Here is an 89,130-nt window from a genome sequence, read left to right on the forward strand (position 1 = left end):
ACTAAATACAATTACTCTTTTATCATTCCGGATGGTTGGCATGTGAAAGACAAAATATTTAATCCTGATGTGGATGCCAAGATTGTAGATGGTAAAGGGAACTCGTTTATAGTTTCTATAAAAACGTTTCCAACGGCAACGAAACTTACTGCAAAACAACAAATGGAAGCTACCACTAATCAAGAAATGGAAGAACAGTTTAATGCTGTGTACGGAACTGCAAAAGTAATTAAAAGAGGAACTGTATTTGTCGGCTTGAAAGAGTGCTATTATATTCACCTATTGACCCCTTTTCAGGATGGATTGCAATTGTATCATAAAGAATTTTATTACAGTGAAGGCACAAGGATATTGACCATTGATGCGTGTTCTATCGAAACCTATTTGGATGAAACAACACCTGCCTTTTCTATAATGCTCGATACTTTTCAATTTTCGAACCTAAAGAATAAAAAATAAAAATATTTTTTCAATTTCTAGGGTTACCTTTTTCCATTTTGGCTATTAACTAATAGTAGCAAGAGCGACTTTCTACAAAACTATTTATCAACATAAAAATTAAAACACATGAAAACATTATTTGGAATCGGATTTATTATCCTTGGTATTGTATCTTTTTTTCGCTATTTATCAATTTTTGGCATTCATAGTTTTCCGGAACTTGTGGGAGCTCTTATTGGACTTGGTTTATTTCTTTTTTTACCCGGAATATTATTGATTAGAAGTGATAATAAAAATAAATCGAACACTGATGAAAAGTAAAACTATTATTCTAGCATTATTATTGTTTGTTTCTGTTCACTCTTTTTCTCAAAAGTTTTATTTGGGAGATCGATTAACTCCAAAATCCACCCAGTTTAAACTACTAGGCATTTCCTCTGCAACTGGTGTTCATACTTATAAATACATTGGTGCAATTACAGAAAAATATTTTTTTAATAGAAGAATTGGAGAGATTGTGGTAGGTATTAAAAATGGCATCATCGTAACCACGATATACAATCTGATACCAGAAAAAGACGATGTTGGGGTGCCTCAATCTACTTTAGATTTAGTACAGAAAACCATTCCGTTTCCTTTGGCTTATGTGAATGGCGTTTATGGAGCTAATATAGATAATATGTCCATTTCTTTGAGTAGGACATCTAACGCCATAACGTTTCATAAAGACCGGATCATGTTTTTGACTTCTGTGAAAAATAGTATTTTGAGACAATAGATACTACATTTTTTAAAAAATTGAGTTTCAAAATGAAATTAAAAAATACAATAAAAAATTCTGTTTTTAATCTATTTAGAAATCAAACCAGAAGAAAAGGACTTGATAGTCATCAAGAAATTGAGTGTAAAAATGAAGTCCTTTTAAATCTTAATGAAATTATGACCAATCAAGAAATTCATGAATTTGGTATTGATATTATTTCTAATTATGTTGAAAAAGAAGGGTATGAAATTGTTGCAGGTTCGTTAAATATAAATGAAAATCCACAACTCGTTATCCGAAAAAATGAAATATTATATTTCGTGATGATAACAACTGGTGCAGGAAAAAGCACTGAATTATATTATGATAAAAAAATAGCACTTCAAGTATTCAATAGATCAAAAGCACATAATGCCAAAGCATTATATGCAGCTGTTGGTCTTTATTGCCTAACACATGGTGAAACAATGGTTAGAAAAAAAGGATATCTCGTAGATTTCGTAGGTTTTAAATCAATTGAATTTTAAATAATAAATTATAGGAATCATGGAAGCATACATTACTTCTCATAACGCACAAAAGATTATTAACAGAAATAATTTTAAAAACATCCAACTTAGTGGTGAAGTTTATAAACACAAACTGCATATTTTCAGTAAAAATGAAGAGAATAGCTTGTTAGCTATTCAAGAATTATTTAAAAATCCAGAAAAATATTTCAAAGAAATATATAATCCGATGATAGTTTTTGATTCGAAAAAATATATTTATAAAGAACAGCAGCCTGCTTATCATACCTCAAAAGATTGCCCAAGATTGCATTCCGATTTTACCAATTTTGAACTACCACAAGAAATTATAGAAAGAGGTGATGCGGAAATAGAACGATTCAGAACTTGGTTTATCGAAAATCGTTATTTGCTTGAAAGACCAGATGCTTTTGTTATGCGACTTGAATTGGCATTTAAAATAAAATACAATCCCAAAGCCATTAGCTATGAAAATTCTGGTTTTTCCGATTTTAAGAACTATTCTTTAGAACAACTTGAAAAAGAAATAGATTCTTTAATAAAAGAAGCTGGAAGATATTTTTATGCTTCTGGAAAAAATACTTCTATCTTAAGAATTTTTGGTAAATATTCTGCATGTGCATTTTCTGAAACCTCTCTTTATAACAACAATACAGGATATTCAGATCATGAAGTAAAAATCTTTTTAAAAGACTATCATATGAAATTTAAAGTCCCTTTAAAAAAATTATTAATTGAATATTATCGAGTTAAACTTAATCCAACACTAGAATTTGCTGAAACTTTTATGGATGCACTCGGATTTAGAAAATGTGGGGCTTGTAAAAAAAGAGAATTAGAAGCATCTGTTAACTTGTTTTTAAATACATTTTCTCTTGAAAAAAGAAATGAATTCATTGATTTACCATTTTGAACTATTTCTAGATGAACTCGGAGCAAAAAAAACTTTTGAAACAATTGGCGCAAATGGGGGACGTTGTTTATGTAAAAAAAACAGAAAATACAGAAGCTGCTTTCGCCTATCACTTTTCATTGCTTGATATTGAAGGATTAGACACAATATTGAGTAATAAAAACTATTATGATGGAGTTACAAAATCATATTATATCAATCTTATTAAAAATCAATTTGAACGCTTAAAAGCTGAAGGAATTCATAATTTAAAAACAATACCTGGGGTTTGTTACGGTTGTAAAAATGGATGTTCTGGTTTTACATTTCTTGATGAAAATAAAGGGTTTTATATGGATTTTGTTGTTGAAGTTAAAAATTCAGAAATTATAAATTTTATGGAGTGTTTTGATTTAAAAAACGAAGTAGAAGTTCCTAATAAAAGAGAACAAATTGTAATTAAGCCTTATAAAATAGATATTGATAATTTACCTTTCTAATAGCAACAGTGGTTTGATACATAAAAATAACAGCAATGACTGAAAACAATCTTACTATTACCTATCGAATATATATTTTTGCGATATTATTCTTTTTGTTTGCTATTGGAATTATTGTACAGTTAACTAACATTCAATGGGTTCATGGAGCACATTATAGAAAATTAGCTAAACAAAATACTATAAAAGAATTTATTGTTCCTGCCAATAAAGGGAGTATCTATTCTTCAGATGGTAGCTTATTGGCAATTTCAATTCCGGAATATACTATAGCCTTTAACGCTACAAAACCAAGCGAAAAAAACTTTAACGAAAAAGTAGATTCTTTGTCAACCTCGCTTTCAAAATTATTTGGTAAATCAAAGGCGCATTATTTTTCTATACTTGCAAAATCAAGACAACTGAAAAGAAGATATGTTGTTATTCAAAATAAAGTAAATTATTCCAATTACATGCTTGTAAAAAAAATGCCATTGTTCAAATTAGGTAGCTATAAAAGTGGATTAATTGCAGATTTACATACTATTCGAGCTTATCCACTTGGAAATATTGCACAGCGAACTATAGGATATACCAGTATTGATAACAAAGGAAATACAACATCTGTTGGTATTGAAGGGTCTTATGACAACTATCTCAATGGGAAAGATGGTAAAATATTAAAACAAAAAATAGCACATGGAGAATATAAACCTATTAGAGATGAAAACGAAGTTGAACCCATTGATGGCTATGATGTTATTTCAACGATTGATGTTTCTATTCAAGATATTGCTCATCATGCTTTGTTAGATGCTCTAAAAAAGTTTGATGCGGAACATGGTTGTGTGATTGTTATGGAAAGTAAGACTGGTTATGTGAAAGCTATTGCCAATTTGGGTAAAGGAACTGATTCAAAATATTACGAACAACTTAATTATGCTGTAAGGGAAAAAGGAGAACCTGGTTCAACCTTTAAACTTGTTGATATGATTTCCTTATTGGAAGACAAGAAAGTTGATACTAATAAAGTATATGACCGCAAAGGAGGTTTGATTACCTATTTTGGGAAAGATGTTGTTGATTCGCATCGTGATGGGATTCAAAAAGTAACATTAGCACAAGGATTTGAAATGTCATCTAATACTGTTATGGTTCAGGCGGTCTATGAAAATTACAAAAAAAATCCAAAGCAATTTGTTGACCGCATTAATACCATGGGCTTGAATAAAACATTAGGATTGTCACTAAAGGGAGAGGGTATTCCAATTATTCCTCAACCAAATACTACACAATGGAATGGATTATCATTACCTTGGATGGCTTTTGGTTATGGTGTGGAAGTTACTCCATTGCAAACCTTGACTTTGTATAATGCTATAGCTAACAATGGAGAAATGGTAAAGCCACAATTTGTTTCAGAAATTAAAGAATGGAATAAAACTATAAAGAGGTTTGATAAACAAGTTATTAATCCCAAAATATGTTCTGATGAAACCATTAATAAGTTAAAATCAATACTGAAAAATGTTGTCAAAATAGGAACGGCAAAAAGCATTTATTCTAAGGATTTTTCTATGGCAGGAAAGACTGGAACTGCACAAGGAAACTATGCTGTGAATGGAGGTGCTGATAAACATTACATATCCTCTTTTGTTGGTTTTTTTCCAGTAGAACAACCTAAATACACTTGCATTGTAGTGGTTCATAAACCGAGTACCGTAAACGGAAATTATTATGGTGCCGATGTTGCTGGTCCTGTTTTTAAAAGAATAGCTCAAAAGATTATTACAGATTCTCCAACAACCAATGAGATTAAAGATTTGAATCAAAAAGTAAATAAGCAAGAGTTTAGTTATAATCGGTATTTTACTGCTTCACAAAATAAAAAAAATACAGTACCAGATGTAAAAGGAATGCCAGGAATGGATGCTGTTGCATTATTAGAAAACATGGGCTTAAAAGTTAAATTGAAAGGAAATGGAGTAGGTAAAGTTATAAGACAGTCTATTCTAGCTGGACAACCTATCTTTAGGAATTCGATTATAGAATTACAGTTAAATTAAATTTTAATTTGACGCATTATATTTAAAAAATAACTTTATAAACTATAATATTTTCTAATTTTGACGATAAAATTTTAGTAATTGTACTAAATTTGAATTATTAACTAAATACTCTCATAGGAAAAGTTCAGTTTAGTTTGAATCCGTAATTTTTTTTACAAAATATTTGATGTGAAAAACACTAAAAAATCGGTTACTTCATTGGAAAACAAGTCTATAGAGTTCACTTGTACCAATGACCCCTAAATTTAGTTTTAGGGGTTATTTTTTTACAACATATTTGATGTAAAAAATTCTAAAAAATCGGTTACTTCTTTGGAAAACAAGCCTATAGAGTTCACTTGTGTTAATAACCTCTAAATGTAAATTTAGGGGTTGTTTTTTTATAAAATATTTGATGTTAAAAATTCTAAAAATCGGTTTCTTCTTTTGAAAATAGATCTATGAGTTCAAAAATTTTTAATATTCTGAGTTAACAGAAAAATTGTTAAATAAACAGTGGTTTTTGATTACATAAACTTTATATAATAATATTTGATAAATATTCTAAAATATAATTGAAACGATTTGAAATTATATTATATTTGAGGAAAACTAATAAACTAGTAAAAAATGAAAAAAACAATCTTATTGGCTTTACTGTTGATTTCTTCAGTAGGTTTTACTCAAAAAATTAAAGTTGTTAAAGGAGATTTTAAATTTCTTTCAAGCGAAAAAAATGTCAATGTAGAGTTTAATTACTCTAATTTATTACTTATGAAAGAGAATATGACAGAAAGTAAATATGTTGAAAACAGAAAAAATGAGTTGAATGAAAAAACTCGTGGTGTGGGTGATAGTTGGGCAAGGAAATGGGAAGGAGCTAAAGATGGTATTTGGCAGCCAAAATTCTTAGAGTTAATGGCAGCAACAGTCTCAAAAGAGAAAGATATTGTTTTTCAAGAAGACCTTAAAGATACAAAATATACTCTTTTAGTTGATGTAGTATGGATTTATCCAGGATGGGATGTTGCAATGATGAAACAACCAGCTAAAGTTTCAGTGAATTTGAAAATAGTTGATTCTAAAAATAAGAATAATGTTTTAGTTGAAGTTAATAGTGAAAATGCTCCAGGTGATCAATGGGGAAGTAACTTTAGTAATGAGTCAAGAATTGGTGAAGGATTTGCAAAAACTGGAAAATCATTTGGTAAAATGATATCGAAAGATCTGAAATAAAACTTAAAGTGTGATTAAAAAGCTCCAAACAATTAAATATTTTGGAGCTTTTTTATTGGTCTCAAAAATAGTTAAAACTATGCACTTTAGTGCATTTCGCTTTCAGCTTCTAAAAATATTTTTTACCACAAATTACACAAATTAAATCCGTGTAGATTCGTGTTTTGTGTTTGAAATTATGATGTTGCAATCTTGCTGACTTTCAGTCTGCTACCAAACCTATGGACTTAAAGTCCATAGTGGTTTAGTTTTGAATAGATTAACTCTGTTCTTGTTGAATCATATAGGCCATGTTTTTAATCACGTTATCATGTTTTTTTACAAATGGATTTTCATTATCCCAAACATAACCTGCTAAAACAGCACATATTTTTCTTTTTACGTCTGGATTTTCAGGTTGATGAAAAAATAATGTTTGTAGATTTCCAGTATACCATTCTTTTACATAAGTAGTAAATACTCCAATGCCACTTTTCATGTATTCGGTAAACTCAATTTCCCAATCAATAGTTTCACCTTTTAATTGACGATTAATTAATTTTGCGGCTAACATTCCAGATTCTGTTGCAAATGCAACACCTGAAGAGAAAACAGGATCCAAAAATTCGGAACTATTCCCCGTTAAAGCAAAACCATCACCATACATTTTTTTAACCGAACGTGAATAATTTTCCAATTTTACAGGTTCAAATAAAAAGTCAACTCCACCAAATCTTTTTACATAATAATCTGACAGTTGAATAGCGTTTTTCAATGCTTCCACATTGTCTTTGTTTTCTGAAAGGGAGTTTATAAATGAAGTAGGACCGACTACACCAACACTAGTATTGCCATTTGAAAAAGGAATTACCCAAAGCCAAACTTCAGTTTCAAGTATGTCAAAAGAAATCAATGTACCCTCTTCTCCCTCTGGTCTATTAATGTCTTTTACATGGGTAAAAATTGAAGAATGGGGGTCAAGTTTAGATGGGGTATCTAAATCTAATAATCTTGGTAAAACACGACCGTATCCGCTAGAATCAATAATGAATTTTGCATGAATTTCTTTTAAGTTTCCTTCTTTGTCTTTAATGGTAGTAATAGAATTAGAATCTTCAAATTTCACGTCGATAACTTCGCTTTCAAATTCCAAATCGATTCCCATTTTTATTACTTCTTGAGCCATAACATTATCAAAATCAGCTCTTGGAACTTGCCATGTCCAATCCCAACCTTCAGAAAATTTGTCGCTAAAGTCAAAAATACAAACTTCATTTCCTCTTATGAAACGGGCACCTAATTTTTTTTCAAAATTCATAGCATCTAAAGCAGGGAAAAAACCAGCTTCGTCAAAATGATCCATAACTCTTGGTATCAAGCTCTCTCCAACTACAAGTCTAGGAAATTTTGTTTTCTCGACGACTTTAATTTTTACACTATTTTTGTGTAAATAGGAAGCAGAAACGCAACCTGATGGGCCTGCTCCAATAACCAAAACATCTATATATTCTTTTAACATTATAAATTTCTAATATTAATATTATCTTTACGACCTCAAATGTAAATACATAATTTCAATATTTAAACAAAAATATTTGATTTTTATTAGCTAAAACTTTGTAAGATGAAAGTAATAAATGAATTTCTAAGCCTAAAAGATTTTATTTCAATTGTATTTGAAAATGAAAAGGTAGATATTAATGATGAAGTGATTGAAAGAGTTGAAAACAGTTTTTGTTTTTTGAAAGATTTTTCTAAAAATAAAGTTATTTATGGAGTAAATACAGGTTTTGGACCTATGGCTCAATACCGAATTAAAGAAGAAGATCAACTACAATTGCAGTTCAACTTAATTAGAAGTCATTCTTCTGGAACGGGAAAATTACTAAGCCCTATTTTTGTGAAATCAGCTATTTTAGCTCGTTTAAATACGTTGTCTTTGGGGAATTCAGGGGTAAATACAACTGTCATACATTTGATGAAGGAGCTTATTAATCGCGATATTACTCCCTTAATTTTTGAACATGGAGGGGTAGGAGCAAGTGGTGATTTGGTTCAATTAGCTCATTTAGCACTAGTATTGATTGGGGAGGGTGAAGTTTTTTATAAAGGCGAAAGAAAATCCACAAAAGAAGTATTTGAAATTGAAAAATTAACGCCCATAAAAATAGAAATACGTGAAGGACTAGCTTTGATGAATGGAACCTCTGTTATGACGGGAATAGGTGTCGTAAATGTTCACAATTCGGCTAAGATTTTAGATTGGGCAATAAAATGTTCTTGCGCAATTAATGAAATTGTTCAAGCGTATGATGATCACCTTGGAGAAGAATTGAATGGAACTAAGCGCCATTTTGGACAACAAGAAGTAGCAAAAATAATGCGCGATTATCTTAAAGATAGTACTTTAGTTAGAAAAAGAGAAGATCATTTATATACGAGTGAAAATACTGAAGAAGTATTTAAAGAAAAAGTACAAGAATATTATTCTTTGCGTTGTGTCCCTCAAATTTTAGGGCCTGTTTTGGATACAATTCAAAACGTTTCAACTGTTTTGGAAAACGAAATTAATTCGGCAAACGATAATCCTATTGTGTGTGTGAAATCGCAACATGTATACCATGGGGGAAATTTTCATGGTGATTATATTTCACTTGAAATGGATAAATTAAAAATCGTAATTGCAAAACTTACGATGTTAGCAGAACGCCAATTAAATTATCTGTTAAATTCAAAATTGAACGAAATTTTGCCTCCGTTTGTTAATTTAGGGACCTTAGGGTTTAATTTTGGTATGCAAGGAGTTCAGTTTACGGCCACATCAACTACTGCCGAAAGTCAAATGCTTTCCAATCCTATGTATATTCATAGCATCCCAAATAACAACGATAATCAAGATATCGTAAGTATGGGAACTAATGCAGCAGTCATTACTGGGAAAGTAATCGAAAACGCATTTGAAGTACTCACAATTGAGATGATTACCATTGTTCAGGCTATCGATGCACTTGGATATAAAGACAAAATTTCTTCCTCAACAAGAAAAATGTATGACGAAATAAGAGTAATTATACCTGAATTTAAAGAAGATCAAGCAATGTACCCTTTTTTACAAAAAGTAAAAGAGCATTTGATGAAATAATAGTATAACAAATCCAAAATAATATGAAAAAACTTATTTTTTTATGGGTAATAACAATTCAATTTGTTTCGGCTCAACAAGAGTTGGCTTTAGTAAGAAAAAACGGTAACTTTGGATATATTTCTAAAACGGGAGATTTTGTAATTCAGCCTAAATTCAAGAAAGCTAAAAATTTCTCAGACGGACTTGCTTCTGTAGAAGAAAATGGAAAATGGGGTTTTATTAACAACAAAGGGGAATGGGTTATTTCGGCAATATTTGATGAGGCCAAATATTTTAATTCAGGAATTTGTGTAGTTGCTAAGGATAAAAAATGGTTTTATATCAATAAAAAAGGAGAAACAATTCAATCACCTACTTCTGATAAAGTTTATGATTTTGATGATGGCATTGCATTTGTTAGGGTAGGAGAAAAGGTTGGATTAATCAATTCAAAGATGGAATTCGTTGTTGAACCAAAATATGAAGTAATTAAACCGTTTGAAAACGGCTATGCTCGAGTAAGAAATAATGATCGTTGGGGAATAATTGATAAAACTGGAAAAGTTGTTGTTGAACTGATTTATGATGAAATAGGGAATTATTATAAAAATACAACTTGGGCAAAAAACGGATCTGTTTTTGGGTTGGTAATTGATGGCAAATTTAAAGAAATAGCAGGAGTTGATAAAATTTGGGATTTTAGTATTAATGATATTACTTATGTACGTAAAAACAATAAAATGGGTTTTGTAGATCTAAATGGGAAATGGATAATTGAACCAAAATATGATAAAGTTCGTGCATTTGTAAACGATTTAGCTCCAGTTTGTGTTGATAAGAAATGGGGATACATTAATAGAAATGGGGATTTTATTGTTGAACCAATTTATGAAGATGCAGAAGTTTTTAGTCTCGATGGATTAGCGCCTGTAAAAGAGGTGAATTGGGGTTTTATTGACAGAACTGGTAAAGTGATTGTAGATACAAAATACGGAATATCGGCTGGTGGTGTTTTTGCAATTTTTAGAGATGATGAAAAAGGATTTGTAAATGGCCTAGCTAGAGTGAAAAATGAAGATAAATGGGGTTTTATTAAATTAGATGGTTCCGTTTTAGGAAATCAATGGTATCAAAATGCCGAATTGTTTAATAAATAATCAATAAAAATAGAGATATGAAATGTGCATTGGTAACAGGAGGTTCTAGAGGAATTGGAAGTGCGATTTGTCAGAAATTGGCAGAAGATAGCCAGTATCATATACTAATAAATTACCAATCAAATAGTGATGCGGCTCAAAAAACATTAGACGAAGTTGTTAAAAAAGGAGCAACTGCCGAATTGATTAAGTTCAATGTTGCTGATGCAGAAGATGTGAAAACGGCTTTAACAACTTGGCAAGAAGCCAATCCTGAAGCAATTGTAGAAGTGATAGTGAACAATGCCGGAATTACTAAAGACGGTCTTTTTATGTGGATGTCTCATGAAGATTGGACAAATGTAATCAATACAAGTTTGAACGGATTCTTTAATGTGACCAATTTTTTTATTCAAAGAATGTTACGTAACAAATATGGTAGAATAATCAATATGGTATCAGTGTCTGGAGTTAAAGGAACAGCTGGTCAAACTAATTATTCTGCAGCAAAAGGAGCAGTTGTTGCTGCTACCAAAGCCTTGGCTCAAGAAGTAGCAAAAAGGAATATTACCGTAAATGCCGTAGCTCCAGGATTTATCAGAACCGATATGACAGGCGATTTAGATGAAAAAGAATTAATAAAATTAGTGCCTGTAAATCGTTTTGGTGAAGCCGAAGAAGTGGCTGATTTAGTGAGTTTTCTAGTGTCAAAAAAAGCAAGCTATATTACTGGAGAAATAATAAATATTAATGGAGGAATCTATTCTTAATAAAATATATGGAAAGAAGAGTTGTAATTACAGGAATGGGGATTTATTCATGTATTGGAACTTCACTTGAAGAAGTAAAACAATCACTTTATGAAGGAAAATCAGGAATAGTTTATGATGAGGAACGTAAAGAATTTGGTTTTCAATCGGCCATTACAGGGATGGTTCCAAAACCCGATTTAAAAAATCTGTTAAATAGAAGACAACGTGTTAGCATAGGGGAAGAAACAGAATATGCTTATATGGCAACAATTGAAGCTCTGAAAAATGCCCAAATTGAGGATGCTTTTTTTGATGAAAATGAAGTAGGGATTATTTATGGTAATGATAGTGTTTCAAAAGCGATTATTGATGCAACAGACATTATTCGAGAAAAAAAAGATACCGCATTGATAGGGTCAGGGGCAATTTTTAAATCGATGAACTCTACCATTACAATGAATTTGTCGACTATTTTTAGGTTACGAGGGATAAATATGTCCATCAGTGCTGCATGTGCAAGTGGTTCGCATTCCGTTGGGTTAGCGTATTTGTTAATCAAACAGGGCTTGCAGGATATTGTAATTTGCGGAGGGGCACAAGAAATTAATAAATATGCTATGGCTAGCTTTGACGGATTGGGAGTTTTTTCTCCAAATGAGCAAGAACCCTATAAAGCATCTAGACCCTTTGATGCTAATAGAGACGGATTAGTGCCAAGTGGAGGAGGTGCAACGTTGATAATTGAAAGCTATGAATCGGCAGTTGAACGTGGAGCACCAATCATTGCAGAAATTGTTGGGTATGGATTTTCATCAAATGGAGGACATATATCAACTCCCAATGTTGATGGTCCTGCAACTGCTATGCGAAGAGCATTAGAACAAGCAGGGATGCAACCAAGTGAAGTGGGTTATATTAATGCTCATGCCACTTCAACACCTGTTGGTGATGCAAATGAAGCCAAAGCTATTTTTGAGGTTTTTGGTGAAAATGGACCCTATGTTAGTTCAACAAAATCCATGACAGGTCACGAATGTTGGATGGCAGGTGCAAGTGAAATTATCTATTCTACTTTGATGATGCAAAATTCTTTTATTGCGCCAAATATTAATTTTGAAACACCTGATGAAGATTCTGAAAAGATAAATTTAGTTAACAAAACGTTAAACAAAAAATTTGATGTATATTTGTCAAATTCTTTCGGATTTGGAGGGACAAATTCGGCAATTGTTGTTAAGAAAATTTAATTTATATGAGCACACAAGAAATCTTAAGCAAGATTAATGAAATTTTAGTAGATGAATTTGAAGTAGATGCTGATGTAATCACGCCTGAAGCCAATTTAAAAGATACTTTAGGTTTAGATAGTTTAGATTATGTTGATTTGGTAGTTACAATTGAATCAAATTTTGGTGTTAAACTAGGGGAGGCAGATTTTGTAGGTATAGAAACTTTTCAAAATTTTTACGATCTATTAGAAGCAAAACTTAAACTTAAAAATTAATTATAATAGAACTTGGAATTTTAGATTCTATGTTCTAAATTCTAAACATATGAGCCAATGGGATGGTAAATCTAAAGGGACTCTTTTAGGATATAAAATATTTGTTTTCTGTATAAAAAAGCTCGGAATTAAAACGTCTTACATTGTTTTAGTTTTTGTAGCTTTTTATTATTTTTTATTCCTAAAGAAAAGTAATCAAGCAATATTCACCTATTTTCATAGGAGACTTGGTTATTCTTATTTTAAATCAAAACGAATGGTATACAAAAGTTATTTTACTTTTGGGCAAACCATAATTGATAAAGTGGCTATTTCAGCAGGATTAAGAAATAAATTTACTTATGAATTTGATGGGATTGATGTGTTAAATCAATTGCTAAAAGATAAAAAAGGTGGGGTTTTAATAAGTGCTCATATTGGGAATTTTGAAATAGCCGAACATTTTTTTGGAGAAATTGATTATGATTGTCAAATTAACTTGGTTACAACCGATAGAGAACACTCGGTTATAAAAGAATATTTGGAGTCAGTAACCAAAAAATCATCAATAAAATTTATTTTTATCAAAGACGACATGTCTCATATCTTTGAAATTAACAACGCTTTAGAAAGAAATGAGCTGATATGTTTTACAGGTGATCGTTATTTTGAAGGGACTAAATGTCTATCGGCTCCAATTTTGGGGGAAGAGGCGAATTTCCCTGCGGGACCTTTTTTAATAGCCTCCCGATTAAAAGTTCCCGTTGTCTTTGTGTATGTAATGAAAGAGCCTAATTTACATTATCATTTGTATGCCCGAAAATCGGAAGCTAAATACAGAGACGAAAAAGCACTTTTAGCAAGTTATATAGAAAGTGTAGAGTCTATGTTAAATAAGTATCCGTTACAATGGTTCAATTTTTTTGATTTTTGGAAAATATAAGAAACTAATCTTCAAATTTTTCCGAAAAAAAATCTTCTAAACTTATTTGATGAATTTCTAAAATCTTCAAAAGGTTTTTAATAGTAAAATTTGTGCCTTTTTCCATTCTCCAATACTGAATTCTTGATAAATCATGTTGATGTGCAAAGTTTTCATAACTCGTATAACCTTTTTCGATACGAAGTTTTTTAAGCTTTGTGGCTATTTTACTTATAATTAAATCGTATTGTCTGCTATCTTCCATGATGAGGTAAAATTCATATTTTTGATTTAATTTTTTTGCTTCAAATATGATGTTTCGTAAAAGATACATATATTTGTGTTTTAAAAATTTTTATTATGATGAGTTTTGTTAGGAGACAATTTGATGCAGTTATTTATGGTTTTATAGGACCTTTTGCTATTGCTTACATATTCCCTCATTTTTTTATGGAATTAGAAGAAAAATTTATCTGTACATTTTTAAAAAATAGTATTTTAAATATATTGGGAGTAATAATGCTAAACTTAGGTGGTCTTTTAGCGATATGGTGTACTATAGTTATGTATAAATCAAAAAAAGCTTCACCAAGTCCTTTTTCACAGCCAAAAAAATTGATTACAAAAGGACCTTATAAAATTGTAAGACACCCAATGATGTGGGCTTTACATTTTGTAATAATTGGACAGATATTTGTAAATACTTCTCCTTTTATTATTATTTGGTTTTTAATTTGGTTGAGATTCTCAGTTATTTTTGTAGATAAATATGAAGAACCATATTTGATATCTGTTTTTGGAGAAGATTATTTACAGTATTGTTTAAAGACTCCGAGATGGATTCCTTTTACTGGAAGAATTAAATCAAATTAATAATTTAATGAAAATCCTTTTGTACTTTAGCAGAATATATTAAGTATGGAAGTAGAATATGACGCAATAATTATTGGTTCTGGAGTTGGTGGATTGGCAACAGCTATTTGCTTGGCTCGAGCGGGACTAAAGGTGCTCGTTTTAGAACAGCATTATGTGCCAGGAGGTTGGAGTCATAGTTTTACACTTCGAGGACAACGATTTAGTCCAGGAGTTCATTATGTAGGACTTTTAGATGAAGGACAATCACTAAATGAATTATACAAAGGACTTGGAATTGCCAACGATTTGGTTTTCTTTAGAATGAATCCACAAGCCTACGAGCATTGTTTAATTGGTAATGAAAAAATTGATTATCCATCTGGGATAGAAAATCTTGAAAAAACACTTTCTGAACGCTTTCCAAAAGAAGCAAAAAATATTAAAGAATATTTAGCTCTAGTTGTTAAAGTTAATTATGAATTGCAATTGATGCCTAAACTTAAAGGATGGTGGCAAAAAATTACAGTTCCATTTCGGACTAAACATTTTGGTAAATTTTCTCTTTTTTCACTAAAAAGAGTAGTAGGTTGGCATGTTAAAGATCCATTGCTTCAAACGGTTTTAAATATTCAATGTGGCGATCACGGTTTGCCTCCAAATAAGGCTTGCTTTCCAGTGCATACTTCCGTTATGGGTCATTATTTTGATGGTGGTTTTTATCCTATGGGTGGAGGCGGAGGCATTGTAAAAGCAATGACTAATCAAATAAAAAAGCAAGGTGGTGAAATTAGAATAAAGCAAACCGTAGAAAAAATTATTATTCAAAACAACAAAGCAATCGGAGTGAAAATTAAAGACGGAGCTACGATTTACGCAAAAAATATCATTTCCAATGCAGATCCTTCCACGACTTATTTGAAATTAATAGGGAAAGAGAATATCAGTAAAAAACTAACTAAGAAACTAGAAAAAACAAAGTATTCAGTAACTTCATTAATTCTGTTTTTAACTTTAGATGTGGATGTAACAAAGTTCGGAATTGATTCTGGAAATATTTGGATGTTGAAAGATGAGAAATTAGATGACCATTTTAATTCGTTAGTGTCTGAAGATGTTACCCTAGGTAAAGAATTTCCTGCTTTTTTCTTGAGTTGTACAACCTTAAAAGACCCTACAAGTTTTAATGGTAGATATCATAATTTTGAAGTGGTAACTTATGTTAATTATGATGCCATTCCAAAATTTAAAGGTGACAAGGATTATCATTGTACCGAATATCAGGAATTTAAAGATAAAATTATTGCTAAGTTTTTAAATAATATTGAAAAAATAATACCAGGAGCTAAGGATAGTATAATTCAAGTTGAACTAGGCACTCCATTAACCAATGAATTTTATATCAATTCAACCCAAGGGAATGTGTATGGTACTGAAAAAACCCTCCATCAAGTAGGACCATTTTCATATAAAAATAAAACAGAAATTGAGAATTTATTTTTATGTGGAGCGAGTACGCTTTCTCATGGAGTCGCTGGAGCTACACATTCTGGATTAGCTACAGCGGCGGCTATATTAGATTGCCATCCTGATGATTTTTTGATTCCTGATGAAACCCAAAAAATTAGAATTTATGACGCTGAAGATTCAACAAGTTGGCCCAACTGGGTTCATGTAAAGCGTTCAGATAAAATAAGAACTTTTAAGGATTTAAAGATTGTTTAACGATTTTAAGTAAATTTTAAGCTAAATTTGCATTCTTAAAAAAATAAATTAATGAAGAACGTTCTTGTTATCTATTATTCACAGTCGGGGCAATTGAAATCCATTGCGGAAAAAATTGCATACCCGCTATTGAATTCAGATGAAATTAACGTTGTCTTTTATGAAATTAAATTGGAAGAATCATTTCCCTTTCCTTGGGATAAAGAATCTTTTTTTGATGTCTTTCCCGAGTCTTTTTTGCAAATTCCAACAACGATAAAACCTGTTCCCGAAGAAATTATAAATACTAAATTTGATTTAATTCTTTTGCACTATCAAGTTTGGTATTTAACCCCATCAATTCCAATAAACTCGTTTTTAAAATCTGACCAAGCTAAACAATTGTTAAAAAACACAGCCGTTGTTACGATTAATGGTTCTAGAAACATGTGGATAATGGCTCAAGAAAAAATAAAAGTATTGTTAAAGCAAAATGAAGCTTTACTAAAAGGCAATATTGCGCTTGTTGATAGAGCTGGAAATTTAATTAGCGTAGTTACTATCGTAGAATGGATGTTTAGTGGAATTAAAAAGAAATATCTTGGAATTTTTCCACTTCCAGGTGTCTCTGAAAAGGATATTAATGAATCAAAAAAATTTGGTGATGTTATTAAAATAGCACTTTTGAATGATGAATTTGAAGATTTACAACCTAAACTAATAGACGTAGGTGCTGTCAAAGTGAGTTCATATCTTGCCTCTGTAGATCGTACAGGTAATAAAATCTTCGCAAAGTGGTCAAACTTTATTAAAACCAGAAAAAATTCAAGAAAAATTTGGTTAAAAGCGTTTTATGTATATTTATTACTCGCAATTTGGCTAATCTCGCCAATTGTATATATATTGCATGTCTTTTTATATCCTTTAAAAATTAATAAAATAAAGAAAGAAATTCAGTACTATCAAGGTATTGAATACAAAATATAAATATGTTCGAAGTCTATATTACAAAAGCAGGGAAATTTTTGCCAAACGATCCAATTTCAAATGACGAAATGGAACGTTATTTGGGGCTTATAAATGAAGCTGCTTCAAAAGCAAGGAGAATAATCTTAAGAAACAATGGTATTACTTCACGTTATTATGCGTTAGATAAAGCAGGCAATTCGACACACTCTAATGCTGAAATGGCTCATTTAGCTATAGAAAAATTGTTTGATAATACTTTTTCAAAAAATGATGTAGAATTGTTATCCTGCGGAACTTCAACGCCCGATTTAATGTTGCCTTCTCATGCTGCTATGGTTCATGGATTGATGAAAAATAAATCGGTAGAATTAAATTCATCTTCTGGAGTATGTTGTTCAGGGATGAATGCCCTAAAATTTGCATTTCTTTCAATAAAATCCGGGAGTACAAAAAATGCGATTTGTTCTGCCTCTGAAAGACCTTCTTCTTGGATGATTGCGGATAAATATGAAAATGAAGTTGTCAATCTTAAAAAAATCGAAGAACAACCCATCATTGCATTCAAGAAAGATTTTCTCCGTTGGATGTTGTCCGATGGAGCAGGTGCTTTTTTATTAGAAAACAAACCAAAAGGAAATATTTCTCTCAAAATTGAATGGATGGAAGCCTTTTCTTATGCTCATGAAATAGAAGCATGCATGTATGCAGGTGGAGATAAAATTGAAAATGGAGAAATGAAATCATGGAGTGATTATAAATCGAGTGAATGGCTAACAGAATCAGTATTTTCTATCAAACAAGATGTAAAACTTTTGGATAAGTATATTCTTGAAAAAGGTTCTGAAAGTATGAAAATAGCTCTAGAAAAGAATCATGTACAAGCTGATGATATAGATTACTTTTTACCCCATGTTTCATCACACTATTTTGTTAATGGACTTCATAAATCACTTGCTGAAAAAGGGATGAATATTCCAAGAGAGAAATGGTTTATGAATTTGAAAGACGTTGGCAATATTGGTGCAGCTTCAATCTATTTGATGCTAGAAGAACTTATGTATTCGGGTAAGCTTGAAAAAGGAAATAAAGTACTTTTATCGGTTCCTGAAAGTGGTAGATTTTCGTATGCGTATGCGTATTTAACCGTGTGCTAATTATGGATAATTCAGCAGTTTTTCCAATAATAGATAAAGAATTTGTCGGGAAATTAATTCCGCAAAAATTTCCATTTGTAATGGTCGACAAAGTCTTGGCTTTTGCAGAAAATGAAATAACGTCTGGATTTACAATCCTTGCAGAAAATATTTTTGTAGAAAATATGGTTTTTCAAGAATCGGGATTAATTGAACACATGGCACAATCGGTCGCGCTATATACTGGGTACCAATTTTATTTAAAACAAGAGCCAGCTCCGACAGGATATATTGGTTCTATAAAGTCAATTGAAATCAAACAATTACCAAAATTAGGTCAAGAAATTGAGACTACCGTTAACGTACTTCAAGAGTTTATGGGAGTTACGTTGGTAGATATTTCTTCAAAAGTTAATAATGTAGAAATTGCACGAGGTCAAATGAAAACCGTTTTGGCACATTAAAAAATGCAGCATAATACCAATACCATATCAATTCAAGATTATTTGCCGCATCGTGCTCCGATGCTTATGGTAGATTTAATATTGGAATTAAGCCACCAAGAAGTAAAAACTATTTTAGATATAAAAAAAGACAATGTTTTTGTTGAGAATGATGTTTTTGCCGAAATTGGATTGGTAGAAAATGCCGCTCAAACGTGTTCTGCCATAGTAGGGCAATCGTTTTTTTTAGATGACAATCAAGAAATAAAACAAGATATTAAAGTTATCGGTTTTATTAGCGGAATTAAAAAAGTAAAAGTGTATGATTTGGCTAAAGTAGGCGATGTCATCCAAACCAATTCGGTTTTGGTTTCACGATTCGATAATGATAGTTACAGTATTTGCACCATGAGTACAGAGACGTATGTTGAAGATAAATTAATTTTTGAAGCTGAAATGAATCTTTTTATCCAAGAAAATTAAGATGAAACAAGAAGAAGTCCCACAAGATAAAAGTAATCTATCCTCTAAAAATGTTAGAGAATTGTGTTACGCTACCGATAAAGACGGAAATTACACCACCGTTTTAAGTGAAGGATGGGAACCTAAAACGATAGCTTTGAATAATTCCATTCAAGATATTGAAGAACGAATTGAACTTGCTAAAGCAGATGTAAAAGCTGGAAAAACAAGCCCAATTGTATATTTCATGGAATTACATAAAATGGATTTAATTGTGCTTTCTGATTATGTTGGAATGTGGAAATGGCGTGTAAAAAGACATTTTAAACCCTCTGTTTTTGCCAAATTAAACGACAAGATTTTGAACAAATATGCAGAAGCTTTTGAAGTAACTGTAGCACAACTTAAGAACTACAAAGGAGAATAATGGAAACTAATTTTATTCATCATCAATCAGCGCATTGCGAAAATGGTGTTGCTTCGAATCTTTTGAAGCATCAAGGAATAAACATTAGTGAACCTATGGTTTTCGGAATAGGTTCTGGATTGTTCTTTTTTTATTTTCCACTTCTAAAAGTCAATCACGCGCCCGCAATCAGTTACCGTCCAATGCCTGGTTTTATTTTTAATAAAGCTGCTAAACGATTGGGAATTAAAGTAAAAAGAGTCAAATTTTCCAATCCTATTCAAGCACAAAAAGCTTTGGAAGAAAATTTAAGAAGTAATATTCCAACAGGTTTGCAAGTTGGGGTTTATAATTTGACGTATTTTCCAGACGAATATCGATTCCATTTCAATGCCCATAATTTAGTGGTGTATGGAAAAATGGGTGATACTTTTTTGATTAGTGATCCCGTAATGGAAACGACTACGATTTTGACTGAAAAAGAATTGGAAAAAGTGCGTTTTGCAAAAGGGGCATTGGCCCCAAAAGGGCACATGTACTTCCCAATTTACGTTCCGAAAGAAATGGATTGGGAAAAAGCAATCAAAAAGGGAATCAAAAATACATGCAACGATATGCTTGCTCCAGTTCCTATTGTTGGAGTAAAAGCCATTCGAACTATAGCCCATCAAATTAAAAAATGGCCTGCCAAAAAGGGAATTAAAGTTACTAATCACTATTTGGCTCAAATGGTTAGAATGCAAGAAGAAATTGGTACAGGTGGCGGTGGATTCCGATTTATTTATGCTGCTTTTTTACAAGAAGCATCGAGTATTTTAAAAAATGATGCCCTTAAAAAATTATCCATAGAAATGACTTCCATCGGAGATTTATGGCGCGATTTCGCTGTAAATGCTTCAAGAGTATACAAAAACAGAAGCAATCAAACCGATGTGTACAACAGTTTGTCTAACGAATTAATTCATATAGCCGATTTAGAAGAAGCGTTTTTCAAGAAATTAAAAAAAGCAATCCAATAATGACCAATTCCATCATCGAAGTTAATCAACTTTATAAAAAATATAAAGAGGCTGACGATTTTTCTGTCAATAACATGAGTTTAGTTGTTGAAGAAAAAGAGATTTTTGGTTTGTTAGGACCCAATGGTGCTGGAAAAACGACATTACTTTCTATGTTATGTGGTTTGATAAAACCTACTTCGGGAACTTTTGCTATCAATCATTTGACTTATGATAAAAATGCGAATGACATAAAAAAAATTATTGGTGTTGTACCTCAAGAATATGCATTGTATCCTACGTTAACGGCCAAAGAAAATTTAATGTATTTTGGTAGTATGTATGGATTGAAAGGCAAAGATTTGAATAAAAAAGTTGATAAAACCTTGGAGTATCTAGGGCTTTTAAAGTTTTCAAATAAAAAAATTGACACATTTTCGGGTGGAATGAAACGTCGAGTGAATTTGATTGCTGGAATTCTTCACAATCCGAAAGTGTTGTTTCTTGATGAGCCAACCGTTGGAGTTGACGTGCAATCTAAAAATGTAATTATTGAGTATTTGAAAGAACTCAATTCAAAAGGAACAACTATCATTTACACATCTCATCATTTATCGGAAGCACAAGATTTTTGTACCAAAATAGCCATTATTGATAGAGGGAAAATTTATGCTGAAGGCACTCCAAATGCCTTAATTTCGGGAACGCCCAATGCACACAATTTAGAAGATGTTTTTATTTCACTAACCGGTAAAGAACTTCGAGATGCTATATAAATTTTGGATGACGGTAAAAAAAGAACTCTTGTTACTTCAAAGAGATTTCGGCGGATTGGTGATACTTTTTGTAATGCCATTAGTCCTTATTATTACCATTACACTCATTCAAAATTCTGCTTTCAAGTCACTTTCAGAAAATAAAATTCCAATTCTTTTGGTGGATTATGATAATGGTTCGATTTCCAAAACCGTGAAAGACAACCTTAATAAAAACGGTTCTTTTAGCATTGTTTCGAAAATACACGGAATCAAATTAAATGAAACTTCAGCCAAAGAAGCTGTTTTTAAAGGGGAATACCAATTAGCGATTATTATTCCTGAAAAATTGAGCGTTGATTTACAAACTAAAGTCGACCAAAATGTCAACAAAATTTTGAGTGGTTTTGGGGTGACTGATTCTGCCAATACAATAAAAAATGGAGATGTTATAGGTCAAAAGGAAGTGCGTTTATATTTCGATCCTGCGACACAAATGACTTTCAAAAATGCGGTTAAAAGTGCCATTGATAAAATGATTTCGCAAATTGAAACCCAATCGATTTACAAAACATTTCAGGATCAATTAGGTGAAAGCAATAATCCAATTTTTGATCAAAAAAGCTTTATTGCATTTAAAGAAATTGTTCCAACTGTAAATAATAAAGAAATTTTACCCAATTCGGTACAACACAATGTTCCGGCATGGTCATTGTTTGCCATATTCTTTATTGTAGTGCCTTTGTCTATCAATATTGTTAAAGAAAAAGGTCAAGGAACACAAATTCGATTAATCACAAATCCGGTGCCTTACGCGATTTTAATTGCAGGAAAAACAGCGACTTATTTACTCATTTGTCTGATTCAGTTTTTGTTGATGGTAGCCGTAGGAGTTTATATATTCCCTTTTTTGGATTTACCAGTTTTAGATGTTTCAGGAAAAATAATGCTAATGATGAACGTAGCTTTTTTTTCAGGATTAGCGGCTATTGGCTTCGGAATTTTACTAGGAACAGTTGCTAAAACGCATGAACAATCTGCCCCTTTTGGCGCTACATCAGTTGTGATTTTAGCTGCCATTGGAGGTGTTTGGGTTCCTGTTTTTGCGATGCCTAAAGTAATGCAATATGTTTCCCATATCTCGCCAATGAATTGGGGATTGAACGCATTTTATGACGTGCTTTTGCGTAACGGGAGTATCCTAGAAATTTTACCCGAAATTATTTTCTTACTTTTGTTTTTTATAACCACAATCACCATAGCCATTCTGTATGATAAAAAGAAAAGAGCAGTATAACGAAGCAACAGAATTAACGATTTCTAAAGAAATTCGTGTACGTTTTAACGAAACAGATCCGCTCGGAATTGTTTGGCATGGCTATTATATTACGTATTTTGAGGATGGTCGCGAGGCTTTTGGTCGCCATCACGGCATATCATATTTAGATGTTCACGAGCATGGTTATACAACACCAATTGTAAAATCGGTTTGTGAACACAAATTGTCCTTGCGTTATGGCGATGTGGCTCGAATTGAAACTACCATTGTCAAAACGCCTGCGGCTAAAATGATTTTCAGGTATAAAATATTTGATGTAAACAATGAAATTGCTTGTACTGGTGAAACAGTTCAGGTTTTTGTGGATAAAAATGGAGATTTGAACTTGAATTGCCCACCATTTTACGAAGAATGGAAGCGAAAAGTAGGTTTGGCAGATGAGTAAAAATTGTTACATAATTCAAACCAATTGCGTAACGCCTTTAGGATTTGATGTTAATTCGAATTTTGAAGCGATGCTGAATGGAGATTCCGGAATTCAATGTCATAAAAATTCACCTTTGTTAGGCAGTTCTTTTTATGCGGCTACTATTGATTCTACTCAATTAGATGTTGCATTTAGTAAAGTTGAATGCAATGCTGAATTTTCTAGATTAGAAAAAATGCTGATTTTAAGCTTGCAACCGATAATTTCCAAACAAAAAGTAACTCCGAAATCGGTTTTTATCCTGTCAACAACCAAAGGGAATATTACAGCCTTAGAAAACAAAGAATATCCTATTGAAGGCACTTATTTATCAGTTTTAGCCAAAAAAATTGCATTGTATTTTGGTTTTACAACGGAACCTATTGTGGTTTCAAATGCTTGTGTTTCGGGTGTTTTAGCTGTTGCAGTAGCCAATCGTATGATTCAAGCAGGAGTTTATGAAGAAGCCTTTTTAGTAGCTGGCGATGAGGTTTCTGAATTTGTGTTGTCTGGGTTTAATTCGTTTCAAGCTATGAGCGAAAATCCTTGTAAACCATATGATAAAGATCGAAATGGTGTTACTTTAGGAGAAGCAACAGCAGCAGTCTATATTTCGTCCGACGAAAGCAAAATAGGGAAGGGATCAATAAAAATTTTAGGTGATGGTTCGGTTAACGATGCCAATCATATTTCGGGACCTTCAAGAACAGGCGAAGGTTTGTATCGAAGTATTTCAAGTGCTCTCAAAGAAGCTTATATCAATCCGCATCAAATAGATTATCTCTCGGCACATGGAACGGCAACGTTATATAATGATGAAATGGAAGCGATTGCTTTCAGTCGTTTGGGTTTGCAAAATGTTCCAATAAACAGTTACAAAGGATTTTTTGGTCATACATTAGGTGCTTCAGGATTATTAGAAACAGTTTTTGCTATTGAATGTGCCAATCGCAATCAGCTTATAGCATCCAAAGGATATAATGAAAATGGAGTGTCACAAAATATCAATATAATTCATAAAAATGCAAAAAAAGAAATTACCTATTTCTTGAAAACCGCCTCTGGCTTTGGAGGTTGTAATACAGCAGTTGTCTTTGAAAAAATAAAATGAATACAGAAAACTACATATCAAAGTATTGTCAAATAGAAAATAACACTGTTTTTGTAAATGGTGAAAAACTATTTGAACTAAAAGATGTTGGCTTTTCTGAATTTATCAAAAATGCGTACAAAGAGTTTGAAATTGAATATCCTAAATTTTTTAAAATGGATAATTTGAGTAAATTAGCCTTTGTAACATCAGAAATTATTTTGAAAGATGTATGCGAAAAGGACCAAGAAAATGATATTGCCATTGTTTTTGCCAACCAATCGTCAAGTTTGGATACAGATGTAAAATATCAAAATTCAATTCAAGATAAAGAAAATTATTTTCCAAGCCCTGCCGTATTTGTTTATACGTTACCCAATATTTGCGTAGGCGAAATCAGTATCAAACACCAACTAAAATCAGAAAATGCATTTTTTGTTTTTGAAAATTTTAATACTAAATTTATAACCAATTATGCTAATCAACTCATAAAATCGAGAAAAGCAGAAAGCGTTCTTTGTGGATGGGTGGAGTTTTATCAAGAAAAATATAAATCATTTGTATATTTGGTGAGTAAAGATGGACTACTATTTCACAACGAGAAAAATATAAATACACTATACAATAAATAATAATTATTATTATGGAATCATTAAAAGTAGAATTAAAAGCAAAGATTATTGAAGTTTTAAATTTAGAAGATATTTCAGTAGAAGATATTAATGATAACGATCCTCTTTTTGGTGAAGGATTGGGTTTGGATTCAATAGATGCATTAGAACTAATAGTACTGTTAGATAAAAATTATGGAATTAAGTTAACAGACCCAAAAGATGGTAAGGCAATCTTTCAATCTGTTGAAACTATGGCAGCTTTTATTGCTGCAAACAGAAAGAAGTAATTTTAAAATTTGAATTTAAAGTATAGAAATTACAATTTCAAAAAATGAAAATAGCAATAACTGGAATGGGAATAATTTCTGCAATCGGTAATACGGTTGAAGAAAATTATAATGCTTTAATCTCAGGCAAAATGGGTATTACTGATATTGAATATATTGATACTATTCACAAAAATGAGATAAAAGTAGGTGAAATCAAATTTACCAACCAACAGTTAGAGCAACTTTTACAACTACCACAAGATAATAATTTTTCTAGAACGGCTATGTTGGCCACTATTGCTGCTAAACAAGCTGTTGAAAATGCTAAAATTCAGGATATTAACGAATGTAAAACGGGATTCATTTCCGCTACAAGTGTAGGCGGAATGGACATGACTGAACGTTTTTATTACGAATATTTTGATAATGAAAGTTGTAGAAAATACATTAAGAGCCAAGATGCTGGTGATACAACTCACAATACGGCACATTATTTAGGGTTAAAAGGTCTTGTAACCGCTATTAGTACCGCTTGTTCTTCAGCGGCTAATGCCATCATGATGGGAGCTAAACTTATCGAAACAGGACAATTAGATCGCGTTATTGTGGGCGGAACAGATGCCTTGTCGAAATTCACCATCAATGGATTCAAAACGTTAATGATTCTTTCAGATACCTACAATACGCCTTTTGATAACAATCGTAAAGGTTTGAATTTAGGAGAAGCCGCCGCTTATTTAGTATTAGAATCGGAAAACATTGTAAAAAAGAACAACAAACAAGTTTTGGCTTACATAACAGGTTTTGGTAATGCAAATGATGCGTTCCATCAAACAGCTTCTTCTGAAAATGGGGAAGGAGCTTTTTTAGCTATGCAAAAAGCGCTAAAAATGGCAAATCTTGACCCAAGTGATATTGATTATATCAATGCCCACGGGACTGCAACGCCCAATAACGATTTATCGGAAGGACGTGCCATAATTAGAATTTTTAATGAGGACGCACCTGAATTCAGCTCTACAAAACCATTTACTGGGCATACATTAGCCGCCGCCGCCGCCATTGAAGCAGTTTATAGCGTATTGGCTTTACAAAATGACATCATGTTTCCAAATAAAAACTTCCAAACACCTATGGAAGAATTCAATTTAAGACCTATAACAAAATTAACACAAAAACCATTACAACACGTTTTATCTAATTCCTTTGGGTTTGGGGGGAATTGTTCTACAGTAATTTTTTCGAAAAGCTAGGTTGATAAGAATATATCAGAATACTAAATCTAAAATGTCTTTATAATTTTTATATTTGCCATTAGCATAGATAAAACAAACAATGGTAAAAACATATATAAATGGAGTAGGAAGTATTTCTGCACAAAAAACCTTTGAAGGTGATTTTTTAGAGGAAATAATCAGTAACGAAAGTGAAAATGTGATTTATGCAGTCCAACCTTCCTATAAAGAAGTAATTCCTCCCGCATCTATTAGACGAATGTCTAAAGGAGTTAAGATGGGAATTTTTACTTCCAATAAAGCATTAAAAGAGGCATGTATTGAGGTTCCAGACGCTATTATTACTGGAACTGGCATGGGGTGTGTAGAAGATTCGGACAAATTTTTAAAAGCAATATTAGATAACAAAGAGCAGTTTTTAACACCAACTTCTTTTATTCAATCTACACATAATACCGTAGGGGCTCAAATTGCATTAGGATTGCAATGTAAAGGTTATAATTTTACATATGTTAATGGTGCGGTCTCATTTGAAAGTGCTTTATTAGATGCAAAATTGCAATTAGAAACAAGTGAAGCCAATGCCATTTTAGTAGGTGGAATTGATGAAACTACACAGCATACACTTGATTTGTATCGCTTAGTCAATTTTATAAAAAATGAAAAGGATCAGCCTTTCAGCGTGTTGAATTCTAATTCTAAAGGAGTAGTTTTTAGCGAAGGATCCAATTTTTTTGTGCTTGAAAATCAACAAAAAACAAGTTCATATGCTACGCTTGAAGCAATTAATTTTTTTAATGAATTGAAAATTAGTGAAGTAGGTGAGTTTATCTGTTCGTTTTTAGATTCTAATGGGATTAAAATTGAAACTATTGATGCAATTGTTTTAGGAAATAATGGGGATACCCAATTTGACGACTATTATACTATTGCCAGTACTCTTTTTAGCAAAACACCACAAGTATATTACAAACATTTGAGTGGAGAATACAATACTGCTTCATCATTTGGGTTTTGGGTAGCATCCAAAATTTTGAAAAATCAACTGATTCCGTCAGCTGTTAAAATGAATGATTTGACGAAAGATAATTATACATATGTGCTTTTATATAACCAATACCGAGGAAAAGACCATAGTTTAATTTTGATCAAAAAATGCTAAAGCACAAGTACATAAAAGTTCTTTTTGTGGGTATATTCATAATACTTTTTATGGACTCTTTTTTTAGAGAAGTAAACGGATGGATCTACTTTTTGGGATTGTTAATATGGCTAATGATTACAATCTGGGGTTCGTTTGATATACGTTCCAATTATTTTGTAAAAACCTATTGTAAAGGTAAAACAGTTGGAAAAACAATAGCGATAACCTTTGACGATGGTCCAACTCCAATAACAAAAGAGGTTTTGAATGTTCTCAGAAAATACAATGTTAAAGCAACTTTTTTCTGTATTGGAACACAAATTGAAGAGCACCAAGATATTTTTAATGCTATTTTTGAAGAGGGTCACTTAATAGGAAATCATTCTTATTCGCATGATAAAAAGATTGGTTTTTTTTCGACTAAAAAAGTAGTAAGTGAAATTCAAAAAAATGATTTGGTAATCGAAAAGTATTTGGGTAAGAAAACATTACTTTTTCGACCTCCCTTCGGAGTCACCAATCCAAGATTTGAAAGAGCCATTAAACAAACTAAGCATTTTGTAATTGGTTGGAACAATCGTTCCCTTGATACTATTATGGATGATGAAAATAAAATTTTGAAGCGAATTTCAAAAAAAATCATGCCAGGAGGAATTATTTTACTTCACGATACTTCTGCAAAAACGGTCCGTGTTTTGGAACAATTATTGCTATTTTTGAAAACAGAAAATTATACCGTAACACCATTAGATGAGTTACTTAAAATTAAAGCGTATGAGAATTAAAATTTTCACGATACTATTTTTAGCACTAACTAAAATTGTTTTTTCACAAGAGCAAAAAATGTCAGTTACTGAAATAGCCGAATTTAAAGCCACAATCGAAAAAGAATCCAAAACAATTAATACAATTAAAACCGATTTTATTCAGTATAAACATTTGGATTTTCTTTCTAAAGATATTGAAACATCAGGTAAAATGTCTTTTAAAACACCTAATTTGTTGAATTGGCAATATACCAAGCCGTACAATTATAGTATTGTTTTTAAAAGTAATAAGATATTTATCAATGATCAAGGAAAAAAGAGCATTATTGATGCAGGAAGTAGCAAAATCTTTGAAAAAATCAATAAAATGATTGTAGGAAGTGTTAGCGGTAATATGTTTGACGACAAAGAATTTGCGATTTCTTACTATAAAACAAAAGAATTTTATATTGCAAAATTGAGTCCCAAAACGAAAGAAATATCGAAATATATTCAACAAATAGATTTGTATTTTCCAATAAATGATGTTATAGTTTCTCTAGTAAAATTGAACGAACCCTCTGGAGATTTCACGAAAATTGTTTTTAAAAATAAGATACTCAATGCAAAAATTGACGACTCGGTTTTTAGTAACTAGTTTGTTATTAATAGTTCTGGTTTCTTGTAAAAGTTATCAAATAGAAGGAGCAAACAAAGTAGCAAGTGCGATCACTAATTTTCAAAATTTATATTTTTCAAATCCAGAAACAGATTACGTGTATAAAGCACATATTGAAGTGTATGGCAATGATTTGAGTGGTGTTTTTGTTGTAAAAAAGATTAATGATTCTATTCATCGCGTTGTTTTAACTACAGATTTTGGTAATAAGTTATTGGATTTCGAAGTATCTGAAACCGATTTTAAAATCAATTATGTTGTTGAGAATTTGAATAAGAAAATCGTCATCAATACTCTAAAAAAAGATTTTGTTTTGTTGCTAAAAGCTAATCATAAAGTTGATGAAGTTTTTGAAAATGGTACTAGTATTATTTTTAAATCCAATGAAGGAAATCGAACTAATTTTTTCTATGAAAATAGTGATGATAATCAATATGTAAAACTTGTGCATACTATCCATGCGAAAGAGAAAGTAACGTTTTCATTTTTGCCAAAAAACACTACTTTTGCTGAATCTATTATTATTCAACACCACAACATTAAATTAAAAATAGAACTAACACAAATTAATAATTAAATTAAATGAACATGAGAAAATTATTTATTCTAATCGTATTATGCTTATTAGGATTTTCATCATCAAATGCACAAGTAACTTTTAGACCAGGATTAAGAGGAGGGATTAATTTTGCTCATTTTACAAAAGGGGATTCCTATTACGATTATAATACCAATACACGAGTTGTTGATAATTTTACTGCAAAAACAGATTTTCACATTGGTTTTTATGGTGCATTGCATCTGTCTAAATATTATACGTTACAACCAGAAATTGATTATTCTAGACAAGGAACTAAATTAGAATCTCAAAAATATGATGTGTCTTATTTATCAATCGCTGCGGTTAATAAATTTTATTTTAATGAAAAGTTTAATGTTCATCTTGGTCCTACAATTGATTTTGTTGTTGATAAAAGTACCAACATTAATCCTAAAAGTGATGTGGATTTGGCATTTTTACTAGGTATGGGGCTCAATTTTAATAAAAATTTTGGAATAGAAGCGAGAATAAAAAAAGGAATCGTTCCCGTAGTAGATAATCAATCAAATCATACGAATGTAGTAATCTCTTTAGGGGCAACATATACTTTTGATTTATAAAATAAGTGATAATGAGAAAAATATTATTTATACTACTATACGTTGTTCCCTTTTTTAGTAATGCTCAAGTTGAGTTTAAACCAAGTGTAAGAGTTGGATTGAATGTGTCTAAACTAGAAGGAATAGATATTCCATCTAAAAATGATATTTATTTTGGGATAAGTGGAGGGATTAAGCTAAGTAAAACATATACCCTACAACCCGAATTATCCATTTCTAAACAAGGAGCAAAAGGATACTACGCATATAATAATAATGGATATTTTGTTTCTGGTAATACCGATATATCACTTCAATACCTATCATTTTCAATTAATAATAAGTTTCAATTGTTTAAAAATTTTAACTTACTTTTAGGGGAGTTTAATGATATCGTTATTGGTGATAAAATAATTCAAGAAAATTCAAGATCAATTTCTAAAGGACAAGATATTGATTATGGAATTTTCGGCGGAATAGGTTACGAGTTTCCAAAAGGAATAGGTTTTGAAGTTAGAGTAAAGAAAGGATTTGGTGATGCGTTAGATGACTATACTGGTTATAAATCTCAAATTACAAATTTAGTTTTTCAGTTTGGAGCAACCTATACAATAAAATTTAACAAGAAAAAATAAGCACACATTTATGCTACTAAAGGATTTTTATAAAGTTGAAAAACTAGAAAGAACTGATGAAGGAAAATATATTGCAGTTGTTTTTCTTAACAAAGAGCACGATATTTTTAAAGGTCATTTTCCAGGAAATCCCGTGACACCAGGTGTGTGTATGATGCAAATCATCAAAGAACTAACTCAAAATATTTTGGGGAGTTATTTAATCATGACTTCGTCTACTAATGTCAAATTTATGGCTCTTATCAATCCGGAAAAAAATTCTATTTTAAAATTAGATTTAGAAATTTCTGGCAATTTGACTACCGAAATTAAAGTTAAAAATACTACTTCATTTGATGAAACCGTTGCTTTAAAATTGACTAATGTTTATAAAAGTGCTTAATTTTGAAATTAATTGCAACATTTTTATTGTCAATTACTTTACTCGTTTGTCAGGAAATACCAAACGCGAGACAGCATTATATTGATGCTTCCAAAAGTCAAAAAAACACTGATGAATTTTATTCCCTTATGGAAAATTACAACAAGGATAATAAAGTACTATTAGCTTATAAAGGAGCCTCAATTGCGTTGAAGGCAAGATATACCAAACAAATCAAACAAAAGAAAAGTTTTTTTATCGAAGGAGTTAAACTTTTAGAAGACGCATTAAAAAACGACCCAAATAATCTTGAAATCAGGTTGATCAGATTAAGTATTCAAGAGAATACTCCAAAAATCTTAAACTATAAAAATAATATTGATGAAGATAAAAGATTACTTTTGAGTTCTTTTTACAAACAAAATCAATCATTAAAAGAATACATTAAAAATTATATTTTACAATCCACCGGATTTACCGATAAAGAAAAGAAAAGTATTCTCAATTAAATACACAAGTCATGAATTCTGAAGCTGTTATAACCGAGAGAATGAAACAACTGAAGACTTGTGTTATTATTCCAACATATAATAATCACAATACTTTAAAGCGTGTTATTGATGGGGTTTTGAAATATACTACAAGTATAATTGTTGTTAATGATGGGTCTACGGATTCTACTTCTGAAATTCTGAAAACATACACGCAAATTGATCAAATTTCAATTACTCCCAATCAAGGAAAAGGAAATGCACTTCGTTTAGGATTTAAAAAAGCATTGGATTCTGGGTATGAATATGCCATAACAATAGATTCGGATGGACAACATTTTCCAACAGATATATCTGTTTTTTTGGAAACTTTAAAACAAGAAGAAAAACCTGCATTACTTATCGGAAACCGAAACATGAGTCAAGATGGAATTCCAAAAAAAAGTAGTTTTGGTAATAAATTTTCCAATTTTTGGTTTTGGTTTGAAACAGGGATTAAATTAGATGACACACAATCAGGCTACAGGTTATATCCCTTGCTATTCATTCCAAATAGGTTTTTTACCAAAAAATTTGAGTTTGAAATAGAAGTAATTGTTCGTACCGCTTGGAGCCAAATTGCAGTAAAAAATGTTCCTATAAACATTCTTTACGATCCCAATGAAAGAGTTTCTCATTTTAGACCTTTTAAAGATTTTACACGAATAAGTATATTAAATACAGTTTTGGTAATCCTCACGATTTTTTATATTAAACCCAGAGACTTTTTTCGTAGTTTCAAAAAAAAAAGAATTAGAGACTTTCTACGTGATGACATCTTAGAAAGTTCAGATTCTAATTTAAAAAAATCACTTTCAATTGCGTTGGGAGTTTTCATAGGTATTGCTCCATTGTGGGGGTTTCAAACAGTTATTGTTATTTTTTTAGCGGTTATACTCCGATTGAATAAAGTACTTGCTTTTACTTTTTCTAATGTGAGTATTCCACCAATGATACCATTTATAATTTACGGGTCATTAAAAATTGGAAATTTTATTATTCCATCGAAACATCCTTTAATTGGTGTTACTATGTTGCGTTTTTCGTCGATTCAACATAATCTTTTGCAATATGTTGTTGGAAGTGTGATTTTGGCAACAATAACGGCTGCTTTTTTAGGAATTTTAAGTTTTTTTATTCTGACATTTTTTAGTAATTTTAGAAAAATTAATTAACAATGCAGCATTTGTTTTTATCCATTTATATCTATTTCAAAGCCAATAAATTTAGAGCAATTGGAGTCTTTCTTTCGTTGTTTGTATTGTTGTTTTATTTTGCAACACGAATTTCATTTCAGGAAAACATTACTCAATTAATCCCTTCAAATAGTGCGTCTGATGTAACTTCCAAAGTCCTCAAACAAGTCAATTTTGCTGATAAAATTACCATCATCATCAGTAGTGAAAAGGAAGGTAACTCAGACGATTTATGTACGTACGCTAATCAATTTATAGATAGTATTGATGTGAGTTGCAAACCATACATAAGTAAGGTTCAAGGGAAATTAGACGAAAAAAATATTCAAGAAACTTTCGGTTTTGTATATGAAAATTTACCACTTTTTCTTGATAAAAATGATTATGATGCTATCAAAAAGAAAATCAATAATGACAGCATTGCTAAAATAGTAGAAACAGATTATAAATCATTGATCGCACCAACAGGGATAGTTTCGAAAGATTTTATCTTAAAAGACCCCCTCGGAATTTCATTTATTGCTTTAAAAAAAATGCAGCAATTAAGTGTTGGCGATGATTTTGAACTTCAAAATGGGTTTGTTTTAACCAAAGATAAAAAGAAACTACTATTATTTTTAACCCCAAAAATGGCTGCTAATGAAACCGATAAGAATACTTTTTTTATTGAGAAATTAAATCAAATTCAGAATCATTTAAACTCAAAATACCATACTAAAGTAACCATGAGTTATTTTGGCGCTACACCTGTTGCGGTAGCTAATGCTACTCAAATTAAAGCTGATGTTCGAAATACCTCTATTTTTGCGTCAGTTGCTTTGATGTTGGTTTTGATATTTTTCTATCGCAGTGTATTAATTCCGATTATCATTTTTATTCCCTCGCTTTTTGGAGCTGTTTTTGCCTTGACAATTTTGTATTTTACAAATGGAACTATTTCGGCTATTTCACTCGGAATAAGTTCAATTTTACTAGGAGAAACCACCGATTATTCTATTTATGTATTGACTCATTTACGAAACAAAAGAGATATTAAACTGCTGTATAAAGATATTTCAAAACCTTTGTTATTGTGTGGAACCACTACGGCTATTTCATTTTTGTGTTTGTTTTTTGTAAAATCGGAAGCACTAAAAGATTTGGGGATATTTGCAGCCTTAAGTGTGATTTTAACTTCGGTCTTTTCTTTAGTTTTGATCCCACTTTTGTATCGAATTGCTCCAAATAATGTTGTTGAAACCCAAGTTAAACCAGTTAAATTTAATATAATTGATAAATTAGGAGCCTATTCTTATCACAAAAATAAGATTCTAGTTTTGTCGGTTGTTTTGTTGCTTATTATCAGTTTTTTTACCTATTCTAAAGTTACGTTTAACAACGATTTGTCGGCACTGAATTTCATGCCAAATAAACTTCAAAAGGCTCAAAAAGAATTAGAAAATATCGCAAACGTTTCTTCAAAATCCATTTACTTGGCAACGTATGGAAAAAGCTATGAAGAAGTTTTAGAAAAGAATAATGTACTTTTTAATCAGTTACAAAAAGAAAAAAAAGCATCACAAATTCTTAATTTCAGTTCGATTGGAGGCATGGTTCTTTCGAAAGAAATGCAACAACAAAAAATTCAAGATTGGAATGCGTTTTGGGATATTGAAAGTAAATCAAAGCTAAAAGAGCATTTGATTTCAAGCGGAAGTTCTTTTGGATTTAAACAAAATGCTTTCGATCAATTCTATCAAATGCTAGACTGTCGTTTTTTGCCCGTTTCTTTTCGAGAATACGCAAAAATAAAATCGTTTTTTATTGATGAGTTTGTCGCTCAAAAAGATGGTTTTTACACAGTTTCAACTTTGGTGAAAGTATCAAATGATAAAAGAGATGCTTTTGTAAATCAAATAAAAAAACAGAAAACACTTGTTGTTATTGACCGACAACAAACTAATGAAATTTTTTTAGGTTCTTTAAAAAACAGCTTTGAAAAGTTAGTCGACTATTCGTTTATTGCCATATTTTTAATCTTATTAATGGCATTTCGACGTGTTGAATTAGTTGTTGTAAGCATCATTCCAATATTAATCAGTTGGATTATTACTACAGGTATGATGGGATTATTTGGGTTGCAATTCAATATTATCAATATTATTGTTTGCACTTTAATTTTTGGAATTGGAGTAGATTATAGTATTTTTATGACTACTGCTTTGCAAAAAGAGCATACGTATGGAAAAGAAGAATTACCTATTTATAAAACCTCTATTTTACTGTCTGTTGCAACAACTATTTTAGGAATTGGAGTACTCATTTTTGCACATCATCCTGCTTTAAAATCAATTGCATTAATTGCTGTAATTGGTGTTTTTTCAGCATTGTTAATGACCTATATTATTCAACCACTAGTTTTTCAATTTTTTGTAACACATAGAACTTCAAAAGGAAGACCACCACTTCAATCGCGCACATTTATTCATGGTGTTTTGTCTTTTTTTTATTATGGTTTTGGTGGTTTTTTGATGTCGATATTTAGTCTAACACTACTGAATATCATTCCATTGAAGGTAAAAATAAAAATGAAAGGTTTTCGGTATGTGATTTCAAAGTTTATGAAATCGGTTTTATACACCAATCCATTCGTTAAGAAAAAAATAATAAACCTAACAAACGAAAAATTTGAAAAACCCGCTGTAATAATAGCCAATCACACTTCGGTTTTAGATATTCTAGCCGTTGGAATGTTAAGCTCTAAAACTATTTATTTAGTTAGTGATTGGGTGTATAATTCACCCATTTTTGGTGGAGCTGTAAGAAAAGCAGGTTTTTATCCAGTGTCTGAAGGATTAGAGGGAGGTGTGGAGCATTTACGAAAAAAAATAGAAGAGGGTTATTCAGTTATTGTGTTTCCTGAAGGAACTAGATCTTTAGATAATCAGATTAAACGTTTTCACAAAGGAGCCTTTTTTTTGGCAGAATATTTTAATTTAGATATTTTGCCTGTACTAATTCATGGTAATTCGGAAGTTTTGCCTAAAGGTGATTTTGTTATTTATGATGGAGCTATTACGATTGCTATTTTAGATAGAATAAAATCAAGTGATATCAGATTCGGAACAAATTATACTGATAGAACAAAAAATATAAGTACTTACTTTAAGTCAGAATTCAAAAAAATGAGAATAGATTGTGAGGATAGTGCTTATTTCAAAAAAATACTATTAAATAGTTTTGACTATAAAGAGTCTTTCGTTATCAACGAAGTAAAAAGAAATTTGCAAAAGTATTTAGAGGTTTATTATGACTTAAATTTTCAAATAGCATCAAAAGCTAAGATATTACATATATCAGATGATTATGGGCAATGGGATGTTTATTTGACTTTGCAAGAATCTTCAAGAAAAATAGATTCATATATTGAAAATTCTAACAAAAAAGCTGTTGCTCGTACTAATTACCACACGAAAACTCGTTCTATAAATTATATAGACAAACTTGATTTTTCAAAAAAATATGATCTTGTTCTAATATCAACCGAGAGTTGTATTACTAAAATAAAATCACTAGAATTGTTCTCAGATACAATAATTCTAATTCATAATAATGATATGAAAAATAATATTATGGAGCTTGGTTTTGAAATTAGTAGTCAAAATAATCAACTCATTGTGTTTAATAAAAAATAAGATGAAAGAACACTACGATATAATTGTAATAGGAAGCGGTCTTGGTGGATTAGTGTCTGCAACGATATTAGCAAAAGAAGGCTATAGTGTTTGTGTGCTCGAAAAAAATAATCAATATGGAGGAAATCTTCAAACGTTTGTTCGAGATAAAACTATTTTTGATACTGGAATTCATTACATTGGGGGATTGAGTGCAGGTCAAAATTTGAATAAATATTTCAAATATCTTGGGATAATGGATGATTTGAAATTAAAAAAAATGGATGAAGACGGTTTTGATATTATATCATTTGAAGAAGAAAATGAAGAATATCCACATGCACAAGGGTATGAAAATTTTGTCCATCAACTAGTGAAATATTTTCCAGATGAAAAAGATGCAATTCAAAAATATTGCGATAAGGTTATAACCGTATGTAATTCATTTCCTTTATATAATTTGAATGTTGAAGGAAAATACGATACAGAAATATTGTCTTTAAATGCAAAAAAATGTATTGACGAAATAACTGATAACGACTGTTTAAAAGCGGTTTTAGCAGGAACCAATTTTTTATATGCAGGAATAGAAGACAAATCACCTTTTTATGTGCATGCACTTTCAGTAAATTCATATATTCAAAGTTCTTATCGTTGTATTAATGGCGGAAGTCAAATTACCAAACAACTCATCAAACAGCTAAAAAAACACGGTGGGGAAATTTATAAATATAAGGATGTTTGTAAATTAGAAGTAGAAAATAATGCTATTATTGAAGCAAAAATGAAAGACGGCTCTTTGGTGAAAGGTAAAATATTTATTTCGAATATCGAACCCAAAACAACTCTTAGAATGGTGGGCGAGGAGCATTTTAGAAAATCGTTTTTTAGCAGAATTGAAAGTTTAGAAGGTGTTATCTCAGCGTTTAGTCTATACATTGTTTTTAAACCGCAAACGTTTAAATACGTGAATAATAATCTATACCATTTCAAAAATAGCTCAATTGTTTGGACTGCGCATGAGTATACAGAAGAAAATTGGCCGCTAGCCTACATGGCTTCCATGAATGCTTCGGGGAAAGACGAAATTTGGGCAGATGGAATGACATTTATTACTTACATGAAATATGAAGAGTTAAAAGAATGGGAGAATACTTTCAATACCACAGCAGATGAACACGATCGAGGTAAAAGCTATGACAATTTCAAAGCCAGAAAAGCAGAGCGTTTTCTTAAAGAAATTGAAATAAAATTTCCAGGTATTCGAAATTGTATTAAATCAATTCATACTTCTACTCCATTGTCATATAGGGATTATATTGGAGGGACTAATGGGAACATGTATGGTTATGTGAAAGATTCAAGCAATCCTATGAAATCATTTATTGCTCCCAAAACAAAATTGAATAATTTGTATTTAACAGGTCAAAGTATCAACATGCATGGGGTTTTAGGGGTAACAATTGGTGCCGTAGTAACATGTTCTGAAATTGTTGGAAAAGAATATTTAGTAAATAAGATAAAAGAAGAATCAATGTAAAATTTAGACCTATGAAAATCAAAATATACATTTGGGTATTTTTAGGTTTTACATGGAGTTTTGTGGCCTGCGGAACTTCAAAATCATTGCATCACAAGCCACAACTAGAAGGGTATAATTCTGCAATTCCCATAGTAGAAAAGCAATCTAATGGCGCATATAAATCGGGGGATAATTTTTTGGTTAAAAACAAGCAAAACCTTTGGGAACTTTATGTTGAAGGTGATGCGCTAGAACGCGGATTAGTAACAGGAGCGTTAACGGATTCTCTATTGAAAAAACAAGAACGCACTTTTTTTTCAAAACTAGCTGACATTGTGCCTTCAAAAATCAAACAACGATTCCTTCGTGGATTTTTGAAATGGTACAATAGAAAATTATACTTGAATGTAGCCGAAGAGTATAAAACGGAAATTTATGGAATATCCGAATACACTTCACACGATTATGATTACATCGCACCGCGTTATTTGAGAAGTTTATATTTGCATGGAGCACACGATATTGGTCATGCACTGCAAGATTTGGCTTTAGTAGGTTGTTCATCATTTGCAGCTTGGGGCGAAAAATCGGAAGATGGGAATTTGATTTTAGGAAGAAATTTCGATTTTTATGCAGGTGATGATTTTGCCAAAGATAAAATAGTTGCATTTGTAAATCCGAAAGAAGGCAACCCCTTTATGATGGTGACTTGGGCAGGAATGATTGGTGCCGTTTCTGGTATGAACAAGCAAGGTTTGACCGTTACAATTAATGCCGGAAAATCTAAAATCCCGTTTGTTGCTAAAACACCAATTTCATTAGTAACTCGTGAAATTTTGCAATACGCCACCACAATTGATGAAGCGATTGTCATTGCAAGAAAACGAAAAGTCTTTGTTTCTGAATCGATTATGGTGGGAAGTGCTAAGGATAGAAAAGCTATTATTATTGAAGTTTCTCCCAATAAATTTGGAGTTTATGAAGTGCCAAATAGCAATAATCAATTGATTTGCTCGAACCATTTTCAGAGCAACGAATTGAAAAATGATATGCGTAATCAATATCAAATTACCAATAGTCATTCTAAATATCGCTATGATCGAATGGTTCAACTTTTTGATAAAAACCCGAAAATAAGTCCAAAAACTGCAGCGTCAATACTTCGAAACAAGGAAGGTTTAAACGACGAAGCTATTGGTTATGGGAATGAAAAAGCATTGAATCAGTTGATTGCACATCACGGAATCATATTTAAGCCCGAACTACTTTTGGTTTGGGTATCTTCAAATCCATATCAATTGGGTGAATTCGTGTGTTATGATTTGAATAAAATTTTTAAAAAAAGAAATTTAAGTGATGTTGTTGTGTCGGTTGAAGAAGAAAATTTGAATATTCCTAAAGACAATTTTTTAGATTCACAAGCCTATATAAATTATGAGTTGTTCCGAATCGAAGATCGAAAAATGGATGTCTTTTTAGAAAATAAAACCGTTTTACCTTCAGATTTTGCCAAAAATTACCAATCTTTGAATCCCGATTATTGGTTTGTGTATTATAAGGTAGGTGTTTCATTGTTTCAACACAGAAAATATCAACTTGCGAAAGAACAATTTGAAATAGCTTTGACTAAAGAAATTACAACAATTCCGAATAAAATAGAAATAGAAAAGTATTTAAAAAAAATCAAAAGAAAATTGCAATGATCCCAAAAATAGAAAAGGCCTCTTTAGATGAAATTAAAGCTTTTCAAGAGCAAAAACTTTTGGAGGTTTTGACCTATGTGAGCGAAAAATCATCATTTTATAAAAATCTTTTTGCTAAAGAAGGTATAGATATTAAAAACATCAAAACGTTAGAAGATTTAAATCAAATACCTGTTACGACTAAAGAAGATTTGCAAAAATTTAATGATGATTTTTTGTGTGTTCCTGTGAGTGAAATTATTGATTTTGCAACGACTTCTGGTACATTAGGAGAACCTGTAACCTTCGGATTAACCGATAATGATTTAGACCGATTAGCCTATAATGAAGCTATTTCATTTGATTGTGCCGGGATTAAAGAAGGGGATGTTGTTCAACTGATGACTACTATAGATAGGCGTTTTATGGCTGGATTGGCTTATTTTTTGGGATTACGAAAAATGAAAGTAGGCGTTATTCGAGTAGGAGCGGGCATCCCCGAATTGCAATGGGATTCAATTAGAAAATACAAACCAACTTATTTAATTACGGTTCCATCATTTCTTTTAAAATTGATTGAATATGCTGAAGCACATACTATTGATTTTAATAATTCTGGAATTAAAGGCGCAATCTGTATTGGAGAATCATTGCGTAATCAAGATTTCACACTTAATACGCTGTCAAAAAAAATTACAGAAAAATGGAATATTAAATTGTTTTCAACGTATGCCTCTACTGAAATGAGTACTGCTTTTACCGAATGTGAACACGGAAATGGTGGGCATCATCATCCTGAATTGATTATTGTTGAGGTTTTAGATGAACAGAATCAACCCGTTAAAAATGGTGAATTAGGCGAATTGACTTTTACCACACTTGGAATTGAAGCCATGCCATTAATTCGTTTCAAAACAGGGGATATTGTGAAGTTTCATGATCAACCTTGTACTTGTGGCAGAACCACGTTGCGTGTTGGCCCCGTAATTGGTAGAAAACAGCAAATGATAAAATATAAAGGCACTACATTGTATCCACCTGCTATGAATGATGTATTAAATGGTTTCGAAAATATAGAAACACACATTATAGAAATTTCGACGAATGATTTAGGAACCGACGAAATTTTGATAAAACTTGCTGTAAAAGAACAATCTGAAGTTTTTTTACACGAAATAAAAGACCATTTTAGAGCTAAACTACGTGTAACTCCAAAAATAGAATATTGCTCAAGAGAATCTTTAAATACTCTTATTTTCAATCCCATGAGTCGTAAACCTATTCATTTTTTTGATTTGAGATAAGGGTTTATTTCAAAATAAAACCCCAATTCATTAGAATTAGGGTTTAAAATTTTTTTTCGAAAAAATTATCCTTTTGGAGTTTCTTTTTTATCTTCTCTTGGAGGTCTCGGTAAAAGTTGTTTTCTGGATACTTTTTCTTTCTTTGTTTTAGGATCAATACCCAAATATTTCACCATAAACACATCACCCATATTCACTACATCAGAAACATTTTCTGTTCTTTCCCAAGCTAATTCAGAAACGTGAAGTAATACTTCATTTCCTGGAGCTTTTGTATATTCTACAACCGCACCAAAATCTAACATCTTTATTACTTTTACTTCATAAGCTTCACCAACTTCAGGTTTAAATATGATAGAGTCAATTTTTGCCAATACCGCTGCAATTCCGTCTGGGTCAGTTCCAAGAATTTCAACAACACCTTGCTCATCAACTTCGTTAATCACAATAGTTGTACCAGTAGTTTTTTGTAATTCTTGAATCACTTTTCCTCCTGGTCCAATTAAGGCGCCAATAAAGTTTCCTGGAATTGTACGCATGATGATTTTAGGAGCATGTTTTTTAACATCTTCTCTTGGTGTAGCAATAGTTTCAGTGATTTTTCCTAAAATGTGCATACGTCCTTCACGAGCTTGTTCTAGTGCTCGCTCCATAATGTCATAACGCAATCCATCAATTTTGATGTCCATTTGACAAGCCGTGATACCGTCTTTAGTTCCTGTTACTTTAAAGTCCATGTCTCCTAAGTGGTCTTCATCACCTAAAATATCTGATAACACTGCAAATTTTTGACCATCAGTAATTAATCCCATAGCAATACCAGAAACTGGTTTAACCATTTGTACTCCAGCATCCATCAAAGCCATTGTTCCAGCGCAAACCGTAGCCATAGAAGAAGAACCATTAGACTCTAATACCTCAGAAACCACTCGAATTGTATAAGGACAATCAGTAGGAATCATATTTTTCAAAGCGCGCTGTGCTAAATTTCCATGCCCAACTTCCCTTCTTGAAGTTCCTCTTAAAGGTTTTGCTTCACCAGTTGAAAAGGGTGGAAAATTATAATGTAAATAGAATTTTTCTTCTCCTTGTTCTGAGGCATTGTCAATGATGTTGGCTTCTCTAGAAGTTCCTAGTGTTACTGTAGCTAAGGCTTGTGTTTCTCCACGAGTAAATAATGAAGAGCCGTGAACCGAAGGTAAGTAATCCGTTTCACACCAAATAGGTCTGATTTCGGTTGTTTTACGACCATCTAAACGAAGCCCTTTTTCAAGAATAACATTACGAACCGCTTCTTTGTTGGTTTTGTAAAAATATTTACCCACTAATCCAGATAAATCACTGTTTTCAGCATATTCTTCTTCAGAAAACAAAGCTTTACATTCCTCTTTTACAGCCGCAAATTTTTCGCCTCTTTCGCTTTTCCCAGAAGCTTCTTGAGCAATAGCATAACATTTATCGTATGCGGCTTCTTTAATTTTTTTGTAAACAGCTTCATCTTCTACTTCTCCTTCATAAGTTCTGTAGGCTGGTGAACCAACAGCTCCTCGCAAACGTTGTTGGGCTAAAATTTGCACTTTAATGGCTTCATGCGCAAATTTAATAGCTTCCACCATTTCGGCTTCTGAAATTTCTTTCATTTCCCCTTCAACCATAGCTACAGAGTCCATAGAAGCCCCAATCATCATGTCGATATCTGAATGTTCTAAAGCAGCTCTACTTGGGTTGATGACTAATTTCCCGTCAATACGTGCCACACGCACTTCCGAAATTAAGTTATAAAAAGGAATGTCAGAAACAGCTAATGCCGCCGATGCTGCTAATCCAGCCAAAGCATCGGGCATCACATTTTCATCATGCGACATCAATTGGATCATCACTTGCGTTTCTGCATGATAATCATCAGGGAACAAGGGACGCAAGACACGGTCAACCAATCGCATGGTTAATACTTCGCTGTCGCTTGGACGTGCTTCTCTTTTGAAAAAACCGCCAGGAAAACGTCCTGCAGCAGCAAATTTTTCACGGTAATCTACCGTTAAAGGTAAAAAGTCAACACCTGGGTTTGATGTTCTAGCCGATACTGCTGTTGCTAAAAGCATGCAGTCTCCGCATCTCACAACAACCGAACCGTCGGCTTGTTTTGCTAATTTACCTGTTTCGATTGTGATGGTTCTTCCATCACCTAAATCGATTGTTTCTTGGGTTACTTTTGGAATCATAAAAATGTAATTCGTTTAAACTATTAGGTTAGTTGTGTTGTTGTGTGTTAGTAGTTGTATGTAACCCAATGAAAAACCGAAACTTTTCTTTATTGTTGAAGTGTTTGGAAACACTTAAATTTAAAAACAAAAAGAGGCGCGCAGGCACCTCTTTAAGATATGTATTATTTTCTAATACCTAATTCTTTAATAATCTCACGATATCTGTTGATATCTTTTTTCTTTAGGTAATCTAGAAGACTTCTTCTTTTTCCTACCAATTTCACTAACGAACGCTCTGTGTTGTAATCGTGACGATTTGATTTTAAGTGTCCAGTTAAGTGGTTAATTCTAAATGTAAACAAAGCGATTTGCCCTTCTGCAGATCCTGTGTTTTCAGCTTTTCCTCCGTGTTTAGCGAAGATTTCAGCTTTAGTTTCTTTAGTTAAATACATTCCAATATTATTTAAATGATTATTATGTATGAAAGAGGATTTTCCTATTTCGTTTGCAAAGATAATCTTCTTTTTTTATTAGGCAAATAAAAAAGTACTCTTTAAAATAATTTTGCAACTTCGTGGTTTACAAACTCCAGAAATCGTTCGTCTGCTGCTGTAAAAGGATTTAATGTATGGCTATCAATGTCGAGTTGGCCAATATTTATTCCATTTACAAATAATGGAATTACAATTTCTGATTTTACAGTAATGCTACAAGCTATGTAATTATCTTGAGCTGAAACATCGGGAACCACAAAGTTAGCGTTCGATTCAGCTACTTGTCCACAAATTCCTTTACCGAATGGAATAATGGTATGGTCGGTTTCAGCACCATAATAAGGACCTAAGTGTAAGGTTCTATTTTCGTGATTGGCAAAATAAAATCCCACCCAATTATAATAATCTACTCTTTCTGATAGATATTTACACAAGTTTTTTAATTTTTCATCACGGGAGAAATCCTTTTTTTGAAGTATTTCAATTACAGACGTTTGTAGGGCTTCGAAATTCATTTTATACTTTTTTGCAAAAGTACGTATTGAAATTTTGTACTTTTACCTAAAATTTGTTAAAAAAATACTTTGAGAAGTTACTATATTCAATTTAAGCCTTTTTTGATCTTTTTATTCAAATTCTTAGTGTGTTATGTCTTGCTAACATTTGTATACGAAAAGTATCTTGCAAGCTTTGATCAAAATCATTTTGAGGTAGATGGTTTTACAAAATTGGTAGCCAATCAAAGTAAAAATGTAATAAGAGCATTTGATTCTGTAGCAAGTGTTTCGTCTAGTCGAGTGGAGGCATCGATGAATTTGAAATATAAGGGCAAATGGGTAGCTCGAATCATAGAAGGATGTAATGCTATGAGCGTCATGATTCTTTTTGTGAGTTTTGTGGTTGCTTTTTCTGGGACTTGGAAATCTACGTTTCTATATATTTTGTTTGGTAGTCTCATTATACATGTTTTTAATATTTTACGCATTGCATTATTGTCAATATCGATGTATAATTATCCACAATACGAATCGGTTCTTCATGGGGTTCTTTTCCCCTTAATTATTTATGGAACTGTCTTTCTTTTATGGGTAATTTGGGTTAATACCTTTTCTTCTTATGCTAAAAAACATTCTAAAAAATAAAAAAAGAGTTTTTGGAATACTCTTTTTGGTGTTCCTTCTAGCAGGATTGCGTGCCTTCGAAGAGACACTGTTTTATGATCCTTTTCTGCGGTATTTTAAAACGCCCAATTTCAACAATATTCCTTTACCTAAACTACGAATGGTTACTCTTTTTTTTAGTCTAGGATTTCGTTATTATTTAAACTCTATGATTTCTTTAGGTATACTTTGGTTGTTGTTTAAAGAGGGAAAAATTATTAAGTTTTCTGTGCTTTTGTACGCTTTTTTTGGTACGATTTTAATGATTAGTTTTTTCTTTGTTTTGGTAAAATTTGGTTCAACCAATAAAATGAATTTGTTTTACATTAGAAGGTTTATTATTCAGCCGATATTTCTTATTCTTTTTGTGCCTGCTTTTTATTATCAAGAGAAGACTAAATAGTTGTTTTTTTTCGTACCTTTACTAGAACAAAAGTCAGGGTATGAAAGTAGTTAAACATTCAGGGACAATTGTCGATTTCGAACCTGAAAAATTAAAAAAATCATTGTTAAAATCGGGAGCTGAGGAATCAACAGTTAAACGAATACTAAAAGAAATTCACAGCAAGATATATGATGGTATTTCGACAAAAGAAATATATAAAATTGCTTTTTCGCTTCTAAAAAAAGAATCCAATCATCATGCGGCCAAGTACAATTTGAGAGCTGCTATTCAAATGCTCGGACCTGCAGGTTTTTTCTTTGAAAAATATATCGCCCGACTTTTTGAAGCTGAAGGATACAAAACAATCACTAACATGATTTTGCAAGGAAAGTGTGTTTCTCATGAAATTGATGTAATCATAAAAAAAGATATTTTTGAGATGATAGAATGTAAGTTTCATGCGAGTCGTGATATTGTTTCTGATGTGAAAGTTCCTATGTATATTTTATCCCGATTTAACGATATCAAAGACAGAAAGCAAATGGTGTTTTCGAAAAATGATAGTATCGAAAAATGTTGGATAGTCACCAATAATCGATTTAGTGCTGATGCCATCGCTTTTGGTACTTGTAGTGGTATCCAATTGTTGAGTTGGGATTATCCCAAAAAAGAAAATCTAAGAGATCGTATAGATAAAGATCAATTGTATCCTGTAACGTGTTTAACAACGTTGTCATTGGCGGAAAAAGATAAATTGCTTGTTTCTGATGTGATTTTGGCTCAAGAACTAAGTAATAATACCGAAATCTTAGAACATATTGGACTCAGTTCAAATCGGATCAAAAACGTATTAAAAGAAGTGTCTGATTTGTGTAAATACATCTAGAATTATGAAAGTAACTTTTATTGGCGGAGCAAGAACAGTTACAGGTTCCAAAACATTACTAGAAAGTAATGGTTATAGAATATTGATAGATTGTGGACAGTTTCAAGGAGTAAAGGCGCTTCGGGAACTTAATTGGGAACCCTTGCCAATCTTGCCAAGTACGATAGATTGTGTGTTGCTTACACATGGGCATTTGGATCATTGTGGGTGGTTGCCACGCTTAGTTAGTCAAGGTTTTGATGGAAAAATATATTGTACAAGTCCCACTAAAGATATTGCAAAATTAATACTATTGGATAGTGCTAAAATTCAAGAAGAGGAAGCACAAAAAGCGAATGAAGGGAAATATTCAAAACATGAAGTCGCCGAACCGCTTTATGATGTAGCTCAGGCCGAACGTGTTTTTCCTCTTTTTACGGTTGTGAAAGAAAACAAAAAAGTGGCATTAGAAGCTGAAATTTCGGCAGTTTTTTCAAATGCAGGACATATTTTAGGAGCCTCTTCAATAAGCCTACATGCGGAAGGGAAAACCTTGGTGTTTTCTGGAGATATAGGTAGAGAGGATGATGTACTCATGTTTCCTCCTAAAAAACCAATTGAAGCAGATTATGTTTTTTTGGAAAGTACTTATGGGAATCGCATACATCCTGAGGAAGATGTCAAAAGCTTACTTGAAAAGTATATTTCGACCACAATTTCCGGAGGAGGAAATGTAGTCATTCCTAGTTTTGCGGTTGAACGTGCTCAAACACTAATGTACTTGTTATGGCAACTCAAAGAAGAAGGCAGACTGCCTCATGTTCCTTATATTATTGATACCCCCATGGGAATTAGTGTTTTGGAGGTTTTTCAAAGAAACCAAAGTTGGCATAAACTTCCATTGAAGGATTGTATAGAGATGTCTAAGATGTTCGACAAAATTACCGATTACCAAGAAACAATTGAAGCAATTTATGATAAACGTCCGAAAGTAATTATAGCAGCAAGTGGTATGGTCACTGGAGGTAGGGTGTTGAGTTATTTAGAACGATATATAGGATTGTCTCAAACATTGGTAATATTGGTGGGGTATCAGGCAGAAGGAACACGAGGAAGACAGCTCTTAGAAGGAGCATCCGATATTAAAATGAGGGGAAAGTATTTTCCTGTTCACGCAAAAATTGTAGAAATTGAAGGGCTTTCTGCACATGGCGATCAAGAGGATTTAGTTCACTGGTTGTCTGATTTGAAAAAAGCACCTCAAAAAGTGTTTATAGTTCATGGAGAAAACGAACCTGCAAAAGCTTTGCAAGAGCAAATAGAAGCTCGATATTCATATGAATGCATCATCCCAGTCATAGGGCAAACTTTTGAAATTTAATATTTTAACGTGATTTTGTGATTGTTTTTTGTAGAATGATTACCTTTGCAGTATGAATTTTAAGAAATCTGTTGCCTTACTATTAACCGCTTTTCTGTTGATTTTTCAGCTAGGGATTGCTGTTACGATTCATTATTGCGATGATGAAATTGCTTCAATATCCCTTAAAATTCCGTTCTATAATCAAAATATTGAACAGAGTTGTTGCGGTAAAATGGAACAAAAATCCAAATGTTGCAAAAACAAAGTAGTTAAATCTGCTGAAAAATTGGATCAAATTAGTACTAAAATAGTAGGATTTGACGTTTCAGATTTTATAGTTTTTGATAATTGGAGTCCTAGTATTTTTTCTGTTAGAATCTTACCTGTTCAGAAAATAGGGGCTACCTATTATTGTAATGCACACGCACCACCACTTTATCTTCTCTATCATAGATTGATGTTCTACGCTTAAGTTTTTGTTTTTAAAACACGTTATAAACTTAAACTACATTTATATGAAAAAAATAACATTATTCCTGATGTTATGCTTTTCAGTATCTTCTATGTCACAAAAAATACTAGATACTGTCGTTGTTACTGCATCACGAAAAGGAATAAGAAAATTGACGACCACTTCCAATACTTCTGTGGTCTCAAGTAAAGAATTACTTAAAGCGGCTTGTTGTAATCTAGCTGAAAGTTTTGAAACCAACCCTTCAATTGATGTTAATTTTTCTGATGCTATATCGGGAACTAAACAAATAAAAATGTTGGGGCTTACCTCTCCGTATATTCTCATTACAGAGGAAAATATTCCTTCTATTCGCGGGGCATCTCAAGCCTATGGGATGTCTTTTACACCCGGGACTTGGGTAGAAAGCATACAAATAACAAAAGGTGCCGGTAGCGTCGTAAATGGATATGAGAGTATTTCGGGGCAAATTAATACGGAATTGATCAAACCGATTAAGGATATTCCTTTTTTCCTTAATGTTTACGGAGCTTCCGATTCAAGAACGGAGATTAATACGCATTTTAATCAGAAATTATCAAACCAATGGTCCACCAGTCTTTTTTTGCATGGGAATTCTAGATGGTTTAAATATGATATGAATCACGATGGGTATTTGGACAATCCATTAGCCAAACAAGTGAATTTAACCTCTCGTTGGCAATACGTAAATCCTCAAACAGGCTGGGTTAGTTTTATAAATATCAAATGGTTGAATGATGCTAAACAAGCGGGACAAGTAGATTTTAATCCTGAAAGAGATAAATTTTCAACGTCCTATTGGGGTTCAGAAATTAAAACGAATCGGATCGATGTTACCTCCAAAGTGGGATATGTATTTAAAGATATGCCTTATCAAAGTATAGGTTTTCAGAATGCATTTAGCAACCATGACCAAGAGTCATACTTTGGATTACGTCAGTACAATATTGTCCAACAAAGCTTCTATTCAAATCTGATTTTTAATTCTATAATTTCAAATACGAATCATAAGTTTGCAACAGGGGTGACCTTTTCATCAGATCGGTATCTTGAAAATTTCAATCAGGAAGATTTGGGAAGACGCGATACCGATATAGGAGCCTATTTTGAATATACTTTTGACAATCAAGAAAAATGGAGTTTTGTATTGGGTGGAAGGGTGGATTCACACAACAGACTTGGTTTTTTTGCAACTCCCAGACTCCATGTTCGATACAAACCGTGGGAGAAAGGGACGTTTCGTTTTTCAGCGGGAAGAGGAAAACGAGCAGCTAATATTTATGCTGAAAATCAAAATTTATTCGGTAGTTCAAGACAATTTTCTGTATTAGATGCTTCAGGAAAAATTTATGGTTTGAATCCTGAAATTGCTTGGAATTACGGATTGAGTTTTACACAAAGTTTTAGACTTTTCAATAAACCAGCAGATGTAACACTAGATGTATATCGTACAGATTTTCAAAATCAAGTCGTGGTTGATATTATGCAAAGTCCACAAGAGGTTTTGTTTTATAATTTAAAAGGGTCTTCCTATGCGAATAGCGTACAATTCGATTTTAATTATGAAATTAGAACACGTTTACAACTTCGTACAGCCTATAAATATTACGATGTAAGAACGTCTTATTTGTCAGGTAATTTTCAAAGACCCCTGCAAGCCAAACAACGCTTTTTTGTAAATGTAGAATATGACACCCCGCTTACCAAAAAAGGAAAGCAATGGAAATTCGATTTTACCTATAATTGGCTCGGCAGTCAACAATTACCCAATACTGCATCCAATCCAGTAAATGATAGACTTTCTGAAAATTCGCCCGCTTTTTCAGTAATCAATGCTCAAATTACAAAACGGTTTTCCAAAAGTTTCGAATTTTATTTAGGAGGAGAAAATATAGGAAACTACAGACAAAACCAAGCTATTTTGGGAGCAAACAATCCTTTTGGGTCTACATTTGATACCTCAATTGTATACGGACCTATTTTTGGAAAAATGTATTACGCAGGCTTGAGATATAAATTAAAATAAACACTAACTAATAAAATAGGAAAATGAAATCAATATTTTTAGGAATCATGCTAGCTTTGGTAACGTTATCAATTCAAGCTCAAGAAAAAAAGAATAAGAATGCGAAGTTCAGTATTGAAGTGAACGGAAATTGTGACTTATGTAAAAAACGAATAGAGAAGGCAGCGTTGTCAGTAAGTGGCGTAAAATGGGCGGTGTGGGATAATGAAACTCATCAATTAGCATTGGTTCTCAATGAAGAAAAAACCACACTTCTCGAGGTGGAAAAAGCCATTGCCAAAGTAGGTCATGATACTCAAGAGGTAAGAGCTCTCAATTCCGATTATGAAAAACTACATACTTGTTGTCAATATGAACGACACAAATAAATTATTAAATTCTAGAGAATCACTTAAAAAGCTAGGGCAATACGTTCTAGCTTTTTTGTTTTCTTGAAGCGAGGTTAAGATTCACTTTCTAAAAATTCCTAAAAAAACAATAAATAGTTGTAAGATACGCAAAATAATACCTAATTTCACGGACTAATTTTTTTAGAATCGTTTTTATGACTCATTTTGATTGGAAACAACTTTTTAATCCAGAATTTTATATTCTACTTGAAATTGCTGGAGTTAAGATTGGATTATATGTAGTGCTTTTTATAGTGTTTGCCGAAACGGGTTTGTTAGCCGGTTTTTTCTTACCAGGCGATAGTTTGTTGTTTCTTTGTGGAATTTACAGTGAGTCTTTATTGAAAGATTTTTCAACAGGAAGTGATTTTTTAAATGTTTCAATTCTGGCAAGCTTGATATCATTGATGGGTATTTTAGGAAATGTTTTTGGATATTGGGTTGGTAAAAAAAGTGGTTCGTATCTTTATAAAAGACAAGATAGTTTCTTTTTTAAGAAAAAATACTTGTTTCAATCGAAAGATTTTTTTGAAAAATACGGCTCAAAAGCCATCGTTTTTGCGCGTTTTCTACCTATTGTAAGAACCTTTGCACCGGTTGTAGCAGGAATAGTAAATATGGATCGAAAACGATTTATGTTTTTCTCTGTTTTAGGGTCAATACTTTGGTCATTTACCATGATTTTTGCAGGACATTATTTGTATGAATTGTTTAAAATAGAATTTGGAATCGATTTAAAACACTACATAGAGTTTATCGTTTTTGGAATAATCGCTGTAACAACAGTTCCTGTGTTATGGAAACTTTTCAAGAAGAGAGTACATATCGAATAATTCGAAATAACCTAAAAACAAAATCCGCTCAATCATTGTGATTAAGCGGATTTTTTTAGTTCGTACGTTATACTTTTAACGTCGTACTTTAAATTACATCATTCCAGGCATGCCACCACCCATTGGCATTCCACCAGCAGGATTGTCTTCTTTAATATCAATTAAAGCACATTCTGTAGTAAGAATCATACCTGAAACAGAAGCTGCATTTTCAAGAGCGACACGTGTTACTTTTTTAGGATCTATAATTCCTGCTTTCAACATGTCAACATATTCATCTGTTTTAGCATTATACCCGAAGTTTTCTTTTCCTTCAGCTACTTTTGCTACAACAACTGACCCTTCTAATCCCGCATTTTCTACAATAGTTCTTAAAGGTGATTCTATAGCACGAGAGACAATTTGAATACCAGTTGCCTCATCAGCATTGTCAGCTTTTACTTTTGCCAAAGTGTTTTTAGCTCTTAATAAGGCTACTCCACCTCCCGCAACGATACCTTCTTCAACAGCGGCACGAGTGGCGTGTAACGCATCGTCAACACGGTCTTTTTTCTCTTTCATTTCTACTTCAGAAGCGGCACCCACATAAAGAACTGCCACACCACCAGCTAATTTAGCCAAACGTTCTTGCAATTTTTCTTTGTCATAATCAGAAGTAGTAGTCTCCATCTGACTTTTTATTTGGTTGACTCTATTCTGAATTAAGTCAGCACTTCCTGCACCATTAACGATTGTTGTATTGTCTTTGTCAATTGTGATTTTTTCTGCTGTACCAAGCATTTCAATAGAAGCATTTTCTAGAGTATAGCCACTTTCTTCTGCAATGACTGTTCCTCCAGTTAATATAGCAATGTCTTCTAACATGGCTTTTCTTCGGTCACCAAATCCAGGTGCTTTAACAGCTGCAATTTTCAAGGCACCTCTTAGTTTGTTAACTACTAAGGTCGATAACGCTTCACCGTCAACATCTTCAGCAATAATTAATAATGGTTTTCCAGATTGTGCTACTGGTTCTAAAACAGGAAGTAATTCTTTGAGAGAAGACACTTTCTTGTCGTATAAAAGAATGTAAGGATTGTCTAATTCTACATTCATTTTTTCTGGATTAGTCACAAAATAAGGAGATAAATAACCTCTGTCAAATTGCATACCCTCTACAACGTCTACATAAGTATCGGTTCCTTTAGCTTCTTCAACAGTTATTACACCTTCTTTACCCACTTTTCCAAACGCAGTTGCGATTAATTCGCCAATCACTTCGTCATTATTAGCAGAAATAGAAGCGACTTGCTTAATTTTTTCTGAAGACGAACCTACTTCTTGAGCTTGTTTACCTAAATCGGCCACGATAGCTTCTACAGCTTTATCAATGCCTCGTTTTAAATCCATTGGGTTCGCTCCAGCGGCTACATTTTTCAATCCTTCTTTAACTATAGCTTGTGCTAAAACAGTAGCAGTTGTTGTTCCGTCTCCAGCCAAATCATTTGTTTTTGAAGCTACTTCTTTAACCATTTGCGCTCCCATATTTTCAAGAGCGTCTTTCAATTCAACTTCTTTTGCCACAGAAACACCATCTTTAGTTACAGTAGGGCCACCAAATGATTTAGAAATAATTACATTTCTTCCTTTTGGACCTAGAGTTACTTTTACTGCATTTGCTAATGCATCCACACCACGTTTTAATCCGTCTCTTGCTTCAATATCAAATTTAATATCTTTTGCCATTTCTTTTTTGTTTTAAATTTTAGACTTACTTTTTTAAATCAAAATCATTTTAGATGATTGCTAAAATGTCATCTTCTCGCATTATTAAATAATCTTTACCGTCTAATTTTAAATCGGTGCCAGCATATTTTCCGTATAATACTGCATCACCAACTTTGACAGTCATTGGAGTATCTTTTTTTCCATTTCCTACAGCAACAACAGTTCCTCTTTGAGGTTTTTCTTTAGCTGTATCAGGAATAATAATCCCAGAGGCCGTTTGTGTTTCCGCAGCCGCTGGTTCCACGATAACGCGGTCTGAAAGGGGTTTAATGTGTAATGCCATAATGATATGTTTTAATATTAATAAATTGTTTGACGGCTTCACATATTCAGAAATTATGCCAACCTAATTTGCCTGACATAATTTCAGAACACCAAGTACAATTTGACAGAAATAAAAAAGTCTCGAGGGGTTCTCGAGACTTAAAACTATTTTGTGAAAATTATTTCTTTTCTGTTTTAGAAGCTGGCGCTGCTGGAGTGCTACTCGTTTTAGGCGCTGCCGTTTCGGTTTTCTTTGCTTCCGATTGCGAAGAGTCAATGATTTTTTTATTGTCGTTTAAACTTCCAGTAAAACTTAAACTAGATAACAAAACCAATGCAATTAGAGTGCCTCCTAAAACCCATGTGCTTTTGTCTAAAAAGTCTGTGGTTTTTTGAACGCCTCCTAATTGTTGCGATCCGCTAATTGATGATGATAATCCTCCTCCTTTTGGGTTTTGTACCATTACTACGATGATTAGTAAAAAACAAACGATGGTGATTAATACTAAAAAGATTGTAAATGTGCTCATTGTTAACTATTGTTGTTTTGTTGTAAATTTTTAATATCTGATATTCGGTCTGCAAAGAAACTACTTTTTTCTGGATATTTCAAAATTAATATTTCATAAGCTTGAATTGCTTTCGAATATTTCTTTTGTTCCAAATAAACTTTTGCCAATGTTTCCGTCATTAAATAGGACTTATCCTCAATTTCTGGAATCAAAATAGGAGTAGAGGTGTCTTTTTTTACGGGTGAAATTTTTGGATTTGTTTCGATAAATTTATCAATTATGGCCAGTTTTTTCTTTTTAATCGCTTCTTCTTCTGATGTTTTTTCTTCTCGTTCAATGGGCTTTAGGCGTGAAAGTTGGAGCCATTCTTGAAAGGAATGTTTTTCTGTCTTTGTGAAATCTAAGGGTTTGCCCAATTCTAGCTTTTCTTCAAGTTTTTCCTTAGGGTTCGATTGTTTAATAGACAACATTATAGAGTGTTGTAACGCATCTGCATCATTGCGCTCTATTTTTACCTCTTCGCTTTCTATGACATCGATGTTGAGCAATTCTGCAATTTTTTGGTCATATAACCCACTTTGAATGGTTTTAAAATGGTCGGCAGTAATAAAATCAAACAAAACACTTCGGTCTGTTGTATAAGCAGCTGCAATTTTTAGAGCATAGTTGTATTTAAAACTATCCTGATTATACAAGTGTTTTAATCGCAAGACTCTGGCGCTTTGAAAATAGGGAAATTCATCTACTATTTTTTTCAATCCATTACTGAGTCGCTCGTTTAAGGCGTCTGGCTTATTGATGATATAGGTGTAATCGGAACTATTCATACTACCATTTGGCTAGCGATTGATTGAAAATATCTTGTGTGATTCTCTCGAAAATTACATCTAAAGCAGCAGTCAACGAGGCACCTGTAAGTTGTTGGTCGCCTGCATAGTCATAATAAAATGAAAAGGGCTTTTCAAAATTTTCCTTATCGTCTTTTCGATTCACAAATCGTACGTTTATAGTAATAGTCAGTCTGTTTTGTGCAGCAGTTTGACTTGCTGTTGCTGCCATTGGGGTGATGTTATAACCAGTTATTTCTCCCTCATACATTAAATCACCATTGGTATTCGTCAAATTTAAATTGGTTTGATTTTGAAGAATTTCCTGAAGTTTCAAAGTGAACGTACGTTCAATACCCGGTTGTACCAAAGGCGCATTGTTGTGAAAATAATTCACTTGAAACGTCTTGGCATCAATTTTTCCTGTTCCCGTAAAATTATAAAAACCGCAACTTGAAAAAGTAAGTGCGACTACAACTAACAGAATATGCTTCATTTTTTTCATTCGTTCTAAAAGCCAAAGATAGTTTTTTTAAAATAAAGTGCTTTATAAATCGTATTGCTTTATTTTTCGATATAGGGTTCTCTCGGAAATACCGAGTTCTTCGGCGGCAATTTTACGTTTCCCTTTATTGCGTTCTAAAGCTTTTTTTATCAATTCGATTTCCTTGGCTTCCAAACTTAGGGTTTCTTCTTCTTCGACGGTTTCTGCAAAAAGATATTGATTGTTGTCTTCATCTTCCTCAATATAATTTTCATGAGTGACGGTTGCGTGCGTGGGCATCACTTCCACTCTTGGTTTTTCTTCAAAGAACGACTCTTCCTCGGGTTTTCCATAGATTTTCTGAATCAAACTTGGATTAATATCTTGAACTTTAGTTCCGTTTTTCATCAACTCTAAGGTGAGCTTTTTCAAATCATTTAAATCGCTTTTCATGTCGAAAAGCACTTTGTATAAAATATCCCGTTCCGTGGAAAAATCGGAGTCACTTTTTTTATCCTTTATAACACTCGGAAGTTGACTGCCTTCTTGTGGCAAATACGAAAACAGCGTTTGCGCAGAAATATCTCGTTTGGTTTCTAAAACTGAAATTTGCTCAGCAACATTGCGTAATTGACGAATGTTTCCACTCCAACGATAATTTAATAAATATGCAATAGCATTATCTTCTAATTTGATAGCTGGCATTTTGTATTTGTGAGCAAAATCGGAGGCAAATTTTCTAAACAACAAATGAATGTCCTCTTTTCGGTCCCGTAGTGGAGGCAACCCGATTTCAACCGTACTCAAACGATAGTATAAGTCTTCACGGAATTTTCCTTTTTCTATGGCGTCAAACATATTAACATTGGTAGCTGCTACAATGCGTACGTTTGTTTTTTGTACTTGAGACGAACCGACTTTGATGAATTCACCATTCTCCAAAACACGTAGTAAACGAACTTGTGTTGTAAGTGGTAATTCGCCCACTTCATCCAGAAAGATAGTTCCTCCGTTGGCTACTTCAAAATACCCTTCACGGGTAGCTGTAGCTCCAGTAAAAGACCCTTTTTCGTGTCCAAAAAGTTCACTATCAATAGTTCCTTCTGGAATAGCACCACAGTTTACAGCGATGTACTTGCCGTGTTTGCGATGCGAAAGCGAATGGATGATTTTTGGAATACTTTCTTTTCCCACACCACTTTCTCCTACAACCAATACCGAAATATCAGTAGGCGCTACTTGAATGGCTTTCTCCACGGCACGATTGAGTTTTGGATCATTTCCAATAATTTCAAATCGTTGTTTTATGTTTTGAACGGATTCCATATGTAATTTGTGGCTTTAATTAATTGGATTGCATCTCACTAAAACCAACCGCTTCACCAATTAAGGTAGCCGTGGTGCAATCAGTTACTTTAACCAAAACGAAATCACCAACTTTATAATTTTCTTTTGGGAACACCGTAACGACATTCTCAGAAATTCTACCACTCCAATGCGCATCGGATTTTTTTGATTCTTTTTCAATCAACACTTCAACAGTTTCGCCTAAAAAACGAGCAGTTCTTTTTTCACTTAACTTTTGCTGTAAATCAACGATCTCTTGTAATCTACTTTTCTTAACCTCTTCGGGAACATCGTCATCCATTTTTCGGGCGGCCAATGTACCAGGACGCTCTGAATAGGCAAACATATAGCCAAAATCATATTCCACATATTCCATCAACGATAACGTGTCTTGATGGTCTTCTTCAGTTTCAGTTGGAAATCCAGCAATCATATCTTGAGAAATCGAACAATCAGGAATAATACGTTTGATATTGTCAATCAAAGCCATATATTCTTCACGAGTATGTTGACGGTTCATTTCCTTTAAAATTCTTGTACTTCCACTTTGTACGGGTAGATGGATGTAGTTACATACATTTGGATATTTAGCAATAACATGCAATACTTCTTCGTGCATGTCCTGAGGATTGGATGTCGAAAAGCGAAAACGCATCTTCGGAAAGTGTATCGCGCACATTTCTAATAGTTGCGCAAAGTCAACCGCTGTAGCTTTTTGCATCTCGGTTGCTTTGTCAAAGTCTTTTTTCAAGCCACCACCATACCACAAGTAACTGTCAACATTCTGACCCAAAAGACATACTTCTTTATACCCTTTAGCCCATAAATCTTGAATTTCTTCCATAATACTTTGTGGTTCTCGGCTGCGTTCACGACCCCGCGTAAAAGGCACCACGCAAAACGTACACATATTGTCACATCCGCGAGTAATTGAAACAAAAGCATTGACACCATTGCTGTTCAAGCGAACGGGTGCTACATCACCATAGGTTTCTTCTTTCGACAGAATTACATTGATGGCATCACGACCTTCTTCCACTTCTTTCAAAAGATTGGGTAAATCCTTATAAGCATCTGGACCTACCACCATATCTACAATTTTCTCTTGCTCTAAAAATTGGTCTTTCAATCGCTCGGCCATACAACCCAAAACGCCCACTTTCATGCTCGGATTAATACTGCGTTTTACTGCATTGTATTTTTCCAAACGCTTGCGAATGGTTTGCTCGGCTTTATCTCTAATCGAACAGGTGTTAACCAAAACCAAATCGGCTTCTTCCAAGTTTTGAGTCGTATTGTATCCTTGTTCTGTCAATATTGAAGCTACAATTTCACTGTCTGAAAAGTTCATGGCACAACCATAACTTTCAATAAATAACTTTTTAGAATTTTCTGCTTTTTGCTCGAGTACAAGACTTGTTCCTTGTTTTTCTTCGTTTATTTCCTTTTCCATGTATGCTGAAATTATCTCAGGATCTGTTTAGATATTGTTTTTCAAATGCAAAGATAATACTAAATTAGGAAAACTGACAAGATGACAGATAATGTTTAACATACTTTTTTATATGTAGCGAATCGCTTGGGTATTTTTAAAAACCATATTCCCGCTTTCGTTACAATTTTTTTGTCACTCTTGTTTGGAGGTGTTGTGTGAGTTTCCTCTTCTACAAAAAAAAATTTCACTTCAATCGGGGCTAGATTGTATTTTTTTTGCAAAATTCAATACTAGGCAACAAGAACTGTTTTTTAAATCGAAGGGAATTTTAATGCTAAAATAATTTTCAAAATCTCAAAATTTAAAAAAAACCTATACTTTTGCGAACAAATTATCACCCTATGGCTAAAAATTTAGTAATCGTTGAGTCACCCGCTAAAGCAAAAACTATTGAAAAATTTCTAGGTTCTGACTATCAAGTAGAATCGAGTTATGGACATATTGCAGATTTGCCTTCCAAAGAAATTGGCGTGGATGTGCTCAACGGATTCAAACCTAAATATGAAGTATCACCCGACAAAAAAGCGTTGGTGACGAAGTTGAAAGGATTAGCCAAAAGTGCAGAAATGGTTTGGTTGGCTTCCGATGAGGATCGTGAGGGAGAAGCCATTTCTTGGCATTTGTCTGAGGAATTGAACTTAAATCCAAACAAAACAAAACGAATCGTTTTTCATGAGATTACCAAATCGGCGATTCAAAAAGCAATTGAAAATCCTAGAGGAATTGACTATAATTTGGTCAATGCCCAACAAGCCCGTAGGGTACTAGACCGTTTGGTAGGATACGAATTGTCGCCCGTTCTTTGGAAAAAAGTAAAAGGAGGTTTGTCAGCAGGTCGTGTTCAATCAGTTTCTGTTCGATTAATAGTTGAAAGAGAACGTGAAATTCAAGACTTCAAAGCAGAAGCTTCCTACAGTGTGAGTGCAGAGTTCACCAATGAAGCAGGAAAAACATTCAAAGCCAAATTGCCCAAGAATTTTACTACTCAAAAAGAAGTGGAAGCGTTTCTAAATAAAAATATAGGAGCAAGTTATAAGGTAGGTGATTTGGAAACAAAGCCTACTAAGAAATCACCAGCAGCGCCATTTACAACGTCTACGTTGCAACAAGAAGCTGCTAGAAAATTATATTTGCCAGTAGGTATTACTATGCAAATTGCACAACGTTTGTATGAGGCAGGACTGATAACCTACATGAGAACAGACAGCGTCAATCTTTCGCAAGAAGCGATGGCAGCAGCTCAAGCAGAAATCACGAGTTATTACGGAAAAGAGTTTTCTAAACCAAGAAGTTTCAATACTAAATCAAAAGGAGCACAAGAAGCGCACGAAGCCATTCGTCCTACTGATATGTCGCGACATACGGTGCCTTTAGAACGAGACCAAGCCCGATTGTATGAACTCATTTGGAAACGCACGTTGGCTTCACAAATGAGTGATGCCGAATTGGAACGCACAAATGTTAAAATAGAAAGCAATACACACTCAGAATTATTTACAGCAACAGGTGAAGTAATCAAATTTGAAGGTTTTTTAAAAGTATATCTTGAAGGGAATGATGACGATGAAGAAGAACAAGAAGGAATGTTGCCTGCTTTAAAAAGTAATGAGAAACTAGTAGCCAATTATATTACAGCTACGGAACGTTTTTCAAGACCGCCTAGTCGTTATACAGAAGCTTCATTGGTTAAGAAATTAGAAGAATTAGGAATCGGAAGGCCTTCCACCTATGCGCCAACCATTTCTACAATAATTGTTAGAACCTATGTTGAAAAAGGAAGTTTTGAAGGAACTGAACGTAAATATACCCAACTCACACTAAAAGAGGCTGAAGTTAAGACGCAAGTTTTAACAGAAGTCACGGGTTCAGATAAGGGAAAATTGGTGCCAACAGATATCGGAATTATTGTGAATGATTTTTTAGTGAAAAATTTTGAAACAATTTTAGACTATAATTTTACAGCAAAGGTTGAGCAGGATTTTGATGAAATTGCTGAAGGTACGGTCGATTGGGCAAAAATGATGAATGATTTCTATTCTCATTTTCATCCAAATGTAGTGGATGTTGAAAAGAATGCCGACAGAGAAAGTGGTGAGCGTATTTTAGGAAAACATCCTGTTTCTGGAAAACAAGTGTCGGTACGTTTGGGTAAATTTGGTCCTATGGCTCAAATAGGAGACGCAGAGGATGAGGACAAGCAATTTGCAAGTTTACGTCAAGATCAAAATATTGGAAATATTTCGCTAGAAGAAGTGTTGGATTTATTTTTACTTCCAAAACAGTTAGGAACTTATCAAGGCGAATCGATTGAGGTAAATAACGGACGTTTTGGGCCCTATGTGCGTTTTGGTAAACAGTTTATTTCCTTGCCTAAAGGTGTTGAACCTCTCGATGTATCGTTGGAAGATGCCAAAAAACTAATAGATGAAAAAACCCAGGCCGATGCGCCTATAGCTATGTACGAAAACATGCCCGTTCAAAAAGGAGTTGGACGTTTCGGACCATTTATTAAATGGAATGGCATGTTTATTAATGTGAGTAAAAAATACGATTTCGATCGCTTGTCGCAAACAGATATCAACGAACTTATTGAGGAAAAGCAGCAAAAAGAAGTTGATAAAGTAATTCACAATTGGCAAGCTGAAGGGATTCGTGTGGAAAAAGCCCGATGGGGACGTAGCGTGATTTTAAAAGGGAAAATAAAAATTGAATTGAGTAAAGATGTAGATGCAGGAGCATTAACTCTAGTTGCAGTTCAAGAAATGATTGAAAAGAAAGCTCCTGCAAAAAAGACTCCAGCAAAAAAAACGTCCACAAAAAAGAAATAGTACATGGAATTTGATTTTCTGACCCCTTTAGAGACGGATTTAATAATTGATATCAAGCGACTGTCTTCACAACATTTGGCTAATAAAGTAGTTTTTCATACGGAACATGATTTTCCAGATATGAGTCAAGTGCGCATGGCAATACTCGGAGTGTTGGAAAATAGAGGCGATGAAAATCGTGCAGGAGCCGATGTGGATTTGACAGATTTTAGAAAAAAAATGTACAGCCTTTTTCCAGGAAATTGGAGTCATGGCATAGCAGATCTTGGAGATATTGTTCCAGGAAATTCAAAAGAAGACACCTATTTTGCCGTTCAAAAAGTGGTGTCAAAACTCATAAAGAGTAATGTTATTCCTATTGTTATAGGAGGAACACAAGACATTACCTATGCATTATATAGGAGTTATGATGTTTTAGAACAGATGGTAAATTTGGTTTCTATAGACGCTAAATTTGACTTTGGAAAACAAAGCGATGCGGTTTCTAGTGAATCCTATTTGTCTAAAATAATTTTAGACGAGCCTAATAATTTGTTTAATTTTAGTAACATCGGATATCAAACCTATTATAATTCTCAAGAGGAAATTGATTTAATAGAGAAATTGTATTTCGATGCCTACCGATTAGGTGAAGTGTGTAATTCATTAGCTATTGCCGAGCCCGTATTTAGAGATGCTGATTTGGTTAGTTTAGATATTAATGCGGTGAAATCATCAGATTCAGGAAAAAAAATCGATTTTCAACCTAATGGATTTAATGGTAAAGAGATTTGTGCACTTTCACGCTATGCAGGAATTAGTGATAAAGTATCATGTTTTGGAATTTTTAATCAAACAGCAACCGAGGAAGAGGCTGTTTTGTTGTCACAAATGGTTTGGTATTTTATAGAAGGAGTGCATTATCGTTCCAATGAGTATCCTTTTGGAAGTAAAGAAAATTATACAAAGTATACAGTGCCCTTTGAAGAGGAAGATATTGTTTTCTTTAAAAGTGATAAAACAGATCGATGGTGGATAGAAATTCCTTTTTTTTCAAGCGCAAGCAATAAATTAAAAAAGAATACGTTATTACCATGTTCACATGAGGATTATTTAGCGGCATGTAATCAGGAAATTCCCGAGCGATGGTGGAAGGCACAGAGAAAGAATATTTTGTAATCATAAACTGAGATTAGCTTTTTAATTTTATGATTAATTGTTTGTATATATTAATAATAGTAGAATAAGGCAATAAAAAGTACTAAATTTCGTTTTTCTACGAAATAAGTAAATTTTAAGAAATAAATAATTGTTTTTTTCAAAAATAATAAATAGGTTTACGCCCTTAAAAATAAAGAACATAATTAACCCAGATTTATATGAAGAAGTTCATTGCATTTGCATCTGTTTTAGCGCTACTAGCGAGCTGTGGAAAGTCTAACGACAAAGGTGAGTTAGTAGGAGTAAAAGGAAAAAAATGGCATCCAGAGAAACCATACGGAATGACTTTAGTTCCAGGAGGTGCTTTTATTATGGGTAAATCAGACGATGATTTAGCTAATGTACAAGACGCTCCGACTAAAACAGTAACCGTTCGTTCGTTTTATATGGATGAGACAGAAATTACAAATAGTGAATACCGACAATTCGTGGAGTGGGTTAAAGATTCTATTATTAGAGTTCGTTTAGCAATACTTGCTGATGAAGTTGGTCAAAAACCTGGTTCTGGAAAAGGAGGAAAAGCTGGTGGTAGTATTGGTGATTATGCTTTTGCGGATCAAGACCCAGCTAAAATGACTCCTTATGACAAATATATGTATGAAAATTACTATAGTGTTGGGACTAAAGATGATCCTTATGCTGGACGTCGATTGAACAGAAAGGTTAAATTAATCACGGATACTAAAAAATATCCTGATGAATACTACACGGAGGTTATGGATACAATGTATCTTCCAGTAAGTGAATCGTACAATGGATTGAGAACTATTGATGTGAATAAATTGAAATTTCATTATTCATGGATGGATATTCAAGCGGCTGCAAAAGCTAAAAAAGGAAAAAGAAGTCAGTTTGTAAAAACAGAAAATACTCCTGTATATCCTGATACAACTGTTTGGATAAAAGACTTTGCGTATTCTTATAATGAGCCAATGCATAATGATTATTTTTGGCACCAAGCGTATGGGGATTATCCTGTAGTAGGGGTAAATTGGAAACAAGCTAAAGCATTCTGCGCTTGGAGAACGTTGAATAAAAATATTTATGTTAAAAAGAAAAAAGGAAGAGATTTGATAAATTCGTTCCGTTTACCTACTGAAGCTGAATGGGAATATGCAGCTCGCGGTGGTCTAGAGTCAGGAAATTATCCATGGGGAGGTCCTTATACTCATAATGATAGAGGGTGTTTCATGGCAAACTTCAAACCAGATAGAGGAGACTATGCTGCTGACCAAGCGTTGTACACTGTTGAAGCAAAATCATATCAGCCTAATGGGTACAACTTATACAATATGTCTGGTAACGTTTCAGAATGGACGGATTCTTCTTATGATGCTTCGGCTTATGAATATGTTTCTACAATGAATCCAAACGTACCAGATACCTCAAACAAACGTAAAGTGGTAAGAGGAGGGTCTTGGAAAGATGTAGCTTATTTCTTGCAGGTAGGAACAAGAGATTTTGAATATCAAGATACTGCTAGAAGTTACATTGGTTTTAGAACCGTACAAGATTATATGGGAACTCAAACTACGGGTAACGGAAAAAGAAAATAATCAATTTGTATATTAACTAACTTAAATATAAAACTTAACTAACTAAAATTATTATTATTATGGGATTATTACCAAAAAGAGTTATGGAATTCACCTACGGAATGGGTGCTGCTGTCGTTATTGTTGGAGCATTATTTAAAATTCAACACTGGCCGGGTGCAAGTCAATTTCTTATTGTTGGACTATTAACAGAAGCTTTTATCTTTGCTTTGTCAGCATTTGAAACTTCACCTGATGAAATTGATTGGTCTTTAGTATATCCTGAATTAGCTGGTGGGCAAGCAAAAGAAAAAACCAAAAAAGAGGAGCCTAAAGATGCTCAAGGTATGCTTTCTCAAAAATTAGATGCTATGTTGAAAGAAGCTAAAATTGACGGTGAATTGATGGCGAGCTTAGGAAACAGTATTAAAAATTTTGAAGGTGCTGCAAAATCGATATCTCCTTCTGTAGATGCAATGGCTGGTCAAAAGAAATATGCCGAAGAAATGTCTAAAGCAGCTGCACAAATGGAGACGTTAAATAATTTGTATCAAATACAATTACAAAGTGCTGAAAGAAACGCTAAAATTAACGATGAAGTTGCTGAAAACAACTTAAAATTAAAAGATCAAATGCAATCATTAACATCTAACTTGTCTACATTAAACAATGTATATGGTGGAATGTTGTCTGCAATGAGTAATAAAGGATAATTAGTTTTTTAACTAAATTTTACTAAATTAACATTAAAAACTAATTAGAAAAAATGGCAGGAGGAAAATTAACCCCTAGACAGAAGATGATTAACCTGATGTATCTGGTTTTCATCGCAATGTTGGCATTAAACATGTCAAAAGAAGTGTTATCGGCTTTTGGATTGATGAATGAAAAATTTGAGAATGCGAATACCGCTTCTTTGGAAAATAATAAAAAGCTTTTAACATTAATTGATCAAAAAGGAGCTGAAAATGCAGGTATGTATGGACCAGCAAAAAACGCTGCTGATAAGATTGCAGAGATTTCAAAGACTTTTTATGAATATATCGGAACTTTGAAAGCAGATGCAACCAATGGTGTAGAAATTGATAAAAAAACAGGTAAGTTACCTTATGAGGCTATGGATAAAGGACCTCATATAGATGAAACTTGGTTTAAAGGTGACAACTATTCTGCAAAAGGAACTGCAATTGTTGCTGCTATAAATAAATATGTAGCTGATATGAAGGCTGCTGTAGCAAGTGAACCAAGTTTGTCTAAAAAACTTTCTCCTATTATTGCTGATTTGGATGCTAAATTCAATACTTCAGATGTTAAAGATCATGATGGGGTAACAAAAAAATATTTATCTTATCACTTTGAACATTTTCCAGCTATTGCATCATTAGCAAAATTAACGGCTTGGCAAAATGATGTTAAGAAAGCCGAGTTTGATTGTTATAGTTCTTTATTAGGTGGTGCTGCAGTTGATGCGGCTTCTATGAAAAACTATACTGCTATGGTAGTGTTAGAAAAAAGTGCTTATTTTCAAGGAGAGGCTGTAAAAGGTAAAGTGGTTTTAGGTCGTTATGATGAAAATACTAAGCCAACATCTTTTCAAGGTCCTGGAAAAATTGAAAATGGTCAAGCGGTTATTTCAATGACTGCAGGTTCAATTGGTGAACAAAATATTAATGGGCAGTTCACTTTTATGGAAGATGGAAAGCCAGTGCCATTAAAATTTGAAGGAAAATATGTTGTTATACCTCGTCCAAATTCTGCTAATATTTCTGCAGACAAAATGAATGTGGTATATAGAGGGTTACCAAACCCAATGACAATTTCTTTTGCAGGTATTGGTGACAATAACGTTACGGCTTCAGCTCCTGGGTTAACTAAAGCTGGTGCAAATGGTAAGTATATTTTAAATCCAGGTTCTGGAGATGAAGTTTTGGTTACTGTTAATGGTAAGATGTCAGATGGTAAAACAGTAACTGATAAAAAAGCTTTTAGAATAAAAGGTATTCCTGCACCACAAGCTGCTATTGGAGGAACTATAGGCTCACAAAAAGGAGCAAAATCACGTCTTCAATCATCACAAATAACAGCTGTATTACCCGACTTTTTGTATGATTTGAAATTCCAAGTAACTCAATTTGTATTGAAAGTACCTGGACAAGCTTCTATAGTTGTGAATGGGGATCGTTTAAATGCTCAATGTGTTGCAGCTTTGGGTAGAGCAGTAAAAGGTGATCAAATTACCATTTCTGATGTAAAAACAAAAATTGTAGGTGAAGGTTCTGGTATTCAAACCAAAACAGCTGCACCAGCTATTTTTGAATTACAATAATTTAAGTTTAGTATCTTTACTTAAATAACTTATAAATAATATTATGAAATTGAAAAACTTTTTATTAGTTGTTTTGAGTGTTGTTGGAGTATATTCTACTTCTGCTCAATCTAATTTGTTGAACGCTAAAACACCAGCTGATATCGGAAAGAAGACAGCTGCTCAAATGGAGTCTGATAACGACAAGCCTTTGCCTTATGGGTATGTGCATGACAGAGATGTTTTGATGGGTAAAACAATATGGGAATTAGTAGATATAGATGAAAGAATTAACTTTCCATTATATTATCCTGTAGACACTGCTTTTGTGGGTAAAGATAGAAGATCTCTTTTTGCTGTTTTGTTGAAAGGTATCAAAGATGGTAAAATTACCGAAGTATATGGTGATGACTATTTTAATACCAAAAAAACTTTGAAAGACATGGAGAGTGTATTTAAGTTTAGAGATACAACAGCTGCAGGTATCGATGAATTTAATACAGATATTGCAGCTTATAAATCTGGAAAAAAAGTTCTTGATAAACAATTTATTAACGAAACTGAATTAGACGCTTCTGATATTACAGGGTATAAAATTAAAGGGTATTGGTATTTTGATAAACGTCAAAGTGAATTAAAATACAGAATGTTGGCAATATGTCCAATGGCGACTGAAGCACGTGATAAGGCTAAAGGAAATACTGATGCTATTGAATTATTTTGGGTATATTTCCCTTCAATAAGAGATATTCTTCACGAAGCCAAGTCCTTTAACGATCGAAATTCTGCAATGCCAATATCTTTTGACCATCTTTTAAATTCACGCCGTTTTAATGGGGTCATTTACAAAGAAGAAAATGTATACGGTGATAGACAAGTCGATCAATACATGAAAGATAATGCCCAAATGCAATTGTTAGAGTCAGAACGAATCAAAGAAAAAATTCGTAATTTTGAACAAGACATGTGGAATTACTAATTAAAGTTTTCAATTAAAATAAAAAAAACTCTTACCTTTGGTAGGAGTTTTTTTTATTTCTACTTATGTATGATTATCTAATCATTGGTGGTGGGCTAGCTGGGATTTCTTTCTGTGAACAAGCCTTAAATAAAGGTAAATCCGTTTTAGTTCTATCTGATTCTTCTCAAAATTCTTCTGTTATTGCTGGGGGATTGTATAATCCCGTTATCTTAAAACGATTTAGCGAAGTTTGGAAAGCTTCCGATCAATTGGAACTTTTGTATCCATTTTATCAAGCATTAGAGCAAAAGGTGTCGCAAAAGCTTATAAACCCCATTCCGCTTTGGCGTAAATTTTACTCCGTAGAGGAACAAAACAATTGGTTTATTGCAGCCGATAAACCTAATCTCGCCCCTTTTTTAGATGCTAATTTAATTCACACTACATTATCTTCTATTGAGTCGCCTTATGCCTATGGACATGTAATGCATACCGGTTATGTAGATACGGGTTTGTTATTGGAGTCGTATAAAGCATACTTGAAAATGCAACAATGTTTCCGTGAAGAAACCTTTGCATACGATTTGTTAGAGCATCACGATGAATATATTGTTTACAAAGATATTCGAGCCAAAAACATTGTTTTTGCTGAAGGATTTGGATTACTGTCCAATCCCTACTTTAATACACTACCATTAGATGGAACCAAAGGGGAAGTTTTGGTTATTCATGCACCCAAATTACAACTCGAAGTGATTGTTAAATCCTCAATTTTTATCATGCCTATCGGAAAGGATTACTATAAAGTAGGCGCTACCTATAATTGGGTTGATAAAACAAATATTCCTACTCTTGAAGCAAAAAACGAACTTCTTACTCAATTGAAAGAGTTAATACAATGTGATTTTACTTTAGTAGAGCACTTGGCTGGTGTCCGTCCCACTGTAAAAGATCGACGTCCATTAGTGGGAAGACATCCCTTATATAAAAATATGTTTATTCTAAATGGTTTAGGAACCCGAGGAGTCATGCTTGCTCCTGCTATGGCACGGGATCTTTTTAATTATATCGAAAACGATGTGCCCTTAGACCCATATATTGATATCAAGAGAGTTAAGCGTTTTGTTTCCAGTTTTTGTCATAACGGATAAACATGTTTATATAAATATTTCGCGCTAGTCTCGCTGTAATTGGCATCAATAGAAGGATTCCTACAATTATTCCTATAAAAGAGTTTAAGATGTCTTGGTTAAGAAAAACATGTAAAATGATAAAAATAGCTACGCCAAAGGCTACAGTAAGACCATAGCTGACATACATTGCTCCATAAAAAAAAGAGGGTTCTATTTTATATTGTGTATGACAATGACTACATGTATCATGCATTTTGTATAAAGTTGTCAGTTTGTATGGGTTTTTGACTTCATACATGCTTTCTTCATTACATTTTGGACAAGTTCCTGTTAAAATACTATATAATGTGCTTCCTTTTTTTAACATTTGCAAAAATTTTCTGCAAAGGTAATTCATACGAAAGTTTTTAATGTAACAATTGTAACAAATAATATGCTAAATATTCATAATTTATCCGTTTCTTTTGGAGGTTCTTTCTTGTTTGAAGAAGTTACCTTTCGTCTCGGTGCAGGAGATCGTGTAGGTCTTGTAGGAAAAAATGGTGCAGGTAAATCGACTATGCTTAAAATATTAGCTGGCGACTTGAAACCCGATTCAGGACAGATTGCAACAGAGAAAGAAATAAAAATTGGATTTTTAAGACAAGATATTGATTTCATTCAAGGGAGAACTGTTTTAGAGGAAGCGTATGAAGCTTTTTATGAAATTAAAGCGGTTGAAAAAAAGTTAGAGCACATCAATCATCAGTTGGTTTCTCGAACCGATTACGAAAGTGAAGCGTATCATCAAATTATTGAAGATTTATCGGATTATACCCATCGTTTTGAACTTTTAGGAGGATATAATTATGTAGGAGACATTGAGAAAATATTACTAGGTCTTGGTTTTAAACGTGAAGATTTTAATAATTTGACCGATACTTTTTCAGGAGGATGGCGCATGCGCATTGAATTGGCAAAATTACTGTTGCAATCCAATGATATTTTATTACTCGATGAGCCTACAAACCATTTAGATATAGAGAGTATCATTTGGTTGGAAGGGTTTTTACGAAATTTTCCTGGCGTAGTGGTAATTGTTTCTCACGATAAAATGTTTTTAGATCATGTGACTAACAGAACTATTGAAATATCTTTGGGGAAAGCCTACGATTTTAATAAGCCCTACACCCAATATTTAGAATTGCGTAATGAAATACGCGAAAAGCAATTGGCCACTCAAAAGAATCAAGCCAAAAAAATAGAAGAAACGGAAAAATTAATTGAAAAATTCAGAGCCAAAGCTTCTAAAGCTTCTATGGCGCAATCCTTAATTAAAAAATTAGACAAAGTAGAACGCATTGAAGTCGATGAAGACGATACATCGGTCATGAATATTTCGTTTCCTTTGTCTAAAGAACCAGGCCGTGTGGTTGTAGAGATTGATCATTTGACCAAAGCCTATGGTTCAAAAATGATTTTGAAAGACATTAGTTTGCTTGTGGAACGCGGTAGCAAAATAGCTTTTGTTGGACAAAACGGACAAGGAAAATCTACGCTTATCAAAGCGATTGTCAATGAGTTTGAATATGAAGGAACGATAAAGCTAGGACATAACGTGCAACTGGGCTATTTTGCACAAAATCAGGCGGAATATTTAGATGGAGAGAAGACCTTACTTGATACCATGCTCGAAGCAGCTTTAGACACCAATCGTTCTAAGGTAAGGGATATGTTGGGTGCCTTTTTATTTCGTGGCGATGATGTTGATAAAAAAGTTAAAGTGCTCTCAGGTGGTGAACGAAACCGATTAGCGTTGTGTAAACTCCTATTACAACCCATCAACGTGCTGGTTATGGATGAGCCTACCAATCACTTGGATATTAAATCTAAAAACGTTTTGAAGGCCGCTTTACAAAAATTTGAAGGAACGTTGTTGTTGGTTTCTCACGACCGTGATTTCTTACAGGGCATGTCTAATATTGTTTACGAATTTAAAGATCAAAAAATCAAAGAATATTTAGGGGACATCAACTTTTTCTTGGAACAACGCAATCTTCAAAACATGCGTGAAGTAGAGAAAAAAGAAGTGGTTAAAAAAGAAGCGCCAAAAGAAGTAACAAAGTTGTCTTACGAAGACCAAAAGAAGACAAAAACGCTTCAGAATCGTATCAGTAAAATTGAGAGTCAAATCAAACAGCTCGAAAATGATATTCAAAATGACGATAAGGCATTAGCTTCTAATTATGATAAGCATATCGAAGATGCTTCGTTTTTTACAGCATACAATAAGAAAAAACAAGAGTTAGACGCGCTATTGGAAGAATGGGAAAAAGTACAAATGGAATTGGATACCCTAAATTGATTGCATGATGCCATGCTTCTTATTTAAAAGGATGCCTTCTTTGCCATTCAATATTGGGTTCTAGTTTTTTAAAGAATCGATCAAGATATTTGTTAATCCAGCGGGTGTTGTGGTAAATAAAACCAGACATCGTAACTGGTATGGCTCCAATAGAGCTTTTTATTTCTAGAGCGGTACGACCAAAAATGATTCTTTCGAATTTATTTTCAATACCAAATTCAGCCATATTATAAAGCATGTTCAAATAGAGCATGTTTTCTTTTTGTACTTGAGGGTCATAGCCAAGAAAATAGGTTTCCAATACTTTGTCATTGAGCAAGATGGTATGGAATCCGACGAGTTTGCCTTCTAGTAAATAACCATACAATTTGAAATGATCAAGGCATTGGTTTTTAAGAGTGGAGAAATGATTTTTAGCTAGGAAAAACGTGTTGAAGGGAGCATTTTTTGCCACATAATGATACAAGTCATAAAGCGTGGTTTCATGTTCAATAATTTCTTCGTGTGTTAATTCTTTAACCTGAACTTCGCTACATTTTTTACGGGCTCGTTTGTATTGGTCTCTATATTTTTTTGAAAAGGCATTGATATAATCATTTCTATCCTGCCAAAGAGGAGCGACATACAAGACCATATTGGGTTGCGAACTATACTCAAATAGCGAAGAAAAACTGTTTTTTTTCAACTCTTTAGCACAATCTTCATAAAAATCTTTGAACGAAACGAGGTGTATCTTGATATTTTGATGCTTGAAATACTGTGTGATTTCTCGTGCACTTTCCATGAGTATGGAACTTAGTGCTTCAAAATCGATTTCTTTTGAAAAAGTATACCCATTTTGCCCCGTAATCATGTTGTTTCCTAAGAACAGCGTATGTGAACCAAAGTTTCTAAAAATGATATTTCTAATCCAGGTTTTAAAACACTTATCTCGTTCGCCAAAAGATTCTAGTTTGTTTAAATCAAGATATTGAGCCAGAGAAACACCAATAAGTTCAACGTCTTCATAAATAGCAATATAAAAACATTGCATGTTTACGGGAGCTGATTTTTCGAGAACTTCCAAATACTTTTTTTGAAGAAAGACGTTTCTATAGGCTACCGTGTCCCAATTATTTGGGAGGGTATCAGTGTGATTATATATTTTAAAGGAAAGTTTTTTCATAAAAAAAATCGCCCGCAAATGTAGGGCGATTTTACTATAAATAAATGTTAATTATTTCCAACCACACACAATGGCTCCCATGAGGGTCATAATCACAGTCCAATAGCCCGCCGAAATAGCAATGTATTTCCATGATTTATGTTCGAAAAGCCCTTTTATAGCTACAATAGGTAAGGCAATAAAGAGTCCTGACATAAATCCGTGTAAAGCGCCATGTTTAAAAGTTCTAAAAGCATCTCCGTAATCATGCATAAAGGCCGCATAGGATGGCAGCGCCGAATCAATAAATTTTGGACCTCCAATCATTCCCAAGGCGCCCATTTGATGAATGGTTAGAGCAGGCATGATAAAAGCGAGCATCAGCGAATACACAAACGTGAGTCCGAAGATTTTAATCATATTTCCACTTTTGGCTTTTTCTTCGGTCATTCCAGATTCTTTCATCCAAATTGTACCGAAAACCTTAGGATTATACCAAATAAATCCTACCACAAAACTTGAGAGTGCAGCAACAAAAACTGCTAAAAAATTAAATTCCATATTTGTTATTTTCTTGGTTAGTATAACAAATATATAAAAAAGCTTTCAAAAATTAAGTAAAAAATTAATCCTCGGTTCCTTCGCTAGTTTTTCGGTAGATATAATTCCCATAAATATGGCGTTTAGCAAAACGATTGGGAGATTCCGCATGAATCATTTTGATATAAATGTTTTTTGGCACCCCAATATATTCATAGGACATGCCATTAAGATAGGAAACGAACAAGGTTTGTTTTTCAAGGTAGAAATCTAGTATTGAATAGGTGTTGATCGTTTCTTGATATTCTGGCAAGTTTTTTTCAACAGTTTTTTGAGCAATACTTACCAAAAAATGGTAGGCGTTTATAATTTCTTTACTTCGTTCTTCGGCAGCTTGTTTTGAGACTTCATCATCAATAAATTTATCTGGATGGTTGTCTTTCATCGTATTGCGATAGATGGTTTTCAATTCTTTCAAAGTAACGTTTTTGTCTACGTTAAGCAATTTTCGGTATTCTACAACTCTTTTCATATTATTTTTTAAGAAGGTGCAAAGCTATCATTATTTGCTCTTTTTTCGTTTAAAATAGAATATAAGTTTGTAAAATAATCAAAATGGTATAAAAACTATATATTTGTATGATAATCAAGACATGAATATGAAAAAAGGAACCTTTTTACTGCTTTTTATGCTCTCTTTTGTGGTTGGGCTGGCACAAGACTACCGCTATACTAAAACGCTTTTTCCTTCATCAACTGCGATACCCAATGTGGTGTATGGCACGGCTCCCTTTATTGATGGGCCGCTTTACACTATGGAAGAAAGTACCACGACACAAAATTTAGTCATGGATATTTTTAAGCCCACAGGCGATACATTTAGTTTGCGTCCAGCTATTATTATGGCTCATTCTGGGGGTTTTTTAACAGGAAATCGAAATGTAAACGACATGATGGCGTTGTGCGATTCGTTAGCTAGAAAAGGATATGTCACCGCCACTATAGATTACCGCCAAGGCTTTAGCTTGGTTGAGAATGTCGTTTTACATTCTACTAGAGCTGTATACAGAGGACTTCAGGATGGACGCTCGGCTGTGCGATTTCTTCGTGCTCATGCTTCAGAGTATGGGATTGACCCAACAAAAATTTACTTTGTAGGAAGTAGTGCAGGAAGTTTTATTGCTCTTCATTCTATCTATTTGGATACGCCTGCCGAAAAACCTGCGCTTACGGGTACCAATACGTATACGAATGTCACATATCCGTTTACGCACACCGCTCCCGATTTAGGGCCTTTGGATATTGGTCAAAATCTAACATTCAATGGCAAACCCGATGCAGTAGTGAGCATGTGGGGGGCTATTGAAACTACCGATTTGATCACCCCAGATAATAACACCCCCGTTTTGTTAATTCATGGAGAAGCCGATACTACTGTGCCTTTCAATACGGGAAGTCCTTTTGGCTATAGTTCGCTTCCTCAATCACAAGGGAGCAACATCATCAATACAAAATTAGATGCTCTAGGTTTTACCAATAAAGAGACCTATTTTGTTGCGGGGCAAAATCATGAATTTTATGGAACTACCAATGGAACTTGGAGTAATGGTACAGGAGGAAATAGTTATTATCCTATTGTCTTCAATAAAATTGTACAATTTTTGTGGAAACGTCACAAACCTTTAGCGAATTTTGATTGGACTCCCAATAATTTATCGGCAACGTTTACTGATACCAGTACAGGCAGTTTGGCTTGGTGGTGGGATTTTGGTGATGGAACTTATAGTAATGACCCACAGCCTACTCACGTCTATGCCACAGCAGGGGATTATACGGTGAAATTGTACGTTGAAAACAATATTAAAAGTTGGGATGAAATTACCAAAACCGTTACGGTCTCTAATTTAGCCACATCAAGTTATGCATTGAAAGATTTTACAATAGCTCCCAATCCAACGTCAGGATGGATTCGTATTCATTCAAATGAGGCGATGTCTCATTTAGCGTGCCAAGTGACGGATATTACAGGGAAAATTATTATGAGACAAATAGTTTCTGATTCAAGTATGATAGACCTCACAGCTTTATCTCAAGGAATGTATGTTGTTACCTTAACTTCGGACGAAAGTTCGAAAACATTTAAAATAGTAAAACAATAAACTTAAACGTTTAAAATTGAGATGATGCCCCATGCGATGAAGGAAAACAGCATTAAGAGAAAAACGCATCCCGACCCTCGAGTGGTTTTTTGATACACTTTGTTATAAGCATATTTTTTGGGATTAGTCAACCAACCATAGCCTCTTGGGGCTTTTAATCCTAGTTGGTTTTGAACGATTCTTTTTACAGAAGTACGCGCTGCAATTCGTTTGGTTAGGGAAGGCGTTCTAAATCCGAATTTCATCTTATTTGGGTTCTTGTGAGAAAATTGTTTTTAATAGTTCTGCCAATCGAATGCCTGCCACTTGAAGTTGTTGTTTGATGAGTCCTTCATTTGTTGTGATGTACGCTTCGGATGGAGCATTTCCATTTAGCGAATAAATCTGGGTTAAGTGACTTCTGGATTCTTTAGCCCAATCGAGCACCGAACCTTTATTCATTTTTTCTATATCATCCTTAGTGTATACGTGGTATTTTAAGCAATGTTTTAGCTTTATGTTTTGTGCTTCAATAATGCCATAGTCAAACAATCCGTGTAAATCCATTTTTTTGTCTAAGTATTTCAAATGAATGCTGTTGCCTCCTTTATCGCTGCCATAGCCTACATGAAGCGGTTGGTGCAAATCGCCCATCAAGTGAAATAAATAACACAATTCCATTTTTACCGTAGCTTTGGGGAGTGTTGGGTATTTTTTTAATGTTTCAATCGTTTGAGATAAACGATAAATAATATTGTCGCAACACGTATCTTTTACCCGTTCGTTTTTCTCAAAATTGACATAATGCCACGGTTTTAAATGGTCATAACTATGGTCTTTTTTGATCGCATCCATCCAATTGGCCGCTTCTTCAATAGACATCCCGTCTAAGTATTGAAGAATTATTTTTCGTGTTTTTCGATCCAAATTTTTAAACGCGATTTCGGCTACAATACGATGTCCTTTCTCTCCCCAAGCAAAAGTGTGAAGTGGCAAAAAAGCAAATGCTACAATAAAAACCAACATTTTTTTCATTTTTGAAAACATTTAAAAAACACTTCGAAAGTATAAAATTAATGCGCATGAAGGGATTATTTTTGCTTAAGATTTAGCTAATAAATTGTGGTATTTGAAGAGAAACCTTGAAATCAATTTTTAAGCAAATAAAAATATATTTTTCTGTAACTTTTTTACTTTTCTGTTCGTATAACAAGCCGAACACTTTTATGTTAATATAAAAAAACAAATGAGACAGCTCAAAATCACCAAGCAGGTTACCAATCGTGAAACCGCATCCCTAGACAAATACCTACAAGAAATTGGAAAAGTTGATCTAATCACCGCTGATGAAGAGGTAGAGTTAGCGCAACGCATTAAAGCTGGAGATCAACGCGCTTTAGAAAAATTAACCAAAGCCAATCTACGTTTCGTAGTTTCGGTGGCGAAACAATACCAAAATCAAGGATTAACATTGCCCGATTTAATTAATGAAGGAAATTTAGGTTTGATTAAAGCCGCACAACGTTTTGATGAAACACGCGGATTCAAATTTATTTCCTACGCTGTATGGTGGATTCGTCAATCTATTTTACAAGCCTTAGCTGAACAATCGCGTATCGTTCGTTTGCCACTTAATAAAATTGGATCTATTAACAAAATCAACAAAATGTATGCGTTATTAGAACAATCGAATGAGCGTCCACCTTCAGCTGAAGAAATTGCAAAAGAGCTTGATATGACGGTAAACGATGTGAAGGAATCTATGAAAAATTCCGGACGTCACTTGTCGATGGATGCGCCCTTAGTAGAAGGAGAAGATTCTAACTTATACGATGTATTACGTTCTGGAGAATCACCCAATCCAGACCGAGATTTAATTCATGAGTCGCTCCGTACAGAGATTGAACGTTCTTTAGAAACCTTGACACCGAGAGAAGCAGACGTGGTGCGTTTGTATTTTGGTTTAGGAGACCAACATCCGATGACTTTGGAAGAGATAGGAGAGACATTCGATTTAACCCGTGAGCGTGTGCGTCAAATTAAAGAAAAAGCCATCCGTAGATTAAAACATACGTCTAGAAGTAAAATATTAAAAACCTATTTAGGATAATCCCAATATAGGAATCCTTACAACAGTATCATTACTGTTCGTTTTTGATTGATGATTGAACTCCGGTTGATTGCCGGAGTTTTATTTTTATCACAAAGGCAAAATTTTTACCTTTGCCAAAACAACACGCTCACAATGAAAAACACTCTTATCGCACCTTCAGTACTAGCAGCCGATTTTGCCAATTTACAACGAGATATCGAAATGATTAATCAATCGCAAGCTGATTGGTTTCATATTGATATTATGGACGGGGTGTTTGTGCCCAACATCTCTTTTGGAATGCCTGTACTCGATTCGATTCGAAAACATGCACAAAAACCTTTAGATGTTCATTTAATGATAATTGACCCTGATCGGTATATTAAAACTTTTGCGCAATTGGGCGCTTCGGTTTTGACGGTGCATTATGAAGCCTGTACGCATCTTCATCGCACTCTGCAAGCGATTAAAGCTGAGGGTATGCTAGCCGGTGTGGCTTTAAATCCTCATACTTCAGTAGGTTTGTTGGAAGATGTGATACGTGATATTGATTTAGTGTGTTTGATGAGTGTCAACCCTGGTTTTGGGGGGCAGTCTTTTATAGAAAATACGTATTCAAAGGTTGCCAAACTGAAAGAGATGATTGTGAAGCATAATGCCCCTTCACGTATCGAAATTGATGGAGGAGTTACGCAGCACAATGCAGCACAACTTGTTGCAGCAGGTGCCGACGTCCTCGTGGCGGGAAGTTTTATTTTTAATGCTTCGCAACCAATAGAAACCATAGCACAATTAAAGGCGTTACCAACACCATAATCGAAATGCTCCCAAGAGGAGCATTTTTTAGTATTGGTCAATCAAATATTTAATTAAATCGGTTGTAGTTACGATGCCTACTAATAACTCGTCTTCCACTACAGGAAGCGCATGAAACTCCTTACTTGCCAATATTTCGGATACTTCTCTTATTGTTGTTTCAGGAGATACTTTTACTAAGTTTCGCGCCATAACTTGCTCTACCGAAAACATATTGTATACCGTTACATCAATATCGGTCTCGTCTTCATATACAGCATCAGCAAAAGAAATGCGCAACAAATCGGTATAGCTCAACATGCCTACGATTTTGTTGCCATTTACCACAGGAATGTGTCTGATGTGATGTTTTTTAAATAGATGTTCCGCTTTGGTTAAATCATCAGATAAATTTAACTTGATAACATGTTTGGTCATAATTGTTGACACGGGGACTTTCTGTTTCATACCTCAAGAATTTGTAGTTAATATATTTCGTTTTGCCTAGTGTGTCTCAATCTAGTACAAAACGCTTTTCGTTCGAATAGACACTAAAATTACAAATAGATAGGCTCAATAAACATGATATTAATCAGTCTTGAAACAAAGATAGTATACAACCCTTCAACTATTGGTCCGAAAATTTCAAATCAACCCGTTGCACAAACTTATTAAAAACGTCAAATCGAGTTTTTTCTGTAGCGTATCACAACAAAAAAAGTATCGAGAAACTTTTTTAATAAATTTTTTCACGTTCTCGATACTATTTTCTATTGAAAATCACTCGAAGAGACGAAAAGTATCATCAAAAACGAATGACCATCATGGGACTAAGCCTTATTCTTTTACAATTTTGAATACCTGGCTGTTACTGTTTGAAGTTACTTTTACAAAATAAATTCCTGATGAAATTGCCGAGACATCAACTGTTTGAGTCGTTGCATTTGCAGGGAATTCCAAAACACGTTGCCCTGCTAAGGTATAGAGGGTGATGTGTTCTATGATAAATGGGCTTTCAATAGTGAAGCGTTCTTTCACAGGATTGGGAGAGAAGCTCATGCTGTTCTGTTCAAATGTGGAACTGTTTAGTACAAGATGAACAGTAACTGGCAAACGGGTCGTACTTTCATACCCTCCAATTTTTTGCGTAGCATAGTAGGTGGTATTGTCTACCAATGGAGTGTTCATAGGCAAAGCACTCATGACCATGTTACCGCCAGCAAAATTTCCTGTGCTGGTAGCATACCACTGAATGTTTTGTCCTGAAAGTTGTATGTCGGCAAGAGTAGCGCCTGGACTAAAAAATTGAGACGTATTTCCAGTAGGAGCAGGGGTTCCAGTGAGGTTTACTTCAATATTTGTAAGTACTGTAGGATTACAACTGTTATTTCCTATACCATCATAAATCGTCAAGGTATGCATGCCTAAAGAGACGTTTGAAAAAACAGGACTAGTTTGAACAGGGCTATCATCCAATTGATAGGAATAAATGCCATACCCTTCAATATTTACAGTTAGTGTTTGATTTCCTCCATTATTAACAATAGTGTAACCAATACCTATGGGACTTGCTGGCCCCGATTGAAATACGATATAATTTGAAGAAGTAAGTCCGCAACCCGAGAAACTAGTTAAATTTACCTGAAAATCAGCTTGTGAAGTTCCTTGAAAACCTGTGGGTATGGTGTAAGTAGCATTTGTGGCGCCTGAAATAGGTGTTCCATTCAAATACCATTGATAGGTATAAAAGGGAGTACTTTGTGTTAGGTAATTAGTCGTATTTATTACTGACAATACTCCTCCGTTTAGCACTTCATGGGTAGTATAATCCACACAGATTGTGTTAGTATTACTTGCAATCATTGGTGTTGGTACTTGTTCAATAGTCGTATGAAAACTTGCGATGGTATAGCAACCCGATTGAGTGTTTGTAACTCGAAACCAAATGTCATGAGTAAACGTTTGATACGTTGTAGGATTCGAAATTGCATTAAAATTATTTTCTGCACTCATTTGATTGTTGTAAAAGGATACGGTACAATTGGAGTCATTATTTGTTATACTTGGAATTAAGGCGTTTAAATTGTAAGTTAAATACCCATCATTAGTGCCGTCAACATCACATTCTACAAAATCAGGTGGGGTATTAATTACGGGTTTAGGTGCCACAAAAACCGTCATAGTTACATTCATAGCGCATTGATTGGTGCTTGGGGTAAACAAAAAGGTATTGGCGCCTGGAATGCTTGTATCAATAGTCGTTGGTGACCAAGTTCCAGTAACGGAATTAGTTGAAGTAAGAGGCAAGGTTGGTGCGGCATCTCCTTGACATAAAGAGGCTATTGAAGAGAATGTTGGTGCAATAGGGTTTTGAACCATTAAAGCAAAAACACCGATAGCATTTTGTGTTGAACCGTTAAGTACAATTTTAACGTAAATTACTTGTTGGTTGCTCACATTGGTATAAGCACTAGGATTAGAAATAGGGTTGATTCCCGCACTTGCATTGGCTTGCGATAAAAAATAACTCACCGTATAATTGGAAGCAGGCGCACTTTGAGCCGCTAAAATGAGTGGCGTTTGTACGGTTAAATCAAAGACCGCAAACCCATCATAGTTGGTGTCACACATCGTGAGATTGTTTAAGCTGGGCATGGTAGGATTGGTAGTAGCCTTTAAAATAACATTGTTTATAAGGTGGGGTCTATCGGGAGCTCCCCATACCAAGTTTCCTGCTAAAAATAAGCTTATACATAAAGTAGTAATTTTCATAGTATAACGATTTGAAACACAAAACTAAACAAAAAAACAATAGGTTGTGTTTTTTTAGTAAATGATAGAGAACCAAAACATTTGTAAAGACGATTTTAAAGGTTCCTGCGGACGCTTTGTTTATGTCTTCAGGGCCAGGTCGAAAAACGACCGCAGTCATTTAAGGATTCGACCGCGGTCGTTTTGTAATTTGACCGCGGTCACTTTTTAAAATGACCGCGGTCGTTTAATAAGGTTTTTAGGAACTTTTTTGTGGTTGTTCTTTATCGTTGAAGATGTTGTTTATGAGTAATAAATGAAAATAAAGTACTCCCATTTCTATTTTAAGGTTATCTCCTGCTTTTGTTGCTAAAAAATTCACAATGCAGATTCGTAAATTTTAAAAATATTTAGGATAGAAATAATTTGTGGTGAATTTGCAATTCAACCCCGCAGCCTTTAATAGTTTGTATGGAGTGAGCATAAAAAAAGCCACTCATTTCCGAATGGCTTGTTTAGTAGCGGGAACAGGACTCGAACCTGTGACCTTCGGGTTATGAGCCCGACGAGCTGCCTACTGCTCTATCCCGCGATGTTTCGAGTGCAAATATACAACGATTATTGATTCGTGCAACAAAAAATTAAAAAAATCTTTTAGTATTACTATTCGCTTGATATAACTACCTTTGCCGGAAATAAAAAATAGAAAAATGTTGCATAAAGCCGGTTTTGTAAACATTATTGGAAATCCAAATGTGGGAAAGTCAACCTTAATGAATGCTTTTGTAGGAGAACGATTGTCAATCATCACCTCAAAAGCACAAACAACCCGTCATCGAATTCTCGGAATTGTCAATGGTGACGATTTTCAGGTGGTTTTGTCTGATACTCCAGGAATCATCAAGCCAGCTTATGAAATGCAAAAGTCTATGATGGATTTTGTAAAATCCGCTTTTGAAGATGCCGATGTACTCATTTACATGGTTGAAATTGGCGAAAAAGAATTGAAAGATGAAGCGTTTTTCAATAAAATCATTCATGCTCCTGTTCCTGTATTGTTGTTATTGAATAAAATTGACAAGTCCGATCAAACTCAACTGGAGGAGCAAGTGAGCTTGTGGCAAGAAAAAGTACCCAATGCAGAAATTTATCCCATATCTGCTTTAGAGAATTTTAATGTGACTCCTGTTTTTGAGCGCATCTTAGAATTATTACCAGAGTCGCCTGCCTATTATCCTAAAGATGCTTTAACCGATAAACCGGAACGCTTTTTTGTTAACGAAACCATAAGGGAAAAAATTCTATTGAACTACGATAAAGAAATCCCTTATGCTGTTGAAATTGAAACCGAAGAATTTCTTGAAGACGAGAAAATCATTAGAATTCGTACGGTAATCATGGTAGAACGCGACACCCAGAAAGGCATTATCATTGGGCACAAAGGTGCTGCTTTAAAACGGGTAGGCATTCAATCCCGTGAGAATCTAGAAAAATTCTTTGGCAAACAAATCCATTTAGAATTGTTTGTGAAAGTCAATAAAGATTGGCGTAACAACCAATACCAATTGCGTCGTTTTGGGTATAACCAAAAATAGAACAACCCGTAAACACGATTGCATACTATTTGTCCTAATGTCTGTAGGGGCTATAATTTGTCGTGTTTTTAATCAATAATTTTCAAAAACAAACGCATCAATTCCATAATTTGATGCCGACCGTTGTAGCGAATTTGTTTGGCGATAAAATACAACAAGAACCACACGACTACCATAAGTCCCGCTACAATTAAATCATTTGTGGCAGGATTTTTAAGCATCCAATCGGAGCAAGCAAACATGGCAAACACCAAAAAGATTCCCGCTACAATAAAATGCAAAAACATAAAGAAGGTCCACACGGTTTGGTCAGGGCCAAAAAGACATTTGATGTGCGTGGTTTTGTCTTCGTTTTCAAACAGTTCGATATGTAAATGAGGCGAGTAATAGCGTCTTTTAGCAAGAATAATGAACAAAAAGATGTGGTGTCCTGAAATTTTTACTCGATAGTCTTCTCGTACGTCCTCTTTAAGTTGTGTCGCATGTTCGAGGATTTGCTCTATTGAAAGGGGTACCTCTTTGTGAAATCGAGGTCGTAATACGATAGTATTGTCTAATTCCATAGTGAAATAAAGGGTTTAGTTACAAGATATTGTGAAAAAAACAGCAATACCCTGTGACTAAAGTATAAAAAAATAAAATTAGTAGTACCTTTGCAACTTATTTTAGAATGATTATGAACAATATTGTTGCGATAGTTGGAAGACCAAATGTAGGGAAATCCACTTTTTTTAATAGACTCATTCAGCGCAGAGAGGCTATAGTAGATTCGGTGAGTGGGGTAACGCGTGATAGGAATTATGGTAAAAGTGAATGGAATGGGAAAGAATTTTCTGTCATAGATACAGGAGGGTATATCAAAGGATCGGATGATATTTTTGAAGGAGAGATTAGAAAACAAGTAGAATTGGCTATTGATGAAGCCGATGCTATCGTTTTTTTGGTAGATGTGGAAGAAGGCATAACGCCAATGGATGAAGAGGTTGCCAAATTGTTACGTAAAGTGACCAAGCCCGTGTTGTTAGCTGTTAATAAAGTAGACAACGCTATGCGTGAAAAAGACGCGATAGAGTTTTATAACTTAGGTTTGGGCGAATATTTCACCATTGCAGGAATGAGTGGAAGCGGAACGGGTGAGTTGTTGGATAAATTGGTAGAGGTTTTACCAGAGTTACCCGAAATTGAAGAAGAAGCTGAAGCATTGCCTCGTTTTTGCGTGGTGGGACGTCCCAATGCAGGGAAGTCTTCATTCATAAATGCATTAATAGGAGAAGATCGTTATATTGTAACGGATATTGCAGGAACTACAAGAGACGCCATTGATACTCGATACAATCGTTTTGGTTTCGAGTTTAATTTGGTCGACACAGCTGGAATTCGAAGAAAAGCCAAAGTCAAAGAAGATTTGGAGTTTTATTCTGTAATGCGTTCCATCAGAGCCATCGAGCATAGTGATGTGTGTATTCTTATGATTGATGCAACGAGAGGTTTTGAAAGTCAAGATCAAAATATTTTTTGGTTGGCCGAAAAAAACCGAAAAGGCATCGTGATTTTGGTAAATAAATGGGATTTGGTCGAAAAAGATACGATGTCAACGAAGCAGTATGAAGCTAAAATAAGAGAACAAATTCAACCCTTTACCGATGTGCCTATTTTGTTTGTTTCTGCATTGACGAAACAACGTTTACTAAAAGCACTAGAGACAACGGTTCATGTGTTTGAAAGTAGAAAACAACGGGTACCAACTTCCAAATTTAACGACCATATGTTGCGAATCATTGAAAATTTTCCGCCACCTGCCATTAAAGGGAAGTATGTGAAAATTAAGTATTGCATGCAGTTGCCTACACCGGTACCTCAATTTGTTTTTTTTGCCAATCTGCCTCAATATGTAAAAGAACCATACAAGCGTTTTTTAGAAAATAAAATCAGAGAAAACTGGGATTATTCGGGAGTTCCTATCGATATTTATATTAGAGAAAAATAACCGAATGAACTTCTCTTAAGGTTAAAAAATAGGTTTTTATAAACCTGCAAAAAAAGAAAAGACAATGCTTACAAAAGAAATACAAATTGCTGTTGAAAAGGGAACTTTTTTGCCATTAATGGAGGAGTTCTATACCATTCAAGGCGAAGGGTATTATACAGGAACTGCGGCTTATTTTATTAGAATTGGAGGCTGTGATGTAGGTTGTCACTGGTGTGATGTGAAAGAAAGTTGGAATGCAGCTCTACATCCACCCACTGCGATTGAAACTATTGTTGACCATGCCAAAGCTTTGGCCGATACCGTAGTAGTTACTGGAGGAGAACCCCTCACATGGGATATGAATCCTTTAACGGATTTGCTCAAAACGGCAGGGCTTCGCGTGCATATTGAAACGTCAGGATGTTATGATGTCACAGGAACATGGGATTGGTTTTGTCTTTCTCCAAAAAAGAACAAACTACCCGTCGCTAGTGCTTATGAAATTGCCGATGAACTTAAAATGATTATTTACAACAAGCATGATTTTATCTTTGCTGAGGAACAAGCGGCTAAAGTAAATCCGAATGCGCGACTTTATTTGCAACCCGAATGGAGTAAAAAAGAAGAAATGACGCCGTTGATTGTGGATTATGTAATGAAACATCCAAAATGGAAAGTTTCGTTGCAAACGCACAAGTATTTGAATATTCCTTGATGTGAAATTGTAACAAAACACCACGCTTCACTACTAATAAAAAAAATTGCTACTCTTGTTGTAACAATAAAATAAAACGATACTTTTATAAAAATTTAAAAACAAAACAAAATGAAAAAACTTATTTTAACTTTTGCCTTCCTAGTAGTAGCACAATATGGTTTCTCACAGGCTGTAGATGAGGCATTCAAGAAAGATGTAATGCGTGTTATTGAAAGAAGTGGTGCAGGTGGGCAAATGGCATCAGCTAAAAAACAAATTTTATCAATGATACCTGAGGCTAAACAAGCGGCATTTTTAGTAGAATTCGATGCATTACTACCAAAAATCTATGAAACTACAGCCAAAATCTATATGGAAGAGTATACAAAAGAAGACATCAAGGCGATGTTGGCTTTTTATGATAGTCCAGTAGGAAAAAAAATGGCCGATAAAGCGGAAACGATTGCTAGTAAATCTCAAGAAGCGATGATGTCATTACAAGGTGATATTCAAGCATTGGTAATGAAATACATGCAATAATTGTTTTGAATTTGAAATCAAGTCCCAAATAACACTGTTGTTTGGGATTTTTTATTTAATACAATCGTGCCAAATAATCAAAATGATCGCCCTCTTCCATTAATTCGCATTGCAAACCATTGGCAAAAGCTGCATTTTGAAGCGAATTGTAATCTAAATACAACCACGGAAAAGGTACTTCGGTTTGGTTTTTGTATGAAATGGTAAAGGTGAGTTCGCCGTAATACCCATGCGCTGGAATCCACTTGGAACCGTCTACATCTTCATCGAACATATAAATGATGTCGGAAGAATCGATAAGAATCTGTCCGTTTGGAGTGAGTAGGCTTTTTAATTTTTGCAAATAACGCGATGTTTTAGGTAATGTTTCAAAAATTCCTGTACCATTCATTAATAAAAGAATAGTGTCAAACTTGTCATTTGAATGCAAATTAGAATCCATATCTAAAATATTTTGCACTTTAGCTTTTTTTAAACCTCGAAGTTGGCAGGCTTGAATGGCATTTTCAGAGATGTCAATAGGAGTGACTTCGAGTTTCTTCTCGTTTTGCAAATACAAACTATGACTTCCAGCACCACATCCAACATCAAGAATTTTTCCTTTGGATAGTTGTAGTGCCTTTTTTTCGAGTTTAGGCATTTCGTTGTAACTACGAAAAAGATACGCTACATCCATGTCATCAGCCTCCGAAATGTTGGTCTCAGTAACTAGAGGCATAGGATTATTATTAGTTTGATAGTCAAGTATGGCTTTTCCGAAAAGATCTTTCATAAAAAGTTTAAAAGGGTTATGGTTTTTAGCGTTTAAAAGTTATTTAAATTTGCAAGAGAAAACAAAAGAAATGTTAAAGCCACAAGTAAACGAACTCCAAAAGCTTGCCAAAGATAAGCATAACGAAAACAAAAAGTATTTCGATAAGCTCAAAAAAAAAGCGCCCAAGAATTTGGATTATGTTATGCAAGATTTACATGAAGCCGAATTTAAAAAAACCAATTGTTTAGAATGTGCCAATTGCTGTAAAACAACGGGACCATTATTTACTACAGCCGATATTGAACGGATTTCAAAACATTTCAAGCAAAAACCCCAACAATTTATAGCGCAATATTTACGAATAGATGAAGAGAATGATTATGTCTTACAAAGTGTTCCTTGTACGTTTTTAGAAGCAGATAACAAATGTTTTATCTATGATGTGCGTCCCAAAGCCTGTAGAGAATTTCCCCACACCGACAGAAAAAAGTTTCAACAAATAGCCAATTTGACGTTGAAGAATATCGAAATTTGCCCTGCTGCTTATAATATTGTAGAGGAAATGAAGAAAAGAATATCATTATAAATTATTCACACCTGAATTCAATTATTCATTTGAAGAGGCTGTTTTAATAAAATAAACAACTCCAAATATGACAAATAGTATTCCAAACAGAAAAGAAAACGTACTGATTGGATGACCTAATTTAGTAGTAAATCCGAATCCACCCAATCCAATTCCTAATACTACAGAAAGTAAACTTAATAATACTTTTACAGTTCTTTTTTTTATTTAAATTTTCTTTAGTCTTTTTCTATGTTCTCTTTTCTCTTTTCTATATTCTACTCATAAATCAAATACTTCTTCCTCATGTCTTTAAAATCATTGAGGTCTTTCTCCCAAGATGCTCTAATTTCCGTTTCAGAAATACCTTGCTCTATTTGCTGTTGCAGTTTTTTTGTACCCGCCAATTTGGTAAAGAAATTAGTAAAGAATTTCGATTTATCGGAAGTCGTGTTATAAGCCTTAATCAGCCATTTTAATTCTAATTTATTAACTTTTTTAATAGAAGTAAGATTTTCACCATAGCACAATTGGTTTTTATAAACTGGGTCTTTGGCGCCAAAATTAGGAATCGGCGTAAAACTGAAGTCACTTTTTGGTAAAAATGGTGAACCGTATATTTGAAACTGCATTTCAGTTCCACGTCCCACGCTCACATTTGTTCCTTCAAATAAGCACAAACTCGGATAAAGATTTACAGCTTGGTCATTGGGTAAATTTGGCGAAGGTTTCACAGGCAAGCTATACGCCATAGTTCTTCTGTAATTCAAACATGGAATAACTGTCAAATTACAAGAAATCCCATTATTCAACCATTTTTCACCATTAATCATTTGAGCATATTCCCCAATAGTCATCCCATGAAGTAAAGGAATAGGGTGCATGCCCACAAAACTGCTAAATTCTTTTTCCAGAAGGGGTCCGTCAACAATTCCTCCATTTGGATTGGGTCGGTCCAAAACAATAAGCGGAATGTTGTTTTCTGCACATGCTTCCATAATATAATGCAAAGAAGAGATATAGGTGTAAAACCGCGCACCCACATCTTGTAAATCAAAAACCATTACCTCGATGCCAGCCAATTGTTCAGGTTTTGGTTTTTTGTTGTTTCCATATAACGATATAATAGGTAATCCAGTTTTGGTGTCTTTTCCATCAACCACATGTTCCCCTGCATCGGCGGTACCACGAAAACCATGCTCTGGAGCGAAGATTTTTTGAATTTTGATGTTTTTCTCTATTAAAAAATCGACAAGATGAATGATTGGAGTAATATTTTTTGCTATTATTTTACCATTTGGTAGTGTATCAAGTTTTTGATAATTTTCTAAAATTCCTGACGGATTTGTTATAACTCCAACTTTTTTATTTTTCAATAATGATAAATATGAAGTATAATTTTCTGCTCCACTATTAAATATAGTAGAAGTTTTAAAATCACGAGAATAAACAATTGATTCTAAATCCTCACCTTTTCTACTTTCATTGCTAATTTTCGGTTTATTAACCTGACTTTTACATGAAGTAATAATTAAAAGCAACAATCCAATTTTAATACTATATTTCATAAAATAATTTTTAATCTGTGAAAATCTGTGTAATCAGTGGCGAAAAACTTTGTGTATCTTTGTAACGAATTCAAAAATAAACGAATTGAATCTAGAATATTTCATCGCCAAACGCCTTATTACTGCTAAAGACCATAAAAGTAGTATATCTGCTCCAATAATAAAAATTGCAATTATTGCAATTGCGTTGGGGATGATTATGATGATTGTGTCGATAGGAACAGGTATTGGTTTGCAACAAAAAATTAGACAAAAAATAGCCGCGTTTAATGGGCATATCATTATTTCAAACTACAATGGAAACGCATCCGATGTAAGTGTAGATCCTATTTCAATACATCAAAAGTTTTATCCTAAGTTTAAAACGGTAGAAGGCATAAAACACATACAAGCCGTTGCTACCAAAACGGGAATAATCAGAACACCAACCGCATTTGAAGGAATTGTTTTTAAAGGTGTGGGAAAAGATTACGATTGGGAAGCTGTTTCGGAATATCTAATTCAAGGAAGAATGCCCAATGTAAAACAAGATTTAAATAATGAAATTGTTATTTCTGAATACTTAGCCAATCGCCTTCAGTTAAGATTAGGAGCTTCTTTTAATACTTTTTTTCTGAGTGAATTCAATGATAAGCTTCCCAAAAGCAGGAGATTTAAAATAGTTGGAATTTATAACTCAGGATTGCAAGAGTTTGATGCTTCTTATATAATAGGGGATATTAGACATATTCAAAAAATCAACAAATGGCGTCCCGATCAAATTGGGGCTTTTGAGGTTTTTGTGGATGATTTTTCTAAAATCACAGAAAAGGGAGAGGCGGTATACGCTGAGACGGCGTCTATTTTAAACTCCCAAACCATAGTGGAAAAATTTAGCTATATTTTCGATTGGCTAAAATTATTTGATACCAATATACTTGTTATACTCATTATCATGATAGTTGTATCTACTATTAATATGGTTGTCGCGCTTTTAGTCATTATTTTAGAACGCACCCAAATGATAGGAATTCTTAAATCTATTGGAGCATCCAATTGGAGCATCCGAAAAATATTTTTATACAATGCCTCGTATATTATTTTGAAAGGATTGCTCTGGGGAAACGGCATTGGTCTTGGAATGTTGTTCGTTCAAAAATATTTTGGTGTTGTAAAATTAAATCCAGAGAGTTACTATGTTTCGGTGGCCCCTGTGACTATAAATGTCGAGTATTTTGTATTGCTTAATATAGGAACCATGGTTGTTTGTTTGCTTGTTTTGTTAATTCCTTCCTATATAATAACTAAGATCTCTCCATCCCAATCTATTCGTTTCGATTAATTAGAAGCCCAAACGGTTGTTTATTGTGATGATTGTAATTCCCGCTTTTCGCGCTACGAGGTAGCTAGCTTCAATCGGGGCTAAGGGCGGTCTATGGGAGTAGAATATACTAGAGTGGTACACGTTTTGATTCAATAGTCGTTGGATTAAAAAAAACTTTAGCGACAACCTTCATAAAATCAGCTGATTAAAAAATACTTTAAAAAAAGGTTGTTAAAAGATTTGTCAGAATGGAAAAGAGGATTAGTTTTGCACCCGCAAAGAAGTTCACGGAAGCTTATTAATGGATAAGAAAGAAGCGAATAGAAAAAGGCGAAGTTCATTAAAAAGATTGTTAAAAAAAACTTTAAAAAAGATTTGTGAGATTAGATAAAGGTATTATCTTTGCAGTCCGC

At 33.5% G+C, this 89,130-nt stretch carries 90 protein-coding genes and 1 tRNA gene (1 of these 91 cut by a window edge); 67 read left to right on the forward strand and 24 right to left on the reverse strand.

Going from position 1 to position 89,130, the window contains the following annotated elements:
* From CLV55_RS08605 to CLV55_RS08640, 8 genes are all read left to right on the forward strand, one after another.
* A protein-coding gene (locus CLV55_RS08605) for a hypothetical protein (RefSeq protein WP_112113349.1) crosses the window boundary here: on the forward strand, positions 1–459 show its 3' portion. The gene continues 72 nt to the left of window position 1, outside the view; the window shows 459 of its 531 coding nt (coding positions 73–531); its start codon lies beyond the left edge, outside the window; its stop codon occupies positions 457–459.
* Between the two features lie 108 nt (positions 460–567).
* Positions 568–762: a hypothetical protein gene (locus CLV55_RS08610; RefSeq protein WP_112113350.1), complete on the forward strand. Its 195-nt coding sequence runs from the start codon at positions 568–570 to the stop codon at positions 760–762.
* Complete coding sequence (locus tag CLV55_RS08615) at positions 752–1,219, forward strand: hypothetical protein (protein WP_112113351.1); 468 nt, start codon at positions 752–754, stop codon at positions 1,217–1,219. Before CLV55_RS08610 ends, CLV55_RS08615 begins: the two co-directional genes overlap by 11 nt.
* A 32-nt stretch (positions 1,220–1,251) precedes the next feature.
* A complete protein-coding gene (locus tag CLV55_RS08620; RefSeq protein WP_112113352.1) occupies positions 1,252–1,731 on the forward strand; it encodes a hypothetical protein in 480 nt (159 codons plus the stop codon).
* A 19-nt stretch (positions 1,732–1,750) separates the two neighbouring features.
* Positions 1,751–2,647 (forward strand): hypothetical protein, encoded by an 897-nt coding sequence (locus CLV55_RS08625; RefSeq protein ID WP_112113353.1) that lies wholly within the window; start codon positions 1,751–1,753, stop codon positions 2,645–2,647.
* A gap of 53 nt (positions 2,648–2,700) precedes the next feature.
* Complete coding sequence (locus tag CLV55_RS08630) at positions 2,701–3,126, forward strand: hypothetical protein (RefSeq protein WP_146739556.1); 426 nt, start codon at positions 2,701–2,703, stop codon at positions 3,124–3,126.
* A gap of 35 nt (positions 3,127–3,161) precedes the next feature.
* Positions 3,162–5,171, forward strand: coding sequence for a penicillin-binding protein (locus CLV55_RS08635; protein ID WP_112113355.1), 2,010 nt, complete (start codon positions 3,162–3,164; stop codon positions 5,169–5,171).
* Between the two features lie 612 nt (positions 5,172–5,783).
* On the forward strand, positions 5,784–6,389 hold the full coding sequence (locus tag CLV55_RS08640) for a hypothetical protein (protein ID WP_112113356.1): 606 nt from the start codon (positions 5,784–5,786) through the stop codon (positions 6,387–6,389).
* A gap of 259 nt (positions 6,390–6,648) precedes the next feature.
* Here the strand turns inward: CLV55_RS08640 and CLV55_RS08645 are convergent, their stop codons facing one another.
* Positions 6,649–7,887, reverse strand: coding sequence for an NAD(P)/FAD-dependent oxidoreductase (locus CLV55_RS08645; protein ID WP_112113357.1), 1,239 nt, complete (start codon positions 7,885–7,887; stop codon positions 6,649–6,651).
* Positions 7,888–7,992: 105 nt separating this feature from the next.
* Between CLV55_RS08645 and CLV55_RS08650 the strand changes: the two genes are divergently transcribed.
* The 6 genes from CLV55_RS08650 to CLV55_RS08675 are packed head-to-tail and all read left to right on the forward strand — an operon-like array spanning position 7,993 to position 13,806.
* Entirely contained in the window at positions 7,993–9,510 is a 1,518-nt protein-coding gene (locus CLV55_RS08650) for an HAL/PAL/TAL family ammonia-lyase (RefSeq protein ID WP_112113358.1), read from the forward strand.
* A 23-nt stretch (positions 9,511–9,533) separates the two neighbouring features.
* On the forward strand, positions 9,534–10,649 hold the full coding sequence (locus CLV55_RS08655) for a WG repeat-containing protein (RefSeq protein WP_112113359.1): 1,116 nt from the start codon (positions 9,534–9,536) through the stop codon (positions 10,647–10,649).
* A 17-nt stretch (positions 10,650–10,666) separates the two neighbouring features.
* Positions 10,667–11,398 carry a 3-oxoacyl-ACP reductase FabG gene (fabG, locus tag CLV55_RS08660; RefSeq protein WP_112113360.1) on the forward strand — a complete coding sequence of 244 codons (732 nt, stop codon included), beginning with the start codon at positions 10,667–10,669 and terminating at the stop codon, positions 11,396–11,398.
* 8 nt (positions 11,399–11,406) lie between these two features.
* The gene (locus tag CLV55_RS08665) at positions 11,407–12,627 is read left to right on the forward strand and encodes a beta-ketoacyl-[acyl-carrier-protein] synthase family protein (protein ID WP_112113361.1); all 1,221 of its coding nucleotides are present in this window, start codon (positions 11,407–11,409) and stop codon (positions 12,625–12,627) included.
* Between the two features lie 5 nt (positions 12,628–12,632).
* The gene (locus tag CLV55_RS08670; RefSeq protein ID WP_112113362.1) at positions 12,633–12,884 is read left to right on the forward strand and encodes an acyl carrier protein; all 252 of its coding nucleotides are present in this window, start codon (positions 12,633–12,635) and stop codon (positions 12,882–12,884) included.
* Between the two features lie 49 nt (positions 12,885–12,933).
* The gene (locus CLV55_RS08675) at positions 12,934–13,806 is read left to right on the forward strand and encodes an LpxL/LpxP family acyltransferase (protein WP_112113363.1); all 873 of its coding nucleotides are present in this window, start codon (positions 12,934–12,936) and stop codon (positions 13,804–13,806) included.
* A gap of 4 nt (positions 13,807–13,810) precedes the next feature.
* On the opposite strand, the gene CLV55_RS08680 is transcribed toward CLV55_RS08675, so the two are convergent.
* Positions 13,811–14,119: a helix-turn-helix transcriptional regulator gene (locus tag CLV55_RS08680; RefSeq protein ID WP_112113364.1), complete on the reverse strand. Its 309-nt coding sequence runs from the start codon at positions 14,117–14,119 to the stop codon at positions 13,811–13,813.
* 26 nt (positions 14,120–14,145) lie between these two features.
* Here CLV55_RS08680 and CLV55_RS08685 point away from each other — a divergent pair, with 26 nt between their 5' ends.
* The 28 genes from CLV55_RS08685 (at position 14,146) to CLV55_RS08820 (ending at position 41,052) form a co-directional block, all read left to right on the forward strand.
* Positions 14,146–14,658, forward strand: a complete 513-nt coding sequence (locus CLV55_RS08685; RefSeq protein WP_112113365.1) for a methyltransferase family protein — start codon at positions 14,146–14,148, stop codon at positions 14,656–14,658.
* A 45-nt stretch (positions 14,659–14,703) separates the two neighbouring features.
* On the forward strand, positions 14,704–16,362 hold the full coding sequence (locus tag CLV55_RS08690) for a phytoene desaturase family protein (protein WP_112113366.1): 1,659 nt from the start codon (positions 14,704–14,706) through the stop codon (positions 16,360–16,362).
* 51 nt (positions 16,363–16,413) lie between these two features.
* Entirely contained in the window at positions 16,414–17,328 is a 915-nt protein-coding gene (locus CLV55_RS08695; RefSeq protein WP_112113367.1) for an NADPH-dependent FMN reductase family protein, read from the forward strand.
* Between the two features lie 2 nt (positions 17,329–17,330).
* Complete coding sequence (locus tag CLV55_RS08700) at positions 17,331–18,464, forward strand: beta-ketoacyl-ACP synthase III (RefSeq protein WP_112113368.1); 1,134 nt, start codon at positions 17,331–17,333, stop codon at positions 18,462–18,464.
* A gap of 2 nt (positions 18,465–18,466) precedes the next feature.
* Complete coding sequence (locus CLV55_RS08705) at positions 18,467–18,907, forward strand: hypothetical protein (protein ID WP_112113369.1); 441 nt, start codon at positions 18,467–18,469, stop codon at positions 18,905–18,907.
* Between the two features lie 3 nt (positions 18,908–18,910).
* The gene (locus CLV55_RS08710) at positions 18,911–19,369 is read left to right on the forward strand and encodes an ABC transporter permease (RefSeq protein WP_112113370.1); all 459 of its coding nucleotides are present in this window, start codon (positions 18,911–18,913) and stop codon (positions 19,367–19,369) included.
* Position 19,370: 1 nt separating this feature from the next.
* Entirely contained in the window at positions 19,371–19,775 is a 405-nt protein-coding gene (locus CLV55_RS08715) for a hypothetical protein (RefSeq protein WP_112113371.1), read from the forward strand.
* A complete protein-coding gene (locus CLV55_RS08720; RefSeq protein WP_112113372.1) occupies positions 19,775–20,773 on the forward strand; it encodes a BtrH N-terminal domain-containing protein in 999 nt (332 codons plus the stop codon). Before CLV55_RS08715 ends, CLV55_RS08720 begins: the two co-directional genes overlap by 1 nt.
* Positions 20,773–21,528, forward strand: a complete 756-nt coding sequence (locus tag CLV55_RS08725; RefSeq protein ID WP_112113373.1) for an ABC transporter ATP-binding protein — start codon at positions 20,773–20,775, stop codon at positions 21,526–21,528. The genes CLV55_RS08720 and CLV55_RS08725 overlap by 1 nt, the downstream gene beginning before the upstream one ends.
* Positions 21,518–22,804, forward strand: a complete 1,287-nt coding sequence (locus CLV55_RS08730) for an ABC transporter permease (RefSeq protein WP_170122249.1) — start codon at positions 21,518–21,520, stop codon at positions 22,802–22,804. The genes CLV55_RS08725 and CLV55_RS08730 overlap by 11 nt, the downstream gene beginning before the upstream one ends.
* Complete coding sequence (locus CLV55_RS08735; protein WP_112113374.1) at positions 22,779–23,231, forward strand: acyl-CoA thioesterase; 453 nt, start codon at positions 22,779–22,781, stop codon at positions 23,229–23,231. Before CLV55_RS08730 ends, CLV55_RS08735 begins: the two co-directional genes overlap by 26 nt.
* Positions 23,224–24,363 (forward strand): beta-ketoacyl synthase N-terminal-like domain-containing protein, encoded by a 1,140-nt coding sequence (locus CLV55_RS08740; RefSeq protein WP_112113375.1) that lies wholly within the window; start codon positions 23,224–23,226, stop codon positions 24,361–24,363. The genes CLV55_RS08735 and CLV55_RS08740 overlap by 8 nt, the downstream gene beginning before the upstream one ends.
* A complete protein-coding gene (locus tag CLV55_RS08745) occupies positions 24,360–24,974 on the forward strand; it encodes a 3-oxoacyl-ACP synthase (protein ID WP_112113376.1) in 615 nt (204 codons plus the stop codon). The genes CLV55_RS08740 and CLV55_RS08745 overlap by 4 nt, the downstream gene beginning before the upstream one ends.
* 11 nt (positions 24,975–24,985) lie before the next feature.
* The gene (locus tag CLV55_RS08750; protein WP_112113377.1) at positions 24,986–25,243 is read left to right on the forward strand and encodes a phosphopantetheine-binding protein; all 258 of its coding nucleotides are present in this window, start codon (positions 24,986–24,988) and stop codon (positions 25,241–25,243) included.
* A 44-nt stretch (positions 25,244–25,287) separates the two neighbouring features.
* Positions 25,288–26,478 carry a beta-ketoacyl-[acyl-carrier-protein] synthase family protein gene (locus tag CLV55_RS08755; protein WP_112113378.1) on the forward strand — a complete coding sequence of 397 codons (1,191 nt, stop codon included), beginning with the start codon at positions 25,288–25,290 and terminating at the stop codon, positions 26,476–26,478.
* Positions 26,479–26,560: 82 nt separating this feature from the next.
* Positions 26,561–27,622 (forward strand): beta-ketoacyl synthase N-terminal-like domain-containing protein, encoded by a 1,062-nt coding sequence (locus tag CLV55_RS08760; RefSeq protein ID WP_112113379.1) that lies wholly within the window; start codon positions 26,561–26,563, stop codon positions 27,620–27,622.
* Between the two features lie 113 nt (positions 27,623–27,735).
* Positions 27,736–28,389, forward strand: coding sequence for a polysaccharide deacetylase family protein (locus CLV55_RS08765; RefSeq protein WP_245902700.1), 654 nt, complete (start codon positions 27,736–27,738; stop codon positions 28,387–28,389).
* The gene (locus CLV55_RS08770) at positions 28,379–29,008 is read left to right on the forward strand and encodes a LolA family protein (RefSeq protein WP_112113463.1); all 630 of its coding nucleotides are present in this window, start codon (positions 28,379–28,381) and stop codon (positions 29,006–29,008) included. Before CLV55_RS08765 ends, CLV55_RS08770 begins: the two co-directional genes overlap by 11 nt.
* Positions 28,974–29,606 (forward strand): hypothetical protein, encoded by a 633-nt coding sequence (locus CLV55_RS08775; protein WP_112113381.1) that lies wholly within the window; start codon positions 28,974–28,976, stop codon positions 29,604–29,606. Before CLV55_RS08770 ends, CLV55_RS08775 begins: the two co-directional genes overlap by 35 nt.
* 11 nt (positions 29,607–29,617) lie before the next feature.
* A complete protein-coding gene (locus CLV55_RS08780; protein ID WP_112113382.1) occupies positions 29,618–30,190 on the forward strand; it encodes an outer membrane beta-barrel protein in 573 nt (190 codons plus the stop codon).
* An 11-nt stretch (positions 30,191–30,201) separates the two neighbouring features.
* Positions 30,202–30,804, forward strand: coding sequence for an outer membrane beta-barrel protein (locus CLV55_RS08785; RefSeq protein WP_112113383.1), 603 nt, complete (start codon positions 30,202–30,204; stop codon positions 30,802–30,804).
* Positions 30,805–30,814: 10 nt separating this feature from the next.
* Positions 30,815–31,186 (forward strand): 3-hydroxyacyl-ACP dehydratase, encoded by a 372-nt coding sequence (locus CLV55_RS08790; RefSeq protein ID WP_112113384.1) that lies wholly within the window; start codon positions 30,815–30,817, stop codon positions 31,184–31,186.
* 2 nt (positions 31,187–31,188) lie between these two features.
* Complete coding sequence (locus CLV55_RS08795) at positions 31,189–31,674, forward strand: hypothetical protein (protein ID WP_112113385.1); 486 nt, start codon at positions 31,189–31,191, stop codon at positions 31,672–31,674.
* A gap of 11 nt (positions 31,675–31,685) precedes the next feature.
* Complete coding sequence (locus tag CLV55_RS08800; RefSeq protein ID WP_112113386.1) at positions 31,686–32,870, forward strand: DUF2062 domain-containing protein; 1,185 nt, start codon at positions 31,686–31,688, stop codon at positions 32,868–32,870.
* A 2-nt stretch (positions 32,871–32,872) separates the two neighbouring features.
* Positions 32,873–36,565 (forward strand): 1-acyl-sn-glycerol-3-phosphate acyltransferase, encoded by a 3,693-nt coding sequence (locus tag CLV55_RS08805; RefSeq protein ID WP_112113387.1) that lies wholly within the window; start codon positions 32,873–32,875, stop codon positions 36,563–36,565.
* Position 36,566: 1 nt separating this feature from the next.
* The gene (locus CLV55_RS08810) at positions 36,567–38,084 is read left to right on the forward strand and encodes a phytoene desaturase family protein (protein ID WP_112113465.1); all 1,518 of its coding nucleotides are present in this window, start codon (positions 36,567–36,569) and stop codon (positions 38,082–38,084) included.
* An 11-nt stretch (positions 38,085–38,095) separates the two neighbouring features.
* On the forward strand, positions 38,096–39,769 hold the full coding sequence (locus CLV55_RS08815; protein ID WP_112113388.1) for a C45 family autoproteolytic acyltransferase/hydolase: 1,674 nt from the start codon (positions 38,096–38,098) through the stop codon (positions 39,767–39,769).
* A complete protein-coding gene (locus CLV55_RS08820; RefSeq protein WP_112113389.1) occupies positions 39,766–41,052 on the forward strand; it encodes a phenylacetate--CoA ligase family protein in 1,287 nt (428 codons plus the stop codon). Before CLV55_RS08815 ends, CLV55_RS08820 begins: the two co-directional genes overlap by 4 nt.
* A 65-nt stretch (positions 41,053–41,117) precedes the next feature.
* Here CLV55_RS08820 and CLV55_RS08825 read toward each other — a convergent pair whose 3' ends face one another.
* The 3 genes from CLV55_RS08825 to CLV55_RS08835 form a co-directional block, all read right to left on the reverse strand.
* Positions 41,118–43,274 (reverse strand): polyribonucleotide nucleotidyltransferase, encoded by a 2,157-nt coding sequence (locus CLV55_RS08825; RefSeq protein ID WP_112113390.1) that lies wholly within the window; start codon positions 43,272–43,274, stop codon positions 41,118–41,120.
* A 164-nt stretch (positions 43,275–43,438) separates the two neighbouring features.
* On the reverse strand, positions 43,439–43,708 hold the full coding sequence (gene rpsO, locus CLV55_RS08830; protein WP_112113391.1) for a 30S ribosomal protein S15: 270 nt from the start codon (positions 43,706–43,708) through the stop codon (positions 43,439–43,441).
* A gap of 101 nt (positions 43,709–43,809) precedes the next feature.
* Positions 43,810–44,265 (reverse strand): GAF domain-containing protein, encoded by a 456-nt coding sequence (locus tag CLV55_RS08835; RefSeq protein WP_112113392.1) that lies wholly within the window; start codon positions 44,263–44,265, stop codon positions 43,810–43,812.
* Between the two features lie 69 nt (positions 44,266–44,334).
* On the opposite strand from CLV55_RS08835, the gene xrtF reads away from it, so the two are divergent.
* From xrtF to CLV55_RS08875, 8 genes are all read left to right on the forward strand, one after another.
* Positions 44,335–44,892, forward strand: coding sequence for an exosortase family protein XrtF (xrtF, locus tag CLV55_RS08840; protein WP_112113393.1), 558 nt, complete (start codon positions 44,335–44,337; stop codon positions 44,890–44,892).
* Positions 44,867–45,313, forward strand: coding sequence for an exosortase F system-associated membrane protein (locus CLV55_RS08845; protein WP_112113394.1), 447 nt, complete (start codon positions 44,867–44,869; stop codon positions 45,311–45,313). Before xrtF ends, CLV55_RS08845 begins: the two co-directional genes overlap by 26 nt.
* Before the next feature lie 40 nt (positions 45,314–45,353).
* Complete coding sequence (locus CLV55_RS08850) at positions 45,354–46,181, forward strand: ATP cone domain-containing protein (RefSeq protein WP_112113395.1); 828 nt, start codon at positions 45,354–45,356, stop codon at positions 46,179–46,181.
* A 4-nt stretch (positions 46,182–46,185) separates the two neighbouring features.
* Positions 46,186–47,541 carry an MBL fold metallo-hydrolase gene (locus CLV55_RS08855; RefSeq protein WP_112113396.1) on the forward strand — a complete coding sequence of 452 codons (1,356 nt, stop codon included), beginning with the start codon at positions 46,186–46,188 and terminating at the stop codon, positions 47,539–47,541.
* A gap of 52 nt (positions 47,542–47,593) precedes the next feature.
* Positions 47,594–47,995 (forward strand): HYC_CC_PP family protein, encoded by a 402-nt coding sequence (locus tag CLV55_RS08860; protein ID WP_112113398.1) that lies wholly within the window; start codon positions 47,594–47,596, stop codon positions 47,993–47,995.
* Positions 47,996–48,038: 43 nt separating this feature from the next.
* On the forward strand, positions 48,039–50,042 hold the full coding sequence (locus tag CLV55_RS08865) for a TonB-dependent receptor plug domain-containing protein (RefSeq protein WP_112113399.1): 2,004 nt from the start codon (positions 48,039–48,041) through the stop codon (positions 50,040–50,042).
* 23 nt (positions 50,043–50,065) lie between these two features.
* Positions 50,066–50,410 (forward strand): heavy-metal-associated domain-containing protein, encoded by a 345-nt coding sequence (locus tag CLV55_RS08870; RefSeq protein ID WP_112113400.1) that lies wholly within the window; start codon positions 50,066–50,068, stop codon positions 50,408–50,410.
* Between the two features lie 176 nt (positions 50,411–50,586).
* Complete coding sequence (locus tag CLV55_RS08875) at positions 50,587–51,264, forward strand: DedA family protein (protein WP_112113402.1); 678 nt, start codon at positions 50,587–50,589, stop codon at positions 51,262–51,264.
* A gap of 93 nt (positions 51,265–51,357) precedes the next feature.
* Here the strand turns inward: CLV55_RS08875 and groL are convergent, their stop codons facing one another.
* The 7 genes from groL to miaB all read right to left on the reverse strand — a co-directional run bounded on the left by groL (position 51,358) and on the right by miaB (position 57,918).
* Positions 51,358–52,989 (reverse strand): chaperonin GroEL, encoded by a 1,632-nt coding sequence (groL, locus tag CLV55_RS08880; protein WP_112113403.1) that lies wholly within the window; start codon positions 52,987–52,989, stop codon positions 51,358–51,360.
* Between the two features lie 49 nt (positions 52,990–53,038).
* Positions 53,039–53,314, reverse strand: a complete 276-nt coding sequence (locus CLV55_RS08885) for a co-chaperone GroES (protein ID WP_112113404.1) — start codon at positions 53,312–53,314, stop codon at positions 53,039–53,041.
* Positions 53,315–53,474: 160 nt separating this feature from the next.
* Positions 53,475–53,825, reverse strand: coding sequence for a preprotein translocase subunit SecG (secG, locus tag CLV55_RS08890; protein WP_112113406.1), 351 nt, complete (start codon positions 53,823–53,825; stop codon positions 53,475–53,477).
* Between the two features lie 2 nt (positions 53,826–53,827).
* Complete coding sequence (locus tag CLV55_RS08895; protein WP_112113407.1) at positions 53,828–54,634, reverse strand: tetratricopeptide repeat protein; 807 nt, start codon at positions 54,632–54,634, stop codon at positions 53,828–53,830.
* 1 nt (position 54,635) lies between these two features.
* Positions 54,636–55,139 (reverse strand): LptE family protein, encoded by a 504-nt coding sequence (locus tag CLV55_RS08900; protein WP_112113409.1) that lies wholly within the window; start codon positions 55,137–55,139, stop codon positions 54,636–54,638.
* Positions 55,140–55,181: 42 nt separating this feature from the next.
* Complete coding sequence (locus tag CLV55_RS08905) at positions 55,182–56,444, reverse strand: sigma-54 interaction domain-containing protein (RefSeq protein WP_112113411.1); 1,263 nt, start codon at positions 56,442–56,444, stop codon at positions 55,182–55,184.
* 19 nt (positions 56,445–56,463) lie between these two features.
* Complete coding sequence (gene miaB / locus CLV55_RS08910) at positions 56,464–57,918, reverse strand: tRNA (N6-isopentenyl adenosine(37)-C2)-methylthiotransferase MiaB (protein ID WP_112113412.1); 1,455 nt, start codon at positions 57,916–57,918, stop codon at positions 56,464–56,466.
* A gap of 383 nt (positions 57,919–58,301) precedes the next feature.
* On the opposite strand from miaB, the gene topA reads away from it, so the two are divergent.
* The 7 genes from topA (at position 58,302) to CLV55_RS08945 (ending at position 67,940) form a co-directional block, all read left to right on the forward strand.
* Entirely contained in the window at positions 58,302–60,788 is a 2,487-nt protein-coding gene (topA, locus tag CLV55_RS08915) for a type I DNA topoisomerase (RefSeq protein ID WP_112113413.1), read from the forward strand.
* A gap of 3 nt (positions 60,789–60,791) precedes the next feature.
* Positions 60,792–61,946, forward strand: coding sequence for a formimidoylglutamase (locus CLV55_RS08920; protein ID WP_112113414.1), 1,155 nt, complete (start codon positions 60,792–60,794; stop codon positions 61,944–61,946).
* Positions 61,947–62,146: 200 nt separating this feature from the next.
* The gene (gene porK / locus CLV55_RS08925; RefSeq protein WP_112113416.1) at positions 62,147–63,544 is read left to right on the forward strand and encodes a T9SS ring complex lipoprotein PorK/GldK; all 1,398 of its coding nucleotides are present in this window, start codon (positions 62,147–62,149) and stop codon (positions 63,542–63,544) included.
* A 59-nt stretch (positions 63,545–63,603) separates the two neighbouring features.
* Positions 63,604–64,236: a type IX secretion system motor protein PorL/GldL gene (gene porL / locus CLV55_RS08930; protein ID WP_112113417.1), complete on the forward strand. Its 633-nt coding sequence runs from the start codon at positions 63,604–63,606 to the stop codon at positions 64,234–64,236.
* Positions 64,237–64,289: 53 nt separating this feature from the next.
* On the forward strand, positions 64,290–65,849 hold the full coding sequence (porM, locus tag CLV55_RS08935) for a type IX secretion system motor protein PorM/GldM (protein ID WP_112113418.1): 1,560 nt from the start codon (positions 64,290–64,292) through the stop codon (positions 65,847–65,849).
* A gap of 43 nt (positions 65,850–65,892) precedes the next feature.
* Positions 65,893–66,807, forward strand: coding sequence for a type IX secretion system ring subunit PorN/GldN (porN, locus tag CLV55_RS08940; RefSeq protein ID WP_112113420.1), 915 nt, complete (start codon positions 65,893–65,895; stop codon positions 66,805–66,807).
* 65 nt (positions 66,808–66,872) lie between these two features.
* Complete coding sequence (locus tag CLV55_RS08945; protein WP_112113421.1) at positions 66,873–67,940, forward strand: NAD(P)/FAD-dependent oxidoreductase; 1,068 nt, start codon at positions 66,873–66,875, stop codon at positions 67,938–67,940.
* Here CLV55_RS08945 and CLV55_RS08950 read toward each other — a convergent pair.
* A complete protein-coding gene (locus CLV55_RS08950; RefSeq protein ID WP_112113423.1) occupies positions 67,903–68,289 on the reverse strand; it encodes a DUF983 domain-containing protein in 387 nt (128 codons plus the stop codon). The genes CLV55_RS08945 and CLV55_RS08950 overlap by 38 nt on opposite strands.
* A 66-nt stretch (positions 68,290–68,355) precedes the next feature.
* Between CLV55_RS08950 and CLV55_RS08955 the strand changes: the two genes are divergently transcribed.
* A complete protein-coding gene (locus tag CLV55_RS08955) occupies positions 68,356–70,266 on the forward strand; it encodes an ABC-F family ATP-binding cassette domain-containing protein (protein WP_112113467.1) in 1,911 nt (636 codons plus the stop codon).
* 19 nt (positions 70,267–70,285) lie between these two features.
* On the opposite strand, the gene CLV55_RS08960 is transcribed toward CLV55_RS08955, so the two are convergent.
* The 3 genes from CLV55_RS08960 to CLV55_RS08970 form a co-directional block, all read right to left on the reverse strand.
* Positions 70,286–71,431, reverse strand: coding sequence for a GNAT family N-acetyltransferase (locus tag CLV55_RS08960; protein ID WP_112113424.1), 1,146 nt, complete (start codon positions 71,429–71,431; stop codon positions 70,286–70,288).
* A gap of 51 nt (positions 71,432–71,482) precedes the next feature.
* The gene (locus CLV55_RS08965) at positions 71,483–71,971 is read right to left on the reverse strand and encodes a DUF1761 domain-containing protein (RefSeq protein ID WP_112113426.1); all 489 of its coding nucleotides are present in this window, start codon (positions 71,969–71,971) and stop codon (positions 71,483–71,485) included.
* Between the two features lie 64 nt (positions 71,972–72,035).
* Positions 72,036–72,482 (reverse strand): KTSC domain-containing protein, encoded by a 447-nt coding sequence (locus CLV55_RS08970; protein ID WP_112113427.1) that lies wholly within the window; start codon positions 72,480–72,482, stop codon positions 72,036–72,038.
* Positions 72,483–72,585: 103 nt separating this feature from the next.
* Here CLV55_RS08970 and CLV55_RS08975 point away from each other — a divergent pair, with 103 nt between their 5' ends.
* The gene (locus CLV55_RS08975; protein WP_211306490.1) at positions 72,586–74,109 is read left to right on the forward strand and encodes a PKD domain-containing protein; all 1,524 of its coding nucleotides are present in this window, start codon (positions 72,586–72,588) and stop codon (positions 74,107–74,109) included.
* A gap of 2 nt (positions 74,110–74,111) precedes the next feature.
* Here the strand turns inward: CLV55_RS08975 and CLV55_RS08980 are convergent, their stop codons facing one another.
* Together CLV55_RS08980 and CLV55_RS08985 are read right to left on the reverse strand one after the other, a co-directional pair.
* Complete coding sequence (locus tag CLV55_RS08980; RefSeq protein ID WP_112113430.1) at positions 74,112–74,354, reverse strand: hypothetical protein; 243 nt, start codon at positions 74,352–74,354, stop codon at positions 74,112–74,114.
* Between the two features lies 1 nt (position 74,355).
* Positions 74,356–75,123 (reverse strand): S1/P1 nuclease, encoded by a 768-nt coding sequence (locus CLV55_RS08985; protein WP_158527031.1) that lies wholly within the window; start codon positions 75,121–75,123, stop codon positions 74,356–74,358.
* 211 nt (positions 75,124–75,334) lie between these two features.
* Here CLV55_RS08985 and CLV55_RS08990 point away from each other — a divergent pair, with 211 nt between their 5' ends.
* Both CLV55_RS08990 and rpe read left to right on the forward strand, forming a co-directional pair.
* The gene (locus CLV55_RS08990) at positions 75,335–76,198 is read left to right on the forward strand and encodes a sigma-70 family RNA polymerase sigma factor (protein WP_112113433.1); all 864 of its coding nucleotides are present in this window, start codon (positions 75,335–75,337) and stop codon (positions 76,196–76,198) included.
* A 135-nt stretch (positions 76,199–76,333) separates the two neighbouring features.
* A complete protein-coding gene (gene rpe / locus CLV55_RS08995) occupies positions 76,334–76,996 on the forward strand; it encodes a ribulose-phosphate 3-epimerase (RefSeq protein WP_112113435.1) in 663 nt (220 codons plus the stop codon).
* Positions 76,997–77,023: 27 nt separating this feature from the next.
* Here rpe and CLV55_RS09000 read toward each other — a convergent pair whose 3' ends face one another.
* From CLV55_RS09000 to CLV55_RS09010, 3 genes are all read right to left on the reverse strand, one after another.
* Entirely contained in the window at positions 77,024–77,443 is a 420-nt protein-coding gene (locus CLV55_RS09000) for a CBS domain-containing protein (RefSeq protein WP_112113436.1), read from the reverse strand.
* Positions 77,444–77,812: 369 nt separating this feature from the next.
* Positions 77,813–79,747, reverse strand: coding sequence for a T9SS type A sorting domain-containing protein (locus tag CLV55_RS09005; RefSeq protein WP_112113438.1), 1,935 nt, complete (start codon positions 79,745–79,747; stop codon positions 77,813–77,815).
* Positions 79,748–80,245: 498 nt separating this feature from the next.
* Positions 80,246–80,318, reverse strand: a tRNA-Met gene (locus tag CLV55_RS09010).
* 118 nt (positions 80,319–80,436) lie between these two features.
* Between CLV55_RS09010 and era the strand changes: the two genes are divergently transcribed.
* Positions 80,437–81,321 (forward strand): GTPase Era, encoded by an 885-nt coding sequence (era, locus tag CLV55_RS09015; RefSeq protein ID WP_112113439.1) that lies wholly within the window; start codon positions 80,437–80,439, stop codon positions 81,319–81,321.
* 68 nt (positions 81,322–81,389) lie between these two features.
* On the opposite strand, the gene CLV55_RS09020 is transcribed toward era, so the two are convergent.
* Positions 81,390–81,884 carry a hypothetical protein gene (locus CLV55_RS09020; RefSeq protein WP_112113440.1) on the reverse strand — a complete coding sequence of 165 codons (495 nt, stop codon included), beginning with the start codon at positions 81,882–81,884 and terminating at the stop codon, positions 81,390–81,392.
* Positions 81,885–81,997: 113 nt separating this feature from the next.
* Between CLV55_RS09020 and der the strand changes: the two genes are divergently transcribed.
* The 3 genes from der (at position 81,998) to CLV55_RS09035 (ending at position 84,527) form a co-directional block, all read left to right on the forward strand.
* Positions 81,998–83,308, forward strand: coding sequence for a ribosome biogenesis GTPase Der (gene der, locus CLV55_RS09025; RefSeq protein WP_112113442.1), 1,311 nt, complete (start codon positions 81,998–82,000; stop codon positions 83,306–83,308).
* 64 nt (positions 83,309–83,372) lie between these two features.
* Positions 83,373–84,005, forward strand: a complete 633-nt coding sequence (locus tag CLV55_RS09030; RefSeq protein WP_112113443.1) for a 7-carboxy-7-deazaguanine synthase QueE — start codon at positions 83,373–83,375, stop codon at positions 84,003–84,005.
* Positions 84,006–84,116: 111 nt separating this feature from the next.
* Positions 84,117–84,527 carry a DUF2059 domain-containing protein gene (locus tag CLV55_RS09035; protein WP_112113445.1) on the forward strand — a complete coding sequence of 137 codons (411 nt, stop codon included), beginning with the start codon at positions 84,117–84,119 and terminating at the stop codon, positions 84,525–84,527.
* A 55-nt stretch (positions 84,528–84,582) separates the two neighbouring features.
* Here CLV55_RS09035 and CLV55_RS09040 read toward each other — a convergent pair whose 3' ends face one another.
* On the reverse strand, positions 84,583–85,299 hold the full coding sequence (locus CLV55_RS09040; protein WP_112113447.1) for a class I SAM-dependent methyltransferase: 717 nt from the start codon (positions 85,297–85,299) through the stop codon (positions 84,583–84,585).
* Between the two features lie 70 nt (positions 85,300–85,369).
* Here CLV55_RS09040 and CLV55_RS09045 point away from each other — a divergent pair, with 70 nt between their 5' ends.
* Positions 85,370–85,867, forward strand: a complete 498-nt coding sequence (locus tag CLV55_RS09045; protein ID WP_112113468.1) for a YkgJ family cysteine cluster protein — start codon at positions 85,370–85,372, stop codon at positions 85,865–85,867.
* A gap of 257 nt (positions 85,868–86,124) precedes the next feature.
* Here CLV55_RS09045 and CLV55_RS09050 read toward each other — a convergent pair whose 3' ends face one another.
* A complete protein-coding gene (locus CLV55_RS09050; RefSeq protein WP_112113449.1) occupies positions 86,125–87,414 on the reverse strand; it encodes an exo-beta-N-acetylmuramidase NamZ family protein in 1,290 nt (429 codons plus the stop codon).
* Between the two features lie 85 nt (positions 87,415–87,499).
* Here CLV55_RS09050 and CLV55_RS09055 point away from each other — a divergent pair, with 85 nt between their 5' ends.
* Positions 87,500–88,735, forward strand: coding sequence for an ABC transporter permease (locus CLV55_RS09055; protein WP_112113452.1), 1,236 nt, complete (start codon positions 87,500–87,502; stop codon positions 88,733–88,735).
* Positions 88,736–89,130: the final 395 nt, after the last annotated feature.

The sequence above is a fragment of the Flavobacterium aciduliphilum genome, assembly GCF_003268855.1.
Taxonomy (GTDB): domain Bacteria; phylum Bacteroidota; class Bacteroidia; order Flavobacteriales; family Flavobacteriaceae; genus Flavobacterium; species Flavobacterium aciduliphilum.

Bases quoted from the DNA above. Each gene is read 5' to 3' on its own strand.
- CLV55_RS08610 (WP_112113350.1), top strand. From the start codon at position 568: ATGAAAACATTATTTGGAATCGGATTTATTATCCTTGGTATTGTATCT.
- CLV55_RS08710 (WP_112113370.1), top strand. From the start codon at position 18,911: ATGCAGCATAATACCAATACCATATCAATTCAAGATTATTTGCCGCAT.
- porN (WP_112113420.1), top strand. From the start codon at position 65,893: ATGAAATTGAAAAACTTTTTATTAGTTGTTTTGAGTGTTGTTGGAGTA.
- groL (WP_112113403.1), bottom strand. From the start codon at position 52,989: ATGGCAAAAGATATTAAATTTGATATTGAAGCAAGAGACGGATTAAAA.
- CLV55_RS08735 (WP_112113374.1), top strand. From the start codon at position 22,779: ATGATAAAAAGAAAAGAGCAGTATAACGAAGCAACAGAATTAACGATT.
- CLV55_RS08815 (WP_112113388.1), top strand. From the start codon at position 38,096: ATGAAAATCAAAATATACATTTGGGTATTTTTAGGTTTTACATGGAGT.
- CLV55_RS08810 (WP_112113465.1), top strand. From the start codon at position 36,567: ATGAAAGAACACTACGATATAATTGTAATAGGAAGCGGTCTTGGTGGA.
- rpsO (WP_112113391.1), bottom strand. From the start codon at position 43,708: ATGTATTTAACTAAAGAAACTAAAGCTGAAATCTTCGCTAAACACGGA.
- CLV55_RS08675 (WP_112113363.1), top strand. From the start codon at position 12,934: ATGAGCCAATGGGATGGTAAATCTAAAGGGACTCTTTTAGGATATAAA.
- CLV55_RS08700 (WP_112113368.1), top strand. From the start codon at position 17,331: ATGTTCGAAGTCTATATTACAAAAGCAGGGAAATTTTTGCCAAACGAT.
- CLV55_RS08770 (WP_112113463.1), top strand. From the start codon at position 28,379: ATGAGAATTAAAATTTTCACGATACTATTTTTAGCACTAACTAAAATT.
- CLV55_RS08885 (WP_112113404.1), bottom strand. From the start codon at position 53,314: ATGGCATTACACATTAAACCCCTTTCAGACCGCGTTATCGTGGAACCA.
- CLV55_RS08635 (WP_112113355.1), top strand. From the start codon at position 3,162: ATGACTGAAAACAATCTTACTATTACCTATCGAATATATATTTTTGCG.
- CLV55_RS08755 (WP_112113378.1), top strand. From the start codon at position 25,288: ATGAAAATAGCAATAACTGGAATGGGAATAATTTCTGCAATCGGTAAT.
- era (WP_112113439.1), top strand. From the start codon at position 80,437: ATGTTGCATAAAGCCGGTTTTGTAAACATTATTGGAAATCCAAATGTG.
- CLV55_RS09000 (WP_112113436.1), bottom strand. From the start codon at position 77,443: ATGAAACAGAAAGTCCCCGTGTCAACAATTATGACCAAACATGTTATC.
- topA (WP_112113413.1), top strand. From the start codon at position 58,302: ATGGCTAAAAATTTAGTAATCGTTGAGTCACCCGCTAAAGCAAAAACT.
- CLV55_RS08740 (WP_112113375.1), top strand. From the start codon at position 23,224: ATGAGTAAAAATTGTTACATAATTCAAACCAATTGCGTAACGCCTTTA.
- CLV55_RS09035 (WP_112113445.1), top strand. From the start codon at position 84,117: ATGAAAAAACTTATTTTAACTTTTGCCTTCCTAGTAGTAGCACAATAT.
- rpe (WP_112113435.1), top strand. From the start codon at position 76,334: ATGAAAAACACTCTTATCGCACCTTCAGTACTAGCAGCCGATTTTGCC.
- CLV55_RS08895 (WP_112113407.1), bottom strand. From the start codon at position 54,634: ATGAATAGTTCCGATTACACCTATATCATCAATAAGCCAGACGCCTTA.
- fabG (WP_112113360.1), top strand. From the start codon at position 10,667: ATGAAATGTGCATTGGTAACAGGAGGTTCTAGAGGAATTGGAAGTGCG.
- CLV55_RS08640 (WP_112113356.1), top strand. From the start codon at position 5,784: ATGAAAAAAACAATCTTATTGGCTTTACTGTTGATTTCTTCAGTAGGT.
- CLV55_RS09045 (WP_112113468.1), top strand. From the start codon at position 85,370: ATGTTAAAGCCACAAGTAAACGAACTCCAAAAGCTTGCCAAAGATAAG.
- CLV55_RS09005 (WP_112113438.1), bottom strand. From the start codon at position 79,747: ATGAAAATTACTACTTTATGTATAAGCTTATTTTTAGCAGGAAACTTG.
- CLV55_RS08705 (WP_112113369.1), top strand. From the start codon at position 18,467: ATGGATAATTCAGCAGTTTTTCCAATAATAGATAAAGAATTTGTCGGG.
- porL (WP_112113417.1), top strand. From the start codon at position 63,604: ATGGGATTATTACCAAAAAGAGTTATGGAATTCACCTACGGAATGGGT.
- CLV55_RS08680 (WP_112113364.1), bottom strand. From the start codon at position 14,119: ATGTATCTTTTACGAAACATCATATTTGAAGCAAAAAAATTAAATCAA.
- CLV55_RS08805 (WP_112113387.1), top strand. From the start codon at position 32,873: ATGCAGCATTTGTTTTTATCCATTTATATCTATTTCAAAGCCAATAAA.
- CLV55_RS08835 (WP_112113392.1), bottom strand. From the start codon at position 44,265: ATGAATTTCGAAGCCCTACAAACGTCTGTAATTGAAATACTTCAAAAA.
- CLV55_RS08970 (WP_112113427.1), bottom strand. From the start codon at position 72,482: ATGAAAAGAGTTGTAGAATACCGAAAATTGCTTAACGTAGACAAAAAC.
- CLV55_RS08875 (WP_112113402.1), top strand. From the start codon at position 50,587: ATGACTCATTTTGATTGGAAACAACTTTTTAATCCAGAATTTTATATT.
- CLV55_RS08820 (WP_112113389.1), top strand. From the start codon at position 39,766: ATGATCCCAAAAATAGAAAAGGCCTCTTTAGATGAAATTAAAGCTTTT.
- CLV55_RS09040 (WP_112113447.1), bottom strand. From the start codon at position 85,299: ATGAAAGATCTTTTCGGAAAAGCCATACTTGACTATCAAACTAATAAT.
- CLV55_RS09050 (WP_112113449.1), bottom strand. From the start codon at position 87,414: ATGAAATATAGTATTAAAATTGGATTGTTGCTTTTAATTATTACTTCA.
- CLV55_RS08690 (WP_112113366.1), top strand. From the start codon at position 14,704: ATGGAAGTAGAATATGACGCAATAATTATTGGTTCTGGAGTTGGTGGA.
- CLV55_RS08825 (WP_112113390.1), bottom strand. From the start codon at position 43,274: ATGATTCCAAAAGTAACCCAAGAAACAATCGATTTAGGTGATGGAAGA.
- CLV55_RS08960 (WP_112113424.1), bottom strand. From the start codon at position 71,431: ATGAAAAAACTTTCCTTTAAAATATATAATCACACTGATACCCTCCCA.
- CLV55_RS08985 (WP_158527031.1), bottom strand. From the start codon at position 75,123: ATGAAAAAAATGTTGGTTTTTATTGTAGCATTTGCTTTTTTGCCACTT.
- CLV55_RS08980 (WP_112113430.1), bottom strand. From the start codon at position 74,354: ATGAAATTCGGATTTAGAACGCCTTCCCTAACCAAACGAATTGCAGCG.
- CLV55_RS08750 (WP_112113377.1), top strand. From the start codon at position 24,986: ATGGAATCATTAAAAGTAGAATTAAAAGCAAAGATTATTGAAGTTTTA.
- CLV55_RS09020 (WP_112113440.1), bottom strand. From the start codon at position 81,884: ATGGAATTAGACAATACTATCGTATTACGACCTCGATTTCACAAAGAG.
- CLV55_RS08900 (WP_112113409.1), bottom strand. From the start codon at position 55,139: ATGAAAAAAATGAAGCATATTCTGTTAGTTGTAGTCGCACTTACTTTT.
- CLV55_RS08790 (WP_112113384.1), top strand. From the start codon at position 30,815: ATGCTACTAAAGGATTTTTATAAAGTTGAAAAACTAGAAAGAACTGAT.
- porK (WP_112113416.1), top strand. From the start codon at position 62,147: ATGAAGAAGTTCATTGCATTTGCATCTGTTTTAGCGCTACTAGCGAGC.
- CLV55_RS08670 (WP_112113362.1), top strand. From the start codon at position 12,633: ATGAGCACACAAGAAATCTTAAGCAAGATTAATGAAATTTTAGTAGAT.
- CLV55_RS08695 (WP_112113367.1), top strand. From the start codon at position 16,414: ATGAAGAACGTTCTTGTTATCTATTATTCACAGTCGGGGCAATTGAAA.
- porM (WP_112113418.1), top strand. From the start codon at position 64,290: ATGGCAGGAGGAAAATTAACCCCTAGACAGAAGATGATTAACCTGATG.
- secG (WP_112113406.1), bottom strand. From the start codon at position 53,825: ATGAGCACATTTACAATCTTTTTAGTATTAATCACCATCGTTTGTTTT.
- CLV55_RS08725 (WP_112113373.1), top strand. From the start codon at position 20,773: ATGACCAATTCCATCATCGAAGTTAATCAACTTTATAAAAAATATAAA.
- CLV55_RS08865 (WP_112113399.1), top strand. From the start codon at position 48,039: ATGAAAAAAATAACATTATTCCTGATGTTATGCTTTTCAGTATCTTCT.
- CLV55_RS08685 (WP_112113365.1), top strand. From the start codon at position 14,146: ATGATGAGTTTTGTTAGGAGACAATTTGATGCAGTTATTTATGGTTTT.
- CLV55_RS08785 (WP_112113383.1), top strand. From the start codon at position 30,202: ATGAGAAAAATATTATTTATACTACTATACGTTGTTCCCTTTTTTAGT.
- CLV55_RS08870 (WP_112113400.1), top strand. From the start codon at position 50,066: ATGAAATCAATATTTTTAGGAATCATGCTAGCTTTGGTAACGTTATCA.
- CLV55_RS08945 (WP_112113421.1), top strand. From the start codon at position 66,873: ATGTATGATTATCTAATCATTGGTGGTGGGCTAGCTGGGATTTCTTTC.
- CLV55_RS08625 (WP_112113353.1), top strand. From the start codon at position 1,751: ATGGAAGCATACATTACTTCTCATAACGCACAAAAGATTATTAACAGA.
- CLV55_RS08965 (WP_112113426.1), bottom strand. From the start codon at position 71,971: ATGGAATTTAATTTTTTAGCAGTTTTTGTTGCTGCACTCTCAAGTTTT.
- CLV55_RS08800 (WP_112113386.1), top strand. From the start codon at position 31,686: ATGAATTCTGAAGCTGTTATAACCGAGAGAATGAAACAACTGAAGACT.
- CLV55_RS08920 (WP_112113414.1), top strand. From the start codon at position 60,792: ATGGAATTTGATTTTCTGACCCCTTTAGAGACGGATTTAATAATTGAT.
- CLV55_RS08655 (WP_112113359.1), top strand. From the start codon at position 9,534: ATGAAAAAACTTATTTTTTTATGGGTAATAACAATTCAATTTGTTTCG.
- CLV55_RS08955 (WP_112113467.1), top strand. From the start codon at position 68,356: ATGCTAAATATTCATAATTTATCCGTTTCTTTTGGAGGTTCTTTCTTG.
- CLV55_RS08950 (WP_112113423.1), bottom strand. From the start codon at position 68,289: ATGTTAAAAAAAGGAAGCACATTATATAGTATTTTAACAGGAACTTGT.
- CLV55_RS08745 (WP_112113376.1), top strand. From the start codon at position 24,360: ATGAATACAGAAAACTACATATCAAAGTATTGTCAAATAGAAAATAAC.
- der (WP_112113442.1), top strand. From the start codon at position 81,998: ATGAACAATATTGTTGCGATAGTTGGAAGACCAAATGTAGGGAAATCC.
- CLV55_RS08780 (WP_112113382.1), top strand. From the start codon at position 29,618: ATGAGAAAATTATTTATTCTAATCGTATTATGCTTATTAGGATTTTCA.
- CLV55_RS08775 (WP_112113381.1), top strand. From the start codon at position 28,974: ATGCAAAAATTGACGACTCGGTTTTTAGTAACTAGTTTGTTATTAATA.
- CLV55_RS08860 (WP_112113398.1), top strand. From the start codon at position 47,594: ATGAATTTTAAGAAATCTGTTGCCTTACTATTAACCGCTTTTCTGTTG.
- CLV55_RS08990 (WP_112113433.1), top strand. From the start codon at position 75,335: ATGAGACAGCTCAAAATCACCAAGCAGGTTACCAATCGTGAAACCGCA.
- CLV55_RS08615 (WP_112113351.1), top strand. From the start codon at position 752: ATGAAAAGTAAAACTATTATTCTAGCATTATTATTGTTTGTTTCTGTT.
- miaB (WP_112113412.1), bottom strand. From the start codon at position 57,918: ATGGAAAAGGAAATAAACGAAGAAAAACAAGGAACAAGTCTTGTACTC.
- CLV55_RS09030 (WP_112113443.1), top strand. From the start codon at position 83,373: ATGCTTACAAAAGAAATACAAATTGCTGTTGAAAAGGGAACTTTTTTG.
- CLV55_RS08765 (WP_245902700.1), top strand. From the start codon at position 27,736: ATGATTACAATCTGGGGTTCGTTTGATATACGTTCCAATTATTTTGTA.
- CLV55_RS08620 (WP_112113352.1), top strand. From the start codon at position 1,252: ATGAAATTAAAAAATACAATAAAAAATTCTGTTTTTAATCTATTTAGA.
- CLV55_RS08730 (WP_170122249.1), top strand. From the start codon at position 21,518: ATGCTATATAAATTTTGGATGACGGTAAAAAAAGAACTCTTGTTACTT.
- CLV55_RS08630 (WP_146739556.1), top strand. From the start codon at position 2,701: ATGGGGGACGTTGTTTATGTAAAAAAAACAGAAAATACAGAAGCTGCT.
- CLV55_RS08850 (WP_112113395.1), top strand. From the start codon at position 45,354: ATGAAAGTAGTTAAACATTCAGGGACAATTGTCGATTTCGAACCTGAA.
- CLV55_RS08905 (WP_112113411.1), bottom strand. From the start codon at position 56,444: ATGGAATCCGTTCAAAACATAAAACAACGATTTGAAATTATTGGAAAT.
- CLV55_RS08760 (WP_112113379.1), top strand. From the start codon at position 26,561: ATGGTAAAAACATATATAAATGGAGTAGGAAGTATTTCTGCACAAAAA.
- CLV55_RS08650 (WP_112113358.1), top strand. From the start codon at position 7,993: ATGAAAGTAATAAATGAATTTCTAAGCCTAAAAGATTTTATTTCAATT.
- CLV55_RS08720 (WP_112113372.1), top strand. From the start codon at position 19,775: ATGGAAACTAATTTTATTCATCATCAATCAGCGCATTGCGAAAATGGT.
- CLV55_RS08855 (WP_112113396.1), top strand. From the start codon at position 46,186: ATGAAAGTAACTTTTATTGGCGGAGCAAGAACAGTTACAGGTTCCAAA.
- CLV55_RS08845 (WP_112113394.1), top strand. From the start codon at position 44,867: ATGCTAAAAAACATTCTAAAAAATAAAAAAAGAGTTTTTGGAATACTC.
- CLV55_RS08665 (WP_112113361.1), top strand. From the start codon at position 11,407: ATGGAAAGAAGAGTTGTAATTACAGGAATGGGGATTTATTCATGTATT.
- CLV55_RS08645 (WP_112113357.1), bottom strand. From the start codon at position 7,887: ATGTTAAAAGAATATATAGATGTTTTGGTTATTGGAGCAGGCCCATCA.
- CLV55_RS08715 (WP_112113371.1), top strand. From the start codon at position 19,371: ATGAAACAAGAAGAAGTCCCACAAGATAAAAGTAATCTATCCTCTAAA.